We start from the raw sequence: 112,134 nt of genomic DNA, 5'->3' as shown, positions 1-112,134 counted from the left end.
GTGATCATGGCCAAGGAAAGCGTCAATCGGTCTTACGAGCTCACGTTGGCGGAAGGGATCCGTTTCGAACGGCGCCTCTTCCATTCGCTGTTCGCGACCGAAGATCAGAAGGAAGGCATGGCCGCCTTCGCGGAGAAACGCCAGGCGCAGTTCAAGAACCGTTGACGGCACCACACTTTCCGGCTATATGCCCGGCACGGATTTGGTGGCCCCGGCGGCCACCGTAATTTTTTCTGCTCCTGTCGTTTCATTTGCGGGTTGGCAAACCTGGCACGAGGATATGGGGCGAGTACGAACGCAAAGAGAGAAGTAGATGGCCAACACAGTGTCGGCGAAAAAGGCGACCCGCAAGATCGCCCGGCGAACGGAAGTAAACAAGGCACGCCGCTCGCGGATGCGCGGATTCATCCGCAAGGTCGAGGAAGCGATTGCATCCGGTGACAAGGATGCGGCGGCCGAGGCATTCAAGCAGGCACAGCCGGAATTGATGCGCGCGGCAACCAAAGGTGTTATTCACCGCAACACGGCCTCGCGGAAAGTTTCGCGTCTGGCCAAGCGCGTAAAGGCAATCAGCGCCTAATTGCAGATATTTAGCGAATGCGTGTTGAGCCTGGCCGTTGGTCGGGCTTTTGCGATTCAATTCCGGACTGTAATATCTTTGTAATAATAGACCGGTCGTCTAGTAAATGCGGGACAAGTAATTATTATAAATAACAATGGGTTATGAGAGGATTAAAATTCTTTGGTAGACCATTGGAAAACTGGTTCGACGAATTCCGAGTCAAGATCAATTTTTTTATTTTTTTGCAAATCGGCAACACTCTCCGGTCCCTTCTCAAAAAGCTGTTGATTCCAAATGCGTTACGGGAAGGCGCACAGGATGCACGTTTGAGCCGTATCGCACCTGCGGACCGATCCGGCCGATTTCCCTCCCGAACGCGCCTTGACCTTCGACGGTTAACGTTGCCTTAATGAGCCTGCATGGAGGTCGCAAGCAGCTAGTTTTGAATAGTGAGACCGCCGAAATCCTTTGGCGGTTTTGATGTTTTCATCTTCAATGCAGTGTTCGCATTCTGCGGCACGATTCATCAAAATTTCCCGGTTGTGGTTCGGGCGCCAGCCCGGGCATGGGGACATCTGTGCGCACGCTCTGGAGGCAGCGCATATTGCCGGGAGGAGGATACGCAAGGCGATCCGTAGCGCCATGCGTGTTCTGTCGGTCCGACGGACGGAAACGGAAAGGGGAAGCACTTCCAGTAGGGTTTGGGGTTTGTACGTAGAACAGTAAGTTCGGCCGTTCGGCCGGCGCAAATAAAAACGATACAGGAGAAGGCCAGATGCAGGGACAATCAGGAGCACAGGTGCGCACAGATTTGCGGCGATCGCGAGACAATGCACCACCTCCTGCCGGCGAGGCCGATCCACCGACGGAGATGGGGAAATCAGGAATGGCGAATGACGTACTCTTCGGGCGGGTTCAGACCCGGCTGAAGGCACAGGTCGGTCCCGACGTATTTTCAAGCTGGTTCGGCCGGCTCAAACTGGAATCCATATCAAAGAGCATTGTTCGTCTTTCAGTACCCACGACATTCCTGCGGTCGTGGATCAACAATCGCTATCTGGATCTTCTGACGCAGCTCTTCGCTGAGGAAAACAGCGACATCAACAAGGTTGAAATCGTTGTGCGCTCCGCGACGCGGGGCAACCGGCTGATCCAGTCCTCCGAAATCTCCGATGTGCAGCAATCGACGGGCCCCGGATCGCAATCGGCGCGGCCTGCCGCCGTGCCGCACCCGGGATCCAAGTCGAAGAAGGCGCAGATGCGTCCGGTCGAAACCGGCTCGGTCTCCGGCTCGCCGCTCGACGGGCGTTACTCCTTCAGTTCCTTCGTCGAGGGCGCTTCGAACCGTGTTGCCCTGGCTGCGGCGAAGACGATCGCGGAGGCCGGCAGCAGCGCCGTGCGCTTCAATCCCCTGTTCATCCATTCCAGCGTGGGCCTCGGCAAGACCCACCTGCTGCAGGCGATTGCCCTGGCGGCCAATGAGAGCGAGCGCAAGCCGCGCGTCGTCTATCTGACGGCAGAATATTTCATGTGGCGCTTTGCCACGGCCATCCGGGACAATGACGCGCTTTCCTTCAAGGAATCGCTGCGCAATATCGACCTGCTCGTTATCGACGACATGCAGTTCCTGCAGGGCAAGTCGATACAGCACGAATTCTGTCATCTTCTCAATATGCTGCTGGATTCAGCCCGTCAGGTTGTTGTTGCGGCGGACCGGGCACCCTGGGAGCTGGAATCGCTCGATGCGCGGGTCCGCTCCCGGTTGCAGGGCGGCGTTGCCATCGAGATCGAGGCGCCCGACTACGAGATGCGCCTTGAAATCCTCAAGCGCCGCCTTGCCGCCGCCCAGCAGGAAGACTATTCGCTGGACATTCCGACCGAGATTCTCGCCCATGTTGCGCGGCACGTCACGTCGAGCGGCCGGGAACTGGAAGGCGCCTTCAACCAGTTGCTGTTCCGCCGTTCGTTCGAGCCGTCTTTGTCCATTGACCGGGTCGACGAGCTTCTCGGCCATCTCGTCAATGCCGGCGAGCCGAAGCGGGTTCGCATCGAGGATATCCAGCGCATCGTCTCGCGCCACTATAATGTCTCGCGTCAGGAGATGATCTCCAACCGGCGCACCCGCACCATCGTCAAACCGCGCCAGATCGCCATGTTCCTGTCGAAGACCATGACGCCGCGTTCCTTCCCGGAAATCGGTCGGCGCTTCGGCGGCCGCGATCACACAACGGTGCTGCACGCGGTTCGCAAGATCGAGAACCTTTTGGAGCAGGACACCAAGCTCTCCCACGAGATCGAGCTCCTGCGGCGCCTCATCAGCGAGTGATCGGCCAACGCTGACCGACACCGGATTATCGGATCGGGCTCCGCTCTGGCGGAGCCTGAAACGCATGGGTCGCTCATATTCACTTTATCCCCAGAAAGCCTGTCCCGCGCGACCGCCATTGGTGTCATAAGCTTGCGCTAGGGGCGGTATATCTGTCATTTTGCTTGTCCCGAACATAAAGTCCCTCTATGGCCGGGCAGACCTTGCGGCGTGTTGTCCCGGAAGCCGGTTCGGATGGCTGGCGGGCACACCGGTGATCGCGACAAGAACAACAGGATTTGGTGTAAAGACCCATGCGTGTGACAATCGAGCGTTCCAACCTCCTGAAATCACTGAACCACGTCCATCGCGTGGTTGAGCGGCGCAATACGATCCCGATCCTGTCCAACGTGCTGCTGAAGGCGGACGGCGCGACGCTCGACCTCAAGGCGACCGATCTCGATCTGGAAGTCACCGAGGCGACCGCCGCAAATGTCGAACAATCCGGCTCCACGACGGTTCCGGCGCATCTGCTCTACGACATTGTCCGCAAACTGCCGGACGGTGCCGAGGTGCTGCTTGCCGTCGATCCGGAGGGCGCCAGCATGACCGTCGCCTCGGGCCGCTCGAAATTCTCGCTGCAGTGCCTGCCGGAATCCGATTTTCCGGATCTGACGGCCGGCGAATTCAGCCACACCTTCCGGCTCCAGTCGACCGAACTCAAGATGCTCATCGACCGCACCCAGTTCGCCATTTCGACGGAGGAGACCCGCTATTATCTCAACGGCATCTTCATGCACACCATCGAGGAAGAGGGGTCGCTGAAACTGCGTGCCGTCGCCACCGACGGTCACCGCCTGGCGCGCGCCGACATCGAGGCGCCGTCCGGCTCGGAAGGCATGCCCGGCATCATCGTTCCGCGCAAGACCGTGGGCGAACTGCAGAAGCTGGTCGACGACCCCGATGTCGCGGTGACGGTCGAGGTGTCTGAGGCGAAGATCCGTTTCACCATCGGCGGCGTGCTGCTCACCTCCAAACTGATCGACGGAACCTTTCCGGACTATCAGCGGGTCATTCCCACGGGCAACGACAAGGAACTCACGGTCGATTGCGCGCCCTTCGCATCGGCCGTTGACCGCGTCTCGACGATCTCCTCCGAACGCGGCCGCGCCGTCAAGCTGGCACTGACCGAGGGCCTGTTGACGCTCACCGTCAACAATCCCGATTCCGGCAGCGCCACGGAAGAGCTGGCGGTCGGCTACAAGAACGAAGCGCTGGAGATCGGCTTCAACGCCAAATATCTGCTCGATATCACCGGCCAGTTCAGCGGGACGGAGGCCGTCTTCCTGTTCGCCGATCCCGGCTCGCCCACCCTTGTGCGCGACGTCGCCGAGGAAAGCGCGCTCTATGTGCTGATGCCGATGCGCGTGTGAGGCAGGCTATATTGTGAACGCTGCCTGCCTGACCCGTCTCAAACTGACGGATTTTCGCAACTACCGGCAGCTCGACCTCGATCTCGACAGGCGCCACGTGGTGCTGACCGGCGAAAACGGCGCCGGCAAGACCAACCTCATGGAAGCCGTTTCTCTGCTGACACCCGGCCGTGGCCTGCGCCGCGCGGCCTATCCCGACATGTGCCGCGAGGGCGCCGGCGCCGGATTTACCGTCTTCGCCGCGCTGGACGGCATGCAGGGGCCGGTGGAGATCGGCACCAGCGCCGGCGGCGATCCGGAGAATGGCGGCTCGGGCCGCCGTTTGCGGATCAACGGCACCAACGCCCGCAGCAATGACGAACTGCTGGAGCATCTGCGCATCGTCTGGCTGACACCGGCAATGGACGGCCTGTTCACCGGACCGGCTTCGGACCGGCGGCGCTTCCTCGACCGTCAGGTCCTGGCTATCGATCCGGGCCACGGAAAACGGGTGCTCGACTATGAGCGCGCCATGCGCAGCCGCAACCGGCTGCTTTCCGAGGGGCGGCTGGACCCTTCCTGGTTGAGCGGTATCGAAGTCCAGATGGCCGAATTCGGGATTGCCATCGCGCTTGCCCGCCGCGAACTGATCGCCATGCTGACCGGGCTGATCGATGACCGCCAGGACGACGGGCCGTTCCCCCGGGCCGGCCTGCAATTGGAAGATTTCCTGTCCGGCATTCCGGGCGAAAACGCGGCGGAGCAGGAAGAAGCATTGGCCGTGCAGCTTGCTGCGTCCCGCGACCGGGACGCCGCCGCCGGGCGGACACTGACCGGCCCGCATCGCTCGGATCTGATGGTGCGGCATCGCGGCAAGGATATGGACGCGGCCCGCTGCTCGACCGGCGAGCAGAAGGCGCTGCTGGTTGGGCTGGTGCTGGCCCATGCCCGGCTCACCGGCGAAATCTGCGGCCATGCACCCGTCCTTCTGCTCGATGAAATCGCCGCCCATCTGGACGAGGGCCGCCGCGCCGCGCTTTTCGATCTGGTCGACGCTCTGGGCGGCCAGGCCTTCATGACCGGGACCGACAGCGCTATGTTCAAGGCGCTCGGTTCGCGCGCCGAGTTTCTGGCGGTGGATTCAGGCACGGTCGCGCGTGCAACAGCCGATGCACAGGAAATGCCGGTGAAAAGCCAATGACCGAAAACGCACTGACGCCGTCCGAGCTGGAACGCTATGCCCGCCATATCGTTCTGTCCGAGATCGGCGGCCCGGGACAGCAGAAGCTCAAGAAGGCCCGTGTGCTCGTGATCGGCGCAGGCGGTCTCGGCTCGCCCCTGTTGCAGTATCTGGCCGCTGCCGGAGTCGGGACGCTGGGCATCGTCGATGACGACGCCGTTTCTCTGTCCAACTTGCAGCGCCAGGTTCTTCATGACACCGAGGCGGTCGGGTCTGCCAAAACGGGCAGCGCTGCAAAGGCGCTGCGGCGAATCAATCCGCATGTCGTTGTCGAGGCGCATCCCGTGCGTATCGACGCGGCCAATGCGGCCGAACTCATCGCGCGCTATGACGTCATCGCCGACGGATCGGACAATTTCGCCACCCGCTATCTGGTCGCCGATCAGTGCGCCGCGCTGGAGCGGCCGCTTGTCACCGCCGCCGTTGGCCGTTTCGACGGATCGGTGACGGTGCTTGTCCCGTTCCTGAAAGATGGCGAGGGCCGGCCGAACCCGACCTATCGGGACCTGTTTCCCGCTCCGCCGCCCGACGGCCTTTTGCCGAGCTGCGCGGAGGCCGGCATTGTCGGCGCGCTCACCGGTGTTGTCGGCACGCTCCAGGCCATGGAGGTCATCAAGCTCATCACCGGCATTGGCGAACCGCTTATCGGCCGGCTGTTGCTCTACGATGCACTGGCCGCCCGCTTTGACACGATCACTTATCGCTCAGCCTGACCAGACCGGTCGGTCCATCGGGTCCGGCGGCCTATAGCTGCCCGGGCAGCACCCGGTCCGGCGGCCTGTGCCCGTCGAACAATGTACGGATATTGATGATCACCTTGTCGCCCATGTCGATCCGCCCCTCGATAGTGGCCGAACCCATATGCGGCAGGATGACCACCCGGCCGGCCTGCGCCAGCTTGACCAGCTTCGGATTGACGGCCGGTTCGTGCTCGAAGACGTCGAGGCCTGCCCCGGCGATCTTGCCTTCCTGCAGGTTCTTGATCAGCGCGCCTTCGTCGATAATGCCGCCGCGCGCCGTGTTGACGATATAGGCTTCCGGACGCAGCAGATCGAGCCGGCGCGCCGAGAGCAGATGGAAAGTTCCCGGCGTCGACGGGCAATTGACCGAAACGATATCCACCCGTGCCAGCATCTGGTCGAGGCTTTCCCAGTAGGTGGCCTCGAGATCCTCTTCGGTAATCGGATCAACCCGGTTGCGGTTGTGATAGTGGATGGACAGGCCGAAGGCCTTGGCCCGGCGCGCCACCGCGGTTCCGATGCGCCCCATGCCGACAATGCCGAGCCGCTTGCCCCAGATCCGGTGGCCGAGCATCCAGGTTGGCGACCAGCCGTTCCAGACCCCGTCGCCCATCAGGACATTGGCGCCTTCGGCGAGGCGGCGCGGAACCGCCAGGATCAGCGCCATGGTCATGTCGGCGGTGTCTTCGTTCAGCACATTAGGTGTGTTGGTGACGGTGATTCCCTTGCGGGCGGCCGCGTCGATGTCGATGTTGTCGACGCCATTTCCGAAATTGGCGATCAGCTTGAGATTGTCCCCCGCCTGCTCGATCATCGCCGCGTCGATACGGTCCGTGACGGTCGGTACCAGCACGTCGAAGGATTTCATCGCCTCGACCAGCTCATGCTGGGACCGGGCCGTATCCTCGATGTTCAGCTCCGCGTCAAACAGCTCGCACATGCGGGTTTCCACAGATTCGGGCAGCTTGCGGGTGATGAACACCTTCGGTCGCTTTTTATTCGGCATTTCCTCGATCGGCCCCTTGTTGAGAGCTCTTTAACCATGGTGTGATAGTCCCGGTAATGTCCGGTCACACGGGTCGTTTTTATCAGACGAATGCGGGAAGACAAAGCGATCTCGTTCCGCACCGGAATGAAAATTTTCGATTGCGCCGGGCGCTGCACAAGTGGCAATGACAGCCGGTGGAGATCATCGATGGAGAGTGCAATGAATGCCGCGACCGTCACGCGTATCACAAGTGCAGCTATCGCCGCGGCGATGCTGCTGTTGACGGCACCGACATTCAGCCCGCCGGCACTCGCGCAGAGCGCGGCAAAGGGCGCGAGCGGCCTGCCGCTGCCCCGCTTTGTCAGCCTCAAGGCACGGCGCGTCAATCTTCGCATCGGACCCAGCCGCGACTACGCGGTCGAATGGCTGTACACCCGTTCGGGCATTCCGATGGAAATCATCCAGGAATATGACCACTGGCGCAGGGTGCGCGACCCGGATGGAACCGAGGGCTGGATCCACAAATCGCTGCTTACCGGCGATCGCACGGCGATCATCGCGCCATGGAAGCGCGGCGATGCGCGGGTCTATGTGCTGCTGCGGGCAAAGCCGCAGAAGGGCGCCGACCTGGTCGCCAAGCTCGAGCCGGGCGTTGTCGTTCGGATCGACGAATGCAATGGCAAATGGTGTCGTGGCGAAGTGCAGGGCACCAAGGGCTGGGTGGCCCAGGACGAAATCTGGGGTGCCTATCCCGGAGAAGCCTTCAAGTAACGAAATTCCGGCGTAGGCTCAAAGCTCCTTGCCCGCCCGCATCTCGCCCCAGCGCATGGTCGCATTGGCGCCGATGGATGCGAACGGTTCCGGCGGCAGGCGCTTGGGAGCCGGAAGCGATTGCATGGCCAGGAGCGACGCTGATTCATGGCCGCAGATCTGTTCGGCGATCAGCTTTCCGGAGAGCGTCCCGGCGGCTGTTCCTAGACCGTTCTGACAGCAGGCACTGTAAAGGCCGGGCTCCAGTTCCCCGAAGGCGGGCGCCGTGTTCAGGCTGAGGCAAAGCAGCCCGCCCCATCTGTATTCCATATCGATGCCTGCAAGCTTCGGAAACCGGGCCGAAAACGAGCGGTCATGGACATGCGCGACCGATTGCGGCCTTTGTGCCGCGACACTGCGGCCCGGCGCCCATGTAAATCGGTTGCGCACGACGATGCGGTCGCCCCCCGTTCCGGAAATCCGCCGCACGGTGGTGCCGAGCGGGTCGGCCGGCGTAAAGCCCCACCGTTCCTGGCCGCCGAGCGCTGCACACTCTTCGGAAGACAGCGAACGGGTCATCGAAGCGTAGAGATAGATATGCATGAGCCGGCGTTTGAAATAGCCGAAACTCTCCGCATGGCCGTTGACGCACAGCACCACCGTTCCGGCCGAAATCGTGCCCGATGGCGTTTCAGCACGCCAGGATCGGCCTTCCCGCGCCAGGGCCACGACCGGCGTGTTCTCGAAAAGCAGGACGCCCGAACCGGCCAGGCCTGCGGCAAGACCGCGAACGTAAAGCGCCGGCTGCAGCATGGCGGTTCCGGGCGTGTAGAGGCCGCCCAGATAATAGCCGGAGCCGCAGATATCCTGCATGGCCTTTGCGTCGAGCAGTTCATGCGCCTCGCCCATTGCCTGCAGATGCGCCGCATAGTCGTTATTGTGGGCAACGCCGCGCCCGGTGGCCGCGGCGTTGATCTTGCCGCTCGGGCTGAAAGCCTCCTCGGACATGCCGTATTCCTGCGCCGCATCGGCCGCAAAGGCGATCGCTTCCCGGTTCAGCGCGGTTTGCGAGCGGTCCCGGTCCGCATCGCCCGCATAGTCCCTTGATGCGAGATTGTGCGGCAGATCGATCATGAAGCCGGAATTGCGCCCCGCGGGCCCCTCGGCGATGCGGCGTGCATCGACGACCGCAACGGTGGCGTCCGGCTGCAGCTGTTTCAGGCGCCGGGCCGCCGACAGTCCGGCGAAGCCGCCACCGATGACCAGGACGTCCGCCTGGAAATCAGATGCGAGACTGTCGAAGGCCGTCGCCGCCGGCAGGATCTCGTTCCATGCCGCCGGTCCCGGATCGAAAGGCTGTTTGGTCACCGCGGTCATGGCTGTCAGTATTCGTCGTTCAGCGCATCGACCGCCGGGATCTCCCGCTCCCGCCGCGCAATATAGTCGCGCAGCGCTTCGTCGACGCCTTCGTCCAGCCGGGGTTCCTCGTAATTTTTCAGCAGATTGCGGGCATGGTTGAGCGCCCGTTCGGTGATCTCATGGCTGCCTTCGGCCATCCATTGTTCGATCGAATTGTTGTCGAACAGTTCCGGCATGAAGAAAGCCTCCTGGAACCGCGCCTGCGTATGCGGGTGGCCGAGATAGTGCCCGCCCGGGCCGATATCGCGCACGGCCGCGAGCGCCTCGTCGAAATCGTCCCATTTCACGCCTTCCGCCATACGGTAGCCCATGGCGCATTGCTCGGCATCGACGACGAACTTGGCCATGGAACAATGCATGCCGGCCTCGTTCCAGCCGGCCGAGTGCCAGATATAGTTTGCCCCGGCCATCAGGGTCGCCATCATGGTTGATGCGCTTTCATAGCCGGCCTGCGCGTCGAAGGTCTTGGCGCCGCCCAGCGTGTTCGATGTGCGCCAGGGAATGCGGTAGTACCGGGCCATTTGCCCGATCATGAAATTCATCAGGCTGATCTCGGGCGTTCCGGCCATCGGCGCGCCCGACTTCATGGACACCGTCGAAAGATAGTGGCCGTAAATCGCCGGGCAGCCCTTGCGCACCACCTGCGTATAGGCGAGCGCGGACAGCGCTTCCGCGTTGAGCTGCGCGACCGCGGCGGCGGTCGAGGCTGGCGTATTGGCGCCGCCGAGCACGAAGGGCGAGCACAGCACCGGCTGGTTCCTGCGGCAGAAGGCGCGCATGGCGCCCAGCATCACCTCGTCCCAGACGAGCGGTGAATTGCCGTTGCAGTTGCCGGTGACGACCGGATGGTCTTCCATGAAGTCGGCGCCGAACAGGATGGCGCACATCTCCATCACGTCCTCGGCGTTCTTCGGGCTCGTCGTCATGCCCATGAAGGTCTTGTCCGAGTGCTTCATCGAGGAATAGGTAATGCGCAGATGGCGATGCGCGACCACATGGTCCATCGGCTCGACAATATGGTGAGCCGACGAATGAAGCGCCGGCAGCATATGCGCGAGCTTGTGGAAATTGGCAAGGTCGTCCAGCGTCGGTCCCCGGCGCTTGTCGTCGAGGTCACGCAGATAGGGCGCACCGGTCATCGGCACGAAGATCGAATGGTCCTTGCCGAAGGGCAGGTTATTAGCCGAATTACGAGCGTGATAGGTAAAGCTCTCCGGTATGGACGCAATCAGTTCGCGGACAAGGTTGCGGTCAAGATGCACCCGGTCGTCGTCGCGGATATCGGCGCCGGCGGCGCGCCAGTCGGCGATCGCCTGCGGGTCGCGGAAGACGACGCCGACATCTTCCAGAATGGCCATGGAGGCATCGTCGATCCGGGCGATCTGATCGCCGTCCATCGGTTCGACCAAGGGCAGCCTGCGCTTCAGCGCCGGCAGCATCTTCGTGTCGATGGCCGTGCGGATTTCGCGCCGTGCGCCGCGCCCGCCCCGTCTTGTTCTTGGTGCTTCCTCGATAGCGTTCATCCGACGTCGTCCTGTGCAGCCGGATCGGAAAGATCGATCCAGATCGTCTTGGTTTCCGTGTACTGGTCATGGGCATGCAAGCCGTTGTCGCGCCCGCCGAAGCCCGATTGCTTGTAGCCGCCGAAAGGCGTCGTGATATCGCCCTCGCCATAACAGTTGACGGTGACCGTGCCGGCACGAATGGCCCGTGCCGCCGACAGCGCCTTGCGTCCGTTCGCCGTGAAAATACTGGCCGCAAGCCCGTATTGCGTATCGTTGGCGATCTCGAGCGCCTCGTCGGCGCTCGCGACCGTGATGACCGACAGGATCGGTCCGAACACCTCCTCGCGCGCCAGCCGGTGGTCGCGGTCGGTCTCCACAAGCGTCGGCTCGAGATAAGCGCCGGCGAGGGCACCGCCTGCAAGCGCCTCGATGCCGTCCAGATAGGAGGCGACCTTCCTGCAATGGTCGGCGTCGATCAGCGCGCCGAGATGGTTCTGGGGATCGAGCGGATCGCCCGTCTTCCAGTCGCGCAGCCGCGCCTGTATGCGTTCCATCAAGGCATCCTTGATCCCCGCCTGCACGATGAGCCGTGAATTGGCCGAGCAGTTCTCGCCCATGTTCCAGAAGGCGGCATTGACCACATGGCCCGCGACGAGATCGAGATTTTCTGCGTCGGCCAGAACGATGGCCGGGTTCTTGCCGCCGCATTCCAGGACCACCTTCTTCAGGTTTGAATCTGCCGCATAGCGCAGGAAACGCCGTCCCGTCTCGGTCGAGCCGGTAAAGCTCACCATGTCGATGTCCATATGCATTCCAAGCGGTTCGCCAACGCCCGGCCCGTCGCCGGTCAGGACCTGCAGCACGCCGCGCGGAATGCCTGCCTCCATGGCGAGTTCGGCAATCCGCAGCGCGGTCAGCGATGTCTGCTCCGCGGGCTTGACGATGACTGAGTTTCCGGCTGCCAGCGCCGGCCCGATTTTCCAGGCGAGCATCAGCGACGGAAAGTTCCACGGCAGGACCGCCGCCACGACGCCGATCGGCTCGCGCACGATCATCGCCACCGCATCCTCGCCGGCTGGCGCTGTCTGGTCGTAGATCTTGTCGGCGGCTTCCGCGTGCCATTTGATGGTGTGGATCGTCTCGGGAATGTCGATCGTCACGCAGTCGCGGATCGGCTTGCCGGAATCGAGGCTCTCCATGACCGCCAGTTCGCGCGCGTTGCGTGTGATCAGTTTGCATAGCCGGATCAGCACGTCCTTGCGTTCGGCCGGGTGCAGTTTCGACCATCGGCCCTCCTCGAACGCCTCGCGCGCCCGTGCAACGGCGAGATCGACATCCTCGCCGCTGCAGGCGCCGATCTTGCAGATGGTCTCGCCGGTTGCCGGGTTGACGGTCTCGAATTCGCCGCCGCCGGCGGTGTGGAACCGTCCGTCGATGAAGGGCGAACGCGGAAAGTCGAGTCCTTTGGCGATCGCCGCGTATTCGTCGCGGGTCAGCAATTCGCTCATTTGCTTTCCTCCTCGATTTGCGCAATGGCGCGGTCCATGGTGCGGATGACTTCCGCCAGCGCCCGCTTGTCGTCCTTGTTGAGCGGTTGCAGCGGCCGGCGCGGCGGGCCGCAATCGATACCGCGCAGTGTGACGCCATGCTTGATGCACTGGACGAACTTGCCGCCCTGTTCGAGCACCCGCATCAGTGGCAGCATGGCCGACATGATGCGCCGCCCCCTTGTGAAATCGCCGTCGATGGCGCAGGCGCGGTAAAGCGCGATATGGGCCTGCGGCGCGAAATTCGAGCCGGCGCACACCCATGACCGTGCGCCCCAGGCGAAGAACTCCAGCGCCTGGTCGTCCATGCCGCAGGACAGCTGGATATGCGGATAATCGCGCGCCAGCATGTGCAGCCGGTTCGGATCGCCGGACGATTCCTTGATGGCGCAGAAATTGGGGCTGCGACCGAGCCGGTCGAGGGTTTCCTCGTCCATATTGACGCTCATGCGGCCCGGATAGTTGTACAACATGACCGGAAGGTTCGCTTCGCGGTCGATGGCAAGGGCGTGCAGCGCGATCTCCCGGCCCGTCGGATAGGCGTAAGGGGGCGTCGCGACCAGCAGCGCGTCCGCACCCGCCTTCCTGGCTTCCCGCGCGAAGAAGATTGAATCTTCGGTGCGGATGGCGCCCGTACCGACAACCATCGGCAGCCGGCCCTTGATGATCTCGGCTGCGAGATTCATCAGCCGCACGCGCTCTTCGCCGGTCTGCGCATAATATTCACCGGTCGTTCCGGCAATGATCAGCCCGTGCACGCCGGCCGTGATCAGATGCTCGATAACGGCCGCGAAGGCCGCCTCATCGATGGCATGATCGGCATCGTATGGCGTGACGACGGGTGTGTAGATACCTTCGAACTTCATGATCGCCTCACCGTGCCCGCGCCACATCGAGTGGAATATCGAGCCCGGCGGGCGTGACATAGATCTCGATCTGGTTGCGGGAAAGTTCCCAGTGATCGACCGCCAGCCGGGCGACGGCTTCCGCATCACCCGCCTCGATCAGGGCAATGAAGCGGTCGTGCTGCTCGGCGGCGGTGTTCAGGTTCTCGGCCATATGGGCCGAGCGCGGCTGGTAGAAGGTCATGCCGATACGGGCGTGGTCGATCAGCAGTCTCGTCAGGCTCGGCTGCAGATAGATGTTGTCGGCCATCTCGCCGATGATTGCGTGGAACCGTTCATTGTTCAGGGCCCGCGCGGCAACATCGCCGCTGGCGATGGCGGCGCGGAACTGTCTTTGCGTTTCCTTCAGCTTCTGGATCTGCAAATCGGTGGCGTTCTGCGCCGCCAGTTGCGAGACCGCCGAATAAATCATCGGCGCGGCGACGAAAAAGTCGCGCAGTGTCTTGTGGTTCATCGCCGAGACCTTGGCGCCGCGATTCTCGACAAGCGTCACATAGCCTTCGCCTGCAAGCTGGCGCAGCACTTCGCGGAAGGGCGGCCGGGAGATCTCGTAAGCCTGGCTGAGCGCGGCCTCGTCGATATCGCTGCCCGGCTCCATCGCCATGGTCAGGATCTTCCGCTTCATATCCGCGTAGCAGCGCGCTTTGCGTGCCCTTGCTTCGTCCTTCATTCCGCTTTCCCTGAATGGTTGCGCCGCTGCGCTGGTCCGATCGTCCGAGCGGGCATTATAAAAAAATTCATATTGAATTCAATAAAAATTTATGCTGCAATAATCCAGAGCCTAAGCGGCGCTGAGCCGCGGTCGCGAGAGGTGCCGAAATGGCTGAATTTGAAGGGAAATGTGCGCTTGTGACCGGTGCCGCCGGCGGCATCGGTCAGGCAGTGGCGGCGCAGCTGCGCACAGCAGGCGCGCGTGTCGCGGCGGCCGATCGCGACCTTTCGGGAATTGAGGCGGACGCACACCTGCCGGGCGATCTGACGGAAGCTGCCTATGCCGACACGCTGGCGGCGGCGGCGCGGGATGCGCTTGGCGGGCTGCATATCATCGTCAACAATGCCGGCATTGCGCGTCGCGGACCGGTGACAGCCAGCAGCGATGACGACTTTGCCGCCTCGATCGCCGTCAACGTGGAGGCGCCGTTCCGCATCTGCCGTGCGGCCATTCCATTGATGGCGCAAGCCGGCGGCGGCGCGATTGTCAATGTCGCATCCTGCTGGGGCGTGCGCCCCGGTCCCGATCACGCCGTCTATTGCATGACGAAGGCCGCGCTCGCCTCCCTGACCCAGTGCATGGGACTGGATCACGCCCGCGACGGAATTCGGGTCAACGCCGTCTGTCCGAACGAGGTGGATACGCCGATGCTGCGCTCCGGCTTCGAACTGCGCGGCTTCGATGCGCAATCGGCGGTCGCCGAGCTTGGCAAGACCGTGCCGCTCGGCCGGCTGGCGGAACCGGGCGATATTGCCGACGTGGTCCTTTTCCTTGCCTCGGAGAAGGCACGCTACATGTGCGGCGCGCTGGTCGAGGTCAATGGCGGAAAGCCGGTTTCATGAGACGTTTCGAGGATAAAGTCGCGCTGATTACCGGTGGGGCAAGCGGTATCGGCCGCGCTGTGGCAGAGCGTTTGGCCGGGGAGGGCGCGCGGGTCTTCACGGCGCAACGCAGCGAGGATACGGCCTTTGAACACGTGGTGGCCGACCTTGCCGATCCGGAAAGCCCCGAACGGATCGTGTCGGAAGTTGCCGGCCGTGCAGGGCAGCTTGATATCCTTGTCAACAATGCCGGCCTGATGCGCCAGGCACGGGTCGAGGAACTCGCGCTCGAGGACTGGAACCGGACACTGCAGATCAACCTGACCGCGCCGTTTCTGATGATCAGGGCGGCCTTGCCGCATCTGCGCGCCGCGCGCGGATCCATCGTCAATATCGGATCCATCGAGGGCATCGGCTCCAATCCGCGCCAGGCTGCCTATTGCGCCTCAAAGGCCGGCCTTCACGGGCTGACGCGGGCCGTTGCGGTCGATCACGGCGCGGAGGGGATACGCTGCAACGCGGTAGCGCCCGGCTGGATCGACACCGAATTGAACAACCAATTCATCGAGGATACGGACGATCCGGCCGCCTTCCGCCGCGATATCGGGAAGATCCATCCCGTCGGACGAACCGGCCAGCCGCAGGAGGTCGCCGCACTGGTGGCGTTCCTGGCCGCCGAGGAGAGCGGTTTTATCACCGGTCAGGTCTACACCGTCGATGGCGGTCGCATGGCGCGTCTGAGCCTGCCGTGATCTGTCTGCCGTTTGCCTGATTACAATTCGTCGTCCACATAGCCCTGCAGCACCCTGGCGAAGCGATCGACGATGGCCTCCTCGTGCTCCTGGGAAAGCGAATCGATGCCGACCACGCGGCGCAGCGTGTCGAAGCCGGTCATGTGCGCGACAATCAACGCGGCGCGCTGCTCGGCGTCCTTGCCGCCAAGCCACACAGCCAGCGGAAGCACGACCTGCCTGTGGATCGCCCGGCTTACCAGGTCGCGGACATCCAGGCTGCCCGCAGAGCGCACGAAAGCCAGAAGGGTTGGTCCCATCTCCTCGCCCTCATGGGCGAACTCGGCGAAATGCGCGGCGGCGCGTTCACCGAATGTCGAACGATCGCCATCCAGCAGCGTATCGATATTGAGCTCGGGAACGATGGCTTCCTCGAAGAGGTTTTCTTTCGAACCGAAATAGCGGTTGACCAGCGCCGCGTTGACGCCCGCCGCCGCGGTGATCTCGCGCAAGCCGGCGGCGTCGAAACCCTTCTCCTTGAAGGCGCGCCGGGCGGCATCCAGAATGGCCTTGCGGGTTGTCGCCGCATTGCGCTTTTGTTCGTTGATCGCCGTCATCATGACATGGGTCCGTTCGGGTCAGTCTCTGATCCGTTTATCAGCATATCACAGCATGCCATGCAACCGGCCAGTCCGGACTGCCGGTTTCAACGGTTTTAGCGAATGCCCACATGCAGTTCCTTCAGGCAGCGCATGTTGAAATTGGAGGTATGTTCCAGGCCGTGACCTTTCAGTTCGATATGTCCGGTGCACTCGAACAGCCTTTCAAAGGCGATTTTCGCCTCGAAACGTGCCAGCTGGATTCCGGCGCACAGATGCGGACCGGTACCGAAGCTGAGCTGATGGATGTGATCGCGCGCCACATCCAGCATGTCAGGCCGCTCGAAGACGGCCGGGTCCCGGTTGGCGGCCGCAAGCACCGGAAGCACCATTTCGCCTTCCTTGACGCGCTGTTCGCCGAGCGTCACGTCCTGCGTCGCAATGCGGCCGATAAACTGCACCGGCCCTTGCAGGCGCAGGAACTCTTCGACGGCGTTGGGGATCAGTGACGGGTCGGCGCGCAGGGCCGCCATCTGGTCGGGCGCTCCCAGAAGCAGCCCGAGACCATTGGCAAGGAGGCACGTTGTCGTCTCGTTGCCCGCATTCAGCAGAAACATGCAGTTTGCGATCAGCTCCCCGTCGTCCAACGCGTGTTCCCGGTCAGCGGCGACGACCAGCGAGCTTATCAGGTCCGGACCCGGCTTCCTTCGCGCGGCCGCCATCTTGTCTTTGAGATAATCGGTAAATTCCGCGATCAGCACGCTGCAATGATCAAGCTGTTCATCGGAAAGGTGTGTATAGAAATTGAGCGCGACCGTTGAAAAAGCATCGCACCAAATCTTGATCTGCTCGCGTTCCTCGGCCGGAATGCCGACAATTTCCGAAATCACCAGGATCGGCAAGGGTGCGGCGAATTCGGAGACGAACTCCATTTCACCGCGCTCAAGCCCTGGCGCAAGCAGCGTATCGCAGAGTGCGCGTATCTTGCCGTCATAGGTTTCCACCACTGTGCGCGTGAAGGCGCCGTGCACAAGATCGCGCAGCCGCTTGTGCATCGGATCATCGGTTTGCAGCATGACGCGCGACAGCAGATCGAAGACGGGTTCATATTTGTCGCTGTAACGGAGGCGCGCCTTGGTGACCCGGTCGGAAGAAAAGCGCCGGTCCTTCATCACCGCGCTGACATCCGCATAGCGGGTCAGGATCCACGCATTGACCGATTTGTCGAAATGGACGGGTTCGGTTTCGCGCAGCCGTGCATAGACCGGAAACGGATCTTCGAGCATGCCCGGCCCGAAAAGCCTTCTTCCGCCGTCGCCTGGAGCCATGAAAATCTCCCCCATTAACGCGCAGGGTGATCATGGCACAGAAGCCGTAGAAATCACAATGACGCGCCGTACGGGAGTACGAAATTGGCGGAAACGGAAGTAGAGCACGTCTGCGCGTGCTCAAGTAGAGCGCTGGTTGCACGATTGTGAGTGACGTGAGTTGACCCGCATATGACCTCGACCTTGAAGGCCCAGACAAGCTAACAAACGCCCGTCTTCTATTGACGCTGATCCGGAATATGCACGTGGAAAGACATTATCTACTTTCTCCAAAATATTGTTGTGGTTTTTGGGCGGGAAATCAATAAAAGAATTCATACAGTTATTTAATGTACGGTTTTCAGCTGAATATCGGGATTGATTGCGCGCACGTGAACCGGCGCGACATCGAAAATGGTGGACCGAACGTTGATTGGGGGTTCAATGCCGGCTAGCGATCCTGCGGACGCGCAAGGACAATACGGGTTACTGTTTTACGAGTTCGTCTGCCTGGTGCAGAAATACGCGGAACGCACGAATCCCGTGCATCCGTGTTTTGCGCCGATCGGTACAAATATGCTGATGCTTGCCAGTGAGATCAGCATCAATGTCCGCTTGCGAAGGCGGACCGTAATTGTCGAGGGCGCGTACGAATTTGACAGAAAGTACATCGCCGATTTCAATCGGGAGCAGGGTACGAAACACTCCGTTTTGCCATGGGTACTGCAACGGTTTGACGACCATCACGATGACCCGAATCCCTGGACAATATGGTTTCGCGATCTTTGTGACAATGACCGGGAATGTCCTGATTATCAGACGCGCCTCGATGAACTCGAAACCCGAATGGCAGCGCTTCGCCCCCGGGTAACAGAACCTCACCTGATCGAAATCGGTATATGCACCGACTATGTCAGCCGGCTGAATACAGACACCCTGGCCCGGATCGAACCGCATCGGATGACGCCGGAGAAGGGCGCGGTCGCGGTTCATATCCGCAGAGGTGATGCCAGTGACGAGACGATGGAGAACGCAGATCCGAACCGGCAGACCTTTCCGCTGGAGCGCTATATCGAGGCGATGGAGGAATACAGCCGCAAAGGCTTCGATCACTTCTATATCCTGACTGAATCGCAACAGGAGATTGACAGGATCGAGGCGCATTTTGGCGGCAGATGTCGCATATCCTGGCAGATTGTTGACCGGGCAAAATTCCCCAACCTGCATGGCAAGAAACATGAGCGGGCGAATTTCATAGAGTACCAGTGTCTGGACAATCCCGACCTGATATCTTTCTCGATGCATACAGCGCTCGTCGATCTGGATAACGCGTCCCGTTGTGAAGCCTTTATCGGTTCGTTTGAATCCGCCTTCTCAAACCTTGCCTTCCTTAAGGCGGTCGGCCATCACAAGCGGCACACCGAGTATCTGGATCTGGCGGGTACAACCTTCGGCAAACCCCTCTTCTATCCAAATCTTGCGGAATCCAGGGGTACATCGCTCTTCGTGATCAAGGAACGCGATGTTGGCTTCTTCTCGCTGTTCCTGCAGATCGTGAATACGCTGCTATATCTGCGCGAGCACGAACCCGACGCCGTTCCCGTTGTCCAGTTCACCGACAAGCAGGAATATTTTACTGGGTCCGAAACATGGGAAGACTTCTTCGAGCCGCTGGTTTTCCTGAGCAGGTCGGCGGTTGCACCTCTGCTGCGGAGGGTACAAAGGAATTTCCGGCTTCATTTCCCTGAGATGAAATACTGGGATCCGCTAGGTGTGGTCTATTCACCAAGACCAAATCTAAACTGGAGCGGATCATACTATCCCAACCTTCGCTTGAACCGCGTACTAAGCCGGCTGCCACTGAAACCATATTTGAAGTTTGTTCGCTCAATCGACAGAATCCGGAAAAGTAATTCAGGTGGCCGTCAGCGCAAGGCTGGTAATGTGTCGAGCGAAATCAAAACTGACCTGCTCGTCTCTCACAAGACTATTCCTAGCTTATCTGAACGCCGCCGAGCTTCGAAAGTGATCGGCAACTATGTGAATCTGAAGCCTGAGATTCAGCAGTCCTTAGCCGAGCTGTTCGACAAATACAGCGGTTACCACATCATTGGCGTTCAGTTTCGTGGAACGGATGCTCGCAAGGATAGCCGACGTAAGATTCCGGCATACGAGGACTATGTTGATGCGATAAAGCACTATATTGATGGCTTAAGCGTGGATATCCATCGCCGGGTGTTCATATTTGTGGCAAGCGATGAGTCGGAATTTGTTTCCTTTCTGTCCGGGAAGTTCGAAAATGTTGGCCATTTTGATGCAATTCGGCATGTAGGTGATGATGAGACGGCCAAATCAGACGGAAAGACTGGCTGGAGCATGCCCGCCTTCGTAAGGATTGATCGAAAGAATGCGCTCAGGGGAGCAATTTTGGACTATGCCGGCTTGTGCCGGTGCGATTTCATGATTCACAATTTTGGCAGCCTGACGAACGCTGTTCTGCTGACCCGCCCGGATATCGGCAACCTGTTGATCGGATACGATTACGTACAGGTTGAGGACAATGGCGGCAACGCAGGGTGACGCGCTACCTGATCGCAACGGATTGCTACAACTATGAACCAAGGCCGGGCCTTGGCTGGATGGTACAAGCCAATTCAATCGCTTGGCGATACGCTAAAGTCACCGGCAGAACACTGATCGTAGATTGGCGGGACACGACTTACCACAGCAACCGAAACGTCAACCTTTTTGCCCAACTGTTCGAACCGGCGGAGTCCATAGGCGGTGTGCGCATCCTTACCAATTCGTTGGATCGACTGGAACTGCCGGGTCCCAGACTTGTTACAGACAAGGAGAATTTCGAGTATGTTGACAGGGCGCTATATTATGACCGTGATCTTCCATTCCCTGTAGTCGAGATAAGGGCAGGAATTTCCCCGCGGTTGTACCGCCGGTTTCTGTATGAGGACGGCTTCGACGGCTTCATACGCGGCCTGGTAATGAAGCCGCATTTTGAACATCAGATCGCGGACTTTCTGGAACAGAATTTTTCCGGAAGGCGTGTTGTCGGCGTGCATGTGCGGCACGGCAATGGAGAAAGCGGGCACTTTCAAAATGCGGGTCGCTCTATTTCTGATCTGGACCATTTGATCCAAGACATTAAAACCAAGCTGTACCGGTATCTCAAGGATAACTATACACTGTTTTTGGCCACGGATTCACCTGCTGTACTCGATGGGTTTCAACGCAATTCCCTTAAGTATGTGGCGCGTAAGCAATGGCGCCCTCCCGCTGACTCTGGCGCAAGTCTTGTGAAGGGAAGCGAGTGTCCCGACGGTGAAGTTGTCAACGCCGCAAATGCATGGATCGACATGTATCTGCTCGGTTGTTGTGATGTCACCTACTTTGCAAAGGGCTCTTTTATGAATTCCTTGCCGGTCCAGATGGCGAAAGGCCATGAGAACCGGCAAATTACATATGGTTTCGATGTTGGTCGATATTATTGTATCGGCTCGAGAACCAAAGCTTCGCCGGTCTTGCAAATTCGCCGCTATCTGAACCGGAAGCTGAACAAGATCCTGCCCGCGATTTGAAACCTGGTTCGTAAGTAGTCGGCCCAACAGCAGAGCTATCGGATTGACCATGACTTAGATGCTGGTTTGAACGGTCTGCAAGTCATCACGAATAAGATCCACCAGATCGTTGCTGCGCCAGGCATCAGCATATTTTTCCGAGGCCAACTCGGCTTGTGCCTTGTAGGCGCCGATATTCGAAATCAATCGCATGATGGCCTCGGCAAACTCTTCATCACTGTCCGCAACGGCACCTGTCTCGGTGCTGATGAATTCGGTCAGCGTCGGGACCGGCGGGCAGATCGCTGGAACACCGTTGATCACGGAATCAATCAGGATTCCCGAGCTGATCATCTGTTCGGACTTGTCTCGTGTGTATGGGAACAGGAGTAGGTCGCAACTCGCCAGCAGCGCCGAAAATTCGGTGAGATCGAGCGGGCCGGAAACGAAATCGAGTTGACCGGACGGGATCGCCCCGCTGCCCCGCAGGCGGCGTTTCAGTCTTTGCCCACGCCGGCTGTCGGCAATTTGTATGACGAACCTGACGGTGTCCGCGTATGGCGCTCCCGCCATTTTCCGCGACGCCAGGCTCAGGATCGCCGGCAGTCTTTCATAGCCCTTGTCCTTGCGAAGGTTGCCGCCGACATAACCGATCCTGATCTTCTGGTTGTCCGACGGGCGTTTTTCGCAGGCGGGGGAAGTTATCCTCGAGGGTTGCAGGATTACCCTGCCGATCTTTTCGAACCCGAAGCGGTCGATGAGATTGCGGCGAAGCGTTTCCGTTTCGGTATAGATGTGGATACGGTTGGTCATGCGGCTCAGCGTCGCCAGTCGGCCGAAGCATTGCGTCGCCAGGCTGCGGTCATGTTTTGGCGCATATTCGAGAAACCGCAGGTGCAGGTGGGGCATGTTGTCCGGCTGTATGCGCGCAATTGCGGCCAGGAGCGAGGCGTGTGTATCGACCTTGGTCGTCGGAAAGATCAGATGATCGCCGGGGCCGTATCGGCTCAAAACGGCAAACATTTCGTCGGCGTAGTCTGTTCCGTCAATTGTGTCCGCCGGCAGACCCTTCAGCCTGCGGACGGCCTGCATCAGGTACCAGCGGGCGGGATTTGAATTGCGGATGCGTCGCCGCCGCGCGGGCTGCGCTGGATCGGTGACGAAGTCGAGGTGGACCCGTTTCAGGACGTTGGCGATCTCTTGCGGTGATCTGCTGTTGACGTGGCAGGCCGGACAAAGCGGGTGCAAAGCCCGTTCCAGAAGCTCAAGGCTGGTCAGATGATGGCCGCCAAGGCTCTGGTACTCAGGATCGACAATCGCAACTTTGCCGGCGTGTTTCAAAAGGCGGCGGCCACGGATTTGGAGTTGCCCGATAGTGGCTTGTTCCGTTGCAGCTTGTTGCCGTGAACCTGATCATGGATCCACCGGTAAGTGGCTTCCAATCCCTTGACGAGACCGTATTCCGGCTCCCAACCCAGCTTCTCACGGATCAGCCGGTTGTCGGAATTGCGCCCTCTGACGCCAAGGGGGCCCGGTACATGCTGGATCGTCAGTTTTTTGCCGGCTACGTCCATGATCAGTTCAGCCAGCTGGTTGATGGACACCATCTCCTCAGAGCCGATATTGACCGGCCCGTCAAATTCGGACTCCATCAGGCGTATCGATCCTTCGACGCATTCATCGACGTAGAGAAACGAGCGCGTCTGCTTGCCGTCACCCCAGATTTCGATCGATCCGCCATCGGATGCTTCCGCGATCTTGCGGCAAAGAGCCGCCGGAACCTTCTCGCGCCCGCCCCGCCAGGTGCCTTCCGGGCCGAAGATGTTGTGATAACGGGCAACACAGTTCTTCATTCCCGCATTGCGGTTGAATGCAAAATAGAGACGTTCGCTGAACAGTTTTTCCCATCCGTATTCACTGTCGGGATCGGCCGGATACGCACTGTCTTCGCTGGTGACCGGATTGTCGGGATCGAGCTGATTGTGCTCGGGATAGACGCATGCCGATGATGAATAGAACGTCTTTTCGACACCACAGCGCCGCGCCGCTTCCAGCACATTCAGATTGATTGACATCGAGTTGTGCATGACGCTGGCGTCGTTTTCACCGGTGAATATATAACCGGCACCGCCCATATCGGCTGCAAGCTGATAGATCGCGTCGAATGATTGGTCAAAGACCTGGGCGCATTCATCTTGCCGGCTGAGGTCGGCGATCCGAAAGTCATCGGCCGCCGATTTGCTGAACTCCGGGTGTTTGAGATCCACACCGCGAACCCAGTGACCCTCCTGTTTCAGGCGCTTGACCAGATGAGAGCCAATAAAGCCGCCCGCACCGCACACAACTATTTTACTCGGTGCCATAACCACCACCCCACACTACGCATTCCACCAAGATGAACATCGAGTGACGCAAAAATGGCCGTGTAGTTCCGACCCGCGCGCCGTCAATAAGGGCTTCAACTATTACAGTTTTTTATGTCAACCAACAAAAATTCGCATATTCCCTATAGCGAATCGAGTAAATTTTCCAGAAAATAAAACAACTGCACGTCGCAATGATCCTGTTTAGTTAAGACAATTCAGTCGAAGGCCGGCCTTCCGCCCGAGCTATGCGGCAAACCGCGTTTACTCGACAGGCCAGGCGCAACTCTGTTCGCCGACATCCATGCACGGCTCATAAACGGCAACCGCGCTTTCGCTTCCGTCTTCCCAGACAACCTGGACGGCGATGGTCTGCGCAGTGGCGGCGGGGAGCTTGAGCGCTATGGTTTCCGGCCCCGCGCCCGGCGGCAGCGCCATCGGGTTCTGCGGATTGCATTCAACTAGCTCGAAACGCTTGTCCAGCGCCTTGGAATTGATCGAATACCGGATTTCCATTAGCCGGCAATGCAAGGTCTGCAGCGCGGTGAAATATATCCATTGCGCGCCGTCGAAATCCCGGAACTGCACCCAACCCGACTGGCGGCTTGCGTCGAGCATCGTCTGGTAGAGGGCCTGTGGCGGAACCTGCGACTTTTCCTGTGCGCCGGCGGTACCGCTGACCACAACCATCGCGCAGGCCGAAACGCCCGTTCGCCAGAACCTCAACGAACCCATCATGACAAAACTCCGCACGCTGTATTTTCAGGCTACCGGTTGTGACCGTCGATTGGAACCCATAACAGGGTCTGATGACAGAGCGGTTAACCGCGCGCGAATTGTTCAACTTTTTGGTCGGGGTGGACGCGCCGGCCGGATTTTGCTGCCATCGGTTGAAGGCCGGCGCCGGGTGCCGGATTGCTGTCGGGAAAACCCGCGTCGGCAGGGAAATGATCTTGGACGGACTGAAACGGCTTCGCGATTGGTACGCTTATGTGCCGCCGGATTTGCCGGCCGGCGAGGCCCGCATCTTCAGCGGAGCCAAGATCGGCTACAGCGTCCTGATCGCTCTGCAGGGCGTTTCGGCGTGCACTCCGGGCCGGTTGTGGCCGGTGTCATCGGTCGGAAAAATTTACCTATGATTTATGGGGCGACACCGTCAACATTACCGCGTGCATGGAAAGCCACGGCGAAGCCGGGCGCATACAGATCAGCGCCGACACAGCCGAACGGCTTGGCGACGCATTTGTGCTCGAGCCGCGCGGTACGATCGAGATCAAGGGAAGGGGCCGCATGGCAACCCACTTCCTGGTGGGCGAGCGAGCGGAGCATGGCTGAGCTCATGGTTCCACCGGCCGACCGATGAAAGCTGCAGTATGGGCATCAAAAACTACTTGATCGAAGGCGTTTCCGGCACCGGCAAGACGTCGGTCGCCCTCGCATTGCGGCGGCGCGGTTATCATTCCATCAACGGTGATACGGAGCTCGCCTATCAGGGCGATCCGAAGACCGGAAAACCGGTCGATGGGTTTGCCCATGAGCACCATATCTGGAATGTCGGGAAGGTCAGGGCGCTCGTGGCGGACCGCAGCCATGCAGCGACATTCTTCTGCGGCGGCTCCCGCAATCACTCCAGCTTCATCGACCTGTTCGACCGGGTCTTCGTTCTTGAGGTCGATCTGGCCACATTGAACCGCCGGCTTGCCGCCAGACCGCCAGGCGAGTGGGGCGGCCGGCCCGCCGAGCGCCGGATAATCAGGCGACTGCACGCGACGAAGGAGGACGTCCCGAAGGGCGTTGTCACAATCGACGCCAGCCGGCCGATTGAGCTTGTCGTCGACGCGATCCTGGAAAAGTGCAGCTAGCGCAGTCGAACAATGATGTGTCGGCTAATCTTCACTTTTCAGCTTTCCCTTCAGCCCGTAAAGCGCTTCCAGCGCTTCGCGCGGCGTCATCTCGTCGGGATTGAGCTCGAAGAGCGCGGTTTCGACCTCGGACGGGCCTTTTGACGGCGCCGGCTCGCGTCTGACCTCGGCCGAGAACAGCGGCAAATCGTCAATCAACTGATGCGCCGGGCTCTTGCGCTCGCCTTCTTCGAGCTGGCTGAGCACATCGCGGGCGCGGGCGACAACGGATTCGGGAAGCCCCGCCAGCCGCGCCACCTGAATGCCGTAGGAGCGGTCGGCGGCACCGGGGCCGACTTCGTGCAGAAAGATGACGTCACCCTCCCATTCTTTCACCCGCATCGTTGCGTTGGCGAGCCGGTCCAGCTTTTCCGACAGTGCCGTCAGCTCGTGGAAATGGGTGGCAAAGAGCGCCCGGCAGCGATTGACTTCGTGCAGGTGCTCGACCGCCGCCCATGCGATGGAAAGCCCGTCGAAGGTTGCAGTGCCGCGCCCGATCTCGTCAAGAATCACCAGCGAGCGCTCGCTCGCCTGGTTGAGGATCGCCGCCGTCTCCACCATCTCGACCATGAAGGTCGAACGGCCGCGCGCCAGATCGTCCGAGGCGCCGACTCGGCTGAACAGCCGGTCGACGACACCGATATGGGCGCTGCCGGCCGGAACGAAGGAGCCCATCTGCGCCATCACCGCGATCAGCGCGTTCTGCCGCAGGAAGGTGGATTTGCCGCCCATATTCGGGCCGGTCAGCAGCCAGATGGCGCCGTCCTCCGCGCCCTCATTTGGAGACAGATCGCAATCATTGGCGACGAACGGTCCCTCCGCCTGGCGCCGCAGAGCCTGTTCGACCACCGGATGGCGGCCCGCCACCACGTGAAACATGGTTGAATGGTCGATGGTCGGGCGGCAATAGCCCTGTTCCCCGGCAAGCGCCGCCAGCGCGGCCGACACGTCGAGCACGGACAGCGCCTCTGCCGCCCCTGAAATCGCCTCCGCCGCCTCCACGACGGCGGCGGTCAGCCGGTCATAGATGTCGAACTCGATGGTCAGCGCGCGGTCGGCGGCATTGGCGATGCGGCTTTCCAGATCGGCGAGTTCCGTCGTCGTGAACCGCATCGCATTGGCCATCGTCTGCCGGTGGATGAACCGGGCCTTGGCGTCATCGCCCTCGGTCAGCGCCGCGGAGTTGTTCGCCGTTACCTCGATGAAATAGCCCAGCACATTGTTGTGCTTGATCTTCAGCGACCTGACGCCGGTCTCGTCGGCATATTGCGCCTGCAGGCCGGCGATCACCTTGCGCGACTGGTCGCGCAAGGCCCGCATCTCGTCGAGCTCGCCATTGTATCCGGCACGCACGAAGCCGCCGTCGCGGCGCAGCAACGGCAGTTCGTCTGCGAGTGCCGCATCGAGCAGTTCGGACAATGCGCCGGGCAGGCTGCGCAATCGGTCAACGGATTCGGCAATCTCGTCCGCCGGTTCCGCATCTTCAAAAAAAACCGCGATCCGGCGCGCCGTTTCAAGACCCTGCCGGATGGCCCCGAGATCCCGTGGCCCGCCCCGGTTGAGCGCCAGCCGCGACAGCGCCCGCGGCATGTCGGGCACCGCTTTCAGGGCCTCGCGCATGTCATGGCCGGTGCGGTCCTGCGCCAGGAACCAGGAAACGGCATCAAGGCGGGTGCCGATGGCGCCCGGATCGGTCAGCGGCGACATCAGCCGCTCGGCAAGCAGCCGCGCCCCGCCGCCGGTCACGGTCCGGTCGATGGCGGCGAGCAGGCCGCCCTTGCGGTCGCCCGACAAGGTTCGCAGCAGTTCCAGGTTGGTGCGGGTTGCTGGATCGATGAACAGATTGGCACCGTCCGCCTCGCGTTGCGGGCGCTGCAGGGGAGGCCGCTCCGAAAGCTGCGTCTTCTCCACATAGGCAATGGCCGCGGCGGCGGCCGCCAGTTCCGGCCGGGAGTAACTGCCGAAGCCGTCGAGCGTCGCGACGTCGAAGAAGCGCTTGATGCGGCCCTCGGCGCTGGAACTGTCGAACAGAACCGAAGGCTGCGGCGAGACGATGGCACCGATGAGATCGAAGACCGGACGCAGTTCCTCGTCATGAAAGACCCGGTCGGAGACGATCAGTTCCTTCGGGTCGATCCGCATCACGTCTGCGGCAAGGCGTCCCGCCGTGGTTTCGCTGAGCCGGAAGGTGCCGGTCGAGATGTCGACCCAGGCGAGCGCAAAGCCGCCCTGGCCGGCGCCTTTGACCCGGGCAAGCGCCATCAGGTAGTTGGATTCGGACGGCGAGAGCAGCTTTTCTTCCGTCAGCGTGCCGGGCGTGACCAGGCGGATGACCTCGCGGCGGACCACGGCTTTCGAACCGCGTTTCTTGGCCTCCGCCGGATCTTCCGTCTGCTCGCACACGGCGACGCGGTAGCCTTTGGCGATCAGCTTCTGCAGATAGTCGTCGGCGGCATGGACGGGCACGCCGCACATCGGAATGTCCTGGCCCAGATGCTGGCCGCGCTTGGTCAGCGTGATGCCCAGCGCCTTCGCGGCTTCCACCGCGTCGCCGAAGAACAGTTCGTAGAAATCGCCCATGCGATAAAACAGCAGCGCATCGGGATGCGCGGCCTTGATCTCGATGAACTGCTCCATCATCGGAGTGGCTGCTGCCCGGCTTTCCGTCGTGGCAAGCATGGCGGTGGTGAGCATCTTGTTCATTCCCGGCAGTCGTTGCGGCCAGATTGTCGCCGCTTCACGACCTATTGTCTCCCTGTCTGGCCGCCGATCGCATCGCGGGCGATGTGCGCATTTGTGGCGAAAGGCGGTTGGCACTTTCAACCATTTCGCTAAGCTGCATCATCGTCGGCGAACTTTACAGGCGGCCAGTGGCACCCTAACGGTGCCTGCGCAGCAAAAACAACAGGGCAGGCGGCTTGAATGCGCTTCGCCCACAACAGGTTAGGAAATATGCCCGAGTCCGTAAATGAGTCCCGGTCCATGTCGACCGTCACCGAGCAGGAAGCCCTTGAGTTCCACGCGCGCGGACGGCCGGGCAAGCTTGAAATCAACGCCACCAAACCGATGGCGACCCAGCGCGACCTGTCGCTCGCCTACTCGCCGGGTGTGGCCGTTCCGGTCAAAGCCATTGCCGAGGAGCCTTCGCGCGCCTTCGATTACACCGCGCGCGGCAACCTCGTCGGTGTCATCTCCAACGGAACCGCGATCCTCGGTCTCGGCAATCTCGGCGCGCTCGCGTCCAAGCCGGTCATGGAGGGCAAGGCGGTCCTGTTCAAGCGCTTCGCCGATGTCGATTCCATCGATCTGGAGGTCGGCACCGAAGACATCGATGAATTCGTCAACTGCGTAAAGCACCTCGGGCCGTCCTTCGGCGGCATCAATCTGGAGGACATCAAGGCGCCGGACTGTTTCATTATCGAGCAGCGCCTGCGCGAGGTGATGGACATTCCGGTGTTTCATGACGACCAGCACGGCACCGCCATCATCGCTGTCGCCGGTCTGATCAACGCGCTGCACCTGACCGGCCGTGACATGAAGACCACGAAGCTGGTGTGCAACGGCGCCGGCGCCGCGGCCATCGCCTGCATCGAACTGATCAAGTCGATGGGCTTCACGTCCGAGAACATCACCCTTTGCGACACCAAGGGCGTCATCTACCAGGGCCGCGAAGAGGGCATGAACCAGTGGAAGTCGGCTCATGCCGTCAAAACCTCCGACCGCACGCTGGCCGAGGCCGTTGAGGGCGCGGATGTCTTTTTCGGCCTTTCCGTGAAGGGCGCGCTCACCGAGGACATGGTTCGCTCCATGGCCGGCAACCCGATCATTTTCGCCATGGCCAATCCGGATCCCGAAATAACGCCGGAAGAGGTCGCCCGTATCCGCGACGATGCGATCATGGCCACGGGCCGCTCCGATTATCCGAACCAGGTCAACAACGTCCTTGGCTTTCCCTATATCTTCCGCGGCGCGCTGGATGTGCGCGCCTCGACGATCAATGATGCCATGAAGATCGCCGCCGCCGAGGCGCTTGCGAATCTCGCGCGCGAGAACGTGCCGGACGAGGTGGCCGCCGCCTATCGTGGCAATCGTCCGCGTTTCGGGCCGCACTATATCATTCCCGTGCCTTTCGATCCGCGCCTCCTGTCGGACGTGCCTCGGGCCGTTGCCCGCGCCGCCATGGATTCGGGCGTGGCGCAGCGGCCGATCGTCGATCTGGAAGCCTATGGCCGCGAGCTTTCGGCGCGGCGCGATCCGATCGCCTCCACGCTGCAGCGGATCTACCAGCGCGTGCGCCGCCAGCCCCGCCGGGTGGTCTTTGCCGAGGGCGAGGAGGAGCACGTCATGCGCGCCGCCGTTTCCTATGCCAACCAGCAGCTTGGCACCGCCATCCTGCTTGGCCGTATCGAGCAGATGGAGGAGATGGCAAATCAGGCCGGCATCGACCTGGAAATACCCGGTATCGAACTCGTCAATGCGCGTGTCTCGCGACGTGTCGAAGCCTACACGGAGTATCTCTATGCGCGCCTGCAACGCAGCGGATATCTTTACCGTGACTGCCAGCGGCTGATCAACACGGACCGCAACCATTTCGGCTCCTGCATGGTGGCCCTCGGCGATGCCGACGCCATGGTGACGGGCACGACCCGAAACTATTCGACCGCGCTTGAGGACGTGCGCCGCTGCGTCGATGTCAAACCCGGCCACCGTGTGATCGGCGTGTCGCTGGCGCTGTGCCGCGGCCGCACGGTTCTCGTTGCCGATACGGCGGTGATCGACATGCCCGATTCCGAAGAGCTTGCCGACATCGCGGAGGAAGCGGCCGGCGTCGCCCGCCGCCTTGGATATGAGCCGCGCGTTGCGATGCTCGCCTATTCGACCTTCGGCCATCCTCCCGGCGAGCGTGCCGAACGGGTCCGCGAGGCGGTCAATATTCTCGACAAGCGGCGGGTCGATTTCGAGTATGACGGCGAGATGGCGGCCGATGTGGCGCTGAACCTCGACGTCATGCGGCAATATCCATTCTGCCGCCTGTCCGGGACCGCCAATGTGCTGGTCATGCCGGCGTTCCACTCGGCGTCGATCTCGACCAAGATGTTGCAGGAACTGGGCGGTTCGACGGTCATCGGTCCGCTGCTTGTCGGGCTCGACAAGTCGATCCAGATCGTTTCCATGGGCGCCCGCGATTCCGATATCGCCAATATGGCGGCCATCGCGGCCTACAATGTCGGCAGCTAAAGAAAAGGGCGGGTCATCATCAGACCCGCCCCATCTTGCATTCGATCATTTACCGCGTGTGTTCCTCAGGAAGCGAAGCGGCTGGCGTCGGCGCCGTAATAGTTGAGATAGCGATCGCTGATCTTGGAAATCGGCAGCACGACCATGACGTCGGTGGTGCCGAATGCCCGGTCGATGACCGCGCCGTCGCCGACCATCGCGCCAAGGCGCAGATAGCCTTTCAGCAGCGGCGGCATGGCCGAGATCGCGCTGCGCGTATCGACGGCTTCCTTCGGCATCAGGTCCATATTGTTGTAGAGTTCCGGCCGCGCGCTGACCGCCCAGGAGCCGGTCGCCAGGCAATTGTGATACAGGAACGAGAGCGGCAGGGCATGCGCCTCGGGCTGCACGCCCGGCATGGAGGCGCAGCCGAACATGGCGTCGATACCGTGCTCAAGCGAGTAGGCCCAATTGCCCTGCCACAGCAGTTCGACCGTCCGGCGGGTGCGGTACTTCGGCAGAACGCATGAGCGCCCAAGCTCCAGGAACCTTTTTTCCGGGTGCCGGGCCAGCATATCGGCGATGGCGAATTCGGAGGTCGAATAAAAGCCGTCATTGGCGCGCGCAACCTCCTGCCGCAAAAGGCGGTAGGTGCCGACGATCTGCTCTTCCGAGCTGCCGACGATCGACCGGTCAATGACCAGGAGATGGTCACAGACAGCATCGAATGCGTCCATGTCGCGGCCTTTGCGCATCGATTCGGGCGGCAGGACGGCTCCCATTTCCTTTGCGAAAACCTCGAAGCGAACGGCCTGCGCGGCATCGATTTCCGCCTGCGTGCAGGCAAGGCGCGTCTCCAGGTCGCCGATTCGGCCGAGAATCGCGGTTTCCCCGCCCATCACTTCAAGCGCCGGATTCGACGCGGCGCCCTTGGCCGGCGGTGTTTGGCGCAAGTTCAGTGTCATGGCTGTTCAATCCTGTGGTAATGTCTTGACGCCCATTAAGCAGAACAATGCGACAAAGCGGTGACATAGCGCCACGGCCCTGCCACGATAAGTTGTCCGCGCCTTTTTTGTTCACCCTCGTTAAGCAATCACTTTTTCATATCGACAACGACCCGGCCCCTGACCTTTCCGTCGATCAGCGCCTTCGCGGTATCGATAATATCATCAAAGCCGATCGTTTTCGATAGAGCATGCAGCTTGGAAAGGTCGAGGTCCTGTGTCAGCCGGCTCCAGGCCTCTTCGCGACGCTGCTTCGGTGCCATGACGGAATCGACCCCGAGAAGCGCGACGCCGCGCAGGATGAAAGGCATGACGGTCGCCGGCAGATCCGCGCCCTGCGCCAGGCCGCAGGCGGCCACCGCGCCGCCATAGCGGGTCATCGACAGCGCATTGGCAAGCGTGTGGCTGCCGACGGAATCGATGCCGCCCGCCCAGCGTTCCTTGCCCAGCGGCCGGCCCGGCTCTGAAAGTTCGGCACGGTCGATGATCTCGGAAGCGCCGAGCGACCTGAGAAACTCCGCCTCGTCGGGCCGGCCCGTCGAGGCGACGACTTCGTAGCCGAGTTTCGAAAGGATCGAGATGGCGACGGAACCGACCCCGCCATTGGCGCCGGTGACAAGGATCGGCCCGGAAGCGGGTGTGATGCCATAGCGCTCCAGGGCCATGACACACAGCATCGAGGTGTATCCGGCGGTGCCGATGGCCATCGCGTCAAGAGCGCTCAGGCCCGACGGTCTATGGATAAGCCAGTCGCCGCTCAGCCGTGCATAGCGCGCATAGGCGCCCGTATGGGTCTCGCCGACGCCCCAGCCATTGAGAATGACCTGGTCGCCTTCCTTGTATCCTTCGTGGTCCGACTGCACGACGGTGCCGGCGCAGTCGATCCCGGGCACCATCGGCCATCTGCGAACCACCGGCGCCTTGCCGGTGATTGCAAGCCCGTCCTTGTAGTTGACCGTTGTCGCTTCGACCTCGACGACGACATCGCCGTCCATCAGCTCGGCAAGGCCAATCTCGCGAGTCTCTACGCTCTGCACCTTGTCGTCATCGCGCGTGATAAGGATGGCCTTGAACGGTTCCTGCATGTTTGTTCCTCCGGTTGCGGGCTTTAAGCCGCGCAGGTTTCAAGAATTTTCCGATTCCGCCGGATCGCTCCGGTAAATCCACTTTCCGAACAACTCGTCGATGATAATCGCCGCGGCGCCGACGGTGATGAACGAGTCGGCCAGGTTGAACACGGCAAAATACCAGCTTTGGGTGTGAACCAGAATATAATCAATGACATAGCCATGCACCGACCGGTCTATTAGGTTGCCTATGGCACCCGCGACGATGAAGGCGAAGCCGGTCTGGCTCATCCACCGCTTCGGGCTGCTCTTCGCCCAAAGCACGGCGACAAAGGCGATCACCAGCAGCATCAGCGCGATCAGCCACTTCTCGCCGACAAATGTCAGCATGGAAAAGGCGATGCCCTCATTCTGCGTGTGATACAGCGCCAGCACGGGTAGCACATCCACCATCTCCCGCAGCGGCAGGTATTTTTCCACGGCCCATTTGACGGTCTGGTCGATTGCCACAAGCACCGCGACAAGTCCCATCGCGAAACGCGGGCGGGAAAAAAGAGACCGTACGGCTTTCATGGTCAGACCTCCAGCAGGTGTCGGCGGGCTTCAAACAGCATAACAGCAGTTGCCACCGCAAGGTTCAGCGAATCGGCCCGCCCGCTCTGCGGAATACGCGCCAGCCGGTCGCAACGCTCGACAAGGCCGGCGGGCAGGCCGGCCTGCTCGTTGCCCATCAGCAGGATGGTGGGTGCGGCGGCATAGTCAATTGTCCGATAGTCGATCGCTCCGTCCAGATGCGTGCCGACGAGCAGCGCATCCCGTGCATCGCGCCATTTCAGGAAGCCGTCAATGTCGGACCGGGCCACCGGCACGGAAAAGATCGAGCCCATGGTTGCCCGGATCGTCTCCAGCGAGAAAGGATCCGTCGAATCCCCGACGAGAACCAACCCGCTGGCGCCGGCCGCATCTGCTGTCCGGATGATCGTTCCGAGATTGCCCGGGTCGCGAACCCGGTCCAGCGCAATATACGTCTCGCCTGGTTTCGGGTGCATGTCCTTGAGCGCCGTGTAGCGCTGCTCGAAGACGCCGCAGACCATTTGCGGATTGTCGCGTCGCGTGATGGCGCCGAGCACTTTCTGCGGCACCTCGAGGACCAGCCCGCCGGCGGCAACCGTCCGCGCCGCCACATTTTCCACATTCGCGTTGCTCTTGGCGTCCTTTGCATAGACCAGCGTCCGGATCTGCCAGCCCTGGTCGAGCGCGTCGATCACCAGTTTCAGCCCCTCGGTCATGAAGCTCGATGACCGGTCGCGGTTCTTCTTGAGGCCGAGCGCCCGGATCTCCTTGATGACCGGATTGCTCAGGCTGGTGATTTGCTTGACCTGTCCGACGCGGCCGAGCGGGGTGCGGTTCATGACGCCACCCAGCGGCTGAAGAGAGAGGTCGAGAGCGCGCGCCCGGCCGACTGCTCGCGCAGGATCAACTCGCCCGATTCGACCGTGCCGCCGGCCCCGCGCATGGTCTCGCACATCAGCTCGTGGATCGAATAGAACGAGGCGCGGATGGAATAGGCGGTCAGCACCAGCGCGACCGGGCGGTCGGCGAGGATCGAACGGCATATGTCGAGCATGGCCGGCAGGTGATCGAACAGCTGCCAGACTTCGCCATTCGGCCCGCGGCCGAATTTCGGCGGATCGGTCAGGATGATGTCATAGCCCTTGCCGCGCCGCTCCTCCCGGGCGATGAATTTCATCGCATCGTCGCAGATCCACCGGATCGGTCTGTCCTCCAGCCCCGCCAGCACCTGATTCTCCCGGGCCCACCCGATCGCCTTCTTCGACGCGTCGACATGGGTGACTTCGGCGCCGGCCGCGGCGGCGATCAGCGAGGCGACCCCGGTATAGCCGAAGAGATTGAGAACCTTGATCGGCCGTCCGGCCGCCGCGATGGTCTCGCGCATCCAGCGCCAGTGGGCGATCTGCTCGGGAAAAACGCCGACATGGCGGAACGATGTGAAACGCCCGTGGAAGTCGACATCCATGAGCCGCATCGGCCAGGTTTCGCCGAGCGCAGCCGCCGGAAAGCGCCAGCGGCCCATGCCATCCTCGTCCGTGTCCCCGGTGAAGACGGCGTCCGCCGATTGCCATGTCTCCTTTTCCATGGCCCTCGGCCACAGCGCCTGTGATTCCGGGCGGATGATCCGGTAGGGTCCGTATTGCTCGAGCTTCGCGCCATGGCCGGTGTCGATAAGGCTGTAGCCGTCGGTTGCGGGCGTCTCCAGGATGACCGGAACGTTTTCGGCCGGCCTCTGGCCATTGCGCCGTGGCCGCTCCTGCAGTGGCGCGGTTATCGGTTGCGGGTCCCGGGCTGCCGATTTCGCGGGCTGGTTGGCGCGCCCGCCTGCCTGCCGAACGGGCGGGCGGGAACCGGTCGAGGATCGTTTCCCGGCCGTTCGGTGCCGCTTTTGCCGCGTGTTTCCGCGTTGTTTTTCCTTCAAGAAATCCGTCCGATCCGTTTTCCTGGCCGGCTCTTGCCGATGACTGCAAATAGCACTTGAGTTCCCCTTGGCAAAGGCGTTTTGTGACGCATAGTTTAAACGAGGCAGAATGATTGAGGCCCGGCCACCGGGAGGAAGGGACAAAAAATGGAAATGCAAGGCGAAGAACGCATCGCGGCTTCAAGGGAAGCGGTCTGGGCGGCGCTCAACGATCCGGAAATCCTCAAACAGTGCATTCCGGGATGCCAGTCGCTGGAAATGACCGGCGAGAATGAAATGTCCGCCGCGGTGAAGCTGAAGGTCGGGCCGGTGTCCGCGACCTTCAAGGGCTCCGTGACGCTCGAAAACATTCGCCCGCCGGAGGGCTATACGATCACCGGCGAGGGCAAGGGCGGCATTGCCGGCTTTGCCAAGGGCGGAGCCGATGTGGCACTGCGCGAGGACGGTGCCGAAACGGTTTTGACCTATGACGTCAAGGCGCAGGTCGGCGGCAAGCTGGCGCAACTCGGCTCGCGGCTGATCGATTCGACATCGAAGAAGCTCGCCGGCCAGTTCTTCGCAAGTTTCGGGGAGATCGTCGGGGGTCAGTCCTCCTGACCCGCCCCCTGCTGAAACCGCTGCCAAACGAGGCAGCCGGCGGCAAAATCCTCCAGGGACGCGCCGGTTGACTTGAACAGCGTGATCTCGTCGGGTCCGATCCGCCCGGTATGCTCGCCGCGGCACAGCATCGCCAGCTCCGCCACAACGTCGGAGCGGTGAATGAGGCCCGATTCCAGCGGTTGGACGAGATCGCCGCCTTCCTTGAGTGCCCCGTCGAACGTGTCGACGAAGAGGCTGGAACGGCGCACGGCTTCGTCATCGCTTTCACGCAAGGCCGGCGTGAAGGCGCCGACAAGATCGAGATGGGCGCCCGGAGAAAGCCACGCGCCTTCGATGAGCGGCTCGGCGGTAATCGTCGCGGCCGAGACGATATCGGCCTCGCCGATCGCAGCGGCCCGGTCGTCCGTCACCGCGATGTCGAAATCCTCGCCGGCCAGTTCGTCGGCAAGCCGTTCGGCATTGGCCCGGTTGCGGTTCCACAGGGTCACGGCCTTGATCGGCCGAATCGATGCGTGGGCACGGATGAGATAGGGCGCCAGTTTTCCGGCGCCGATCATCACCAGCTTCTCCGCGTCCTCGCGCGCCAGGAACCCGGCGGCGAGCGCAGAAGCGGCGGCGGTGCGCCACAGGGTCAGTTTCTGGCCGTCGATAAGCGCCAGCGGCGCGCAGGTCGTGCCGTCCGAAAGCAGGTAGACGCCCATCACGGCCGGCAGGCCGACGGCGTTGTTGTCCGGACTGACCGAGACGATTTTCACGCCGGTGAAGCCGTTTCCCTCGATCTGACCGGAGGCAAAATCGCTCCAGGCGGGCATCAGCAGCATTGTGCTGTCGCTGCCTTCCTTGCGCTCGATCGTGTGGTGGTGGCGGACCGGAGCCCGCACCCCGCCGGTGAATGCGTCCCGCAGCGCCCGGATCAGGGCAGGAAAGTCCAGCAGGTCGTCGACCTCTTGTGCCGAGATGATTTTCACCGGATCAATCCGCCGTCTGTCAGGCCGATGTCAGGGAGTTGCCGCCGCCCGAAACCGCCTCGGCGCGCTCGCGCTGGCGGTCGGCCTCGGTGTGCCAGCGAACCGCTTCCTTGGCTTCCTGGCGCGCCTTCTTGCGGTATTTGCCCTGTCTGAACCATGTCGCCAGCGACCCGATCACCATGCCGATCATCACGGCAAGGAACAGGAACACGAAGAACGGCGCGCTTACGGAAAGCACCGTGTCGCCCGGATCGAACGGGTTGAGCGCCAGGGTGGCGGTTCCCCGATTGGCGACCGAAAGAACGATCAGGATGATCGCGACCGGTACAAGGATGACGATATTGATCAGTTTTCTGGCCATGGCGTGCGAACCTGTTTGTCAGCCAATACGGAGTTGGGGTCGGTCAAGGTCGATGTCAACAATCGGACCCACCGGTATCCGGTCACGAATAACACTGCAATCGGCTGTAGGCCAGACGGGGCTGCGGATCAATTCTCCGGGTTGAGCCGCTCACGCAGCTCCTTGCCGGTCTTGAAGAAAGGAACCCATTTTTCTTCAACGAACACGGCTTCGCCGGTTCGCGGATTACGGCCAGACCGCGACGGACGGTTCTTGACGGAAAAGGCGCCGAAGCCTCTGAGCTCCACCCGGTTGCCGTCGGCGAGCGCATCGGTGATCTCGTCAAGGATGGCATTGACGATGTTTTCCACGTCGCGATGGTAAAGGTGCGGATTTCGGGCGGCAATGATATGCACTAACTCCGACTTGATCACGGTTGTTCCCCTCATCCGTGCTAATTTTCTGTCGAGCCAAATTGCCAAACGGAAACAAGGCCGTCAAGGAACAACTTGCGATCGATCAGTTGCTGAAACTGATCGGCAAAAGGAATGGCGTCGCCCCGCCAGGCGCTCAGCAGGCGGATGATGGCATTGCCGAAGAGCAGTTCGCCGCGCGATTTCGGCCGTTCCCATTCGACGATTTTCAACGAATCCGCCACGCCCTTGTCGCTCAGATAGGTACGTATTTCCGTGTCGCCTCCAATGATGTCGACCAGGCCGTTATCGGCCGCCTGCCTTCCGGTGAAGATGCTTCCGTCCGCGAGTTTCAGCGTATCGGTCCGTGACAGGCCGCGGCATTCGGCCACGATGTCGACGAACCAGTTGTAGGAATCATTGACCATCGAGCGGATCATCGCTCTCGCCTGCGGGCTGGCCTGGTGGAACGGCGACGGCTCGGCCTTGAGCGGTGCGGATTTGATCTCCTGTACGGATACGCCCACCTTTTCCAGCAGGTCCGCGACCTGGGCGTACTGGAAGATCACCCCGATCGAGCCGACGATCGATGTGTCCCCGGCAACGATATAATCGCCCCCGCAGGCAACCATGTAGGCTGCCGATGCCGCCAGGGTCCGCACTTCGGCGACCACCGGCTTGTCGGCGGCCACGGCACGCACCGCCTTGTAGAGCGTTTCGCCTCCATAGGAGGTCCCGCCGGGCGATTCCAGCCGCACGATCAGCGCCTTCACCCGCTCACTCTTGCGGATGTTGTCAAGGCGCTCGACCATTTCCGTATTGTCGGTGATGACGCCTGAAATGGTTACCCGCGCGACATGGTCGGCGGATTTTCCGCCGATGGGGTCGGACGGGCTGCCGCTCAAGACCAGCCCGGCGATGCCGGCGATGACGACGACAAAGGCGATGACGCGCCAGAAGGTCAGCTTGCGTCTGAGCCGCCTGCGGTCAGCAATCCCGTTTTGGTCCATTGTACTTCCCGATTTCGTGTAACAGCGTCTTGATATTGGACCATTGAGATAGCAGATTGATGCCGGTCGACGTAACAACAAATTGCAATTTGAAAAAAATCGTAATTTTAACGATTCGGCTGCACAATAAGACCACATTGGGTCTATATGCGCACGGAACCTTGTGATAAGTTTTGTCCGACGCTGATTTGGACAATGTTGTGTAAGCGTTGGCCGGGAATCCGGCCGGGGGATTACGGGCTTTTATGGGCAATGTGAAGGTAAATCCGGATCGGCGTGATCGGGCCGCTAGCAACTATGCTGCAGCGATTCGGCACTCGCGGCGCGTAAGACTGCTGAAAGTGGCGTTCCCTGCCGTGACGCTTCTGGCCGTGGCGGCTTTTGTCGGATCGACCATGATCTCGCGCGCCCTGCCCGAGGGCGCATCCATCGACAAGGCAGCCTTTTCAGGCGGCAAGATTATTATGAGCAACCCGGTCATGACCGGCCAGGTCGGCGACGACCAGAGCTATTCGGTCGCCGCCAGCCGCGCCGTGCAGGACGTGTCCGCACCTTCCGTCATCCGGCTGGAGGACATTGTGGCCGATTTTCCGCTTGGCGAAACGGAAGTCGCCGTGCTCAGCGCATTGAGCGGCATCTACAACCGCGATGAGGAGTTGCTGACCTTCGACCAGCCTTTTTCCGTGACGACCGAATCCGGTGTCAAGGCCGAGCTCAACTCCGCGAACATCGATATCAAGGCGGACAGTCTGAAGTCCGACAAACAGGTCAAAATCGAAACGGAGAAGGCCACGCTCATTGCGCAGTCGCTGACAATGACCGATAAGGGGGCAACTGTCATCTTTGGCAATGGTGTCCAGATGACGATCAAACCCGGTGCGGTCCAGTCCGCCGCCGATGCGAGCGGCGGCTGATAACCGCGATTGACGATGGTATCGCGCATGTCTCCTACAGTCCGATCCGGATTACGCCGCTTTGTCCTTGCAGCCGTACTGGCCGTCACGGCTTCATCCGCTCAGGCGCAGGACACGGCGGGCAGCCGTCTTGAAGGCCTGGCGCTGTCGGGCGATCAGCCGATTCAGATCGAAAGCGATCAGCTGAAAGTCGAGGACGAGAAGGGAACGGCCACGTTCACCGGCAATGTCAAGGTGGTTCAGGGCAAGACCATGATGCAGTCCGGCCGCATGACAGTCTACTATGCCAAGGACGGCGGCTCGCCCGCAACCGGAACCTCCCGTATCGACCGCATCGATGTCGGCGGCAAGATCTATATCCGTTCCGAGAACCAGGAAGCCACGGCCGATCGCGGGGTCTTCGACATGAAGACCGAGGTCGTCGAACTGACCGGCGATCGCGTCATATTGTCCGAGGGCAATAATGTTTTCGTCGGTTGCAAGCTGACGGTTTTCATGAAAACGGGTGAGGCCAAGCTGGAAAGCTGCGGAAACCGTGTGCGGATTCAACTGGACCCGAAATCGAGACAGCGGGACCAATGAGGCACACGCGTGTCGTGCGCGGAAGACTGCCTGGGTTTTCAGCCCGGAAAACCGGTGGTAAACGGACTGCCGTCCGTGATTGCGTTCCGTGGAACCGCGTCCGGCATTTTGTGAGTTAAGGCAACAGCTATTGGCACAAATTTCGGCGATGTTCAGAGCCAAGACCGACGAAGCGGAGACAAAGGCCGCGGTTGCTAAGCGGGACCGGCAGGCGGAAGGCCAGGCTGACGGCGACCGCTTCGAAGGCACTTTGATCGCGCGCAATCTCACCAAGACCTACAAGGCGCGCCGCGTCGTCAACGGCGTGTCCCTGGGTGTGCGCCGCGGCGAAGCTGTCGGGCTTCTGGGGCCGAACGGCGCCGGCAAGACGACCTGTTTCTACATGATCACCGGCCTCGTGCCGGTCGACGAGGGCACCATCCGCATCGACGGCAATGATGTGACGCATATGCCGATGTATCGCCGGGCCCGCCTTGGCGTCGGATATCTGCCGCAGGAAGCCTCTATCTTTCGCGGCCTGAGCGTCGAGGGAAATATTCGCGCCGTGCTTGAGGTCGTGGAGCCCAAAAGGGATGAGCGTGAGAGAAAGCTCGACGAGTTGCTGGGTGAATTCGGCATCGAACATCTGCGCAAGGCGCCGTCCATTTCATTGTCGGGCGGCGAGCGACGGCGCCTCGAGATCGCGCGCGCCCTTGCGTCCGATCCGACCTTCATGCTGCTTGACGAACCCTTTGCCGGCGTCGATCCGATTGCCGTTTCCGATATTCAGGCCCTGGTGCGCCACCTCACGCAGCGCGGCATCGGCGTTCTGATCACCGATCACAATGTGCGCGAAACACTGAAGCTCATCGATCGCGCCTATATCATCCATACCGGAAAGGTGCTCACCCACGGGCGGCCGAACGAAATCATCGAGAACACCGATGTGCGCCGTCTTTACCTCGGGGAAGAGTTCAGCCTCTGATCCTCTCAGGCCCCGTGAGAGCGGCCATATCAGATTCACCTTGACTTTTTTGCGCAATAAGCAATTTTTGGGCCAGTTTTTTGAGCTGCGGTCAGAAATACGGTCGTTTTGGGTGTAAGGGTCAAGGGTATTCCGGGGTAGATGGCGTTATCCGCAACGCTGCAAACGCGGCAAAATCAATCGCTTGTGATGACACCACAGCTCATGCAGTCGATCCGGCTGCTGCAGCTGACCCATACGGAACTTCTGCAATACATCGAACAGGAAGTGGAGAAAAATCCGCTTCTGGAGCGGGCAGGCGCGGACGGCTCGGCAGGGTCCGATCGCCAGGAAGGCGAAGCCGCGCCCGATGCGGAGGATGCGGACTGGTTCCGTCCTGAGCTCAGCGAAAATGGCCGTGAAATTTCCGACCGGCTGGATGCCTCGCCCGAGGACGTCTTTCCCGAGGACAGCGGCGCCGCCGTCCCGGATGCGCCAGAGCTTGCATCGCAATGGAAATCCATGCCGGGGGCGGGCTCGAACGGTGCCGACGGCTATCATGACCTCGACGGTTATTCCGCTCGTCCGCCGACATTGCGTGAACATGTCAATGAGCAGATTATCTATTCGTTTCAGAGTGTTGCGGACAGGTTGATTGCCGCGGACATTGCCGATCACCTCGACCCCGCAGGCTATGTAAGTTTCGATCCCGCCGCCGTTGCCGAGCGTCTCGACGTGGATATCGCTGCGATCGAGAAAGTGCTGCATGCGCTGCAGGAGTTCGAGCCGGCGGGCCTGTTTGCACGTTCGCTGTCCGAATGTCTTGCCATTCAGCTGCGCCGCCGGGACCGGTACGATCCGGCGATGCGTGCGCTGGTCGACAATCTGGACCTGCTGGCGCGCCGCGATTTCAAGACGCTGAAGCCGCTCTGCGGCGTTGACGAGGCGGATCTTGTCGACATGCTCGCCGAAATCAGGGTGCTCGATCCGAAGCCCGGCAACCGCTTCGATTCGGCGCAGGTCCAGACCATTGTCGCGGATGTGATCGTCAGGCCTGCCGCCGGCGACTGGTCCGTCGAGCTCAATCCCGAGACGCTGCCGCGCGTCCTGATCGACCGGACCTATTTTGCCAGGATCTCGGCCGGAGCCGGCAACAGCACTGTCGACCGCGACTATCTCAACGAGTGCATGAAAAACGCCAACTGGCTGTCGAGGAGCCTCGATCAGCGGGCCAAGACCATCCTGAAAGTCGCCGGTGAGATCGTGCTGCGCCAGAACGAGTTTCTTGCCCATGGCGTGGAGTTTCTGCGCCCATTGACCCTCAAGTCGGTGGCCGATGCGATCGGCATGCACGAATCGACGGTCAGCCGCGTGACGTCCAACAAATACATGGCCACGCCGCGCGGAATTTTCGAGCTGAAATTCTTTTTTACCGCATCGATCGCCTCCTCTTCGGATGGCGAAGACCATTCTTCCGAGGCCGTCCGCCATCGAATTCGCCAATTGATCGAAGCCGAGACGCCACAGAAGGTCCTGTCGGACGACGCCATCGTCGGCCTCCTCAAGGATGATGGCGTCGATATCGCGCGCCGCACGGTGGCGAAATACCGCGAAGCCATGAATATCGCGTCCTCGGTGCAACGGCGGCGGGAAAAAAGGGCATTGGCGCGCGCCGGCGGATAGGCCGTTGGCCGGCGATGGCGCCGCATCGCCTGAGCTCCGCGCTGATCGTGCGACAGGGCCGATTTTGGCCGGTTCGATTGCACATTTCCTTGGTCGCGATGCATTGACATTTCCATCCGCTGGCCTTAAAGCCGCCGCGTCCGCAGGCCAGAAGACTCACGGGCCTCGAGTGGTACCGGACGTTTTGCACAGCCACGTCCCACAAGCGTCAAATTGAACGCCGTTCGCCTTGGATGGCGTGGCAGACTCGCATAAACTGACAGCAACAGATAGAAAAAACAGAAAAAGAAGGGTTGTAGAATGAGCGTACGCGTATCGGGCAAGCACATGGAAATCGGAGAGACGTTCCGTACGCGCATTGAAGACCGTATCGGCGATGCGGTGTCCAAATATTTCGACGGCGGCTTTTCCAGCCAGGTGACCGTCGAAAAGTCCGGTTCACGCTTTTCTACCGACTGTCTCGTGCATCTCGATACCGGCGCCTCGCTTCAGGCGACCGGCCAGGCCCAGGAACCGCAGGCGAGCTTCGATGCGGCCGCGGAACGGGTCGAAAAGCGGCTGCGGCGCTACAAGCGGCGGCTGAAGGATCATCACGCCGGCAACCACGCCAACAGCGCGGAGGTGGCCTATCGTGTGATGGATGCGGGCCCGGCCGACGAAGAGGAACTTCCCGAGGACTACGCACCGGCCATTGTTGCCGAGTCCTCCAAGGTCGTTAAGACCATGACGGTAGCAGGCGCTGTCATGGCACTGGATATGACGGACAATCCGGTTCTGGTTTTTCGCAATGCCGGCAACAACGAAGTGAACGTTGTTTATCGTCGTAACGACGGCAATATCGGCTGGATCGATACTGCCGATATCAAGTCTTAGCTAAATTACACAATTCCGGGCGGCTCGTTACGCCGCCCGCGGTAACGATAATTCGACACTCGAGGAACAGGCGATGTCACTTGCGGATTTGATTGTACAGGACGCAGTTCTTCCCGCGCTCAAAGTCAATTCGAAAAAGCAGCTTCTACAGGAACTGTCGGCCAAAGCGGCACAGGTGACCGGCCTTTCCGAACGCGAGGTTTTCGACGTTATCCTTCAGCGCGAGCGCCTGGGTTCGACCGGCGTCGGCAATGGTATCGCGATCCCGCACGGCAAGCTCACTTCGATCAACAACATCGTCGGCGTGTTTGCGCGCCTGACGGAGCCGGTGGATTTCGAGGCGCTGGACGACCAGCCCGTCGACCTTGTATTCCTGCTTCTGGCGCCGGAGGGCGCCGGTGCCGATCATCTCAAGGCGTTGTCGCGGATTGCGCGCGTCCTGCGTGATGGCGACATGGTCACCAAGCTGCGCGAGACCGAATCGGCGGCGGCAATTTATGCCTTCCTGACCGATTCGCCGACCTCGAACGCTGCCTGACAGGCCGGGCGTCTGTTCCCCAGGCACATTTTTCCCTTGGCTTTGCCCGATGCGGCCCCGGTCAGTGAACGCTGACCGGGCTGATTTCGTCTTCGGCGGCCTTCACATAGGCGGTCGACGGATCGTCGCTCAGGAAGAGCGGGGTGCCGTCGGCGTTGAAAAGTGCCCACAGGTCGATGCCGGATTCCATCTTCGGCACACCCGGAAACTGTTCCTGGACTTCGTCCGACGTCATCTTGCGGATATAGCCGACCTGTCCGGCGCCCAGATGCGCCAGTTCGTCCTTGCTGATTTGGATTTTGCTTTCAAAAGTCATGATCAAATGCCCTTTCGGAAGATCGCGCCCGCGCATCAAGCTGCCGCGGACATGTGGATTCTGCGAAACGGATATGCCGGCGGCTCCGTTATTCGCTGACCGAGATGTTGATCCGCTTGGCCGCCCGCTCGGGCTCCGGCTTGACGAGATCGATGGCCAGAAGGCCGTTCTTCAGATCGGCATTGAGCACGCGCATTCCGTCGGCGAGCATGAAGGTGCGCTGGAACTGGCGCGCCGCGATACCCCGGTGCAGGTATTCGCGGTCCTCATTGTCGACCTGGCGGCCGCGGATGATCAACTGGTTGTCCTGAACCGTCACCTCGAGATCGGCCTGCGAGAAACCCGCAACGGCCAAGGTGATGCGCAGCGTCTCCGCCTTCGAATCATGCGCTGCAATGCGTTCGATATTGTAAGGTGGATAGCCGTCACTGCCCTTGGCAATGCGCTCAAGGGTCTTTTCCATCGTATCGAAGCCGAGCAGAAGCGGGCTCGAAAAGGGAGTCATACGCGACATTTTTCCATCCTGTCCTTGTTTTCAAGCGACATCCGGACAGGCCCGGTTCCGGCACCCGTCACCGCTGTTATATGGGGTCTGAAATTGATTTCGCAACCATATTGCGATCGCCGCGCGCTCGGCGCATAGTTTTGAAAAGGATAAGAAAATGGACAGTGACAGCGAAGATCCCATCAAAATTATCATCGATACCGATCCCGGGCAGGACGATGCGGTCGCCATATTGCTGGCGCTCGCCAGCGAGCGGCTGGAGGTGCTCGGTATCACGGCGGTTGCCGGCAATGTTCCGCTGGATCTGACCGAAAAGAACGCCCGCAAGATCTGTGAACTGGCCCGGAAGCCGGGCACCCGTGTTTATGCCGGCGCCAAGTCGCCGATGCAGCGGCCGCTGGTCACCGCGGAATATGTGCACGGCAAGACCGGTCTCGACGGCCCGAGCCTGCCGGAGCCGGACATGCCGCTGCAGCCGCTTCACGGTGTCGATTTTATCGTCGAAACGCTGCTTCGTGAGCCGGCCGGCGAGATCACCCTTTGCACCCTGGGGCCGCTGACCAATATCGGGCTGGCGCTGCAGCAGGCGCCGCAGATCGCCGACAGGATCAAGCAGATCGTCATGATGGGTGGCGGCTTCTTCGAGGGCGGCAACGTTACGCCCGCCGCGGAATTCAATATCTATGTGGATCCGGAGGCTGCACGCCTGGTCTTCGCCTCGGGCATTCCCATTGTCATGATGCCGCTGGACGTGACCCACAAGGTTCTGACGACGCGCGCGCGCCTCGATCGTATCGCCACCATCGGCACGCCCGTGGCACGGGCCGTCGTGGAACTGCTTGAGTTTTTCGAACGCTATGACGAGCACAAATACGGAACCGACGGCGGGCCCCTGCACGATCCGACGGTCATCGCATGGCTGCTCAGGCCGGAGCTGTTTTCCGGCCGGTACTGCAATGTCGAGATCGAGACGGAATCGCCGCTGACCGAGGGAATGACGGTGACCGACTGGTGGCAGGTGACCGACCGTCCCCACAATGCGCTGGTCATTCACGAGGTCAATGCCGAAGGCTTTTTCGACCTGCTGTTCGAGCACATCAGGAAGCTCTGAGCCGAATACGCTTCAGCCGCTCGCCGCCTCCACATCCGCGCGATGCGGAATGGCCGGTTGCGCGCCCGATTTGAGGCAGGCGAGGCTGCCGGCCGCTGCGGCGCGCCGCAGCGCGGTCTCGAACGGCTCGCCCCGGTCGAGACCGGCGGCGAGATAGCCGCAGAACGTATCGCCCGCGCCAACCGTGTCGACCGGATCGATGGGCAGGCTTGCCGCGTGCCGCAGCGACCCGTCGCGGGCTGCGATCACGCCCTCCGCCCCCAGCGTCACGATAATCATCTGGCCCGATCTGCCGTGCAGCTCCATGAGGATTTTCTGCCGGGCGTCGGGATCCATGCCCGGGACGCCGGCAAGGCGCTCGAACTCTGTCTCGTTGGCGATGACAATATCGGCGCCGGCGGCAAGTTCCACCGCCTCATCCGTCAGCGGGGCGATGTTCAGCACCGAGATTACACCGCGTTCGCGCGCCGCCTTCAGCGCGGTTCTGATGGCGGGAGCAGGGATCTCCAATTGCAGCACAAGATGGTCGTCGGGCGACATGGCGCCGACCGCATCGGCCGCCTCGTTATCGCTGATTTCGCCATTGGCGCCGGGGATGACGGCGATGACATTCTCGCCGCTGCTTTCGACAAGGATCACGGCCGTGCCGGTTGCCCCGTCGACCCGCCGGATCGCCGAAAGGTCGACACCCTCGGCGGCAAGATGCGCCAGTGCCGGTTCGGCGAAGTGATCATTGCCGACCGCGCCGACCATCCGCACCGCACCGCCAGCGCGGCCGGCCGCCAGCGCCTGGTTGGCGCCCTTGCCGCCCGCGGCGGTTGCGAAGGTGTTTCCCGTTACCGTTTCTCCGGGCGTCGGCAGGCGCTGGACGGTGCCAATCAGATCCATGTTGATCGAGCCGAGCACTGTGATCATGAAGGCATTTCCCCGTGGCGCTTCGCGACTGATTTGCTGTGGTTCTTTCACGGAAAAAGCGCTACAGCAAGGCCGTTGACATTCGCAGGACCCACGAACCCCGGACGGGCATGACCTCCAGAGATCTGCAATTCGAGAAGATCCTCAACGTCGCCGCCTTGCGCGACCGGTGCGATTCGATTGCCGCGATGAGCAAGGATGCGTCGTCGCTGGACGCACGCAACACCCTTTTCGCGCTGCTGAAGGAGACGGTGACGGAAGGACGGCGCACCATCGCCGAATTGCTGCGCGAGGACGGCAGCGGTCTTGATTGCGCCCGCCGGCTGTCGCTGCTGCAGGACGAAATCATCCGGGCGCTGTTCTCCTTCGCCACCACGCACGCCTATCCGGTCCTCAATCCGTCGACCTCGGAGCATCTGGCCCTGGCGGCCGTCGGCGGCTACGGGCGTGGCACGCTTGCGCCGGGGTCCGACATCGATCTCCTGATCATCCTGCCCTACAAGCAGACGCCCTGGACCGAACAGGTGGTCGAATATGTGCTCTACATGCTGTGGGACATGGGGTTCAAGGTCGGTCACGCAACCCGCAATATAGACGAGTGCATCCGCCTGTCGCAGAGCGACATGACGATCCGAACCGCCATGCTCGATGCACGTTTCCTGTGCGGCGCCGAACAGCTTTATGACGGCATGGAAAGACGCTTCGACGAGGAAGTCGTGCGCAACAGCGCCCGCGCTTTCATCGCGGCCAAGCTGGCCGAACGCGATGTGCGCCACCAGAAGGCCGGCGACACGCGCTATCTGGTCGAGCCGAATGTGAAGGAAGGCAAGGGTGGCCTGCGCGACCTTCAGACCCTGTTCTGGCTGGTCAAATATTACTACCGGGTCCAGTCCTTGCGCGACCTGGTGAAACTCGGCGTCCTGTCTCGGCGGGAGGCCAACCGTTTCGAGAAATCGGAGGACTTTCTCTGGGCCGTTCGCTGTCACATGCATTTCCTGACCGGAAAATCCGAGGAGCGGCTCTCATTCGACATCCAGCGCGAAATTGCCGCCGATCTCGGCTACCACGATCATCCGGGCCTTTCCGCCGTCGAACGCTTCATGAAGCACTATTTCCTCGTCGCCAAGGATGTTGGCGATCTGACCCGCATCCTGTGCGCGGCGCTGGAGGACGAGCAGGCCAAGGAGGCGCCGGGTTTCTCCCGCGTCTTCCGGCGTCTTGCCAACCGCCCGCGCAAGGTGCCGGGCACGCTGGAATTCATGCAGGATCATGGCCGCATCACCGTGATCGATCAGGACGTGTTCCGGCGCGATCCGGTCAACATCATCCGGCTGTTTCACCTCGCCGATATCCACGACCTGGAATTCCATCCGGACGCGCTCAAACTCGCTACCCGCTCCCTGTCGCTGATCGACGCAAAATTGCGCGACAACGAGGAGGCGAACCGGCTGTTCCTGTCGATCCTGACCTCGCGCCGACGGCCGGCGCTGATCCTGCGCCGGATGAACGAGGCGGGCGTGCTCGGCCGGTTCATTCCGGAATTCGGGCGCATCGTGTCGATGATGCAGTTCAGCATGTATCACCACTACACCGTCGATGAGCATCTTCTGCGCGCCGTCGAGGTGCTGTCGCGCATCGAGCAGGGGCTGGAGCAGGAGGCGCACCCGCTGGCGGTCAGCATCCTTCCCGATATCGAGGACCGCGAGGTCCTCTATATGGCGCTCCTGTTGCATGACATCGCCAAGGGCCGGCCGGAGGACCACTCTGTCGCCGGTGCCAAGGTGGCGCGCAAACTGTGCCCGCGCTTCGGCTTCAGCCCGGAGCAGACCGACACGGTCGCCTGGCTGGTCCGCGAGCATTTGTCGATGTCGATGATCGCCCAGTCGCGCGATCTCCACGACCGCAAGACCATCGAGGACTTCGCCGAGACGGTGCAGTCGCTCGACCGGCTGCGCCTGCTTCTGGTGCTCACGGTCTGCGACATTCGCGCTGTCGGCCCCGGGGTCTGGAACGGCTGGAAGGGCCAGCTCCTGCGCACGCTTTACGGCGAAACCGAATTGATGCTCTCGGGCGGGTTCTCGGCCGTATCGGGCAGGGAGCGGGCCGAGGAGGCGCGTATCCTGCTCGGCGAAGCGCTCTCCGACTGGCCGGATGACGAGCGTGAGGACTATCTCAAGCTGCACTACATTCCCTATCTCCTGACCGTCGAATTGAACGACCAGATCCGTCACGCGGAGTTCATCAGGAGCACGATCAAGGCCGGCAAGCCGCTCGCCACCATGGTGCGCACGCATTCGTTCCACGCCATCACCGAGATCACCGTCTTCGCGCCGGACCATCCGCGGCTGCTTTCGATCGTCACCGGCGCCTGTGCCGCGGCCGGCGCGAACATTGCCGATGCGCAGGTCTTCACCACCGCCGACGGACGGGCGCTCGACACCATCCTGATCAATCGCGCCTTCGACCAGGACGAGGACGAATTGCGCCGCGCCGAACGGATCGGCGCCATGATCGAAGCAGTGCTCGCCGGCCGGAAGCATCTTCCCGAGGTCATTGCCCATCGCACGAAGAGCCGCCGCAAATCCCGGCCCTTCACCGTTACCCCGAAGGTCAGCATCAACAACAATCTGTCGAACTTCTTCACCGTCATCGAACTCGAGGGCCTCGACCGCACCGGCCTCCTGTCGGAAATCACCGAGGTCCTGTCCGATCTGTCGCTCGACATCGCCTCCGCGCACATCACGACCTTCGGCGAGAAGGTGATCGATACCTTCTATGTGACGGATTTGTTCGGCCACAAAATCACCAATGAAAACAGGCACGCCAATATTGTTGCCCGGCTCAAGGCCGTTCTCGCCGGCATCGAGGAGGATGTGCGTCACAAGATGCCGCAGGGAATCATCGCGCCGCCGACGGAAAAACGCAGGCGGGTCAGCCAGAAATGAGCCTGTTCCGGAAATTCGCCAGTGTCGGCTCTGCGACCATGGCGAGCCGCGTGCTCGGTTTTGTGCGCGAGGCGCTCATCGCCTATACGCTTGGCGCCGGGCCGGTGTCCGATGCGTTCTACGCCGCCTTCCGCTTTCCAAACCTGTTCCGCAGGCTGTTCGCGGAAGGGGCCTTCAATTCGGCCTTCATCCCGCTATTCGCCAAGGAGCTTGAAGGCGGCGGAACGGCGGCGGCGGAGGCCTTCGCCCGCCAGGTCCTGTCGGTGCTGCTGTTTATCCTGATCACCCTTTCGGCCTTCGCGATGATTTTCATGCCGGCGCTGGTGGCGACCGTGATCGCGCCGAAATTCGTCGAGATCCCGGAGAAGTTCGATCTCACGGTGATTTTCACGCGCATCATGTTCCCGTACCTTGCCGCGATGTCGCTCGTGGCGATGCTGTCCGGTATTCTAAATTCCTACCGGAAATACTTCCTCGCGGCGATCAGCCCGGTTCTGCTCAACGTCGTGCTTGTCGCGGTGCTGCTCTTCGCGGTCGGCCGCGGTGTCGAGCCGCGGACGATCGGCATTACCATGGCGATCGGCGTCATGGTTTCCGGCGTCCTGCAGTTCGCGCTTCTCGTTTATGGCGTGCGCAACACGGGCTTTCATATCCGCATCAGCCGTCCGCGCCTTACGGCGCCGGTCCGGCGCCTTTTATGGCTGGCCCTGCCGGCCGCCATTACCGGCGGAATAACACAGCTCAACCTTCTGATCGGGCAGATCATCATATCCGGCGACAATGGCGCCATCTCAATCGTCAATTATGCCGACAGGATCATCCAGCTGCCGCTCGGCGTCATCGGTATTGCCGTCGGTGTCGTGCTCTTGCCGGAACTGTCCCGGGCGCTCAAGGACGACGACACGCAAGCGGTCCAGGACCTGCAAAACAGCAGCCTTGAATTCGGTCTTGGCCTGACGGTCCCGGCAGCGGTCGCCTTCGCGATCATTCCGGCGCCCATCGTCGCGCTGCTTTTCGAGCGCGGCGAGTTCGTGCGCGAGACGACAATGATCACCGCCGGCGTGCTGGCCGCCTTTGCGGCGGGGCTGCCGGCCTTCGTCCTCAACAAGATCTTCACGCCCTCCTTCTACGCGCGCGAAAATATGCGTGCGCCGATGTGGTTCGCCGGCGCCAATGCCGCGATCAATGTCGCCGGCAGTCTGATCCTGTTTCCGCTGATCGGTGTCATGGGCGTTGCCGTCGCCACGTCGCTGGCCGGCTGGGTGAATGTGGCGCTGCTTGGCGGCGCGCTTTACCGGAACGGGCAATTCCGCCCGACGGCGCTCACCAGCCGGCGCATCGGGCTTATCATTGCCGGCAGCGCCGTCATGGGTCTCGTGCTGTATCTGATCATGACGAGCATCGGGACGGCGCTCATGGACGGGGGTCTTTTGCTGCGCATCGCGCTGATGCTCGCAGTCGTCATTGCCGGCGCGTTCATCTATTTCGCATTCGTGCTCCTGACCGGCGCGATGGACCGCCGACAGCTTCTTTCGCTGGTTTCACGCAGACAGAAAACGGGAGGCTGACATGCCGACAATCGCAAATGTGTCCCTGCTTGTTCCGAGCTATGACGAGGGGATCACCTTTTATGTCGGAAAACTCGGCTTCGAACTGGTAACGGACACCGATCTGGGCGGCGGCGTGCGTTGGGTCCTGGTCCGTCCGAAGGGCGGCAACGGGACCGCGCTGCTCCTTGCCGAACCGGGGAATGAGCGGCAGGCCGCGCGTATCGGCGATCAGACCGGCGGCCGGGTCGGCTTTTTCCTGTTCACCGATGACTTTGCCCGCGACCACGAAAGCATGAGCGAACAGGGGGTCGTGTTCCTGGAAGCGCCGCGGACGGAGAGCTACGGCACGGTTGCCGTGTTCATGGATCCGTTCGGCAACAAATGGGACCTGCTGCAGCCCGCCGCCTGAATTTCCTTGATAACCGGACGGTGGCGGTGCATAACCCGCCGCGTCATCCAGACTTCGAACAATTTTCAGGTTTATCCATGTCCGAGTTCAAGCCGCTCGTCTTTTCCGGGGTGCAGCCGACAGGCAATCTCCATCTCGGCAACTATCTGGGCGCCATCCGCAAATTTGTCGCGCTGCAGGAAAGCCACAACTGCATCTATTGCGTTGTCGACCTGCACGCCCTGACGGCACAGCTTGTCCATGACGATCTGGCCGGCCAGACGCGCGCCATCACCGCCGCCTTCCTGGCATCGGGAATCGATCCGAAGGCGCATATCGTCTTCAACCAGAGCCGTGTTCCCGGTCATGCCGAGCTTGCCTGGATCTTCAACTGCGTCGCCCGCATCGGCTGGATGAACCGCATGACCCAGTTCAAGGACAAGGCCGGCAAGGACCGCGAGAATGCGTCGCTCGGTCTGCTTGCCTATCCGAGCCTGATGGCCGCCGACATCCTGCTCTACCGCGCCACCCATGTGCCGGTCGGTGACGACCAGAAGCAGCATCTGGAACTGACCCGCGACATTGCCCAGAAGTTCAACATCGATTTTTCGCAGCGCATCGCCGAGGCCGGCCTCGGCGTCGACATGCTGGTCGGCGAGGAGCGCGTCAACGGCTATTTCCCGCTGACCGAACCGCTGATCGAAGGCCCGGCGCCCCGCGTCATGAGCCTGCGGGACGGCACGAAGAAGATGTCGAAATCGGACGTTTCCGACCTGTCGCGCATCAATCTGACGGATGATGCCGACACCATCGCCAAGAAGATCCGCAAGGCCAAGACCGATCCGCAACCATTGCCCGGCGATGTCGATGGGCTTGAGGGACGCCCGGAAGCCGAGAACCTCGTCGGCATCTACGCGGCCCTGTCCGATACCACTCGCGAGGCGGTCATTTCCGAATTTGGCGGCCAGCAATTCTCGGCCTTCAAGCCGGCGCTCGCCGAGCTTGCCATCAGCGTCATGTCACCGATCAATGCGGAGATGCGCAGGCTCATGGATGATCCGGCCCATATCGACGCCGTGCTGGAGGATGGCGGCGAGCGGGCTGGTGCAATCGCCGACAGGACCATGAAAGAAGTCAAGGAAATCATCGGCCTGCTGGGTTGAGCCGCCGAGTATGGCGGCTGGGGAGCATTGCAAACTAACGCTTGCCCACCCGTGAGGCGAATGGCAAACTCCGCGCCATGGTATCGAAGCGACTATCCAGGGAAGAAGGACACCGCCGGAAGTTCCTGGCTGTGATCGACGATACGCCCGAATGCGAGCGCGCGGTTCACTACGCCGCCGCCCGCGCCAAGCGCACCAATGGTGTGCTTGTGCTGATCTTTGTGATCGAACCCGGAGACTTCCAGCACTGGCTCGGTGTCGAGGAAATCATGAAGGCCGAGGCGCGCGAGGAAGCCGATGCGGCTCTCGAGCGCTTTGCCGCTCAGGTGCGCGAGAGCGTGGGCATCGAGCCCGAGCTGATCATTCGCTCCGGCAAGACCACCGACGAGATCCACGCCCTTATCGAGGAAGACCAGGACATTGCCATCCTGGTGCTGGCCTCGGGCTCCGCGAAGGAAGGGCCGGGACCGCTTGTGTCTTCGATTGCGGGACGCGGCGCAGCTTTTCCGATTCCTGTCACGGTGATTCCGGACGCCCTGAGCGACGAGGATATAGAAGCTCTGAGCTGACGCGCGCCGCCGCCTTCTTCGCGGTTGCCGCGTCAATGCTTGAAGTCGCCGGTCTTGTGCCTTATTTTCCACCCAGATTTCAGGCGGTTCGCAGCTGCGCTCGCGCCGCCGCCAAGGAGCACATCCGATGTTTATTCAGACCGAGGCCACACCCAATCCGGCGACCTTGAAGTTCCTGCCGGGAAAAGTGGTATTTGAGGGCGGATCCGCCGATTTTCGCGATGCCGAAAGTGCTGCCGAAGCCTCGCCCCTGGCGGAAAGGCTGTTCGCCGTTCCCGGCGTGACCGGCGTTTTCTTCGGCTATGATTTCATCACCGTCACCAAGGACGGTGCGGAATGGCAGCATCTCAAGCCGGCGATCCTGGGAACCATCATGGAGCATTTCATGTCCGGCGCGCCGGTCATGAACAGCGCCGCTTCCGAGTCGGATTTCGGTGACGAAGGCGAGTTCTACGATGAGGCTGACGAATCCATCGTCGCCACCATTAAGGAACTCCTTGACACCCGCGTGCGTCCCGCCGTCGCCCAGGACGGAGGCGACATCACCTTCAAGGGGTACCGGGAAGGCCGCGTATTCCTTCACATGAAGGGGGCCTGCGCGGGTTGCCCGTCGTCGACGGCAACCCTCAAGCACGGCATCCAGAACCTGTTGCGTCATTTCATTCCGGAAGTGCAGGAAGTGGAGGCGGTCTGACGGTCCATGGCGCGCCGGCCCGCAATGATTTCCGGCATGGACGATCCTGCAATCGATAAGGCCCATGATCACCTTGGCAATCGATACCTCTGCGCGTCTTTGCGCGGCTTGCGTCTACGATGCCGCACACGAGGCTGTGTTGGGTCAGGCGATCGAGGATATCGGCCGCGGCCATGCGGAGCGCCTGTTTCCGGTCATTGACCAGGCGCTGGGCGCGGCTTCCACGGCCTATGATGATATCGGGCGGCTCGGCGTTTGCATCGGCCCCGGTTCCTTCACCGGTGTGCGGGTGGGTGTTTCGGCAATGCGCGGGCTGGCGCTTGCCTTGTCCCGGCCGGTTGTCGGCATTTCGGTTTTCGAGGCGCAGATTCCGGACGTCCCGCGCGGCCGTCCCGTCCTGATCGTACAGGATGCCAGGCGCGGCGAAGTCTATGCACAGCTCTTCGACGGCAAGGGCGCGGCGGTGTCCGCGCCGGCAGCGATGCCTTGCGAAGCGGCCGCAGACCTTGCGCGCAAGCACGGCGCGTTTCTTCTCGGGTCCGGCGCACGGCTCGTCGCAAAGGCCGGGGAAGGCGCGGCGCTGGAGGTTGCCGACCACGATGCCAAAGCGGACATCGTTCGTATCGCCCGGTGTGCGGCCGAAAAACAACCTTCCGAAGATGCACCGAAGCCGCTTTATCTCAGGGGCGCGGATGCCAAGCCGCAAACGGGCTTCGCACTGCCGCGCCAGGTTCCGGCATCATGACCGCGCCATCCCTGTTCCGCCGCAATGTCGAGTTCGAGATTGTGCCGATGCGCGCTTCGGACTGTGCCGAGGCCTCGGCCCTGCACGGAGCGGGCTTTGCACGCGCCTGGACCGATGGCGAGATACAGGCGCTCCTGGCGCAGGAACCGGTCTTCGGATTCATGGCAAGACAGTCCGGAAGGCGGGCCCAGCCGGGCGGCTTCGTGCTGGCGCGTCTGGTGGAGGGCGAGGCGGAAATCCTGACGATCGCGGTTCATCCGAGGCACCAGCGCGCGGGGATCGGCTGGCGGCTCATGGGAGCGGTCTTGCGGCATCTGCGTGCCGAAGGCGCGGCGAGTCTGTTCCTCGAGGTTGACGATGGCAACGACGCCGCCCTCGCGCTCTACAGGAAAATCGGATTTTCAAAAGTCTCCGAGCGCGCCGCCTATTACGACAACGGCGGTGGAGCAAAGACCACGGCGCTTGTCATGCGGCTCGATCTTGGGTAGGCCAGTCCGTGAAATCGCGAACGGACGGTTTTGAGGTAGCGCGTGGCGGATGAATTAAAGACCCTTGAGCAGCTGTGCGTCGAGCGCGGCATGCGCATGACGGAGCAAAGGCGCGTCATTGCCCGGGTGCTCGAAAGTTCTGCCGATCATCCGGATGTCGAGGAACTCTACAGGCGCTCCGCCGAAGTAGACCCGAATATCTCCATTTCCACCGTCTACCGGACGGTGAAGCTGTTCGAGGATACCGGCATCATCGAGCGTCATGATTTTCGCGACGGCCGCTCCCGCTACGAAACCGTTCCCGACGAGCACCACGATCACCTGATCGATCTGAAAAGTGGCAGGGTCATCGAGTTCCAGTCCGAGGAAATCGAGGCACTGCAGGAGAAGATCGCCCGCAAACACGGTTTCCGGCTGGTCGATCACCGCCTCGAGCTGTACGGAATTCCGCTCGACAAGACGAAAGACTGAATGATGACGATCAGCCGCCATTTTGGACGCCGGGAGGGCAGCCATCGCCGATGATCGCGTGGATCCGCATCGTCATTGTGCTGGTGCTTGTTGTCCTGTGGACGCTTCTGCTCCTGCCTGTGCAACTGACCTCCAACCGTTTCAACTGGAAGCTCTCCTGGTACCTGCCGCGCTGGTGGCACCGCGTTGCCGCGCGGCTGCTGGGCCTGCGTGTCATCACCCATGGTGAACTCGATACCCACCGTCCGCTGCTGATCGCCGCCAATCACAGCAGTTGGAAAGACGTTGTCGTGCTGTCTTCAGTCGCTGATGTGGTTTTTATCGCCAAGTCGGAAGTTCGTGACTGGCCGATCTTCGGCTGGCTGGCCCGCTGGCAGCGCACCGTCTTCATCGAGCGCGAAAGGCGGCGCCAGACCGGAGAGCAGGTGACCGAAGTCGCCAAACGCCTTGCAGACGGCGAGATCGTGGTCCTGTTTGCCGAGGGAACGACGTCCGACGGCAACCGGATCCTGGATTTCAAGAGTTCCCTTTTCGGCGCGGCAGCCTCGGCGCTCGATGCCTCGCCGACCGGAAGTGTCTCGATCCAGCCGGTCGCGATTGCCTATACGCACGCCAATGGCGTGCCGCTCGGCCGCTATGGCCGGCCGCTCGCCGCCTGGCCGGGAGACACGGAATTGTCGCCACATCTTCTCGGCGTCCTGAAGGAGGGCGCCTTCGATGTTCACGTGTGTTTCGGCGAGCCGGTAAGGTACGACAGCAACAGCAACCGGAAAAAGGTCACGCGCGAGATCGAACAGCAGGTTCGCAAGATGCACCAGGAACATCTTTACGGGGCCGGTGCGGCCGCGAAATAACAGCGTTCCCGGCTTTCACGGACGCTGCCCGTAGCTGTTTCAGGCGCCATATAAACGGGTTTTGGCTTGACTCCGCGCCAAACAGCCGCGATTGCGTGTCGGCAACACCATATTTTGGCTGCTGGCCGGATGGAAAAGCACTGTCGGGTTGCGGCGAACCGCAGGCCAATGGCTTCGAACGGGTTGAATATGCATACACAGGCACAGACGGACACATCGGACGTTTCCGTTAAGGATACGGGAAAGAATACCCGCAAGGTCTTCGTCAAGACCTATGGCTGTCAGATGAATGTCTACGATTCGGAACGCATGGCCGATGCGCTCGCCAGCGACGGTTATCGCGTGACCGACAATCCCGAGGAAGCCGACCTTCTGCTCCTCAACACCTGTCATATCCGGGAAAAGGCGGCCGAGAAGGTCTATTCCGAACTGGGCCGTATCCGCCAACTCAAGGAATCCCGTACGGCAAATGGCGGCGACCTCATGGTCGGCGTTGCCGGTTGCGTGGCGCAGGCCGAAGGGCAGGAGATCATTCGTCGCGCGCCTGTCGTCGATCTGGTCATCGGCCCGCAGACCTATCACCGCCTGCCCGAGGCGCTGGCCCGGGTGCGCGGCGGCGAAAAGGTGGTCGAGACAGAATATGCGATCGAGGACAAGTTCGAGCATCTGCCGGAACCGGAGAAGAAAGTCATCGCTTCACGCGGTGTGACCGCGTTCCTGACCGTCCAGGAGGGATGCGACAAGTTCTGCACATTCTGCGTGGTGCCCTATACGCGCGGTTCGGAGGTCTCTCGCCCGGTGGAACAGATCGTCCGCGAGGCGGAAAATCTCGTCTCAGCCGGCGTTCGCGAGATCACGCTGCTCGGCCAGAATGTCAACGCCTGGCACGGCGAGGGGTCTGACGGGCGCGAATGGGGCCTGGGCGCGTTGCTGCGGCGCCTGTCCGAAATCGATGGCCTTGCACGCCTGCGCTATACGACCAGCCACCCGCGCGACATGGATGAGGCGCTGATCGAGGCCCATCGCGATCTTGCAAAGCTGATGCCCTATCTGCACCTGCCCGTCCAGGCCGGGTCGGATTCCGTGCTGAAAGCCATGAACCGCCGGCACACGGCTGACGATTATCTGCGACTTGTCGACCGCATCCGCGCCGCGCGACCGGACATCGCCCTGTCGGGCGATTTCATCGTCGGCTTTCCGGGCGAGAGCGATGCGGATTTCGAGGCGACGCTGCAGCTTGTGGATAAAGTTCGCTATGCACAGGCCTTTTCCTTCAAATATTCACCGAGGCCCGGCACGCCGGGTGCGGATCTGGGCGAACAGGTGCCCGAAGACGTGAAATCGCAACGGCTTGAGCGTTTGCAGGCGCTGCTGCGCAAACACCAGTCGGAATTCGCCGAAAGCTGCGTCGGCAGACAGATCGACCTGTTGCTGGAAAAGCCCGGGCGCCTTCCGGGACAGCTGATCGGACGCTCGCCCTGGCTTCAGCCGGTGATTGTTGATGCAAATCCGTCGCAAATCGGTGAAATTATACCGGTGAGAATCACGCAAGCAGGAACCAATTCGCTTTTTGCCGAGAAAGTGCAGGGCGAGTCCGGGAGTTCGACCATTTGAGCAAAACCGCGACGATCAAGAAGAAGACCGGTGCCAGGAAGTCCGGAGCGTCCGATACGACGCATATTGTCCTGACCTTCGAGAACAATCGTCTCGCAAGCGAACTGTTCGGCCAGTTTGACCAGAACCTGGCGCTGATCGAGCAGAAGCTCGGCGTGGACGCGCGCGCCCGGGGCAATCAGGTATCGATCCAGGGTGATGAAACGGCGATCAACCAGGCGCGCCGCGCGCTTGATTATCTCTATGACCGCCTGCAGGAAGGCGAGGAGGTGCAGACCTCCGACGTCGAGGGCGCCCTGCGCATGTCGGTCGCGGCGGACGACCAGCTGACCCTGCCGACGATGGAAAAGAAGGGCAAGATGGCTTTTGCCCAGGTCGCGACACGCAAGAAGACCATTACCGCACGCACACCCAACCAGGACGCCTATATCCGCGCCATGGACCGCGCCGAGCTGCTGTTCGGCATCGGGCCGGCGGGAACCGGCAAGACCTATCTCGCGGTCGCCCATGCGGCTCAGTTGCTCGAACGCGGCCTCATCGAGAAGATCATCCTGTCGCGCCCGGCGGTCGAGGCCGGTGAACGGCTCGGATACCTGCCCGGCGACATGAAGGAAAAGGTCGATCCCTATCTGCGTCCGCTTTATGACGCCCTTTACGACATGATGCCCGGCGACAAGGTCGAGCGCGCCATCACCGCCGGCGTCATCGAGATCGCCCCACTTGCCTTCATGCGCGGCCGCACACTGTCCAATGCCGCCGTCATCCTCGACGAGGCGCAGAACACTACATCCATGCAGATGAAGATGTTTCTGACGCGGCTGGGCGAAAACGCCCGCATGATCGTCACCGGCGATCCGAGCCAGATCGATCTGCCGCGCGGCGTCAAATCCGGCCTGGTCGAGGCGCTGCACATCCTGCGCGGCGTTGAGGGCGTGATTACCGTGCGCTTCCGCGACACGGATGTCGTGCGTCACCCGCTTGTCGCGCGGATTGTCGCCGCCTATGACGCCGAAAATGCCATGATTGCCGACAGCGGCAAGTCCGACACCGATTGAACCCGACCATGCCGAACGGCAGTTCGATTGAAATTCAGATCTCCATTGAAGCGGCGGGCTGGCCAGAGCCGGATGTGCTTGAAGCGCTGTGCGACAGGGTGATCGCCGCCGCGGCTTCCTATCTGGAGCGGTATGAGAAGCAGCCCTTTCCCGCATCGGGTTGCGAGCTGTCGCTGCTTTTTGCCGACGACCCGGCGGTTCGCGCGATCAACAGTCGCTGGCGCAGCCAGGACAAGCCCACCAATGTCCTGTCCTTTCCGGCGGCGCCCGTTGAACCCGGACAAATGCCGGGCCGAATGCTCGGTGATGTTCTGTTCGCCCATGAAACTGTTGCGCGCGAAGCGCAGGCGATGGATATCCCATTCGATAACCATCTGATCCATTTGCTGGTGCATGGATTTTTGCATCTGTTAGGCTATGATCACATTGACGATGACGATGCCGAGGCAATGGAAAGCCTCGAGACTCGCATTTTGGCGGCACTCGACCTATCTGACCCCTATGAAAACACATCTCCAGCCTGAGGAATGATGAGCGAGCAATCCAGTAACGCTGCGCCGGTCGACGGCTCGACCGGTACGCAGGATTCGGACGGCGGCGAAGACCCCGGAAGTAGACAGCTTCCGGTCGTCGTCAAGCAAACTGAGCGCAACGGCCATAGCTGGTGGTCGCGTCTCCTGCGGCTCTTCAGGAATTCGGACGAGCACAGCCTGCGCGAGGATCTGACCGACGCGCTTTCGGCCGACGGCGTCTTCGGTGCCGCCTTTACGCCGGAAGAGCGGGCGATGCTGCACAATATTCTCAGGCTTCGCGAGGTGCGGGTCGAGGATGTCATGGTGCCGCGCGCTGACATAAGGGCCGTCGATTGCGGCATCGCACTGGACGAGCTGATGGCGCTTTTCGAGGAATCCGGCCACTCGCGCATGCCTGTCTACGGCGATACGCTCGACGATCCCCGTGGCATGGTGCATATCCGCGACCTCGTCGCCCATATCACAAGGCAGGCCCGCAACAAGAGACGGTCCAGCCGCAATGGCGCGGCGGCGAAGTCCGCAAACGGCAATGGCGTGGCCAAGAAGGAAAAGCCCGCCAAGCCTGTGCAGTTCGACCTGACGCGCGTCGATCTTTCCAAAACCGTCGACGAGGCGGGTATTATCCGCGACGTGCTGTTCGTGCCGCCGTCCATGCTTGCCACCGACCTGATGCAGCGCATGCAGGCCATGCGCACGCAGATGGCGCTCGTGATCGACGAATATGGCGGAACAGACGGCCTCGTTTCGCTTGAGGATATCGTCGAGATGGTTGTCGGCGATATCGAGGATGAGCACGATGACGAAGCCGACATGATCTCCCAGGTGTCGGAGGACGTGTTTGTCGCCGATGCCCGTGTCGAGCTTGAGGATATTGTCGACATGATTGGCGGCGATTTCGATGTCGGAGACAAGGCCGAGGATGTCGACACGCTTGGCGGGCTCATCTTCTCCGCCATCGGCCGAATCCCGGCGCGGGGCGAGGTGGTCCGGGCCATTCCGCAATTTGAGTTCCATGTGCTCGATGCCGATCCCCGCCGTATCAAGCGGGTGCGCATCGTCCGCCGCCGGATGGTCGAGCGCAGGCGCCGACCGTCAAGGTCCGAGCCGGAGCAGCCCGCCCCGGAAAAGGAAGCGGCCAAGTCGCCGGAACCCGCCGGGGGCGATGCGCCCTGATCGCCGCCGCCGCATTGCCATAGAACGCGCCAATCTCCACGTCCTTTGCTATAAAACCGCAGACGACTGATTCGCGGGATCGGACCGGCCCGCCGGCGAACGGGATCGGGAAAGCCACTCCCGTCTCCGCGCCGTCGTCCAGGGAGGGGATATGGAGCGTCTGGCCGGGAAGATCATGCTGCTTTGGGGGGCAAGGCGGTGGATTGTCTCCTTTTGTGCCGGCGCGGTTGGCGTCCTGTCTCTGCCGCCCTTTGATTTCTTCGCCGCTCTTTTCATTTCCTTTCCGGTCCTCGTCTGGCTGCTGGATGGCGCCAGCGGCGATGCCGAGGCGGGGCCGCTCGGCCGCCTCATGCCGGCCTTCTGGACCGGCTGGTGGTTCGGTTTCGGCTATTTCGTCGCCGGCCTGTGGTGGCTCGGAAACGCGCTTTTGGTCGAGGCCGAGCAGTTCGCCTGGGCGTTGCCATTGGCCGTCCTCGGCCTGCCGGCCCTGCTTGCGATCTTCTATGGCCTGGCGACCGCATTTGCGCGGCTGTTATGGTCGGACGGTTTCGGCCGGTTGTGCGCGTTGGCCTGCGGTTTCGGCCTCGCCGAATGGCTGCGAAGCTTCGCGCTGACGGGATTTCCCTGGAACGCCATCGGTTACGGGTTGATGCCGGCCCCTGTGATGATGCAGGCATCGGCGCTGATCGGTATTTTCGGCATGTCGGCGCTGGCGGTTCTTGTCTTTTCGGTGCCCGCTCTCTTTGCAACGCGCCGTGGGCTGGTGCCGGCCCTTGTCATCGGCGTCGCGCTGCTCGCCCTCCAGTTCGGATACGGCTTCTGGCGGCTTGCCCAGCCGGAGCCCGAGGGCAGTGGCGAGATCGTGGTGCGGATCGTGCAGCCGTCGGTTGATCAATCGAAGAAATGGGACGACGATGAGCGCCGCGCGATATTCGACACGCTGCTGTCTTTGACCAGGGGCGAGAGCCAATCGGGCGCTAAACCGACCCATATCGTGTGGCCCGAAACATCTGTTCCATTTGTGCTGACCAGCAATCCGGCGGCCTTGGCGATGATCGGTGAAGCGCTGGATGACGGACAGACGCTGATCACCGGTGCGGTGCGGGAGGAGCGCAATGAGAGCGGCGAGGCGAGACGCTATTACAATTCGATCTATGTCATCGACGACAAGGGACAGATAACCTCCGCCGCCGACAAGATTCACCTGGTTCCCTTCGGTGAATACCTTCCGTTTGCCGGCCTGTTGCAAAGTATAGGTCTTGAAACGATCGCCCACGCGCCAGGGCAGTTTTCCGCCGGCAGCCGCCGTCAGTCAGTGCCGGTTCCCGGAGGTCGTCGCTTTCTGCCGCTTATTTGCTATGAAGTGATATTTCCCGGTGAACTGAAGCTCGAAGGCCCGCCGGCGGATTTTATACTTAATGTGACGAACGATGCCTGGTATGGCCGCACGCCCGGGCCCTACCAGCATTTTCGACAGGCCCAGCTCCGGGCCGTTGAGACCGGTCTTCCGCTGGTGCGCGCCGCCAACAACGGTATCTCCGCCGTGACCGATGCAAAAGGGCGTGTATTGGACGGAATGTCACAAAACGTGATTGGCTCTGTTGATATTGAGCTACCGGCGAAATTACACGCAAATAGGGGTAGTTGGACTCCGGAAATAGCCTTCTGGTTGATAACCGCATTGCTTTTGCTGGTCGCTCTTGTTTCCCGCTATAATTTTGCAAGAACAAGCAATTGACCTTAATCGGGTAAAATTGCATATATAGTATTTGTAAAAATAGAACCGCTGGTGTTGCAGCGTAGTACAGTCTTCCAACGGGGGTGGCGGAGGTCAATACTTAAAGAGCGCCAGTGTCATCAAACACGAGGCAGTTGTAGTATCAACTGCAGGAAAAAATGACCATGACAACAATTGTAAATAAAAAGAAGCCAAATCCCATCGACATACATGTCGGCAGCCGCATCAGGCTGCGTCGCACCATGCTCGGCATGAGCCAGGAAAAACTCGGCGAGAGCCTGGGTATTACATTCCAGCAGATTCAGAAATATGAAAAGGGCACCAACCGAGTCGGCGCGAGCCGGCTGCAGAACATTTCTTCCATTTTGAATGTTCCGGTCTCCTTCTTCTTTGAAGACGCACCGGGCGATCCGTCAACCGGACAGCCGGGCGCATCCGAATCATCGAGTTCGAACTACGTCGTCGATTTCCTTTCGTCGTCGGAAGGGCTTCAGCTTAACCGTGCATTCGTGAAGATCGAAGACCCGAAGGTTCGTCGCAAGATCGTCGATCTTGTCAAGGCACTGGCGGCCGATTCCGAATAGCGCCCTGGTTCGGGAAACGGCCAGACTTCGTTTGGCCCGCGCCTTTCCCGACACCGTGCGGCTCACTCGCGTACCCCGACACAAACCCGCATCGATGCCCTTATAGTCTCCTGCCTGCCGGCCCGAATCGGGTCATATCAAGATATATTTATATCGTTCTGCGCTTGTATTTGCCGTCTGTTTTGCATAACAAGTCGGGATTACGCAGCAGTTCTGAGAGGCGGGCATGGCGCGAGGCAATTATCTCTTTACAAGTGAATCGGTTTCGGAAGGACACCCGGACAAGGTGTGCGACCGTATCTCGGATGAGATCGTCGATCTGATTTACAAGGAAGCGCGCAAGACGGGCACGGATCCCTGGAGCGTCCGCGTGGCGGCCGAGACGCTGGCGACCACGAACCGCGTGGTGATTGCCGGCGAGGTCCGCGTTCCGCACACGCTCATGAAGAAGGACAAGCACGGAAACGATGTCATCAACCCGTCCCGTTTCCGGTCTGCTGCCCGGCGCGCGATCCGCGATATCGGTTACGAACAGGACGGTTTCCACTGGAAAAAGGCGCGTGTCGACGTGCTGCTGCACTCCCAGTCCGCCGATATCGCGCAAGGTGTCGACAATGCTGCCGATCAACAGGGTGATGAAGGTGCAGGCGATCAGGGTATCATGTTCGGCTACGCCTGCAACGAAACCCCCGATCTCATGCCGGCGCCAATCTACTACTCGCACCAGATCCTGCGTTTGCTGTCGGAAGCACGCAAGAAGGGCGAGGGCGACGCTGCCTTTCTCGGACCCGACAGCAAGAGCCAGGTGACGGTTCGCTATGTCGACGGCGAGCCGCATGAAGTCACGCAGATCGTGCTTTCCACACAACATCTGAAGGATGACTGGGATTCAGCCAAGGTCCGCCAGGTGGTCGAGCCCTATATTCGCCAGGCGCTCGGTGACCTGCCGATTGCCGAGGATTGCAACTGGTACATCAACCCCACCGGGAAGTTTGTCATCGGCGGTCCCGATGGCGATGCCGGCCTGACAGGCCGCAAGATCATCGTCGACACCTATGGCGGCGCCGCGCCCCATGGCGGCGGCGCCTTCTCCGGAAAGGATACCACCAAGGTCGACCGTTCGGCTGCCTATATGGCCCGTTACCTCGCCAAGAACATCGTCGCTGCAAAACTGGCGGACCGCTGCACGATTCAGCTTTCCTATGCCATCGGCGTGGCACAGCCCCTTTCCATCTATCTCAACTTCCACGGCACGGGAAAGGTCTCCGAAGAACTCGTCGAAGACATACTGCCCCACCTGGTCGATCTTTCGCCGACCGGCATCCGCCGTCATCTCGATCTGAACAGGCCGATTTACGCCAAAACATCGGCTTACGGCCATTTCGGACGCAAAAGCGCCCGTGACGGCTCCTTCTCCTGGGAGAAGACCGACCTGGTCAAGGAACTGAAACAGGCGGTCAGGGCCAAATCGGCGAATGGCGCCCGCGCGGCCGCTGCCGTGGCCTAGACGACGGGCACCAGGCAAGACACGCCTCGCAGGATGATCGGCTATGTCGCGTGAGCATCCGACACGGGCGGCGGAAGCATTTTTCGGACGCCGTCGCGGTAAGGCACTGCGCCCCCGGCAGGCGGAGGCGCTGGAGACCGTGCTGCCTGCGCTGCGTCTCGATCCCGACGGCCCGCAGCTGACCGACATATCCCGGGCCTTTGGCGATGCCTATGCAAGCTACCGTCTGGAAATCGGCTTCGGCGGCGGCGAGCATCTGCTCTTCAGGGCCCGTGAAAATCCGCGAACCGGCTTCATCGGCGTTGAGCCCTTTGTCAACGGACTGGCCAAGTGCCTCGCTTCGCTCAAGGCCGAACCGCTTGCCAATATCCGCCTTTATGACGATGACGCGACCCGGCTGCTCGACTGGTTGCCGGCGGCCTCGCTCGATCATGTGGACCTGCTTTATCCCGACCCCTGGCCCAAGAAGCGGCACTGGAAGCGCCGTTTCGTATCGAATGTGAACCTTGACCGGATCGCCCGGGTTCTGAAGCCCGGCGGTCGGTTTTGTTTCGCCTCGGATATCGATAGCTACGTTAACTGGACGCTTCTCCACTGCCGGCGGCATCCGGCATTCGACTGGAGCGCGGGGCGCGCCGTGGACTGGCAGCGGCCATTCGACGATTGGCCCGGCACCCGTTATGAAGCAAAGGCGCTGCGCGAGGGGCGCGTGCCCGCCTATCTGACTTTTCTGCGCGGGTAGCGCCGGGGAGTGGCATGACCGGAAACCGAGATTACTGAGATAGACGGCCCATTCCCGTCACAACGCGCTTCAGACCTTGCAATCGCTCGTTCCGAGGAGTATATCAGGCCGAAATCTTGATCATTCTGAGCAAGAGTGGGCCGCCCGGACCCGCTCTTTTTTGTTAGTTGGGCCCATGAAAGCCCGCGTGTGAGAGGCGGAATTTGTCGCACAACGCGTTATCGCAGGACAGCACCGAGAGCCGGCTGATCACCGAAACAGGACTTGATGCCCGCATCGCAGCGATCATCGAACCGATCTTGGATTCGATGGATTTCAGGCTGGTCCGCGTGCGCCTGTCCGGCCAGAACGGCATGACGCTTCAGGTCATGGCCGAGCGCAATGACGGCACGATGACGGTTGAGGATTGTGAATCCCTGTCGCGTGCCCTGTCGCCGGTGCTTGATGTCGAGGACCCGATTGACCGTGCGTATCATCTGGAGATCTCGTCCCCGGGCATCGATCGTCCCATGGTGCGGCGCTCGGATTTCGGACGCTGGTCCGGACACCTGCTCAAATGCGAGACATCCGTGCCGGTCGCCGGCCGCAAGCGTTTCCGCGGAACGATCGGCAATGTCGATGATGACGGATTCGTGCTCAACCGGGATCAGGCGAGCTATGGCGACGATCCGACGGTGCACATCCCCTTCGAGGCGCTGAGCGAGGCGAAGCTGATCTTGACGGATGAACTCATCCGGGATGCCCTGGAAGCCGACAAGGCGGCCAAGGCTGCCCGCGAACGACAGGTCAAGGCGGCCAACGGCAACCAGAAATGATAATTGCGGCAAAGGCCGCTTGTGCCATCTTATGGAGAGCAAAATGGCAGTGAGTGCAAACAGGCTCGAACTTCTTCAGATCGCGGACGCTGTCGCCCGCGAGAAGGCGATCGACCGCGAAATCGTCATAGACGCGATGGCGGATGCCATCCAGAAGGCGGCCCGTTCCCGCTACGGTTCGGAATCGAATATCCGCGCGGACATCAATCCGAAGACCGGTGAAATCAAGCTCCAGCGTCTTCTGGAAGTTGTCGAGGCGGTCGAGGACTATTCCACCCAGATCGCGCTCGAACTGGCCCGCGACCGCAACCCGGAAGCCCAGCTCGGAGATTTCATCGCCGAGCCGCTGCCGCCCATGGATTTCGGCCGCATCGCCGCGCAGTCCGCCAAACAGGTCATCGTCCAGAAGGTTCGCGAGGCCGAGCGTGACCGCCAATACGAGGAATTCAAGGATCGTGTCGGCGAGATCGTCAACGGCACCGTCAAACGCGTCGAGTACGGAAATGTCATCGTCGATCTCGGGCGCGGCGAGGCGATCATCCGCCGCGACGAGCTGATCCCGCGCGAGAATTTCCGCTATGGCGACCGCGTGCGCGCATTCGTCTACGACGTGCGCCGCGAGCAGCGCGGACCGCAGATCTTCCTGTCGCGCACGCATCCGCAGTTCATGGTCAAGCTCTTCACCATGGAAGTGCCGGAAATCTACGACGGCATCATCGAGATCCGCTCGGTCGCGCGCGACCCCGGTTCGCGCGCCAAGATCGCGGTCATCTCCAATGACAGCTCCATCGATCCTGTCGGCGCCTGCGTCGGCATGCGCGGCAGCCGTGTTCAGGCGGTTGTCGGCGAGCTGCAGGGCGAGAAGATCGACATCATCCCCTGGTCCATGGATCCGGCATCCTTCATCGTCAACGCACTGCAGCCGGCCGAAGTGGCCAAGGTGGTTCTCGACGAAGACGCCGAGCGCATCGAGGTTGTCGTTCCCGACGATCAGCTTTCGCTGGCCATCGGCCGCCGCGGTCAGAATGTCCGGCTTGCCTCGCAACTGACCGGTTGGGACATCGACATCCTGACCGAGCAGGAAGAATCCGAGCGCCGCCAGAAAGAATTCAACGAGCGGACCGAGCTGTTCATGAACGCGCTCAATGTCGATGAGATGGTCGGCCAGGTTCTTGCATCCGAGGGCTTCTCCCAGGTCGAGGAAGTCGCCTATGTGGACCTCGACGAGATTGCCGCCATCGAGGGTTTCGACGATGAGACTGCCGAGGAAATCCAGAGCCGCGCTCGCGAATATCTGGAAGCGATCGAGGCCGAGCTCGAGGAAAAACGTATTGAGCTGGGCGTCACCGACGAGCTTCGCGAAGTGCCGGGCATGACCACGGCCATGATGGTGGCGCTGGGCGAGGACGGCATCAAGACCATGGAAGACTTCGCCGGCTGCGCAGCCGACGATCTGGTCGGCTGGACGGAGCGCAAGGATGGCGAGACCGTCAAATATGAGGGACTGTTCTCCAATCTCGATGTGTCGCGCGCCGATGCCGAAGAGATGGTTGTCGCCGCGCGGCTTGCCGCCGGCTGGATAACCGAGGAAGATCTGGCGGCGCAGGCAGCCGAGGAAGAAGGGGAAGGCGAGGAAGGCGAGGCCGAGGAAACGGAAGCCGCTAACGAGGTGGCGCAGGCCTGACCGGTCCGGCGCTCTCGCAATGGAGTTGGGCGCGGGCATGAATGACCGGACTTGCATCGTCACCCGGCAGAGCGGGCCGGCGGATCGGATGATCCGTTTCGTGGCCGACCCCGAAGGCGTGGTGATGCCCGATCTCAAGGCCCGGCTGCCGGGCCGCGGATGCTGGGTGACCGCGGAGCGACGCCACATACGCGCGGCGATGGAAAAGAACCTTTTCGCCCGCGCGCTGAAGACCGGCGTGACGGTGCCCGGTTCGCTGGACGAGACGGTCGATTCGCTGCTTGTCTCGTCATTGACCGGAATGATGGCCTTGGCGCGCAAGGCCGGGCAGCTGGTCACCGGCGCCGGCAAGGTCGAGGCGGCGATACGGTCAGGGCAGGCGATTGCCGTCATGCACGCGGCCGACGCCGCGCCCGACGGTGTCAGAAAGATGGATCAGGCGCGCCGTGCGGCGGCGGCCTCCGGAAGTCCCGCGATCGCTTCCTTTCGCCTGCTTTCGGCGGACGAAATGTCGATTGTGATGACCGACGGCAACATAATACACCTCGCGGTGCTTGCAGGGCAGGCCGGTGAGGGTGTAGTGAAACGCGCAAAGATGCTTGACCGGTACCGCAATGGAGCGGAAAACGGTCACATGGCGGGAATTCCCGCACAGGAAACGGAAACGGAATGAGCGAAACCAAGGACGACAAGACCATCAGCGTGTCGGGCAAGAAGACTCTGACACTCAAGCGCTCCGGAGTGGAGCAGGGAACGGTGCGCCAGGACATGGGTCGCGGCCGGACCAAGGCTGTGGTTGTCGAAACGCGCAAGCGGCGGATCTCGCGCCCGGAAGACGACAAATCCGGATCGATTGCCGGCGGCATCAAGCCAAAACCGGCAGCCGCCGAAAGAGCCAAGGCAAAGCCCAAGGCCGAGCCGGCGCGTGAGGCTGCGAAATCGACGGTGCTGAAGGAGCTTTCCGCGAGCGAAATGGACGCCCGCAAGCGCGCGCTGGAAAATGCCAAGATCCGCGATGCCGAGGAGCGCAAGCAGGCCGAAGAGGACGCCAAGCTCCGCGCCGAGCAAGAAGCGCAGCGCAAGATCGAGGAAGAGGCGCGCCTCAAGGCGGAAGAGGAAGAACGGGCCAAGGCCGAGCAGCAGCCCGCCGAGCAGCCTGCCACGGCGGAAGCCGATCCTGCAGTGCCTGCGGAACCGCCGGTCGTCGACCGCCCGTCGCGTGCGGCACGGCACGAAGAATCCGCCGACGATTCCCGCGCCAAGCCTGCGCAGCAGCGCGGCAAGCCGGCGCGTCCTGAAACGCCGCGGCCGTCACGACCGCGTGGCGATGATTCGCGCCGTCGCGGCAAGCTCACGCTCAATGCCGCGCTCAATGAGGACGGCAACCAGCGCGGCCGTTCCCTGTCGGCGATGCGTCGCCGCCAGGAGAAGATGAAGCGCGCGATGGTGCAGGAGCCACGCGAGAAAATTGCCCGCGAAGTGACGCTGCCCGAGACGATTACCATCCAGGAACTGTCCCAGCGCATGGCCGAACGGTCTGTCGACGTCATCAAATATCTGATGAAGGAAGGGCAGATGATGAAGCCCGGCGACGTGATCGACGCTGACCTTGCCGAGCTGATCGCCGGTGAGTTCGGGCACACGGTCAAGCGTGTCGCCGAATCCGATATCGAGGAAGGCATCTTCGACATCAAGGACGAGGACAGCACACTGAAGCCGCGCCCGCCCGTGGTCACCATCATGGGCCATGTCGATCACGGCAAGACCTCGCTGCTGGACGCCATTCGCAACGCCAATGTGGTTGCCGGCGAGGCCGGTGGTATCACGCAGCATATCGGCGCCTATCAGGTTGAGCAGAACGGCCAGAAGATCACCTTCATCGACACCCCCGGCCACGCAGCGTTCACCGCGATGCGCGCCCGCGGTGCGCAGGCCACCGATATCGCCATCCTGGTCGTCGCGGCTGACGACAGCGTCATGCCGCAGACCATCGAGTCCATCAACCACGCCAAGGCGGCCGGAGTGCCGATCATCGTTGCCATCAACAAGATCGACAAGCCGGAAGCCGACGCCAACAAGGTGCGCACCGAACTGCTTCAGCACGAGGTCTTCGTCGAATCCATGGGTGGTGAAGTGCTCGATGTCGAGGTATCCGCCATCAAGGGCACCAATCTCGACAAGCTGCTCGAGGCGATCCTGCTGCAGGCCGAGATTCTCGATCTCAAGGCCAACCCGGACCGGACCGCCGAAGGTGCGGTGATCGAGGCACAGCTCGACCGTGGACGCGGTTCCGTTGCAACAGTCCTGGTCGAGGCCGGAACGCTGCACACGGGCGACATCGTCGTTGCCGGCAATGAGTGGGGCCGCGTGCGCGCGCTGGTCGATGATCACGGAAAGCAGGTCAAGGAAGCAGGTCCCGCGACGCCGGTCGAGGTTCTCGGCCTTCAGGGCACGCCACAGGCCGGCGACCGCTTCGCCGTTGTCGAGAACGAGGCCCGCGCCCGCGAGATTTCGGAATACCGCCAGCGCATCGCCCGGGAAAAGGCCGTCGCAAGGCAGGCCGGCACCCGTGGTTCGCTCGAGCAGATGATGACGCAGCTTCAGGACAGCGGCATGAAGGAATTCCCGCTGGTCATCAAGGGCGACGTGCAGGGCTCCATCGAGGCGATTGCCGGTGCCCTTGAAAAACTCGGCACCGACGAGGTGCGTGCCCGCATCGTTCACTCGGGCGCCGGCGGGATCACCGAATCGGATATCTCGCTGGCCGAGGCTTCGGAAGCCGCCATCATCGGCTTCAACGTCCGTGCCAACAGCCAGGCCCGCGATGCGGCCGCCGCCGCCGGTATCGAAATCCGCTATTACAACATCATCTACGATCTGGTGGATGATGTGAAAGCGGCGATGTCGGGTATGCTGTCGCCGGAGCGCCGCGAGACCTTCCTCGGCAATGCCGAGATCCTCGAAGTGTTCAACATCACCAAGGTCGGCAAGGTTGCCGGTTGCCGCATCACCGAAGGCAAGGTGGAGCGCGGGGTCGGCGTGCGCCTGATCCGCGACAGCGTGGTCATCCACGAAGGCAGCCTGAAGACGCTCAAGCGCTTCAAGGACGAGGTCTCGGAAGTCAATGCCGGCCAGGAATGCGGCATGGCCTTCGAGAACTATGAGGATATCCGCGCCGGCGACGTTATCGAGTGTTTCCGCGTCGAGCACGTCTCGCGCTCGCTCTAAAGATCACATGCTGATCTGGCAGTGGATGGGCGCCGGTAACGGCGCCCTTCAGGTTTATTCATTCGCGTTCGGTCCAATCCCGTCGCAAATGTTTGAAAAGGTTTAAAAAAATGTCACGCTTTTCGTCCTCCGGACCCTCGCAGCGCCAGCTGCGTGTCGGTGAACAGGTCCGTGCAGCGATCACGACAGTGCTTCAGCGCGGCGAGGTGCGCGACCCGCTGATCGAAAACACGGTAATCGCCATCTCCGAGGTGCGCATGTCGCCCGATCTGAAGATCGCGACCGCCTATATCACGCCGCTCGGCGAGACCGATCATGAGCCGGTCGTCGAAGCGCTCAACCGCAATGCCCGCTTCATCCGCAAGCGTGTGACGCCGGCGCTCAGGCAGATGAAATACATGCCGGATATAAGGTTCCGCGACGATACCAGCTTCGAGAACTACCAGAAGATCGACGATCTCCTGCGCTCGCCCGAAGTCATGCGCGATCTCGATCACGGCGACGAGGATTCGAACTGATGGCGCGGAATCGCAAGAAGAAGGGCAGGGCGGTCTCCGGCTGGCTTGTCCTGGACAAGCCCGTCGATTTCGGCTCCACCGAGGCCGTCTCGAAGATCCGCTGGCTTTTCAAGGCGCAGAAGGCCGGACATGCCGGAACGCTCGACCCGCTGGCCTCCGGCATGCTGCCGATCGCTTTGGGCGAGGCGACCAAGACGGTCCCCTATGTGATGGACGGGCGCAAGATCTACCGGTTCACGGTGCGTTGGGGCGAGGAACGCACGACGGATGATCTGGAAGGAACCGTGACCCGCACCGGCGACGGGCGGCCGGCGGAGAGCGAAATTCGCGCTCTTCTGCCGCGCTACACCGGCATTATCGAACAGACGCCGCCGCAATTCTCGGCCGTCAGGATCGACGGCAACCGCGCCTATGATCTGGCGCGCGAGGGCGAGGCGGTCGAAATTCCGTCGCGCGAAGTCGAAATCCACCGGCTTGATCTGGTGGCCTGTCCGGATGCGGACACCGCGGTGTTCGAGGTCGAATGCGGCAAGGGCACCTATGTGCGGGCGCTGGCGCGTGACATGGGCCGCGATCTTGGCTGTTTCGGACATATCGACACGCTGCGCCGCACCTATGTCGCTCCCTTTGACGAGGATGAAATGGTGCCGCTCGAAGAACTGACGGCTCTGGAGGCTGTCGAGAATGACGATGAGCGTCTCGCGGCGCTCGATTCGTTTCTTGTCGATACCGGTGAGGCGCTGACGCTGCTTCCGCAACTCGCGGTCAACGACCAGCAGGCGCAGCGCCTGCGTTGCGGAAACCCGGTCCTGCTGCGCGGCCGCGACGCCCCGCTGCCGGCGGATGAGGCCTGCGCGACGCAGAACGGAAAGCTGATCGCCATCGGCGAGATTGCCGGGGGGGAGTTCCGCCCGCGCCGGGTTTTCGGCGGTTGAAATAAAACTGGCAATTTACCCGTTTCTCGCTTATATGCAGCGCAATACGGTGCAGAAGGCACGGTAGAACGCGGCCCAGGCTGGACGACATCCCGGCCATGGGCGTCTCACCCCTCCAAAAGTGAAAGGAAGGCACGATGTCGATTACTGCTGAACGCAAAGCAGAACTGATGACCGAATACGCGACGAAGAAAGGCGACACGGGATCTCCCGAGGTCCAGGTGGCCATTCTGACCGAGCGTATCAACAATCTCACGGAACATTTCAAGGGCCACAAAAAGGACAACCATTCCCGCCGTGGCCTGCTGAAGATGGTTTCTAGCCGCCGTTCGCTCCTCGATTATCTGAAGAGGAAGGACGAAGAGCGGTACAAAAAGCTTATCGCGAGTCTCGGTATTCGCCGTTAGGTTTTTCCGGCGGGAGCCTCGTGCGCCCGCCGGTTTCGTTTCCGGACGCTTGCCGCGTTCGATGGAACGGTCACGGGGCAGGATTGCTGGTTGCTTGACGCCCTCCGAGTACAAGCCACCCGTTGTCTTGCCCGTGACGATACCGACCAATCGGCCCGGTGTTCGGGCCATGTACGTTATCAGACGGGGTGCCGCGATATCCGATCGCGCAGCCCGCACACGAAGGACAAGATATGTTCAATACCCACAAGGTAGAAATCGAATGGGGCGGACGTCCGCTCATACTCGAAACCGGCAAGATTGCCCGCCAGGCAGACGGTGCCGTCATGGCGACCTATGGCGAGACCGTGGTTCTTGCGACGGTCGTCTCCGACAAACAACCGACACCGGGGCGGGACTTTTTCCCGCTGACGGTCAATTACCAGGAAAAAACCTATGCCGCCGGCAAGATCCCCGGCGGATACTTCAAGCGTGAAGGCCGCCCGAGCGAGAACGAAACGCTCGTGTGCCGGCTCATCGACCGGCCGATCCGCCCGCTGTTTCCGAACGGATACAAGAACGACACGCAGATCATCATCACCGTGATGCAGCACGATCTGGAGAACAATCCGGACGTCTTGTCCATGATTGCCACCTCCGCGGCGCTCACCCTGTCGGGTGTGCCCTTCATGGGCCCCATCGGCGGCGCCCGCGTCGGCTACATCAATGGCGAATACATCCTCAACCCGCATGTGGACGAGATGGACGAATCCAGCCTCGATCTGGTTGTTGCCGGCACCCAGGACGCGGTCCTGATGGTTGAATCCGAAGCCGGCGAGCTGCCCGAGGACGTGATGCTGGGCGCCGTGATGTTCGGCCACAAGGGCTTCCAGCCGGTGATCGATGCGATCATCAAGCTGGCCGAAGTCGCTGCAAAGGAGCCGCGCGAATTCGAGCCGGAAGACCTGTCCGCGCTCGAGGAAGCCATGCTCAAGGTGGCTGAGACCGAACTTCGCGACGCCTACAAGATCATCGACAAGGCTGAGCGTTACGATGCCGTCGATGCCGTCAAGGCCAAGGTCATGGCGCATTTCCTCCCCGAAGAGGTTGAAGAGCCAGAATACACGCCGGAGCAGATCGGCTCGGTCTTCAAGTCGCTGCAGGCAAAGATCGTCCGCTGGAACATCCTCGACACCAAGAGCCGCATCGACGGACGCGAGCTGGATACCGTCCGCGCGATTTCGGCCGAGGTCGGCGTCCTGCCGCGCACCCACGGCTCTTCCGTGTTCACCCGCGGCGAAACCCAGGCCATCGTGGTGGCGACGCTGGGCACCGGTGAGGACGAGCAGTATGTCGACAGCCTGACCGGCATGTACAAAGAAAACTTCATGCTGCACTACAACTTCCCGCCCTTCTCGGTCGGCGAGACGGGCCGCATCGGCTCGCCCGGCCGTCGCGAGATCGGCCACGGCAAGCTCGCCTGGCGCGCCATCCACCCGATGCTGCCCACCGGCGAGCAGTTCCCCTACACGCTGCGTGTCGTCTCCGAGATCACCGAATCCAACGGCTCGTCCTCCATGGCGACCGTCTGCGGCACCTCCCTGGCGCTGATGGATGCGGGTGTGCCGCTGGCCAAGCCGGTTGCCGGCATTGCCATGGGCCTGATCAAGGAAGAGGAGCGCTTCGCGGTCCTTTCCGACATCCTGGGCGACGAGGACCATCTCGGCGACATGGACTTCAAGGTCGCCGGCACCGAGGACGGCATCACGTCGCTTCAGATGGACATCAAGATCACCGGCATCACCGAGGAAATCATGCAGATCGCTCTCGATCAGGCCAAGGGCGGCCGCATGCACATTCTCGGCGAGATGGGCAAGGCCATCAATGAGAGCCGCGAGGAACTCGGCGAGTTTGCGCCGCGCATCGAGGTGATGAATATCCCGGTCGACAAGATCCGCGACGTCATCGGCTCCGGCGGCAAGGTGATCCGCGAGATCGTCGAAAAGACCGGCGCCAAGATCAATATCGACGACGACGGCACCATCAAGTTCGCTTCGTCCTCCGCCAAGGAGATCGAGGCGGCCAAGAAATGGGTCAACTCGATCGTCGCCGAGCCGGAAGTCGGCGTGATCTATGAAGGCACGGTCGTCAAGGTGGCCGACTTCGGCGCATTCGTGAACTTCTTCGGACCGCGCGATGGCCTCGTGCATATTTCGCAGCTCGCCAAGGAGCGCGTCGGCAAGACGTCCGACGTCGTCAAGGAAGGCGACAAGGTCTTCGTCAAGCTTCTCGGCTTCGACGACCGCGGCAAGGTCCGCCTGTCCATGAAGGTCGTCAACCAGGAAACGGGCGAGGAAATCCCGCGCGAGCCTGCTGACTGATCCTCGGATACAGACATGAAAAAACCCGCTGCGGCGACGCGGCGGGTTTTTTTGTTTTCAGGCTTCTGCGACGGCTATTTGCCGTTCGACCACTGCGCCTTGAGTTCGTCGAGCACCGGCATCGAGGTGATGTGATAGCCCGAATCGACGAAATGGATTTCGCCGGTCACGCCCTTCGAAAGATGCGACAGCAGATAGACGGCAGAGCCCCCGACATCGTCGATGGTCACGTTGCGGCGCATCGGCGAGTTGCGCTGCTGGTAGTTGTACATCTCGCGCGCGCCGGAGATGCCCGCGCCGGCCAGCGTGCGGACCGGGCCGGCGGAGATCGCGTTGATGCGGATGTTGCGTGGGCCGTAATCGGCGGCGAGATAGCGCACGCTCGCTTCCAGTCCCGCCTTGGCAACGCCCATGACATTGTAGTTGGGCATGACGCGCGTCGAGCCGCCATAGGTCAGCGTGATCATTGCGCCGCCATCGGGCATCAGCGCGGCGGCGCGTTTGGCGACCTCGGTGAATGAGAAACACGATATGACCATCGTGTGCGTGAAATTCTTGCGCGTCGTGTCGGCATAGAGCCCCCGCAACTCGTTGCGGTCGGAAAATCCGATGGCGTGGACGACGAAATCGATGCTTCCCCACCGGTCGGCGAGTTCCCCGAAGGCAGCATCCACGGTCTCGATGTCCTCGACGTCGCAGGGCATGATAAAGTCCGAGCCGACCGATTTGGCCAGCGGTTCGAGGCGCCGTCCGAAAGCCTCGCCCTGATATGTGAATGCGAGTTCCGCGCCCTCGGCATGCAGCGCCTGGGCGATGCCCCAGGCAATCGAGTGATCGTTGGCGACCCCCATGATAAGGCCGCGCTTCCCCTTCATCAGTTCACCCATCTGTACAACCTACCCCTCGTGGCGCCTGAATATCAGTGTTGCGTTGGTCCCGCCAAACCCGAAGGAATTGGACAGGACCGTATCGATTTTCGCATTGTCGATCCGCTCGCGAACGATCGGCACGCCCTCGAACTCCGGATCGAGTGTGTGGATATGCGCGCTCTCGCCGATGAAGCCCTCCTTCATCATCAGGAGCGAATAGATCGATTCCTGAACGCCCGTGGCGCCGAGCGAGTGTCCGGTCAGCGATTTCGTCGAGGCGATATGCGGAATATTGTCGCCGAACACTTCCCGGATGGCGCCGATCTCGCGGCTGTCGCCGATCGGTGTCGACGTGCCATGCGTGTTGATATAGTCGACGCTGCCGTCGATCGTCGAAAGCGCCAGCTTCATGCAGCGGATGGCGCCCTCGCCGGATGGCTGCACCATGTCGTAACCGTCCGATGTCGCGCCGTAACCGATGATTTCGCCGTAGATCCTGGCGCCCCTGGCCTTGGCGTGTTCGAGTTCCTCAAGCACCAGGACACCGGCGCCGCCGGCGATCACGAAACCGTCCCGGTCCGCGTCATAGGCACGCGAGGCCGTATCGGGTCCGTTGTCATTGTATTTGGAGGACATGGCACCCATCGCGTCGAACAGGTTCGACATGGTCCAATCGAGGTCTTCGTGGCCGCCGGCGAAGACGATCGACTGCTTGCCCATCTGGATCAGCTCATAGGCGTTGCCGATGCAGTGGGCGGATGTTGAGCAGGCCGACGAGATCGAGTAGTTGATGCCGTGGATCTTGAACCAGGTGGCAAGTGTCGCCGATGCCGTTGACGACATCGCTTTCGGCACCGCGAACGGTCCGATGCGTTTCGGACTGCCGCGTTCGCGGGTGGTGTCCGCCGCATCGACGATGGTGCGGGTGGACGGGCCGCCCGAACCCATGACGATGCCGGTGCGCTCATTCGAAATGTCGCTTTCCTCAAGACCCGAATCGGCGATCGCCTGCTGCATGGCCACGTGGTTCCAGGCGCCGCCCTTGCTCAGGAAGCGCATGGCGCGCCGGTCGACCAGATCGGTCGGATCGAGCGTCGGCGCCCCCCAGACCTGGCAGCGAAAGCCGTGTTCTGCGAAATCCTCGGAGAATGTGATGCCGGACCTGGCCTCGCGTAGGGAATCGGTGACTTCCTGCGCGTTGTTGCCGATGGAGGACACGATCCCCAACCCGGTGACTACAACACGTTTCATACGGTTTCCTTTCCACAGAAACTGCGGTTTTGAGACAGGTGCGGCGGCAGGGCGCCGAATGCGTCGGATGCTATGCTATTTTTCCTGAAACAGCCCCACCCGAAGGTCGGTCGCCTTGTAGGACGGCTCACCGTCCGCCTTGGCCCAGCCGTCGCCGATGCCGAGCACCAGCCGGCCGCGCATGACGCGCTTGAAATCCACGCCGAACTCCACGAGCTTGGTCTCTGGTGTCACCATCCCGGTCAGCTTGACTTCGCCGACGGATATTGCGCGGCCCTTGCCGGGTTCGCCCAGCCAGCCGAGGTAAAAACCGGTCATCTGCCACAGCGCGTCCAGCCCGAGGCAACCCGGCATCACCGGATCGCCCTCGAAATGACAGGCAAAGAACCACAGATCGGGCGTCACGTCGAACTCGGCGCGCATATATCCCTTGCCGTATTCCCCGCCGGTCTCCGAGATCTCCGTGATCCGGTGGAACATCAGCATGGGCGGCAGCGGGAGCTGCGCATTGCCGGGCCCGAACATGGCGCCGTGCGCGCAGGTCAGAATGTCATCATAGCTGAAGCTTGACGGCCGATCGTTCATGTAGATTCCATACTCCCGAATACCAGACGCCCCCGGACGCCAATGCCCCGTGACCCTAACACAGCTTGTTTGCTGGCGAAAAGCATCGCAATTCAATTATGGGGATCGGCCCCGACTTGCAACCGCAATCGCGCCCTTTTCCGATCGCGCCGCAAAGCGCAAATCGCAAAATTGGACAGTCAAACTCCACTATTGAAAGATGCCCCGTCTAAAGTTATATAACGTCCAATTGCCTATAAGCGGGTTCCAGTCAAGATAGAGCGATGCACAGCAATCAGGAACACACATCTTGTCCCACACGCATGGCCGGTGATCGCCTCCGGTCAGTCGGTCTTCGTCCGACGCGCCAGAGGATTGCGCTTGCCGGGCTTCTGTTCGCCAAGGGCGACCGCCATCTGACGGCCGAGGAGCTGCATGAGGAAGCCGTCGGCGCCGGCGTTCCCGTTTCGCTGGCGACGGTCTACAACACGCTGCATCAGTTCACCGACGCCGGCATGCTGCGCGTACTGGCGGTGGAATCATCGAAAACCTATTTCGACACCAACACCTCCGATCACCAGCACTACTTTATCGAGGGTGAAAACGAGGTGATGGATATTCCCACAGGTTCAATCTCGATTGACGGCTTGCCCGAGGTGCCGGAAGGCATGGAAATCGCCCATATCGACGTGGTCGTGCGCCTGCGCCGCAAAACGGCCTGACCGGACCGGCCGCGTCAGATCGAGCCGGCCTCCACCATATAATTGTTCGCTGTACACATCGCCGCGTCGTCTGAGCCAAGGAAGACGACCATGCGTGCGACATAGACCGGGTCGATCAGGTCCGGCAGGCATTGCCGCGCGCGATGCGCCTCAATGGCTTCCGGCGTGACCCAAAGCGCCTTCTGGCGCTCGGTCATGACCCAGCCGGGCACGACCGTGTTGACCCGGATGCGATGGTCGCCGAGGTCGCGGGCCATGGTACGGGTCAGGCCGTGGACGGCGGCCTTGGCCGTCGTGTAGGCCGGGAAGCCGCCGCCAGCCTCCCACCAGGAATTTGAACCCATATTGATGATCGACCCGCCGCCGTTTTCGATCATGCCCGGCGCAATGGCCTGGATGGCGAAAAACATGTGCCGCAGATTGGTGTTCTGGCGGTCGTCCCAGTATTCCGGCGTGACATCCTTCCAGTCGTGACGGTCGTCGCGCGCGGCATTGTTGACAAGCACATGCGCGGGGCCGAGACGGTCCGTCAGTTTCGCAAGCGCGGCCTGCATCGCGGCGATGTCGCGAAGATCGCAGATTTCATGGGCGACATCATCAATCGTGCCGGCCAATGCCGCGCTGACGGCTTCATCGAGATCGAGAAAACCGACACATGCGCCTTGCTGCGCAAAAGCCTTGACGATTTCCGCGCCGATCCCCTGTGCGCCGCCCGAGATGATGACGGTTTTGCCTTTCAGGCTCGGATAGATGGCGAAGTCGGGCATGAGTATCCTCGGCTTTAAAAACGAAGTGAGGGCGGACTTTGTGGTGGCGGGCTTGGAAGCCATCTTTTGAGCGCCTTCTAATGTGGTTTGCGACGCCCGGCAATGCTTTCGAAAGAAAGATGAACATGCCACTTGTCCGTTGTTGGATTTCCGTTTCTTGTGGCGGCATGAAACTTACCGGTCCCTTCTTCTTCATTCTGGCCACATTGATGATCGACGCCATCGGCGTCGGGATCGTGTTCCCGATCATGCCGGACCTGATGGACCGCGTCGGCGCAGGCAGTACGGCCGAGGGGGCGTTCTGGGGCGGGATCATGATGTCGTCCTATGCGGCCGCCATGTTTCTGTTCGGTCCGATCGTCGGCAGTCTTTCGGATGCCTATGGCCGAAGGCCGGTCCTCATCTGCGCGCTGGCCATGCTGACAATCGACTATGTGATCATGGCGATGGCCGAAACCTACTGGGTCCTGCTTGTCGGCCGTGTTCTCGCGGGCATGGCCGGGGCCACATACATCACGGCGACCGCCTATATCGCCGACATCGCCAGGCCGGAGGAGCGCGGCGCCGCCTTCGGCATGGTCGGCGCCGCGTTCGGCATCGGCTTTGTTCTGGGGCCTGCCATTGGCGGTCTCGCCTCGGACTGGCACATCACGGCACCCTTCTGGCTTGCAGCAGCGCTGTCGGCTCTCAACGTGGCGTTCGGCCTCCTTGTCCTGCCGGAATCGCTCAAACCGGAAAACCGCCGCGCCTTCGGCAAACGGGATCTCAATCCTTTTGGCACCATCATGCGGGCGTTTGTGGTGCCGGGCCTCGCAATCCCGCTTATCTGTATCTTCGTGTTTGAATTTGCCAACATGGTCTATCCGACGCTCTGGGCCTTTTGGGGCCGCGAAGTTTTCGGCTGGGACGGATTCACGATCGGGCTGACCTTGTCGGCTTACGGCCTTGCGATCGCCGGTGTCCAGGCCGGCATATTGCCCCGGCTCAGCAAACGGCTGGGCGACTACCGCACCCTGCTGATTGCAATCGTGGCCGGTGTCATCGGCATGGTGGGGTTCGGTTTTGCCGGCGCTGTTTGGGCGGTGATCGTCTTCCTGCCGATCTCGGCGCTGTCGGACATGGCGCCGCCGCTGATGACGGCCTTTGCCGCAAACCGGGTGGGCGAGGATCAGCAGGGCCTGGTTCAGGGCGTGATCGCCTCGCTGTCATCCATCGCGGCGGTTGTCGCGCCGCTCGCCCTGACCGGCGTTTTTGAGCAATTTGTCAGCGGCGAGTGGATCTATTTTCCCGGCGCGCCGTTCCTTGTCGCCGCCTTGCTGGTCGTGGCTATCGTGCCGTTGGTCGTGCGCCTGCGCGCCTGGAACCGTGAGCGCGGATCCTAGCTCACGGCATTCTAGTCGTTGACATGGAGCTTCAGGCGTCCCGCGCGCTCCGGCATGGGCGCGACATTCTCCGTTCCGGCATTTGCTGCCGGCGGCTCACTGCCCTCCGCCTCGATCTCCAGCGCCTCGATCTTGGCGCCGCGCTTGGTGACCTTGTCGGCCGAGGTCAGGATCTGGTCGATGTCGCGCTGCGCCTGGCCGAAATGGGTCTGCAGCTTGCGCACCCGCTCATCAAGCCGCACCACATCGTCCATCAGCCGCACCACCTCGCCCTGGATCAGATGCGCCTGTTCGCGCATCCTCGCATCCTTCAGCACCGCCTGGACGACCTGCAGCGACAGCATCAGCAGCGACGGCGAAACGATGACGACGCGCGCCCGGTGCGCCTTTTGCACCAGCGCCTCGAAATTCTCGTGGATCTCGGCGAAGATCGATTCCGACGGTACGAACATGAAGGCCGTGTCCTGCGTTTCGCCCTTCAGCAGATATTTGTCGGCGATATCGCGGATATGGACCTCGACATCGCGGCGGAAACGCTGCGTCGCCTGTTTCTGCGCCTCGGGTTCGCCCGCCTCGCGGATGGCGTTCCACGCTTCCAGCGGAAACTTGGCGTCGATCACCAGACCCGGCGCGTCGTTCGGCATGTGGACGATACAGTCGGGCCGCACGCCGTTGGAGAGCGTCGGCTGGAAGGCATAGCCGTTCGAGGGCAGCGCATCGGCAATGATCGTCTCCATGCGCGCCTGCCCGAAGGCGCCGCGCGTCTGCTTGTCCGACAGGATCGCCTGCAGGCCGACGACGTCCTTGGCGAGCGCCTGGATATTGTTCTGCGCCGTGTCGATCACCGCGAGCCGCTCCTGAAGGCGGCTCAGATTCTCGTGCGTCGCCTTGGTCTGCTCGCTGATCGTGTTGCCGAGCCGCTGGCTCATGCCGTCCAGCCGCTCATTGATCGATTTGTTGATCTCGCTCTGGCGCGATCCGAAGACCTCGGCGATCGTCGCCATGCGGCCCTGCATCTCGGCCTGCGCGCCCATGATCTCGGCGAAACGGGATTCCATCTCCCGTGCACGCTCGCCGGCCGCCGCTTCCGCCGCGATCCGCGCTTCTTCGCGCAGCCCCGCGGAACGGCGCAGGCCAAGCACGACGGCGATGACGACAAGGCCCAGCAGCACGACAAGGCCGATCGCGACGCCGCCCAGGCTAATCACCGTGCCGCCGATCTGCACGACCGGCGTGTCAAAGGAAAGTTGAACCGCATCCATGCGCCAAGCTTATCTGATTCTCGGATTTATGCCAGATCAAAACAGGAACATGGACAAAGTGCCGAATTGACCTGTCGCCGCCGAATGCGTAGATGCATGCCATGACCATAAAATCGCTTGTCCTTCTTCCCGATCCGGTCCTGCGGGCCAAATCCGAGCCGATCGAAGACGTCGGCGAAGACGTTCAGACGCTCGCCGACGACATGCTTGAAACCATGTATGACGCCCCCGGGATCGGGCTGGCGGCCATCCAGGTGGGCATTCCGCGCCGTCTTCTGGTGGTCGATTGTTCCAAGGAGGACGAGGAGAAGAACCCGATTGTCGTGATCAATCCCGAAATCGTCGCAAGCTCCGACGAACGCTCGACCTATGAGGAAGGCTGCCTGTCGATCCCCGACTACTATGCCGAGGTCGAACGGCCGGCACAGGTGACCGTGGAATATGTCGACCGGGAGGGCAAGAAGCAGCGGATCGAGGCCGACGGTCTCCTTGCGACCTGCCTGCAGCACGAGATCGACCATCTGAACGGCGTTCTTTTCATCGACCATATCTCCAAGCTGAAGCGGGACATGGTGATCAAGAAGTTCACCAAGCTGGCGAAGAGCCGCGGCGGCACCCGGCTCTGAGCGCCGCATTCCGGGACAACACGCGGGAGGAAGGCCTTGCGCATCATCTTCATGGGAACGCCGGAATTTGCCGTGCCGACGCTGGCGGCGCTCGCCGGATACGGCCATGAGATCGCCGCGGTCTATACCCAGCCACCGCGTCCCGCCGGACGGCGCGGCCTGGAAGTGGTCAAATCGCCCGTCCACCAGCAGTCGGAAATCCTGGGCTTTCCGGTCCATACGCCCGAGAGCCTGAAGGACGAGGGCGAGCAGCAACAGTTCCGCGATCTCGATGCCGATGTCGCCGTCGTCGTCGCCTACGGCCAGTTGCTGCCGCCGGCGATCCTGGAGGGCACGCGCCTCGGCTGCTACAACGGCCACGCCTCGCTCCTGCCGCGCTGGCGCGGCGCCGCGCCGATCCAGCGTGCCATCATGGCCGGCGACAATGAGACCGGCGTCATGGTCATGAAGATGGATGAGGGGCTCGACACCGGGCCCGTCGCCATGGAGGAACGGGTCGCTATCGCACAGGACATGACCGCCGGCGAGCTGCACGACAAGCTGATGATCATCGGCGGCGATCTGATGCAGCGGGCGATGGCGGCGCTGGAACGCGATTCGCTGACGCTGTCGCCGCAGCCGGAAGAGAGCGTCACCTATGCGGCCAAGATCAGCAAGGGTGAAACCCGTATCGATTTTTCCGCTGACGCCGCAGCGGTCCACAATCATATCCGCGGCCTGTCGCCCTTTCCCGGCGCCTGGTGCGAGATGCCGCTCGGCGGCAGGGCCGAGCGCGTGAAGATACTGCGGTCCACCCTGACTGCGGGCGAGGGCGCCACTGGGACCCTGCTCGACGATGGCCTGACCGTCGCCTGCGGAAGCGGTGCGGTCCGTTTGCTGAGACTGCAGAAGGCGGGCGGCAAGGCGCTCAACGCCGACGAGTTCCTGCGCGGCCACGCACTGGCGGTCGGAACGGCGCTTTCCTGACATGCGCTACAAGCTGACCATCGAATATGACGGCACGCCCTATGTCGGCTGGCAGCGCCAGAACAACGGCCCCTCCGTGCAGGGCGCCATCGAGGCGGCCGGAAAGAAGTTCTGCGGTCATGAGCTGAGCGTACGCGGCGCCGGGCGCACCGATGCAGGCGTTCATGCGTTCGGGCAGGTGGCCCATGCCGATTTCGAACGGGACTGGCCCGCAGAAACGGTGCGCAATGCAATCAATTCCTATCTCGGGCAGGCGGGCGAGCGCGTCGTCATCCTGAGCGCGGAAGCCGTGGATGAAGCGTTCGATGCACGCTTTTCGGCAGTCCGGCGCCACTATCGCTACCGCATCGTCAATCGCCGCGTTCCGCTGGCGCTGGAAAAGAACCGGGCGCTTTGGGTTCAAAAGCCGCTCGACGCCGATGCCATGCACGCGGCCGCGCAGCGTCTTGTCGGCCGGCATGATTTCACCACCTTCCGCTCCGTCCATTGCCAGGCGAAGAACCCCGTGCGCACGCTCGACCGGCTCGATGTGCAGCGCAGCGGCGAACTGGTCGAGATATTCGCGACGGCGAAATCCTTCCTGCACAACCAGATCCGTTCCTTTGCCGGCACGCTGCGCCTCGTCGGCGAGGGCGACTGGAGCGCCGATGATGTGACGGCCGCGCTCGAGGCGCGGGACCGCGCCGCCTGCGGCCCGGTCGCCGGCCCTGAAGGGCTCTATTTCATGAAGGTCGATTACGAGGAAGAGGAAGGCTGAAATGCAGGTCACCATCTACCACAATCCGAAATGCGGCACCTCGCGCAACGCGCTGGCGATGATCCGCGAGGCCGGAATCGAGCCCGAAGTCATCGAATATCTCCAGACGCCGCCGGGCCGGCAGAAGCTGGTCGCGCTGATCGCCGCCATGGATATACCGGTGCGCGACCTGCTGCGCCGCAAGGGCACGCCCTATGACGCGCTTGGCCTGGACGACGCGAAGTGGTCCGACGACGAGCTGATCGATTTCATGGTCAAACACCCGATCCTGATGAACCGTCCGGTGGTCGTGACCGATCTGGGCACGGCGCTATGCCGCCCCTCGGAGACGGTGCTGGACCTGCTCGGTGATGCCGATATCGGTACCTTTACCAAGGAAGACGGCGAGGTCGTCAAGGGGCGCTGATCGGCGGGAATCCACTGTTCTGCCCGTAAGAACGGTCACGGGGATGTGAAGACGGGTATTCTTCGACCCCATTGCAACGATGTCTGACGCTCCCCACATGGGCGCGCGTGCCCGGCTCCAGTCCGGGTGCATGTGTTTTGACAGCAACTGCAATGGAAGAATTCATTACTCTTTTCCAGGATCCCGTATCCTGGGCCGCACTGGCGACGCTGATTGTCATGGAAGTCGTGCTCGGCATCGACAACCTGGTCTTCGTCGCGATCCTCACCAACAGGCTGCCGAAGCGGCAAAGGCCGCTCGCCCGCCGGGCCGGCATCGGTCTGGCACTGGTCTTCCGGCTTGTGCTTCTGACGATGATCGCCTCGATCATGCGCCTGACGCAGCCGGTCTTCGAGATCGCCGGCAACGAACTGTCCTGGCGCGACATCATCCTGATTTCGGGCGGCCTGTTCCTGGTCTGGAAGGCGACCCGCGAGATCCACCATCTCGTCGATCCCAATCCCGCGCCGAGCCTCTATGGCGCGGTCGTCATGGGTTTTGCCGCCGCGATCGTGCAGATCCTCGCCCTGGACCTTGTGTTCTCGATCGACAGCATCATCACGGCTGTCGGCATGACGCCGCACATACCGATCATGATGATCGCCGTCGTCGTTGCCGTCGGCGCGATGCTGCTGGCCGCCGATCCCTTGTCGGATTTCGTGCAGAAGAATCCGACCGTCATCATGCTGGCGCTCGGTTTCCTGCTGCTGATCGGCACGGCGCTGATCGCCGACGGTTTCGGCGTCCATATCCCGCGCGGCTATATCTATGCGGCGATGGGCTTTTCGGCGCTGATCGAGCTGCTCAACATGCTGGCGCGGCGCTCACGGCGCAACCGCGCCCGCTCGACCCTTTATGGCGAGGACGACTAGCACAACCTCACAGGAACAGCGAAGATACGCTGCGGCCGCTGTGAATGGCCATGATGGCGTCGGCGAAGAGCCTGGCGACGGAACAGACCTCGATCTTGTCGATCCGCTTTTCCTCCGAAAGCGGGATCGTGTCGGATATGACCAGCGATTTCAGCACCGAGTCGCTTATCCTCTGGACCGAGTGGCCGGAAAGAACGCCGTGCACGGCAACGGCTTCGACGGAGAGCGCGCCCTGGCGCATCACGAAATCGGCGGCCTCCATGAGCGTGCCGCCGCTGGCCACCTCGTCATCGACGATCAGCGCATGTTTGCCGGCGACCTCGCCGATGATCGAAACCGCGCGCGCCTTCTCGTCATTTCCGTCGCGGCGTTTGTCGACGATTGCGATCGGCAGGCCCAACCGGTTCGCATAGGCGCCGATTTCCTTCGCCTCTCCCACATCGCCGGCGACCAGCACATGGTTGGCAAGGTCCCGGTTCTGCCGCAGATAATCGCAGAGCAGCGGCGCGGCCTTGAGCTGGTCGGCCGGTATGCGGAAGAAACCCTGCACCTGCGGCGAGTGGAAATCCATGCTGAGAATGCGGTCCGCGCCGGCTGTCTCGAGCAGATCGGCCATCAGCCTCGCCGTGATCGAAATACGCGGCTGGTCCTTCTTGTCGGACCGGGCATAGGGAAAATACGGGATGACCGCCGTTATGCGCTTGGCCGATGCGTGCTTGAGCGCATCGATCGTTATCAGCAACTCGATGATGCCCTCCGATACGGGCGTATTTGCCGTTTGAACGACAAATGCGTCGGTTTCCCGCACATTCTCCTCGATCTTGACCATCAGGTTTTCGTTCGAGAAACGCAGCACCTGGGTTTTTGTGGGCCTGACGCCGATATAGTCGCATATCTTTTCTGTCAGTGCCGGGTGGGACGAAGCCCCGATAATGCGGATCGTGTCATCCATGATTTTTGCCGTTTCCGGTTCGTTGCCAGGTTGAGGGGCTTTGATGTTCATAAGCCCCGTGTCAGTTCAGGCACCCGTAGGCCGCATCGACCAGCGACTGGCCGCGCTCATTGAGCAATATGCCGCCGCCCAGGCGGTTCATCGTATAGCCGAAGGCAAGCCCGGCCTCGGGATCGGCGAAGCCGATGCTGCCGCCCATGCCGACATGGCCGAAGGCGCCCGGGCCGATGACCACCGAATTGCCGGAGGGCAGGCCCCGATTGTCCATGGAAAGCATGAAGCCCTGGCCGAACCGCGTCGGGATGAGCAATGTCTCGTCGCGTTCCGTTTCGCTTGACAACCGCGCCATGCCGGCCGTGCGTTCCTTTGAAAGCAGTGTTCGCCCGTCGGCGCTGCCGCGTCCGGCGAGCGGCCGGTACATCGCCGCCAGCGCCCGCGCATTGGCGATGCCGCCAGCACCGCCGATCTCCGCCGCATGGGCCTGCGCGCTGTTGGCGTCGTGGCGGCCATTGTTGAGGTAGGCGAGATGGGGCGTGGATTCCCTGTCTGAAATGAGGGTCCTGACGAAATCGGTCAGCTCAGTGCCCGGCTCGGGTTTATAGGGGATTACCGGCGCAATCGGCGGCGTCGTGTCCGCCGGCAGCCCGATCCAGAAATCAAGGCCGAGCGGGCCGGCGATCTCGTCGCGGAAGAAGGCGCCGAGCGATTTCCCCGATACCCGACGCACCAGTTCGCCGACGGTCCATCCGAAGGAAAACATGTGATAGCCGGTCCTCGCGCCCGGCTTCCAGAACGGCTCTTCCGCCGCAAGACGACCGGTCACATAGTCCCAGTCATTGAAGCCACCTCTTACCACGGGCGCGCGCAGGGCCGGCAATCCGAGCGTATGGTTCAGCGCCATGAGGACGGTCGCGTCCTCCTTGCCGTTCGCGGCGAATTCCGGCCAGTAATGCGAGATTTTCTCGCCCAGATCGAGCTGGCCGCGGTCGATCAGGATCTGGGCGCAAAGCGCCGTCGCCGCCTTGGTGCAGGAATAGACGACGCTGACGGTGTCCCGGTCCCAAGCCTGCCGGCGTTCCTGGTCGCGAAAGCCGCCCCAAAGATCGACGACCATTTGGCTCCCGGCGTGAACGCACACGCTGGCGCCGACTTCATCGCGATGCTCGAAATTCTCCGCGAAGGCTGCCAGTACCGGCTCGAAGCCCGGTTCGCAGATGCCTTCGATCCGAGCGGAGCCTTGCAGCGTTATCGAAACGTTCATTTGGCGGCCTGAAGGGTCTGGCTTGCTTTTGAAACCGGCGTGAAACGAACGTGGCGCGGATTGATGCGTTTCATCTGCCGCCGGTATGTCCGTGCGTCATGCGGATAGAGGATGTCGATGCGCCCGTCGGCCCTTTGGTACCAGCTCTCGCAGCCGGACGTCCACACCGTGTCCGGAAAGGCTGACTGGAGCTTATCATTATAGGCCGTCGTCGCCTCCGGCGTCACGGAGACCACCTTGTCCGTGCCTGCCTTGCGGATGCATTTCATGATCCAGCCCATGCCCTGCTCGATCATGTAGACGACGGACGATGTTCCGACGCCGGTATTGGGACCGGTCGCCATGAAATAATTGGGAAAGCCCGGCACCATGACGCCGTGATAGGCATTGGCCCCATCCTTCCAGGCCTGTTTGAGCGTAACGCCGTTTTCGCCCGTTATGTCGATGCTGAAGAGATGGCCCTCCATGTCGAAACCGGTGGCATAGACGATCGCGTCGAAGGAACGCTCCTTGCCGTCGGCGGAAACGATTCCGCTTCTCGTAATCTCCTTGATTGGTTGCGGCACGAGTTCGACATTGTCCGAATTGAGCGCGTCGAAGAAATTGTCCGAGATCAGCATGCGTTTGCAGCCCATCTCGTAATCCGGGACCATCGCTTCGCGGACTTTGCGGCCGCGCGTCATCACCTTGATATAGCGCTTGGCCTCCTCCATGCGCTTGGCCCGGTAGTCGTCCCTGGTGATGATCGGATAGACCCGTGTTTCCAGGTAGTAGAAGATCATCAGCCGGTGCAGGCGGTTGAGCAGCGGTATGCGCCTGAACAGGGTCTTCCAGCGGTCGGAATAGGCAAAATCCTTGCGCGGCAGGATATAGTTCGGCGTCCGCTGGTAAAGACTGATGGACTTGGCCTTCCCGGCGATTGCCGGCAGAACCTGGATAGCGCTTGCCGCGCTGCCGATAATGGCGATGTTCTTGTCCGCCGGATCGAAATCGCGGTCCCATTCGGCCGTGTGCATGGCAAGGCCGGCAAAGTGCTCGGCGCCCTTGAAATACGGTGTCGCCGGCTTGTGCAGCCCGCCCGATCCGTTGATGACAAAGCGCGCCCGCACCCGCTCGCCGTCGGTGAACTCCGCTTCCCAGGTGGCCGTTGCCTCATCGAAGCGCAGGGCGCGAATCTCGCGCCCGAGGTTTAAGTGCGGCCGCAGACCGTATTTGTCGACGCAGCCCTCGATATAGGCCTGGATCTCGTCCTGCGGCGAATAGAGCCGCGACCAGTGCGGGTTGGGTTCGAACGAATAGCAGTAAAGATGCGAGGGGATATCGCAGGCCGCGCCCGGATAGGCATTGTGCCACCAGGTCCCGCCGATGCCGTCCGCCTTGTCGTAGATGCGGAAGCGCTCGATGCCCGCCTGCTTGAGCTTGATGCCGGCGCACACGCCGGAAAAACCCGCGCCGATGATCAGAACGTCGAGCAAGGGACTTTGGGCCATAACGTTTCCCGCTGCGGATGGTCCGGCCGGGACAGTGCAAGATCCGCCCAAGCCTGCTGGTTACATAGCACAGGAAATGCCGGCTTGCGCATGGGAATTATTGTCGCGAGGATTGCCCGCACCGGTGTGGCCCCTTTGTGCCCGGTTGCGCTATAAATCCGGTAACCGTTCCCGGGGAGTGAACCATGAGCAGAAATCCGGACGTGGACCGCTGGCTGGAGGCCTATGACAATCCCATGAAGCCGGTCGTGGCGGCCATTCGCGAACTTGTGCTTGCCCATGACGCGCGCATCGACGAGGCGATCAAGTGGCAGGCGCCGACCTTCATCTACAAGGGCAATATCGCCAGTTTCTTCCCGAAAGCCAAGAAACATGCCAGCCTGATGTTCCACAAGGGCGCTGAGATCCCCGGCGATTTTTCCAATCTTTCCGGAGACGGAAAAGAGGCCCGCACGTTCAAGGTCATGGACCTCGAAGACCTTGATGAAAAGGCCGGCGAGCTGAAAGCCGTCTTCACGGCCTGGTGCGCGATGCGAGATGGCTGAGGTGTGTCTTACCCAAGCAGCACCGATGTAAGGATGAAGACGAGCTCTGTGAGAACCAGAAGCCCGAAAGCCAGCAGCCCGTCACCGCCGAGCGCGACGCGCGCGACCCGCCAGCTGATGATGAGGGCCGCAATGACGGCGGCCAGCAACAGTATCGAGCCGCCCTGGCCGAACAGGCCGAACGACAACAGCTGCACCACCGCCATCAGATAGGCCAGCGGCAGCGCCAGCCAGTTGCCGGCAACGACCCATTGCACGAACCGGTCTGAAATCCCCATCGGGCGCGCGATCAGCGCGACCGCGAGCAACGCCAGCACAATGCCGGCGGCATCGGTGACGGCGGACCGGACAAAGAAGGTGAGGCCGATTTTCGCCTCAGGATCGTCCACAAGCCGCGCGAAATGGTCTGTCGTCCAGAAGACCAGGAAGGCGGGCAGGCAATAGGCAAAGGCCCAGAAGGAGCGCCAGAAGCCGCTTGCGGACAGGTCGAGATAATGCAGGCCTTCCGGCTCGTCGCGGACCATCCGGACGATCCCGGTGAGATAGGCGGCGACTTCGTTTGCGCTGGGGGGCGTCACACCGCGAACCAGCGTTGCAGGAACGTCTCGTAGATGCCGGTCAGTTCCTCCAGATCCGTCAGAGCAACACGTTCGTCCACCATGTGCATGGTCTGTCCGACGAGGCCGAACTCGACGACCGGGCAATAATCCTTGATGAATCGCGCATCCGATGTGCCGCCCGTGGTGGACAGTTCCGGACGCCGGCCGGTTCGGGCCTCGACCGCGCCGGCAAGTGTTTCGATGAGCGTCTCGTCGCGTGTCAGGAAAACCGGCGAGGGGCGGTCGCGCCACACGAGCGTGTAGTCCGCCGCGTCGCGGCCGGGCCGCAAACGGTCGTCTCTTCCTGCCTCCGCTAGCCGGCGTTCGATCTCCGCCCGCAGGCTTTCGGCGGTCCATGTGTCGTTGAAGCGCACATTGAAACTGGCGCTTGCCTTGGCTGGAATGACGTTGAGCGCCGGATTGCCGACATCGACGGTGGTGATTTCCAGGTTTGTCGGCGGGAAGCGGTTCGTGCCGCTGTCGAGTTCCGGGTCGATCAGGCTTTCCAGCATCGGAATAAGTGCGCGCACGGGATTGTCGGCAAGATGCGGATAGGCGGCGTGTCCCTGCGTGCCGTTGACCGTCAGCGTTCCGCTCATCGATCCGCGCCGCCCGATCTTGATCATGTCGCCGAGCACGTTCGGATTGGTCGGCTCGCCGACGATGCAGCCGTCCCATTGCTCGCCCTTCTGCGATGCCCATTCGACCAGCTTGCGCGTGCCGTTGATCGCGGGTCCCTCCTCGTCGCCGGTGATGAGGAGCGAAATCGATCCGGCGGGCGCACCGTTTGATTTGAGATGGCGGGCAACGGCCGCGACGAAACAGGCGATCCCGCCCTTCATATCGACCGCCCCGCGGCCGAAGAGCATGCCGCTGTCGATCTGCGCCGCGAAAGGCGGATGCGACCAGTCGGCCTCATTGCCGGCAGGCACCACATCGGTATGGCCGGCGAACATCAGATGCGGTCCGCTCTTGCCGAGCCGCGCATAGAGATTGTCGACCGTTTCGGTTCCGTCTTCTGCGAAGGCGATCCGCTCGACGGCAAATCCGAGCGGCTCCAGCATCGCGGTGAGCGAATCGAGCGCGCCCGCGTCACGTGGTGTCACGGATGCGCAACGGATCAGGGCGGCGAGATTTTCAACGGGATTGTCGGTCATGTCCGAGGCTTAGAACATGATGGCATTGGATGGAAGCGGTTGATGACTCAAATTCCGCGCCGCGAATGTCACCCAATTTACTGCGCCGGCCGGTTCTCGTCCTTGCCGAAGCGGTTGGGGCCGCCGTTTCCCGGCCACAGGCACAGCACGATGACCGTGATGAAGGAGACCGCCGGAACGAACAGGCAGATCGCAAGGGCGCCGGGCACATTCATGTCGTGAAGGCGCTTGACCGAAATCGCCACCATCGCCCAGATCGACAAGAGACCGAACGACAGGGCGACGAGCGCCCAGAACGCCGCCGCGCCGCTCTGCTCGGGCACCGAGGCAAGCCGGCCGATGATGAAGCCGCTGACCGCCATCAGGAACAAAATACCCAACAGATAGGGCAGGCGGCTGATCCGCCCCGACAGGCCGAGGAAGAACCAGCGCATCGTCGGCGCGGGCCTGCCTGGCGGTGCCGGAGCGCTGCTGGTCATGTTCAGTCGCGCAGCAGCTCGTTGATGCCGGTTTTCGCGCGCGTTTTCTCATCGACGCGCTTGACGATCACGGCGCAGTACAAATGCGGAGCGGCATTGCCGCCGGCCGTGGTCTTGCTGCCCGGTATGGAGCCTGCCACGACGACCGAATAGGGCGGAACTTCGCCATAGAATACATCGCCCGTCTCGCGGTCGACGATCTTCGTGGACTGGCCGATGAAGACACCCATACCGAGGACCGAGCCCTCGCGCACGATGCAGCCTTCGACCACTTCCGAGCGTGCGCCGATGAAGCAATTGTCCTCGATCACGACGGGGCCGGCCTGCAACGGCTCGAGCACGCCGCCAATGCCGACGCCGCCGGACAGGTGGACATTCTTGCCGATTTGCGCGCAGGAGCCGACGGTCGCCCAGGTGTCAACCATCGTGCCTTCGTCCACATAGGCGCCAAGATTGACGAAGGACGGCATCAGCACGACATTCGGCGCGATGAAGGCGGAGCGGCGCACGGTACAGTTCGGCACGGCGCGAAAACCGGCCTTTTCGAACTCATGGGTGCTCCAGCCGTCGAATTTCGAAGGCACCTTGTCCCACCAGCTCGCATCGCCCGGGCCGCCCTTGATGACATCCATCGGGTTGAGCCGGAACGAAAGCAGGACGGCCTTCTTTAACCATTGATTTACCTTCCAATTGCCGTCTTCGCCCTTTTCGGCCACCCTGACGGCGCCGTGATCGAGAAGATTGAGCGCCTCATCCACGGCGTCGCGGATTTCGCCGCGCGTTCCTGTGCTGACATTGTCGCGGTCGTCAAATGCCGCGTCGATGGTGGATTCCAGGGCGACAAGGTCGGTCGTGCTCATGGGTTGTTCCTTGGAGTTATTCCTTAACGGTCACGCATTATTGTTGGGGGCGACCATTGTTGACCCCCGGCAATGGCATATTCTGTAGTACTGCGCCGTCTTTACGGCGTGTCAGCGGTCCGGATAAGCCATCCGAATTTCCGGACATGCTCTAAGCGAGTAAGGGCGGGCCGTCAATCGGTCCCGCCAAACCTGTGAAAGTGAAACGATGGGCGCAAAACGCAGCGACGAAGTCTGGGATCCCCTGTTCGACAACCGCACGGACCGTCAGCGGGCCGCCGAGGTTCCACGCACGCCGCAGACGGAGGCGCCGGCCTATCGCCTGGCCTTTGCCGACGACGATTTTCTGTGCCGCGAGGAACTGCGTCCCGTCAGGCTTCAGCTCGAACTCCTGAAGCCGGAAATCCTGCTCAGCGAACGCGGTATCCGCTCGACGGTGGTCATGTTCGGCGGCGCCCGCATCCCTGCGCCCGGAACGGACGCCTGGGCGGCGAAGAACGAAACGCAACGGCGCAATCTGACCTCGGCGTCGAAATATTACGAAGAGGCGCGCAAATTCGCCCGGATCTGCTCGCGGCACTCCGCCGAGACCGGCAACCGGGAATTCGTTATCGTGACCGGCGGCGGGCCGGGTGTCATGGAGGCCGGCAATCTCGGCGCCTCGCAGGAATCGGCGCCCTCGATCGGCCTCAACATCATTTTGCCGCATGAGCAGGCGCCGAACGAGCATGTGACGCCGGAACTGTGCTTCAACTTCCATTATTTCGCCGTGCGCAAGATGCATTTCCTGATGCGGGCCAAGGCGATTTCCGTCTTCCCGGGCGGCTTCGGCACGCTGGACGAGATGTTCGAGGCGCTGACGCTCATCCAGACCGGGCGCATGGAGCCGCTGCCCTTTATCCTCTTCGGTGCCGATTTCTGGCACAAGGTGATCGATTTCCAGGAACTGGCCGATTTCGGCACCATATCGCCGGCCGATCTCGAACTGTTCAATTTCGTCGAAACGGCCGGCGAGGCCTGGGACATCATCGCCGGCCACTACGGGATTTAGTTAGGTCCAGCCGGGTTGCGCCTGCGCGCGGCTGCTGCAATTTGTCCTTTGGCAAGTGCCGTTGGGGCCGCTATACCGGTTGTATGACGGGATCGCGCCGCTTTGTCCTGATTGAAGCACTGCGCGCGGAACTGGCGACATTCGCCGTTCTGTGCCTGATGGTCCTTGCCGTGCCGCTGGTCTTGCCGGTGGCGCATGTTCTGGCGGGCGAACCCCGACCGGTTATCTGCACGCAGGCCGGCGCGGTCGGGGAAAGCCGTTCCGGCACGCCGGCCGGCATGCCGGCATCCTGTCCCTGCATCGTCTCCTGTTTTGCCGGTGCGGCCTGCGGCCAGTTCAAAGCGGTCGAATCCGCGAGTTCCAGCGTTGCCTCTGACAACGCCGCATATGGGTGGCGCATTGCCGAAGGGCACACGACTCAAGGCCGCAATCCGCCGCTTGGCAGTCACGCCATACGGGCACCGCCGGCCCTGGTCTGATCCTGAAAAGAGCGCGCCGCCCCGGCAGCGCATCCCATGATCTGACCATTTGGAAATCCAATGCTACTGAAGAAAATCCTTGTCGCGGCCGCCATAATCGGCGCAGCCGCCCTTTCCACGCAGTTCGCCGCCGCAGACAGCCACGGCAAACACGAGATGAAGCCGGCCATGGTGATGGCCGGCGATCTTCATATTTCCGGGCCCTGGACCCGCGCCATGCTGCCCGGCCAGAAGGTCGGCGGCGGCTTCCTGATCATCAAGAACAACGGCGCGGCCGACGACACGCTCCTGTCGGTATCGTCGCCGGTCACGGACCGCACGGAAGTGCATGAAATGGCCGTTGTCGACGAAGTCATGCGCATGCGCCCACTGCCCGACGGTCTCGTCATTCCTGCCGGAACGACGGTGGAGCTGAAACCGGGCGGCTATCACCTGATGTTCATGGATGTCGCGGAATCCTTCAAGGAAGGGGACATGGTCCCCGTTGTTCTGTCCTTTGAAAGGGCCGGAGATGTGGAGCTCATGCTTGCTGTCATGCCGGCCGGAACCAAGGGTATGGATCACGGCCATATGGACCATGGAAAGATGGACCACGGCGACAAGACCAACTGATCCCACGGGACAATGCAGCCGGCGGTTTCTGCCGCCGGCGCTTACGGCCGCGTGTCGAGATAGTGCCGCAGGAAGGCGGCCAGATCGTCCGTCACATAGTCGATATGCGCGCCGTCATGCCCGTCGCGCTCCCATGTCTCGCCCATCGCCTCGTCGAAATTGTGCGGAACGATCAGCACGGTGCGCATGCCGAGCGATTTCGGCACCGTCAGATTCCGCGGCAGGTCCTCGAACATGACCGCCCGGCCGCCATCGACCTTGTGGCGCGAAAGAAACAGGTCATAGGTCTCGGCCGCGGGTTTCGGTGTCAGGTCGGCAGCCAGGATATCGAAGATCTCGTCGAAATGATCGAGGATGCCGAGTGCCGTCGCGGTGCGCTCCGCATGGCCGACATCGCCATTGGTGAAGATATATTTGCGGCCGGGCAGGGCGCGGATCGCCTCGCCAAGCTCCGGATGCGGCTCGACCCAGGAATAGTCGATGTCGTGGACCTTCTCCAGAAAGTCGTTCGCGTCGATCCCGTGCCGGTTCATCAGCCCGTTCAGGGTCGTGCCGTAGTCGCGGTAGTACGCTTTCTGGACCTTGCGCGCCTCCTCGCGCGGCAGGCTCAGGAGCTTTGCCACATAGGAGGTCATGTTCTTGTCGATCTGCGAGAACAGATCCGTGTGGCGCGGATAGAGCGTGTTGTCGAGGTCGAAGACCCATTCGTTCACATGGTCGAATTCCTCGGCGATGGGCAGATTTTTTCGCATGGCCGCCTTATGGCATGTTTGCTTGCGCAACGCACCTGTAAACACGTTGGCCTTTAGCCGGCAGCGTGATAAAGCCCGGCCATGGAATTGTGGATTCCCATCACCATTGCCGCCGCCTTCCTCCAAAATGTGCGTTCCGCCATGCAAAAGCACCTCAAGGGTGTCATGGGCACGACCGGGGCGACATTCGTGCGGTTCGGCTTCGGCTTCCCGTTCGCGCTGCTGTTCGTCGCCGTGCTGCATTTCGGTTTCGGCATGGCGTTGCCTGCCTGGCACGGAACCTTCCTGATCTGGGCGGTTATCGGCGGCATCGCGCAGATCGCCGGAACGCAGTTGCTTGTCTACCTGTTTTCCTTCCGCAATTTCACCGTCGGCACGGCCTATTCGCGCACCGAGCCGGCGCAGGCGGCGCTGTTCGGCCTTGTCTTTCTCGGCGAGACGGTCAGCATCGGCAGCCTGTTTGCCATCGCCATTTCGGTCGTCGGCGTGATGCTGTTGTCGGTGGCCCACAGCGCGGTGACCTGGAAGAACCTCTTCACATCCGTTCTCAGCCGCACCGCCCTGATCGGCCTTGCCTCGGGCACCGGCTTCGGCATCGCCGCCGTAGCCTATCGCGCGGCGTCCCTGTCGCTGGGCGGTCCGAATTTTATGATGCAGGCGGCTGTCACACTGGCCTTCGTCATCGTTCTGCAGACAGTTCTCATGCTGGTGTGGATGGTGCTGCGCGAACCCGCCGAACTGCGGCGGGTGGCGGCCGCGTGGAAACCCTCGCTGGTGGTCGGTCTTGCCGGCGCGTCGGCCTCTTTCGGCTGGTTCATGGCCATGACCCTGCAGCAGGCCGCCTATGTGAAGGTGCTGGCGCAGGTGGAGATCATCTTCACCATTGCCTCTTCCGTCTTCATCTTCCGCGAGACGATCAAGCGGCTGGAGATCGTCGGCACGCTCCTGATCGTCGCCGGGGTCGTTGTCCTGGTCCTTTTGACCTGACCGCATGTTCCAATGATCGAGGTCGTGGTTGACTCGGCGGACAATTGTAATTAGTAAGGAAGACTAACTATATTGAGTGAATCATGACACTGGCAAAGACGCTTGAGGACCTGCATCGCCTGATCAACCGCCAATGGGCCAAGGACGGTGCTCGACTTGGCATCAGCCACAGCGAATTCGAATATTTGCGGGCAATCAAGGCGCATGAATCCGACAGGGTCTGCCAGGACGAACACGGACAGCACCTGCAGGATGTGGTGACGGCAATGGGCATCAGGAAGGCTTCGGCCAGCGCCATGATCGCCAAACTCGAAAAACGCGGTTTGGTTGACCGCATTCCCTGCCGCCATGACGCGCGGGCACAGCACATATTGCTGACCGAAAAGGGACGTGAGGCGCTGGGTTCGGGAGAGAAAATCTATGAGGCGGCTGTAAAAACGCTTCGTTCGCAAACCGGCAGTCAGGGTTTTTCAATGCTGGCAGCCGTCCTGGAAGTGGACGGCTCCAGCCGGTAATTTTCCTTGGCTCAAAATAGTTAGTCACGCTAACAAACTATATGGAATGACCATGTCTTTTGAACTCGCATTGATCGGTGTCTCCGTGCACCTGCTGATCTGGGAAAAGCTGCCCGAATGGGGCACCTGGTTCAACGCCCTTCTGGCAAGACTGCCGCAGCCGCTGCAGACACTCTACGAGCAGTGGCGTTGTCCCTATTGCGCCGGATTCTGGATCGCATTGGTGCTGCATGGCATGACCGGTTTCTGGACGATATCGGCTCTCGCCGAGCTTCCCGCCTATTGGGGCCCGGCAATGCCGTTTGTCGGCTGGTTCCTCGATGCGCTGGCATCGGCAGTGCTGATCCAGGTCGGCATTCTGATTGTCGGCGCGCTGCGTTTACCGGCGATGAAGTCATACATGATGAAGCAGGACTTCATGAGGTCGTTCAAGACGCAGAACGCCGATGAAGGGGCGGCGTAGACCGGGCTTCAGCGAACGATGAGCGTACCCGCGCCGTGCTTGGTGAAAATCTCAAGGAGCACGGCATGGGCGGTCTTGCCGTTGAGGATAACGACGCCTTCGACGCCCGCCTCGATGGCGTGGATGCAGGTCTCGACCTTGGGGATCATGCCGCCGGAAATCGTGCCGTCCGCGATCATCGCCTTTGCCTCGGCAACCGACAACTGCTTGATCAGATTGCCGTCCGCGTCGAGAACGCCCGGAACGTCGGTGAGGAAAAGCAGGCGCGTCGCGGAAAGCGCACCGGCGATGGCCCCGGCGAAGGTATCGGCATTGATATTGTAGGTGTGACCGTCGCGGCCAGGCGCCACCGGTGCGATGACCGGGATCATCTCCGATTTGGCGAGAAGATCGAGCAGTGTCCGGTCCACCTCGACAATATCGCCGACAAAGCCGAGATCGAGAATGCGCTCGATATTGGAATCGGGATCGACCACGGTCTTGTGCGCCTTTTCGGCGAAGACCATGTTTCCGTCCTTGCCGCACAATCCGATGGCCCATTCGCCCTCGGCATTGATCATGGCCACGATTTCCTTGTTGATCGAGCCGGCGAGCACCATCTCGACGATCTCGACGGTGCGCTCGTCGGTGACGCGCAGGCCGCCCTCGAATTTCGACTCGATGCCGATCTCGGTGAGCATGCGGCCGATCTGCGGGCCGCCGCCATGCACGACGATAGGGTTGACGCCCGACTGTTTCAGCAACGCGATATCGCGCGCGAAAGCCTGTCCGAGTTCAGGGTCGCCCATGGCGTTGCCGCCATATTTGACGACGATGGTGCAGTCCTCGTAGCGCTGCATGTAGGGCAGCGCCTGGGAGAGCAGTTTTGCCTGTTGCTGGCTGTCTTCGTTGTGATCGGTGTCGGCCATGGCTGCCTCTTTGAAATCGCAGACGTTCTATCCGCAAAGGCCGGCAAGGGCAATTGCCGTTTCGCGAGATCCCGCCGTTGCGCTGCTCGCGAAAAGTTCATGGGCAGTTCAACGCTGCAAACGCTATATTATGCTCGCAAATTCAAGGAAGAACGCCATGAAACGCCGCACCTTTATGCTGTCCGGAGCCGCTGTCGCCGCCCTAGGCGGTATTTACGCGCTCAAACCGTCCTCGTCGCCGGCCGTTGCCGGGGAGGGCGATTTCGAGATCACCTACAGTGAGGCCGAATGGCGCAGCATGCTGACGCCCGACCAGTATGCGGTCTTGCGCGAGGAAGCGACGGAGCGTCCGTACACCAGCTCGCTGCTTCATGAAAAACGCAAGGGGACCTTCAATTGCGCGGGTTGCAACCTGCCGCTCTATGCGTCGGAAACGAAATATGACAGCGGCACCGGTTGGCCGAGCTTTTACGATGCCCTGCCGGATGCCGTCGGCACCAAGCGCGATTTCAAGTTGATCGTGCCGCGCACGGAAGTCCATTGCCGGCGCTGCGGCGGCCATCTCGGCCATGTCTTCAGCGACGGACCGCCTCCGACCGGTCTGCGTCATTGCATCAATGGCATTGCGCTGGTTTTCGAGCCTCAGTCCGCCTGATCCGGCTCCGGCCGGAACGAACGCCACAGCGAAAGGCCCGCGAAGTAGAGCGTCGCCAGCACCCAGAGCCAGAAGATCAGCGAAGAGGCCTTCTGCTCCGTGGTCACCTCCGGCGGAATCAGCACCAGCCGCAGGGTCGTTGCCGCCCACAGAACCGTCATCGGGATCGTCACGCCGCGCCAGTCCGTCACCCGGAACGGGTGCACATATTTGAGCGGAATGAAGGTCAGCACCGCGCAGATGGCGATCACCACCAGATTGGTCCACGGGTTTGTCTGCAGGATGTGGAAGTAAAGAACGACCACGTTCCAAAGGGCCGGGAAGCCGGAAAAATAATAGTCCGACGTCTTCATGCCCGTATTGGCGAAGGTGTAGCAGGAAACGGCCATGATGGTGGCCGCGGTGACCGTTTCCCAGCCTTCCGGGACGAGGCCGAACCAGTAGACCATCATCGCCGGAACCGCGACATAGTTGAAATAGTCGATAACGTTGTCGAGCGTGGTTCCGTCAAGATTGGGCGTCACCTCGGTGACGCGAATCTTGCGGGCAAGGGTTCCGTCGATGGCGTCGACGAAAAGCGCCAGGCCCAGCCACATGAACACGGCCGTCTTGTCGTTCTCCAAGATGGCGACGAAAGCAAGGAAGCCGAGCACGATGCCCGATGCCGTGAAAGCGTGCACCGCCCACGCCATGGCCACCTGCTGACGTTCAGGTTTGTCGCCCATTCATCGCTTTCCCTTACGCAACGCTGATGCGACCATAGCATAGAAACGGTAAAAGAAATCGTGCCTTATGCGGTCACCGCGTCAATGATGGCCTGCCGCAACTCGTCCAGCCCCGACCCTTTCTCGGACGATGTTGCGATGATCTGGGGAAAGGCCGCCGGATGTCGGCGTATCTGTTGATCGACACGCTCGAGAAGGGGCGCCACGCCCGCCGCCTTGACCTTGTCGATCTTTGTCAGGACGATCTGGTAGGAGACGGCGGCGACGTCGAGAAGCTTCAGCACATCCTCGTCATTGGCCTTGATGCCGTGACGCGCGTCGATCAGCACATATACGCGTTTCAGCGTCGCCCGGCCGCGCAGATAATCGAAAACCAGCTTCGTCCACTGATCGACCTGCGCCTTGGGCGCCTTGGCGAAGCCGTATCCCGGCATGTCGACAAGTGCGAGCGGCGGCAGGTTGCCTTTTTCCCCGGAGTAGCCGTCCGGGACGAAATAGTTGAGTTCCTGTGTGCGTCCCGGCGTGTTGGAGGTGCGGGCAAGGCCCTTTTGCCCCACCAGCGCATTGATGAGAGACGATTTCCCGACATTGGAGCGCCCTGCGAAGGCAACTTCCGGCGGGCCTTCCGGCGGCAGGAACTTCATTGCCGGCACGCCGCGAATGAACACCCAGGGGCGCGCAAAAAGCGTCTTTGCGTCGGGAAATGGGCGCTGTTCCGGCGTCATGGCACTCAGAAGGCGGCTATTCGGCCGCCTTCGGCTTCTTCTTGATCAAGTTGATCAGATTGTCCCACAGCTCGATCTTGACGCCCTGGCGCTTCATGATGACGCCCTGCTGGAGGATCGACAGGAAGTTGTTCCACGCCCAGTAGATGACGAGGCCGGCCGGGAAGGTCGCCAGCATGAAGGTGAAGATCACCGGCATCCAGTTGAAGATCATCGCCTGTGTCGGGTCGGGCGGCGTCGGGTTCATGCGCATCTGCAGGAACATGGTGATGCCCATGAGCAGCGGCCACACGCCGATCATCAGGAATGCCGGCGGATCAAAGGGGATCAGTCCGAACAGGTTGAAGATGGTCGTCGGATCCGGTGCGGAAAGGTCCTGGACCCAGCCGAAGAACGGCGCATGCCGCATCTCGATGGTCACGTAGAGGACCTTGTAGAGGGCGAAGAAGACGGGGATCTGCAACAGGACCGGCCAGCAGCCGGCAACCGGATTGACCTTTTCCTTCTTGTAGAGCTCCATCATGGCCTTCTGCATGGCCTGACGGTCCTCGCCGTGTTTCTGCTTGATCTCCTCCATCTTCGGCTGGACCTTCTTCATATTGGCCATCGACTTGTAGGACTTGTTGGCCAGCGGGAAGAAGAACAGCTTCAGAAGCACCGTCGTCGCCAGGATCGCGAGACCGAAATTGCCGAAGATGCGGTAGAAATAATCGAGCACGTAGAACATCGGCTTGGTGATGAAATAGAACCACCCCCAGTCGATCATGCGATCGAACCGGTCGATGCTGTAGGCCTCTTCATAGCTGTTGATGATCGGCACCTGCTTGGCGCCCGCGAACAGATGCGTTTCCAGCGTTTGCGACTGCCCGGGCTGCACGGTGATCGCATCGCTCAGGAAATCGGTCTGATAGCGCGAACGGCCATCGTCGAAATAGGAAAACCGTGCCTGGAAGGGCTGGTCCGGAGCCGGAATCAGTGCGGTCGCCCAGTATTTGTCGGTGATGCCCATCCAGCCATTGGTGGCTTTTGCGGGTGAAATCTGCCGGTCGTCCTCGATATCGTCATAATCGATTTCCTGAAGGCCGTCGTCGCCGAACACGCCGAGCAGACCCTCATGAAGGACGAAGATGCCGGTCAGTTGCGGCTTGTAGAGACGGGTGATGCGGCCATAGGGTGAGATCGAGACGGCGCTTTCGGTGTTGTTCGTGACGGCGTCGGCGACTTCGAACATGAAGTGCTCGTCGACACTGATGGTGCGCTGGAAGGTCAGGCCCTTGTCATTCGTCCATGAAAGGACGACGGGCGTAGACGGCGTCAGCGTAGGTGTGCCCTCGGTCGCCCAGACGGTGGTGGGGCCGGGAACATTGCCGCTGATGTCGTTGCCGACGAAACCGAACTCGGCGAAATAGCCTTCCTGCATGGAGGCCGGCGACAAGAGCTCGATGATCGGGCTCGTGGGGTCCACCGTCTCGTGGTAGTTCTTGAGTTTCAGGTCGTCGAAGCGCGACCCTTCCAGGTTGATCGATCCGGTCAGCGCCGGTGTGTCGATGGTGATGCGCTGCGACTGTCCGAGCGAGGCTTCGCGGCTGACGCTCGTCGCGCCGCCCGCCGCCGATCCGGGAAGGCCGGTCGTCGTCGTGCCGGCCTGCGGCAGTTCGGATGCAGTGGTCGGCGTGTTTGCGGCCGGTTCGCCGTTTTGACCGGTCAGCGGCGTCTGCTGCGCGGCCTGCTCCTGTTGAAACGCCTCCTGGGCGGCGCGCTCGCGTTCGATTTTCGGATTGACGTACAGAAACTGCCAGACGAGTAGGATCAACACCGACAAGCCAATGGCAATGAAATAGTTTTTGTTCTGTTCCATCATTCGGTCCTGTTGTTCGGCTCCGTGCCGCCCTGCCGGCCCTGTTGCGGGGCCGCCGGCCGGCCGATGCGCCGCGCAAGCGATTCAGACAGGTCTGCGAACGGCGCATTGAGCGCGTCGCGCCGTGCAACCACCACATAGTCATGGCCCGGTTTCATATCAAACCCGGCCTTTAGCCGCACGGCCTCTCTCAGCCGGCGCCTGATCCGGTTGCGTTCGACCGCATTGCCCTGTCGCTTGGTAACCGTGTAGCCGACCCGCGGTGTCTCTTCGGCACCGCCGCGGTTCAGCACTTCGAGCACGAAATACGGGCCCTTCCGCCGTTCACCCTTGCGAACGGCCAGAAAATCGGAGCGTTTCTTCAGCCTTCCGATAAGCGGCGATTGCCTGATAGGCGGCATGGGCCCTGCTTCGTTTGAGAGGTCCGGACTTAAGCCGAGAGACGCTTGCGCCCGCGCGCGCGGCGCGCTGCGATAACTCTGCGGCCACCCTTGGTTGCCGTGCGTGCGCGGAAGCCGTGCCGGCGCTTGCGCACGAGTTTGGACGGTTGATAGGTACGCTTGGTCATTTATTTAAACACCGCGGTGTGCGGCCCTTCTTCGGACTGTCTGAAAAACAGTAGCGTTGCGATTACCGTCAGGGTGGCGAAAGCACAGATTAACCCGCGCCGGACAGCCGGACCCGAACGTGCGCGGCTTATACGCAGAAAGGCCGCCGCAAGTCAATCGCGCGGCACCGAACGTGATTGCTCTGCGGGCATGCCGGACTTCGTTCGGCGGCGTGTGTGAACGATCACCTTCCATCACATGGCGGTGAGATCGGCCGCCGCTCCATTGCCTGCGCGAGCACCGCACGCAATTTTGTGCGCATTGGCTTCTTGCGGGAATCATCCGGTCCCGCGTTTTTGTTGGGAGATGATCTATGACCGCAATGACCCGCCGTGCCCTGCTGACCGGTGCGACTGCAATGGGCGTCGCCGCCGTGGCGAATGTCAATCCGGCGCTCGCCAAGAGCCCGATCACGGCGCTGAAGCCCCGTGGCAGCGGAGCGGTGGATCATTCGGCCTTCGACGCCTTGCTCAAGACCCATGTTGTGGCCGATGCGCAGGCCTATAACAGGATCGACTACCGGCGTCTGAAATCCGGCGGCCATCGGGCGCTGAAATCCTATATCGTGACCCTGCAACAGGTGCGCCCGACGACGCTTTCCGTGGCCGAGGCGCATGCCTACTGGATCAATCTCTACAACGCGGCGACGCTGGATGTGGTCACAGACTATTATCCCGTCAACTCGATCAAGAAGATCAATCTCGGCGGCGGCGGTCTTTTCGGTTCGGGGCCCTGGTCGAAGAAGGTTCTGACCGTGGAAGGAACGCAATTGTCGCTTGACGACATCGAGCACCGGATCGTTCGGCCGATCTTTGCCGATCCGATGTCCCATTACGGGTTGAACTGCGCTTCCTATTCCTGCCCCAATCTCGTCGTTGAGGCCTATACGGGCCGCAATGTCGACAGCCTGCTGGTGCGAAACGCGCGCGACTATGTGAACCATGATCGCGGCGTTTCGGTGAAATCAGGCCGTATCACGGCGTCAAAGATCTACTCCTGGTATGCCGGCGACTTCGGCGGCAAGTCCCGCCTCAAGCAACACTGGAGCGCCTTTGCCGAACCGCAGCACAAGGCTGCGATCGGGGCTGCGTCGCTCGGCCGGTTCGTCTATGACTGGTCGCTGAACGACGTGAATGCTGGCAGCTGATTCGGAACTGTCCGGTTCACGGCATCGTGAGCGCCGGCGGGTCCAAGGTCACATACACTTTCGAAAATGGGAGTGGAATTCATTGGAAGGTTGTGCGCGTGATGCTTAGGTTCGCAGCACCGCAATGCGCGTCTGGCGCATCGGCACAGAGCGAACGAACCAGGAGCGCGCCATGACCAGTGACAGCAAACCCGTTGATCGGGAGACGGCACAGGAACTGGACCGGCAGTCGGCCATGGGCGAAAAGGATGCAGGCGGGAAGGCGGGCGCCGGCGCAAAGCTGAAACGCTTTGCCCCGATCGTCGTCATTGCTTGCGGCCTGGTCGTCGGATACCTGTTCGGCCTGCACGAATATCTGACGCTCGAATCGCTCATCGAACATCGCGACACGCTCAAGGCCCATGTCATGGAGAACATCGTGATGGCGAGCGCCGTCTACTTTGCCATTTATGTCCTGGCCGTCGCGTTTTCCTTTCCCGCCGCCTCGCTTTTGACCATTCTGGGCGGTTTCGTCTTCGGCTGGTTCCTGGCCGGCACGCTCACCGCATTTGCCGCGACGATCGGCGCTTCGATCATCTTTCTCGCGGCACGGACCGCCCTTGGCGATTTTCTGGAGAAAATGGCGGGTCCCTCGGTTGCCAAACTGGCGCATAGTTTCGAGGAAAATGCCTTTGGTTTCCTTCTCGTGCTGCGTCTGGCGCCGGTCTTTCCGTTCTTCGTCATCAACATCGCACCGGCCCTGTTCAACGTGCCGCTGCGCATCTATGTCGCCGCGACCTTCCTCGGCATTCTTCCCGGCACCTATGCCTACACCTATCTGGGCCAGGGTCTGGACAGCGTTATTGAATCCGCCAAGGCAGCCGGCCGGGATGTATCGCTGACCGATCTCGTGACCGCTGAGCTCACCATTGCCTTTGCCGCGCTCGCCGTCGTGGCGGCCATCCCGTTCATCATCAAAAAATTCCGCGCCGGCCGCGAATTCTGATTATTCTGCCGCCGCCCCGCTGATTTTCTGTTCCGCAAGGCCGGGCGCGCACAAACGATACTGTCCCCGGAGGGAATTTCATGACCACCACGCTTCGCCCCGACATTTGCGTAATCGGCGCCGGATCCGGCGGGCTTACCGTTGCCGCCGCCGCCGCCTCCTTCGGCGTCGATGTGGTGCTGATCGAAAAGGGCAAGATGGGCGGCGACTGCCTCAACTATGGCTGCGTGCCCTCAAAGGCGATCATCGCCGCCGGCAAGCACGCCCACGCGATCGCCGAGGCGCCGCATTTCGGCGTCAATGCCGGCGAGGTCAAGATCGACTACAAGAAGGTGCACGAACACATCCACTCGGTCATCGGCGCGATCGCACCGAACGATTCGGTCGAACGGTTCACGGCACTCGGCGTCAAGGTGATCGAGGCCGCCGCCGCCTTCACCGACCCGGACACGGTGGTCGCCGGCGATTACGAGATCAAGGCAAGGCGCTACGTCGTGGCGACCGGCTCCACGCCCTTTGTCCCGCCGATCCCGGGTCTCGATACGGTCGATTATCTGACCAACGAAACCCTGTTCGACCGCACGCAAAGAGCCCGTCATCTGATCGTCATCGGCGGCGGACCCATCGGCATGGAGATGGCACAGGCCCATCGCCGGCTCGGTTCCGAAGTTACCGTCATCGAGGGCCTCAAGGCGCTCGGCAAGGACGATCCGGAACTTGCCGCCGTCGTGCTCGACCGGATCCGCGCCGAGGGCGTGACGATCATGGAAGGGACATCGGTCACGGCGGTGAAGAAGTTCGGCCGGGCCGGTGTGCGTGTCACGGTCGAATCGGAAGACGGCGAGAGCACCGTCGACGGCTCGCACATCCTCGTCGCCACGGGCCGCGCCGTCAATGTCGAGGGCATTGGCCTGACCGAGGCCGGCATTGAATATGACCGCAAGGGCATCAAGGTTCAGCCAAACCTGAAAACGACCAACCGCCGCGTCTTTGCCATTGGCGACGTGGCCGGCGGGCTGCAATTCACCCATGTCGCCGGATATCATGCCGGCCTTGTCGTGCAGCAGATCCTGTTCCGCGCGCCGGCGAAACAGAACACCGGCATTATTCCCTGGGCCACCTATACGGACCCGGAGCTCGCCCATGTGGGACTGGGCGAGGAAGAAGCGCGCAAAAAGCATGGAGAGATCCAGGTCCTGCGCTGGCCCTACGCGGAGAACGACCGCGCGCTGGCCGAGCGCAAGACCGACGGTCTGATCAAGCTGATCACGGACAAGAAGGGCAGGGTGGTCGGCGTTTCCATAGCCGGCGCCGGTGCCGGCGAGATGATCAATATGTGGGCCCTGGCGATCGCCAACAAGATGCGGCTTTCCAACGTGCGCGGCTATGTTCCGCCCTATCCGACCATGGCCGAGATTGGAAAGCGCGCGGCAATTACCTATTATAGCCCCATGACACGCAAACCGTTCGTGCGCCGTATCATCGGGTTCATGCGTCGATTTGGATAGGCAGGCGCCGTCCTTTGGTGTAGCAATGCCCGACGAGACAACGGCGGTTGAGGGCGTTGCACGGGCGTGCGGCGGGTCCTGCCGGTTATGGTTGATCCGGGATTTGTGATGGATTCGGGAAACGGCGCGGATAGACGCGAAACGCTCGCCACCAACGGCAAGCAGAAGCCGTGGCACAGCCTGTCCGGCAAGCTGCTTTTGCTGACGGTGCTGTTCGTGATGGCGGCCGAGGTGCTGATCTTCGTTCCCTCCGTCGCCAATATGCGCATGCGCTGGCTGGAAGACCGGCTGCGCACGGCCGCCGCCGCGAGCCTTGTCGTCGAGGGCTGGGAGGACATGGAACTGCCGCGTCCGATCCAGAACGACGCGCTGATGGCCACCGGCACCAAGTCGATCGCGCTCAAGAGCGGCGACATGAGCCGGCTGATTGCCGCCTCCGACATGCCGCCCCAGGTTGACCGGCAATACGACCTTTCCTCCGTCTCGGCCTTCGCTGCCATCCGGGACGCCTTCGTGACCCTGTTTTCAGACGACCGCATTATCCGTGTTTACGGCCCGGTCGAGGGCAGCGGCATGATGATCGACGTCGTCATGGAAGAGGACCCGCTGCGCAATGCGATGCTTGTCTATGGGCGCAACGTCTTCTTCCTTTCAGTGCTGATATCGCTGTTCACCGCCGGCCTGGTCTTTGTCGCCATCAACGCCATGATGATCCGTCCCATCCGCCGCATGACGACCAGCATGCAGGCCTTTTCCCGCGAACCGGACGATCCGGCGCGGGTGATCGCGCCGCGCGAGGTCAATGACGAGATCGGCATAGCCGAGCGGCACCTGCAGTCGATGCAGCAGGAGCTGCAGGCAACGCTGAAAAAGCAGCAGCACCTGGCCAATCTCGGTCTTGCCGTCTCCAAGATCAACCATGATATGCGCAACATTCTGGCGTCAGCGCAGCTGATGTCCGACCGCCTTTCCATGGTTGACGATCCGGTCGTCAAGCGCTTCGCGCCGAAGCTTATCCGCACCATGGACCGTGCGGTCGACTATACGCGCGAGGTGCTGGACTATGGCCGCGCCAACGAGGCGGAACCGAACCGGCGGCTGGTCGATTTCGCCGCGCTCGTCGCCGATGTGCGCGACATGCTGATCGTCGATGCCGATCTGCGGCCGGACGGCGAGCCGGCGCCCGATGCGTCGCCCGTCGACTTCATCATCGACGTTCCCGAGGGTCTGGAGATCGAGGCGGACAGCGAGCAGCTCTTTCGCGTTATCCACAATCTGTGCCGCAACGCCATTCAGGCCCTGACGGCGGATGGCATGGATGATCTTGCCATCGTGCGCCGTGTCACCGTGTCCGCGTCGGTGGAGAACGGCACCGCGACCATCGATATCGACGACACCGGCCCCGGCATGCCGGCCAAGGCGCGTGAAAACCTTTTCACAGCTTTTCGCGGCTCGGCCCGCTCCGGCGGAACCGGCCTCGGCCTTGCCATTGCCAGCGAACTGGTGCGCGCCCATGGCGGCGCGATCATGCTTGCCGACAAGCCAGGCCCCGGAACCCGTTTCCGCATCACCCTGCCGAACCAGCCGGACCAGGCGCTCTGCCGAGAACGGACAGCGCCAATGCCGATCAAGGAAGTCGGCGAATAGGGCGGCGTCGTGCCAAAAAATCGTCGCACGGCGCTTGCATTCCTGCGGCGAAAGGATTAGTTACACGCCTCGCGGACAGGCAACGCCACCGCCCGCGCGCTCGTAGCTCAGCTGGATAGAGCACCAGACTACGAATCTGGGGGTCGGGAGTTCGAATCTTCCCGAGCGCGCCATTAAATCAATTACTTAGCAATATCGCATTGCGGTCACTACGAAATGGCGTCCAAATGGCGTCCAATTCAGTGCGATTTCAATCCACAACAATTTCAGTCACGTTGCTTCTATTTCAAAAACACTAACGGTACCGAAATTGGATGATCGCTGAAAAGATAGGCGCGTAAGGCAATCGAAAGCCCGTCCACTCCCCGCACAACTGAACTGTTAGAAGCTTTGCGGATATTTGGAACAAGCTGGGGGCGGGTTGCGCCCGATTGTTGTTTCCGAATTCTCAAACAGTCGGAGAGCAGACATCTGGCCTTGTTGATGTATTGGTCCGCTATGATTCAATTTTAGGCAAACCACGACGTAGCGCTTTGTCGTCTCGTTTGAGCCGTCTGCCAGCCTTGATAAACGCGTCTACCGTCTTGTCACGCAGTTTGATAAGGACATTCGCCATGACAATGTCATCAAACTTCCAAGTTGGGCCAAGCAGCAAAACTGTTATTTGAACGAGAGAAATTGCAGCGTTCTGGCCAGGCTCCTCAAGGCCCGCATTGCTGCGACCAGCCAATAAAGCAGGGCAATTGTCCAGCAATCCCAACTGGCCGGTGATTCCTTTCGCACTAGCGTGCACATTGTAACTAGCCATCTTGAAGTGAAGGCGCATCTGGGCTCGCTTTGCAGCTTCTTCTAAGTCGGAAAAACGCTTCCCGTCAGTTCCAAGATGATAAGCGGCCCACCCATACGGAGCGCAGTACTCCTTACCGAAACGCTTGCGTAACTCTTCATAAGCCTTTCGAGTGCGGGCAGCCTCTCGTTTGGAGGACGGTTTGTAGCCCAGTGTAAGGTGCGTTTTCTCATATGTTTCGAGTGCGCGCTTTGCCTCCACAACCTCGTGCAAGAGGTAGCGTTCGGCAAGTTCGTCATCGTGTTCGACAATTAAAGTGAATACAGTCGCTATCTCATGTAAGGTTCGCCATCGTGCCATCGCCCCGTCGGCAAAACCCTCTTGAAGTAGCACCAGAATTTCTTCGGACACGCAGCAGGCTCGTGCATGCAAGCGATTAATTGCGGACCGCTTATGAATGTTTCGCTTCGCGCGCGATTTCTGAAGTTTTGTATGGTAGGTCTTGCCCAGTTCACGCGCGGCTGTTAGGAGCATCCTATAAGATTCGAACGCTTCTCCCCACCTCAATCCGAGCCTAATCGCAAATTGCGCGATTTGACCATCCTGCCATGCTTTTTGTTCAGGCCATTGCTTCTTTAGACCCTTGAAAACATCATGAGCAGCTTCGCCAGCTGTAGTGGAAATAATATCCGGCAGTTGGTGATTACAAAATTCTTCTATCGAATCCTCAAGATCAGCAATGTCTTCATCGTCGAACGCTAGAGCGACATTCAATTCTGGTCCCTCGTCATCCAATATGAACTGTTCTTCCCCTGCTAGGATTGCGTCGGCAACGCGCGCGACTCTTTCAGGAGAGGGTTCAATACCAGCTTCTTTCAGCTTGCATTCAATCATCCGTTTTAGGAATTCACGCGGTATCTCCTGTACCATTCTGTCGAACTCGGTCTGGAAATCATCTACCATTGTCAACTCCGACATCGAATCGGTGAGTAAACCATCAGGATAGCAAACAGGCTAAGTGGTTGTATGGTGTGCCCTCGGTTTGATCTGCACTTTTCCGTTTCTGAAGGAATGTGCTTATCATGCTGAGAACTCAGAATTCGTACCCTGCGAAATTTAGGGAACAGATTATTGCGCTTGCGAGATCTAAATGAGTAGGTGGGAGTGCAAGAAATTGAAATTGAATCCGAACTCTCGCGGATGTTGCATTTTTTTTGACGAGCGAAATCTAGCTTAATAGATTGGGCAATCTTCCATTGATGGGGATCGTTGCCGCTACCGATGTCAAAAGGTCAGGTCTATGGGTACCCAGTTTTGTACCTAGATTGAGCGAGTTTCCAATTTGAGATCATGTGTTTCAGAATGTGAGACCAAGAACGATTGCGTAGCCACGGCATAATCTCAGTTTCGGTTGGAGTTGTCGTCGCAATATTTTGATTGGAACTTGTATGTTGGAAGTATTTGGTCTTTGGACTCGCGACCACATCCTGGACGTAGCAGAGTTGCTCACCAATCCTTCGGTTCCGGGGATTGTATCATTGGCAATCATGGTTGCGGCGGGGTTCATAGGTTTCCTAATTTGGGTTGTAACGGCACGTGAACATAGAGCGGTCATCTCCCTCAGCAAACTTGTGCAGAAAACTGCAAACGAGACGGAGTTTACGCAGCAATACAGTACCATTTCAAAGCAGATATTGGATTGGAGATCTAACAACAACAAAAGGAAGCTCTCAGACGCTTGGGCCGAATTCCGTGAAACGTTGATTGAGCCGATTGATGGCGGCAACGCGGTAATCAGGAATTCGGCACGTCCGAATGAGTTCTTTAATATCTCTAACTTGGGTTTTGGCTTGGCGGGCTGGCGGTTTTGGCCAGGAGTCTTTGTTTCTGTTGGCTTATTCCTAACCTTTCTGGGGCTAGTCGCTGCACTGGTACAAACTGGTGAAACACTGAGAAGTGCAGGATCTGGAGCAGACCAGACCTTGTTAACAGCTTCTCTCAATGACTTGCTGTCCGTTGCATCAGCAAAGTTCATCATGTCCCTTTCAGGGCTGTTCGCATCAATTATCTTGAGTTTGTTTATCCGGTGGCGCTCACGCAAAATCGAAAATGCAGTGGCTGATCTTTCTCACCAAGTAGAACGTAGGGTTCAGTTCGTAAGCCTCGAGGCGCTTTCTCAAGATCAACTCGAGGAAGCTCGTTCAATGAGGAGCCACATGCAGCGCCTCAACACTGAACTGATTGAAGCACTAACAAAACCACTC

112 protein-coding genes, 1 tRNA gene and 1 pseudogene (2 of these 114 cut by a window edge) are annotated in these 112,134 nt (G+C 61.3%); 70 read left to right on the top strand and 44 right to left on the bottom strand.

The window, feature by feature from the left end:
• The 6 genes from OOZ53_RS13410 to OOZ53_RS13385 form a co-directional block, all read left to right on the top strand.
• On the top strand, positions 1-165 hold the final stretch of the coding sequence (locus OOZ53_RS13410; protein ID WP_271090100.1) for an enoyl-CoA hydratase. Its footprint begins 609 nt before the window's first position; 165 of the gene's 774 nt are visible here — the last part of the coding sequence; the start codon falls outside the window, past its left edge; its stop codon occupies positions 163-165.
• Between the two features lie 148 nt (positions 166-313).
• Entirely contained in the window at positions 314-580 is a 267-nt protein-coding gene (gene rpsT / locus OOZ53_RS13405; RefSeq protein ID WP_271090098.1) for a 30S ribosomal protein S20, read from the top strand.
• Between the two features lie 868 nt (positions 581-1,448).
• Positions 1,449-2,888, top strand: a complete 1,440-nt coding sequence (dnaA, locus tag OOZ53_RS13400) for a chromosomal replication initiator protein DnaA (RefSeq protein WP_271090097.1) — start codon at positions 1,449-1,451, stop codon at positions 2,886-2,888.
• 293 nt (positions 2,889-3,181) lie between these two features.
• Complete coding sequence (gene dnaN, locus OOZ53_RS13395; protein WP_271090096.1) at positions 3,182-4,300, top strand: DNA polymerase III subunit beta; 1,119 nt, start codon at positions 3,182-3,184, stop codon at positions 4,298-4,300.
• A gap of 10 nt (positions 4,301-4,310) precedes the next feature.
• Positions 4,311-5,480, top strand: coding sequence for a DNA replication/repair protein RecF (gene recF, locus OOZ53_RS13390; protein WP_425499147.1), 1,170 nt, complete (start codon positions 4,311-4,313; stop codon positions 5,478-5,480).
• Entirely contained in the window at positions 5,477-6,232 is a 756-nt protein-coding gene (locus tag OOZ53_RS13385) for a molybdopterin-synthase adenylyltransferase MoeB (protein ID WP_271090092.1), read from the top strand. The genes recF and OOZ53_RS13385 overlap by 4 nt, the downstream gene beginning before the upstream one ends.
• A 31-nt stretch (positions 6,233-6,263) precedes the next feature.
• Here the strand turns inward: OOZ53_RS13385 and OOZ53_RS13380 are convergent, their stop codons facing one another.
• Positions 6,264-7,265, bottom strand: a complete 1,002-nt coding sequence (locus OOZ53_RS13380; RefSeq protein WP_271090091.1) for a 2-hydroxyacid dehydrogenase — start codon at positions 7,263-7,265, stop codon at positions 6,264-6,266.
• Between the two features lie 252 nt (positions 7,266-7,517).
• Between OOZ53_RS13380 and OOZ53_RS13375 the strand changes: the two genes are divergently transcribed.
• Positions 7,518-8,018 carry an SH3 domain-containing protein gene (locus OOZ53_RS13375; protein WP_271090153.1) on the top strand — a complete coding sequence of 167 codons (501 nt, stop codon included), beginning with the start codon at positions 7,518-7,520 and terminating at the stop codon, positions 8,016-8,018.
• 18 nt (positions 8,019-8,036) lie between these two features.
• On the opposite strand, the gene OOZ53_RS13370 is transcribed toward OOZ53_RS13375, so the two are convergent.
• From OOZ53_RS13370 to OOZ53_RS13350, 5 genes are read right to left on the bottom strand one after another with little or no spacing between them, the layout of a single operon-like run.
• Complete coding sequence (locus OOZ53_RS13370; protein ID WP_271090090.1) at positions 8,037-9,374, bottom strand: NAD(P)/FAD-dependent oxidoreductase; 1,338 nt, start codon at positions 9,372-9,374, stop codon at positions 8,037-8,039.
• A gap of 5 nt (positions 9,375-9,379) precedes the next feature.
• Positions 9,380-10,939 carry a trimethylamine methyltransferase family protein gene (locus OOZ53_RS13365; RefSeq protein ID WP_271090089.1) on the bottom strand — a complete coding sequence of 520 codons (1,560 nt, stop codon included), beginning with the start codon at positions 10,937-10,939 and terminating at the stop codon, positions 9,380-9,382.
• Positions 10,936-12,429, bottom strand: coding sequence for an aldehyde dehydrogenase (locus tag OOZ53_RS13360; RefSeq protein ID WP_271090088.1), 1,494 nt, complete (start codon positions 12,427-12,429; stop codon positions 10,936-10,938). Before OOZ53_RS13360 ends, OOZ53_RS13365 begins: the two co-directional genes overlap by 4 nt.
• A complete protein-coding gene (locus OOZ53_RS13355; RefSeq protein ID WP_271090086.1) occupies positions 12,426-13,334 on the bottom strand; it encodes a dihydrodipicolinate synthase family protein in 909 nt (302 codons plus the stop codon). Before OOZ53_RS13355 ends, OOZ53_RS13360 begins: the two co-directional genes overlap by 4 nt.
• A 7-nt stretch (positions 13,335-13,341) precedes the next feature.
• Entirely contained in the window at positions 13,342-14,043 is a 702-nt protein-coding gene (locus OOZ53_RS13350) for a GntR family transcriptional regulator (RefSeq protein WP_271090085.1), read from the bottom strand.
• A 149-nt stretch (positions 14,044-14,192) separates the two neighbouring features.
• Between OOZ53_RS13350 and OOZ53_RS13345 the strand changes: the two genes are divergently transcribed.
• Positions 14,193-14,927 (top strand): SDR family NAD(P)-dependent oxidoreductase, encoded by a 735-nt coding sequence (locus OOZ53_RS13345; RefSeq protein ID WP_271090084.1) that lies wholly within the window; start codon positions 14,193-14,195, stop codon positions 14,925-14,927.
• Complete coding sequence (locus OOZ53_RS13340; RefSeq protein ID WP_271090083.1) at positions 14,924-15,658, top strand: SDR family NAD(P)-dependent oxidoreductase; 735 nt, start codon at positions 14,924-14,926, stop codon at positions 15,656-15,658. The genes OOZ53_RS13345 and OOZ53_RS13340 overlap by 4 nt, the downstream gene beginning before the upstream one ends.
• Positions 15,659-15,678: 20 nt before the next feature.
• Here the strand turns inward: OOZ53_RS13340 and OOZ53_RS13335 are convergent, their stop codons facing one another.
• Positions 15,679-16,257, bottom strand: a complete 579-nt coding sequence (locus OOZ53_RS13335; protein ID WP_271090082.1) for a TetR/AcrR family transcriptional regulator — start codon at positions 16,255-16,257, stop codon at positions 15,679-15,681.
• Between the two features lie 95 nt (positions 16,258-16,352).
• A complete protein-coding gene (locus OOZ53_RS13330) occupies positions 16,353-17,564 on the bottom strand; it encodes a cytochrome P450 (protein WP_271090081.1) in 1,212 nt (403 codons plus the stop codon).
• Positions 17,565-17,987: 423 nt separating this feature from the next.
• Between OOZ53_RS13330 and OOZ53_RS13325 the strand changes: the two genes are divergently transcribed.
• Together OOZ53_RS13325 and OOZ53_RS13320 are read left to right on the top strand one after the other, a co-directional pair.
• Positions 17,988-20,123: an O-fucosyltransferase family protein gene (locus tag OOZ53_RS13325; protein WP_271090080.1), complete on the top strand. Its 2,136-nt coding sequence runs from the start codon at positions 17,988-17,990 to the stop codon at positions 20,121-20,123.
• Positions 20,120-21,136 carry a nodulation protein NodZ gene (locus OOZ53_RS13320; RefSeq protein WP_271090079.1) on the top strand — a complete coding sequence of 339 codons (1,017 nt, stop codon included), beginning with the start codon at positions 20,120-20,122 and terminating at the stop codon, positions 21,134-21,136. The genes OOZ53_RS13325 and OOZ53_RS13320 overlap by 4 nt, the downstream gene beginning before the upstream one ends.
• A 54-nt stretch (positions 21,137-21,190) precedes the next feature.
• Here OOZ53_RS13320 and OOZ53_RS13315 read toward each other — a convergent pair whose 3' ends face one another.
• The 3 genes from OOZ53_RS13315 to OOZ53_RS13305 form a co-directional block, all read right to left on the bottom strand.
• Positions 21,191-22,456, bottom strand: a complete 1,266-nt coding sequence (locus tag OOZ53_RS13315) for a glycosyltransferase family protein (protein WP_271090078.1) — start codon at positions 22,454-22,456, stop codon at positions 21,191-21,193.
• Positions 22,453-23,478, bottom strand: a complete 1,026-nt coding sequence (locus tag OOZ53_RS13310; protein ID WP_271090077.1) for an NAD-dependent epimerase/dehydratase family protein — start codon at positions 23,476-23,478, stop codon at positions 22,453-22,455. Before OOZ53_RS13310 ends, OOZ53_RS13315 begins: the two co-directional genes overlap by 4 nt.
• A 264-nt stretch (positions 23,479-23,742) precedes the next feature.
• On the bottom strand, positions 23,743-24,216 hold the full coding sequence (locus OOZ53_RS13305) for a hypothetical protein (protein WP_271090076.1): 474 nt from the start codon (positions 24,214-24,216) through the stop codon (positions 23,743-23,745).
• Between the two features lie 215 nt (positions 24,217-24,431).
• Between OOZ53_RS13305 and OOZ53_RS13300 the strand changes: the two genes are divergently transcribed.
• From OOZ53_RS13300 to OOZ53_RS13290, 3 genes are read left to right on the top strand one after another with little or no spacing between them, the layout of a single operon-like run.
• Positions 24,432-24,617, top strand: coding sequence for a hypothetical protein (locus OOZ53_RS13300; protein WP_271090075.1), 186 nt, complete (start codon positions 24,432-24,434; stop codon positions 24,615-24,617).
• Between the two features lie 34 nt (positions 24,618-24,651).
• A complete protein-coding gene (locus tag OOZ53_RS13295) occupies positions 24,652-24,813 on the top strand; it encodes an adenylate/guanylate cyclase domain-containing protein (protein ID WP_271090074.1) in 162 nt (53 codons plus the stop codon).
• Between the two features lie 38 nt (positions 24,814-24,851).
• Positions 24,852-25,340: an AAA family ATPase gene (locus tag OOZ53_RS13290; protein WP_271090073.1), complete on the top strand. Its 489-nt coding sequence runs from the start codon at positions 24,852-24,854 to the stop codon at positions 25,338-25,340.
• A 24-nt stretch (positions 25,341-25,364) separates the two neighbouring features.
• On the opposite strand, the gene mutS is transcribed toward OOZ53_RS13290, so the two are convergent.
• Positions 25,365-28,082 carry a DNA mismatch repair protein MutS gene (gene mutS / locus OOZ53_RS13285; RefSeq protein WP_271090072.1) on the bottom strand — a complete coding sequence of 906 codons (2,718 nt, stop codon included), beginning with the start codon at positions 28,080-28,082 and terminating at the stop codon, positions 25,365-25,367.
• A 249-nt stretch (positions 28,083-28,331) separates the two neighbouring features.
• Between mutS and OOZ53_RS13280 the strand changes: the two genes are divergently transcribed.
• Positions 28,332-30,617 carry an NADP-dependent malic enzyme gene (locus OOZ53_RS13280; RefSeq protein ID WP_271090071.1) on the top strand — a complete coding sequence of 762 codons (2,286 nt, stop codon included), beginning with the start codon at positions 28,332-28,334 and terminating at the stop codon, positions 30,615-30,617.
• Positions 30,618-30,682: 65 nt separating this feature from the next.
• Here OOZ53_RS13280 and olsB read toward each other — a convergent pair whose 3' ends face one another.
• From olsB to OOZ53_RS13255, 5 genes are all read right to left on the bottom strand, one after another.
• Complete coding sequence (gene olsB / locus OOZ53_RS13275; protein WP_271090152.1) at positions 30,683-31,495, bottom strand: l-ornithine N(alpha)-acyltransferase; 813 nt, start codon at positions 31,493-31,495, stop codon at positions 30,683-30,685.
• A gap of 194 nt (positions 31,496-31,689) precedes the next feature.
• The gene (acuI, locus tag OOZ53_RS13270; protein ID WP_271090070.1) at positions 31,690-32,685 is read right to left on the bottom strand and encodes an acrylyl-CoA reductase (NADPH); all 996 of its coding nucleotides are present in this window, start codon (positions 32,683-32,685) and stop codon (positions 31,690-31,692) included.
• Between the two features lie 39 nt (positions 32,686-32,724).
• Complete coding sequence (gene lspA / locus OOZ53_RS13265; RefSeq protein ID WP_271090069.1) at positions 32,725-33,240, bottom strand: signal peptidase II; 516 nt, start codon at positions 33,238-33,240, stop codon at positions 32,725-32,727.
• 2 nt (positions 33,241-33,242) lie between these two features.
• The gene (locus tag OOZ53_RS13260; protein WP_271090068.1) at positions 33,243-34,079 is read right to left on the bottom strand and encodes a TrmH family RNA methyltransferase; all 837 of its coding nucleotides are present in this window, start codon (positions 34,077-34,079) and stop codon (positions 33,243-33,245) included.
• Positions 34,076-35,161, bottom strand: coding sequence for a class I SAM-dependent methyltransferase (locus OOZ53_RS13255; protein ID WP_271090067.1), 1,086 nt, complete (start codon positions 35,159-35,161; stop codon positions 34,076-34,078). The genes OOZ53_RS13260 and OOZ53_RS13255 overlap by 4 nt, the downstream gene beginning before the upstream one ends.
• A gap of 147 nt (positions 35,162-35,308) precedes the next feature.
• On the opposite strand from OOZ53_RS13255, the gene OOZ53_RS13250 reads away from it, so the two are divergent.
• Complete coding sequence (locus OOZ53_RS13250; protein WP_271090066.1) at positions 35,309-35,758, top strand: SRPBCC family protein; 450 nt, start codon at positions 35,309-35,311, stop codon at positions 35,756-35,758.
• Here OOZ53_RS13250 and lhpI read toward each other — a convergent pair.
• The 4 genes from lhpI to sppA form a co-directional block, all read right to left on the bottom strand.
• The gene (lhpI, locus tag OOZ53_RS13245; RefSeq protein WP_271090065.1) at positions 35,746-36,729 is read right to left on the bottom strand and encodes a bifunctional Delta(1)-pyrroline-2-carboxylate/Delta(1)-piperideine-2-carboxylate reductase; all 984 of its coding nucleotides are present in this window, start codon (positions 36,727-36,729) and stop codon (positions 35,746-35,748) included. The two genes, OOZ53_RS13250 and lhpI, sit on opposite strands and share 13 nt — an antisense overlap.
• A 19-nt stretch (positions 36,730-36,748) precedes the next feature.
• Positions 36,749-37,090 carry a LapA family protein gene (locus tag OOZ53_RS13240; protein WP_271090064.1) on the bottom strand — a complete coding sequence of 114 codons (342 nt, stop codon included), beginning with the start codon at positions 37,088-37,090 and terminating at the stop codon, positions 36,749-36,751.
• Between the two features lie 128 nt (positions 37,091-37,218).
• Positions 37,219-37,503 (bottom strand): integration host factor subunit beta, encoded by a 285-nt coding sequence (locus tag OOZ53_RS13235; protein WP_271090151.1) that lies wholly within the window; start codon positions 37,501-37,503, stop codon positions 37,219-37,221.
• A gap of 20 nt (positions 37,504-37,523) precedes the next feature.
• Positions 37,524-38,492 (bottom strand): signal peptide peptidase SppA, encoded by a 969-nt coding sequence (gene sppA / locus OOZ53_RS13230; protein ID WP_271090063.1) that lies wholly within the window; start codon positions 38,490-38,492, stop codon positions 37,524-37,526.
• Positions 38,493-38,848: 356 nt separating this feature from the next.
• Between sppA and OOZ53_RS13225 the strand changes: the two genes are divergently transcribed.
• The 6 genes from OOZ53_RS13225 (at position 38,849) to ptsN (ending at position 44,025) form a co-directional block, all read left to right on the top strand.
• A complete protein-coding gene (locus tag OOZ53_RS13225; protein ID WP_271090062.1) occupies positions 38,849-39,406 on the top strand; it encodes a hypothetical protein in 558 nt (185 codons plus the stop codon).
• A gap of 27 nt (positions 39,407-39,433) precedes the next feature.
• A complete protein-coding gene (locus OOZ53_RS13220) occupies positions 39,434-39,988 on the top strand; it encodes an LptA/OstA family protein (RefSeq protein WP_271090061.1) in 555 nt (184 codons plus the stop codon).
• Positions 39,989-40,136: 148 nt separating this feature from the next.
• Positions 40,137-40,952 (top strand): LPS export ABC transporter ATP-binding protein, encoded by an 816-nt coding sequence (gene lptB, locus OOZ53_RS13215; protein ID WP_271090150.1) that lies wholly within the window; start codon positions 40,137-40,139, stop codon positions 40,950-40,952.
• Between the two features lie 141 nt (positions 40,953-41,093).
• Positions 41,094-42,614 (top strand): RNA polymerase factor sigma-54, encoded by a 1,521-nt coding sequence (gene rpoN / locus OOZ53_RS13210; RefSeq protein WP_271090060.1) that lies wholly within the window; start codon positions 41,094-41,096, stop codon positions 42,612-42,614.
• A 300-nt stretch (positions 42,615-42,914) separates the two neighbouring features.
• Complete coding sequence (hpf, locus tag OOZ53_RS13205) at positions 42,915-43,487, top strand: ribosome hibernation-promoting factor, HPF/YfiA family (protein WP_271090059.1); 573 nt, start codon at positions 42,915-42,917, stop codon at positions 43,485-43,487.
• Between the two features lie 73 nt (positions 43,488-43,560).
• Positions 43,561-44,025, top strand: a complete 465-nt coding sequence (gene ptsN, locus OOZ53_RS13200; RefSeq protein WP_271090058.1) for a PTS IIA-like nitrogen regulatory protein PtsN — start codon at positions 43,561-43,563, stop codon at positions 44,023-44,025.
• A gap of 61 nt (positions 44,026-44,086) precedes the next feature.
• Here the strand turns inward: ptsN and OOZ53_RS13195 are convergent, their stop codons facing one another.
• Together OOZ53_RS13195 and OOZ53_RS13190 are read right to left on the bottom strand one after the other, a co-directional pair.
• Positions 44,087-44,341, bottom strand: a complete 255-nt coding sequence (locus OOZ53_RS13195; protein WP_271090057.1) for a BQ00720 family protein — start codon at positions 44,339-44,341, stop codon at positions 44,087-44,089.
• 88 nt (positions 44,342-44,429) lie between these two features.
• Positions 44,430-44,855, bottom strand: coding sequence for an Hsp20 family protein (locus OOZ53_RS13190; protein WP_271090056.1), 426 nt, complete (start codon positions 44,853-44,855; stop codon positions 44,430-44,432).
• A gap of 148 nt (positions 44,856-45,003) precedes the next feature.
• Between OOZ53_RS13190 and OOZ53_RS13185 the strand changes: the two genes are divergently transcribed.
• Positions 45,004-45,957: a nucleoside hydrolase gene (locus tag OOZ53_RS13185; RefSeq protein ID WP_271090055.1), complete on the top strand. Its 954-nt coding sequence runs from the start codon at positions 45,004-45,006 to the stop codon at positions 45,955-45,957.
• Between the two features lie 12 nt (positions 45,958-45,969).
• Here OOZ53_RS13185 and OOZ53_RS13180 read toward each other — a convergent pair whose 3' ends face one another.
• Complete coding sequence (locus OOZ53_RS13180) at positions 45,970-46,872, bottom strand: ribokinase (RefSeq protein WP_271090054.1); 903 nt, start codon at positions 46,870-46,872, stop codon at positions 45,970-45,972.
• A 110-nt stretch (positions 46,873-46,982) separates the two neighbouring features.
• Between OOZ53_RS13180 and OOZ53_RS13175 the strand changes: the two genes are divergently transcribed.
• From OOZ53_RS13175 to pnp, 26 genes are all read left to right on the top strand, one after another.
• Positions 46,983-49,817 carry a [protein-PII] uridylyltransferase gene (locus OOZ53_RS13175; RefSeq protein WP_271090053.1) on the top strand — a complete coding sequence of 945 codons (2,835 nt, stop codon included), beginning with the start codon at positions 46,983-46,985 and terminating at the stop codon, positions 49,815-49,817.
• Positions 49,814-51,385, top strand: coding sequence for a murein biosynthesis integral membrane protein MurJ (gene murJ / locus OOZ53_RS13170; protein ID WP_271090052.1), 1,572 nt, complete (start codon positions 49,814-49,816; stop codon positions 51,383-51,385). Before OOZ53_RS13175 ends, murJ begins: the two co-directional genes overlap by 4 nt.
• A gap of 1 nt (position 51,386) precedes the next feature.
• A complete protein-coding gene (locus OOZ53_RS13165; protein WP_271090051.1) occupies positions 51,387-51,776 on the top strand; it encodes a VOC family protein in 390 nt (129 codons plus the stop codon).
• A gap of 77 nt (positions 51,777-51,853) precedes the next feature.
• The gene (gene trpS / locus OOZ53_RS13160; RefSeq protein ID WP_271090050.1) at positions 51,854-52,918 is read left to right on the top strand and encodes a tryptophan--tRNA ligase; all 1,065 of its coding nucleotides are present in this window, start codon (positions 51,854-51,856) and stop codon (positions 52,916-52,918) included.
• A 77-nt stretch (positions 52,919-52,995) separates the two neighbouring features.
• The gene (locus tag OOZ53_RS13155; protein WP_271090049.1) at positions 52,996-53,487 is read left to right on the top strand and encodes a universal stress protein; all 492 of its coding nucleotides are present in this window, start codon (positions 52,996-52,998) and stop codon (positions 53,485-53,487) included.
• A gap of 127 nt (positions 53,488-53,614) precedes the next feature.
• Entirely contained in the window at positions 53,615-54,181 is a 567-nt protein-coding gene (locus OOZ53_RS13150) for a NifU family protein (protein WP_271090048.1), read from the top strand.
• Between the two features lie 64 nt (positions 54,182-54,245).
• Positions 54,246-54,926, top strand: coding sequence for a tRNA (adenosine(37)-N6)-threonylcarbamoyltransferase complex dimerization subunit type 1 TsaB (tsaB, locus tag OOZ53_RS13145; RefSeq protein ID WP_271090047.1), 681 nt, complete (start codon positions 54,246-54,248; stop codon positions 54,924-54,926).
• Positions 54,923-55,414, top strand: coding sequence for a GNAT family N-acetyltransferase (locus tag OOZ53_RS13140; RefSeq protein WP_271090046.1), 492 nt, complete (start codon positions 54,923-54,925; stop codon positions 55,412-55,414). Before tsaB ends, OOZ53_RS13140 begins: the two co-directional genes overlap by 4 nt.
• 42 nt (positions 55,415-55,456) lie before the next feature.
• Positions 55,457-55,885 carry a Fur family transcriptional regulator gene (locus OOZ53_RS13135; RefSeq protein WP_271090045.1) on the top strand — a complete coding sequence of 143 codons (429 nt, stop codon included), beginning with the start codon at positions 55,457-55,459 and terminating at the stop codon, positions 55,883-55,885.
• Between the two features lie 50 nt (positions 55,886-55,935).
• The gene (gene olsA / locus OOZ53_RS13130) at positions 55,936-56,739 is read left to right on the top strand and encodes a lyso-ornithine lipid O-acyltransferase (protein WP_271090044.1); all 804 of its coding nucleotides are present in this window, start codon (positions 55,936-55,938) and stop codon (positions 56,737-56,739) included.
• Between the two features lie 189 nt (positions 56,740-56,928).
• A complete protein-coding gene (miaB, locus tag OOZ53_RS13125; RefSeq protein ID WP_271090043.1) occupies positions 56,929-58,353 on the top strand; it encodes a tRNA (N6-isopentenyl adenosine(37)-C2)-methylthiotransferase MiaB in 1,425 nt (474 codons plus the stop codon).
• Positions 58,350-59,408 carry a PhoH family protein gene (locus OOZ53_RS13120; RefSeq protein WP_271090042.1) on the top strand — a complete coding sequence of 353 codons (1,059 nt, stop codon included), beginning with the start codon at positions 58,350-58,352 and terminating at the stop codon, positions 59,406-59,408. The genes miaB and OOZ53_RS13120 overlap by 4 nt, the downstream gene beginning before the upstream one ends.
• Positions 59,409-59,416: 8 nt before the next feature.
• On the top strand, positions 59,417-59,932 hold the full coding sequence (gene ybeY, locus OOZ53_RS13115; protein WP_271090041.1) for an rRNA maturation RNase YbeY: 516 nt from the start codon (positions 59,417-59,419) through the stop codon (positions 59,930-59,932).
• Positions 59,933-59,938: 6 nt separating this feature from the next.
• On the top strand, positions 59,939-61,114 hold the full coding sequence (locus OOZ53_RS13110; RefSeq protein ID WP_271090040.1) for a hemolysin family protein: 1,176 nt from the start codon (positions 59,939-59,941) through the stop codon (positions 61,112-61,114).
• Between the two features lie 151 nt (positions 61,115-61,265).
• A complete protein-coding gene (lnt, locus tag OOZ53_RS13105) occupies positions 61,266-62,852 on the top strand; it encodes an apolipoprotein N-acyltransferase (protein ID WP_271090039.1) in 1,587 nt (528 codons plus the stop codon).
• A 164-nt stretch (positions 62,853-63,016) separates the two neighbouring features.
• Positions 63,017-63,436 (top strand): helix-turn-helix domain-containing protein, encoded by a 420-nt coding sequence (locus OOZ53_RS13100; protein WP_271090038.1) that lies wholly within the window; start codon positions 63,017-63,019, stop codon positions 63,434-63,436.
• 226 nt (positions 63,437-63,662) lie between these two features.
• Complete coding sequence (gene metK, locus OOZ53_RS13095) at positions 63,663-64,943, top strand: methionine adenosyltransferase (protein ID WP_271090037.1); 1,281 nt, start codon at positions 63,663-63,665, stop codon at positions 64,941-64,943.
• Positions 64,944-64,986: 43 nt separating this feature from the next.
• Entirely contained in the window at positions 64,987-65,685 is a 699-nt protein-coding gene (trmB, locus tag OOZ53_RS13090) for a tRNA (guanine(46)-N(7))-methyltransferase TrmB (protein ID WP_271090036.1), read from the top strand.
• Between the two features lie 203 nt (positions 65,686-65,888).
• Positions 65,889-66,500 (top strand): ribosome maturation factor RimP, encoded by a 612-nt coding sequence (gene rimP / locus OOZ53_RS13085; protein ID WP_271090035.1) that lies wholly within the window; start codon positions 65,889-65,891, stop codon positions 66,498-66,500.
• Positions 66,501-66,543: 43 nt separating this feature from the next.
• The gene (gene nusA, locus OOZ53_RS13080) at positions 66,544-68,184 is read left to right on the top strand and encodes a transcription termination factor NusA (protein WP_271090034.1); all 1,641 of its coding nucleotides are present in this window, start codon (positions 66,544-66,546) and stop codon (positions 68,182-68,184) included.
• Between the two features lie 19 nt (positions 68,185-68,203).
• Positions 68,204-68,857, top strand: a complete 654-nt coding sequence (locus tag OOZ53_RS13075) for an RNA-binding protein (protein ID WP_271090033.1) — start codon at positions 68,204-68,206, stop codon at positions 68,855-68,857.
• A complete protein-coding gene (gene infB, locus OOZ53_RS13070; RefSeq protein WP_271090032.1) occupies positions 68,854-71,412 on the top strand; it encodes a translation initiation factor IF-2 in 2,559 nt (852 codons plus the stop codon). The genes OOZ53_RS13075 and infB overlap by 4 nt, the downstream gene beginning before the upstream one ends.
• Positions 71,413-71,522: 110 nt before the next feature.
• Positions 71,523-71,930: a 30S ribosome-binding factor RbfA gene (gene rbfA / locus OOZ53_RS13065; protein WP_271090030.1), complete on the top strand. Its 408-nt coding sequence runs from the start codon at positions 71,523-71,525 to the stop codon at positions 71,928-71,930.
• Entirely contained in the window at positions 71,930-72,865 is a 936-nt protein-coding gene (truB, locus tag OOZ53_RS13060; protein WP_271090028.1) for a tRNA pseudouridine(55) synthase TruB, read from the top strand. The genes rbfA and truB overlap by 1 nt, the downstream gene beginning before the upstream one ends.
• Positions 72,866-73,002: 137 nt before the next feature.
• On the top strand, positions 73,003-73,272 hold the full coding sequence (gene rpsO, locus OOZ53_RS13055) for a 30S ribosomal protein S15 (protein ID WP_271090027.1): 270 nt from the start codon (positions 73,003-73,005) through the stop codon (positions 73,270-73,272).
• A gap of 233 nt (positions 73,273-73,505) precedes the next feature.
• The gene (gene pnp, locus OOZ53_RS13050; protein WP_271090026.1) at positions 73,506-75,632 is read left to right on the top strand and encodes a polyribonucleotide nucleotidyltransferase; all 2,127 of its coding nucleotides are present in this window, start codon (positions 73,506-73,508) and stop codon (positions 75,630-75,632) included.
• Positions 75,633-75,706: 74 nt separating this feature from the next.
• Here pnp and fabI read toward each other — a convergent pair whose 3' ends face one another.
• The 3 genes from fabI to fabA form a co-directional block, all read right to left on the bottom strand.
• The gene (gene fabI / locus OOZ53_RS13045; protein ID WP_271090025.1) at positions 75,707-76,519 is read right to left on the bottom strand and encodes an enoyl-ACP reductase FabI; all 813 of its coding nucleotides are present in this window, start codon (positions 76,517-76,519) and stop codon (positions 75,707-75,709) included.
• 9 nt (positions 76,520-76,528) lie between these two features.
• A complete protein-coding gene (gene fabB, locus OOZ53_RS13040; RefSeq protein WP_271090024.1) occupies positions 76,529-77,752 on the bottom strand; it encodes a beta-ketoacyl-ACP synthase I in 1,224 nt (407 codons plus the stop codon).
• Positions 77,753-77,827: 75 nt separating this feature from the next.
• Positions 77,828-78,337: a 3-hydroxyacyl-[acyl-carrier-protein] dehydratase FabA gene (gene fabA / locus OOZ53_RS13035; RefSeq protein ID WP_136657553.1), complete on the bottom strand. Its 510-nt coding sequence runs from the start codon at positions 78,335-78,337 to the stop codon at positions 77,828-77,830.
• Positions 78,338-78,576: 239 nt separating this feature from the next.
• On the opposite strand from fabA, the pseudogene irrA reads away from it, so the two are divergent.
• Positions 78,577-79,038: pseudogene (gene irrA, locus OOZ53_RS13030) on the top strand (iron response transcriptional regulator IrrA); the annotation flags it as partial.
• Between the two features lie 14 nt (positions 79,039-79,052).
• Here irrA and OOZ53_RS13025 read toward each other — a convergent pair.
• Positions 79,053-79,805 carry an SDR family NAD(P)-dependent oxidoreductase gene (locus OOZ53_RS13025; protein WP_271090021.1) on the bottom strand — a complete coding sequence of 251 codons (753 nt, stop codon included), beginning with the start codon at positions 79,803-79,805 and terminating at the stop codon, positions 79,053-79,055.
• A 167-nt stretch (positions 79,806-79,972) separates the two neighbouring features.
• On the opposite strand from OOZ53_RS13025, the gene OOZ53_RS13020 reads away from it, so the two are divergent.
• Positions 79,973-81,187 carry a TCR/Tet family MFS transporter gene (locus tag OOZ53_RS13020; RefSeq protein ID WP_271090020.1) on the top strand — a complete coding sequence of 405 codons (1,215 nt, stop codon included), beginning with the start codon at positions 79,973-79,975 and terminating at the stop codon, positions 81,185-81,187.
• An 11-nt stretch (positions 81,188-81,198) separates the two neighbouring features.
• On the opposite strand, the gene OOZ53_RS13015 is transcribed toward OOZ53_RS13020, so the two are convergent.
• Positions 81,199-82,449 (bottom strand): DNA recombination protein RmuC, encoded by a 1,251-nt coding sequence (locus OOZ53_RS13015; protein WP_271090019.1) that lies wholly within the window; start codon positions 82,447-82,449, stop codon positions 81,199-81,201.
• Positions 82,450-82,550: 101 nt separating this feature from the next.
• On the opposite strand from OOZ53_RS13015, the gene def reads away from it, so the two are divergent.
• From def to OOZ53_RS12990, 5 genes are all read left to right on the top strand, one after another.
• A complete protein-coding gene (def, locus tag OOZ53_RS13010) occupies positions 82,551-83,075 on the top strand; it encodes a peptide deformylase (protein WP_271090018.1) in 525 nt (174 codons plus the stop codon).
• Between the two features lie 36 nt (positions 83,076-83,111).
• The gene (gene fmt, locus OOZ53_RS13005) at positions 83,112-84,041 is read left to right on the top strand and encodes a methionyl-tRNA formyltransferase (protein ID WP_271090017.1); all 930 of its coding nucleotides are present in this window, start codon (positions 83,112-83,114) and stop codon (positions 84,039-84,041) included.
• A gap of 1 nt (position 84,042) precedes the next feature.
• Positions 84,043-84,798 carry a tRNA pseudouridine(38-40) synthase TruA gene (gene truA / locus OOZ53_RS13000; RefSeq protein ID WP_271090016.1) on the top strand — a complete coding sequence of 252 codons (756 nt, stop codon included), beginning with the start codon at positions 84,043-84,045 and terminating at the stop codon, positions 84,796-84,798.
• 1 nt (position 84,799) lies between these two features.
• A complete protein-coding gene (gene arsC, locus OOZ53_RS12995) occupies positions 84,800-85,204 on the top strand; it encodes an arsenate reductase (glutaredoxin) (RefSeq protein WP_271090015.1) in 405 nt (134 codons plus the stop codon).
• Between the two features lie 152 nt (positions 85,205-85,356).
• Complete coding sequence (locus OOZ53_RS12990) at positions 85,357-86,115, top strand: TerC family protein (protein ID WP_271090014.1); 759 nt, start codon at positions 85,357-85,359, stop codon at positions 86,113-86,115.
• 7 nt (positions 86,116-86,122) lie between these two features.
• Here the strand turns inward: OOZ53_RS12990 and OOZ53_RS12985 are convergent, their stop codons facing one another.
• The 3 genes from OOZ53_RS12985 to OOZ53_RS12975 all read right to left on the bottom strand — a co-directional run bounded on the left by OOZ53_RS12985 (position 86,123) and on the right by OOZ53_RS12975 (position 89,818).
• Positions 86,123-87,067, bottom strand: a complete 945-nt coding sequence (locus OOZ53_RS12985) for a ribose-phosphate diphosphokinase (RefSeq protein WP_271090012.1) — start codon at positions 87,065-87,067, stop codon at positions 86,123-86,125.
• Positions 87,068-87,128: 61 nt separating this feature from the next.
• Complete coding sequence (locus OOZ53_RS12980) at positions 87,129-88,328, bottom strand: serine hydrolase domain-containing protein (RefSeq protein WP_271090011.1); 1,200 nt, start codon at positions 88,326-88,328, stop codon at positions 87,129-87,131.
• Positions 88,325-89,818 carry a flavin-containing monooxygenase gene (locus tag OOZ53_RS12975; protein ID WP_271090010.1) on the bottom strand — a complete coding sequence of 498 codons (1,494 nt, stop codon included), beginning with the start codon at positions 89,816-89,818 and terminating at the stop codon, positions 88,325-88,327. Before OOZ53_RS12975 ends, OOZ53_RS12980 begins: the two co-directional genes overlap by 4 nt.
• A gap of 185 nt (positions 89,819-90,003) precedes the next feature.
• Between OOZ53_RS12975 and OOZ53_RS12970 the strand changes: the two genes are divergently transcribed.
• Positions 90,004-90,363: a DUF1801 domain-containing protein gene (locus tag OOZ53_RS12970; protein ID WP_271090009.1), complete on the top strand. Its 360-nt coding sequence runs from the start codon at positions 90,004-90,006 to the stop codon at positions 90,361-90,363.
• A gap of 8 nt (positions 90,364-90,371) precedes the next feature.
• Here OOZ53_RS12970 and OOZ53_RS12965 read toward each other — a convergent pair whose 3' ends face one another.
• From OOZ53_RS12965 to dapD, 4 genes are all read right to left on the bottom strand, one after another.
• The gene (locus tag OOZ53_RS12965) at positions 90,372-90,941 is read right to left on the bottom strand and encodes a hypothetical protein (RefSeq protein ID WP_271090008.1); all 570 of its coding nucleotides are present in this window, start codon (positions 90,939-90,941) and stop codon (positions 90,372-90,374) included.
• Positions 90,938-92,119 carry a succinyl-diaminopimelate desuccinylase gene (gene dapE, locus OOZ53_RS12960; RefSeq protein ID WP_271090007.1) on the bottom strand — a complete coding sequence of 394 codons (1,182 nt, stop codon included), beginning with the start codon at positions 92,117-92,119 and terminating at the stop codon, positions 90,938-90,940. The genes OOZ53_RS12965 and dapE overlap by 4 nt, the downstream gene beginning before the upstream one ends.
• A gap of 77 nt (positions 92,120-92,196) precedes the next feature.
• Positions 92,197-92,598, bottom strand: coding sequence for a DUF805 domain-containing protein (locus tag OOZ53_RS12955; RefSeq protein WP_271090006.1), 402 nt, complete (start codon positions 92,596-92,598; stop codon positions 92,197-92,199).
• 2 nt (positions 92,599-92,600) lie between these two features.
• Positions 92,601-93,458, bottom strand: coding sequence for a 2,3,4,5-tetrahydropyridine-2,6-dicarboxylate N-succinyltransferase (dapD, locus tag OOZ53_RS12950; RefSeq protein WP_271090005.1), 858 nt, complete (start codon positions 93,456-93,458; stop codon positions 92,601-92,603).
• Between the two features lie 208 nt (positions 93,459-93,666).
• Between dapD and OOZ53_RS12945 the strand changes: the two genes are divergently transcribed.
• The 3 genes from OOZ53_RS12945 (at position 93,667) to OOZ53_RS12935 (ending at position 95,600) form a co-directional block, all read left to right on the top strand.
• Positions 93,667-94,509 (top strand): LOG family protein, encoded by an 843-nt coding sequence (locus OOZ53_RS12945; RefSeq protein ID WP_271090004.1) that lies wholly within the window; start codon positions 93,667-93,669, stop codon positions 94,507-94,509.
• 83 nt (positions 94,510-94,592) lie between these two features.
• Entirely contained in the window at positions 94,593-94,988 is a 396-nt protein-coding gene (locus tag OOZ53_RS12940; RefSeq protein ID WP_271090003.1) for a hypothetical protein, read from the top strand.
• 60 nt (positions 94,989-95,048) lie between these two features.
• The gene (locus OOZ53_RS12935; protein ID WP_271090002.1) at positions 95,049-95,600 is read left to right on the top strand and encodes a copper chaperone PCu(A)C; all 552 of its coding nucleotides are present in this window, start codon (positions 95,049-95,051) and stop codon (positions 95,598-95,600) included.
• A 41-nt stretch (positions 95,601-95,641) separates the two neighbouring features.
• On the opposite strand, the gene OOZ53_RS12930 is transcribed toward OOZ53_RS12935, so the two are convergent.
• On the bottom strand, positions 95,642-96,352 hold the full coding sequence (locus tag OOZ53_RS12930) for a pyrimidine 5'-nucleotidase (RefSeq protein ID WP_271090001.1): 711 nt from the start codon (positions 96,350-96,352) through the stop codon (positions 95,642-95,644).
• Positions 96,353-96,433: 81 nt separating this feature from the next.
• Between OOZ53_RS12930 and OOZ53_RS12925 the strand changes: the two genes are divergently transcribed.
• The 3 genes from OOZ53_RS12925 (at position 96,434) to OOZ53_RS12915 (ending at position 98,317) form a co-directional block, all read left to right on the top strand.
• Positions 96,434-97,339, top strand: a complete 906-nt coding sequence (locus tag OOZ53_RS12925) for a DMT family transporter (RefSeq protein WP_271090000.1) — start codon at positions 96,434-96,436, stop codon at positions 97,337-97,339.
• A gap of 83 nt (positions 97,340-97,422) precedes the next feature.
• The gene (locus tag OOZ53_RS12920) at positions 97,423-97,854 is read left to right on the top strand and encodes a MarR family winged helix-turn-helix transcriptional regulator (protein WP_271089999.1); all 432 of its coding nucleotides are present in this window, start codon (positions 97,423-97,425) and stop codon (positions 97,852-97,854) included.
• Positions 97,855-97,906: 52 nt separating this feature from the next.
• Positions 97,907-98,317 carry a hypothetical protein gene (locus OOZ53_RS12915; RefSeq protein WP_271089998.1) on the top strand — a complete coding sequence of 137 codons (411 nt, stop codon included), beginning with the start codon at positions 97,907-97,909 and terminating at the stop codon, positions 98,315-98,317.
• Positions 98,318-98,325: 8 nt separating this feature from the next.
• On the opposite strand, the gene argB is transcribed toward OOZ53_RS12915, so the two are convergent.
• On the bottom strand, positions 98,326-99,225 hold the full coding sequence (gene argB, locus OOZ53_RS12910; RefSeq protein WP_271089997.1) for an acetylglutamate kinase: 900 nt from the start codon (positions 99,223-99,225) through the stop codon (positions 98,326-98,328).
• Positions 99,226-99,382: 157 nt separating this feature from the next.
• Between argB and msrB the strand changes: the two genes are divergently transcribed.
• Positions 99,383-99,880, top strand: a complete 498-nt coding sequence (gene msrB, locus OOZ53_RS12905; protein WP_271089996.1) for a peptide-methionine (R)-S-oxide reductase MsrB — start codon at positions 99,383-99,385, stop codon at positions 99,878-99,880.
• On the opposite strand, the gene OOZ53_RS12900 is transcribed toward msrB, so the two are convergent.
• From OOZ53_RS12900 to rpmH, 5 genes are all read right to left on the bottom strand, one after another.
• Complete coding sequence (locus OOZ53_RS12900; protein WP_271089995.1) at positions 99,868-100,605, bottom strand: CDP-alcohol phosphatidyltransferase family protein; 738 nt, start codon at positions 100,603-100,605, stop codon at positions 99,868-99,870. The genes msrB and OOZ53_RS12900 overlap by 13 nt on opposite strands.
• A 65-nt stretch (positions 100,606-100,670) precedes the next feature.
• The gene (yihA, locus tag OOZ53_RS12895) at positions 100,671-101,330 is read right to left on the bottom strand and encodes a ribosome biogenesis GTP-binding protein YihA/YsxC (protein WP_271089994.1); all 660 of its coding nucleotides are present in this window, start codon (positions 101,328-101,330) and stop codon (positions 100,671-100,673) included.
• 16 nt (positions 101,331-101,346) lie between these two features.
• Complete coding sequence (gene yidC / locus OOZ53_RS12890; RefSeq protein WP_271089993.1) at positions 101,347-103,188, bottom strand: membrane protein insertase YidC; 1,842 nt, start codon at positions 103,186-103,188, stop codon at positions 101,347-101,349.
• Positions 103,188-103,589, bottom strand: a complete 402-nt coding sequence (rnpA, locus tag OOZ53_RS12885; protein ID WP_271089992.1) for a ribonuclease P protein component — start codon at positions 103,587-103,589, stop codon at positions 103,188-103,190. Before rnpA ends, yidC begins: the two co-directional genes overlap by 1 nt.
• A gap of 29 nt (positions 103,590-103,618) precedes the next feature.
• Positions 103,619-103,756, bottom strand: coding sequence for a 50S ribosomal protein L34 (gene rpmH, locus OOZ53_RS12880; RefSeq protein WP_136657526.1), 138 nt, complete (start codon positions 103,754-103,756; stop codon positions 103,619-103,621).
• A gap of 353 nt (positions 103,757-104,109) precedes the next feature.
• On the opposite strand from rpmH, the gene OOZ53_RS12875 reads away from it, so the two are divergent.
• The 5 genes from OOZ53_RS12875 (at position 104,110) to OOZ53_RS12855 (ending at position 109,256) form a co-directional block, all read left to right on the top strand.
• Positions 104,110-104,943: a DUF547 domain-containing protein gene (locus OOZ53_RS12875; RefSeq protein WP_271089990.1), complete on the top strand. Its 834-nt coding sequence runs from the start codon at positions 104,110-104,112 to the stop codon at positions 104,941-104,943.
• A gap of 172 nt (positions 104,944-105,115) precedes the next feature.
• Positions 105,116-105,928, top strand: a complete 813-nt coding sequence (locus tag OOZ53_RS12870; RefSeq protein WP_271089988.1) for a TVP38/TMEM64 family protein — start codon at positions 105,116-105,118, stop codon at positions 105,926-105,928.
• Between the two features lie 80 nt (positions 105,929-106,008).
• The gene (locus OOZ53_RS12865; protein ID WP_271089987.1) at positions 106,009-107,436 is read left to right on the top strand and encodes a dihydrolipoyl dehydrogenase family protein; all 1,428 of its coding nucleotides are present in this window, start codon (positions 106,009-106,011) and stop codon (positions 107,434-107,436) included.
• A gap of 108 nt (positions 107,437-107,544) precedes the next feature.
• On the top strand, positions 107,545-109,083 hold the full coding sequence (locus OOZ53_RS12860; RefSeq protein WP_271089985.1) for a sensor histidine kinase: 1,539 nt from the start codon (positions 107,545-107,547) through the stop codon (positions 109,081-109,083).
• Between the two features lie 96 nt (positions 109,084-109,179).
• A tRNA-Arg gene (locus OOZ53_RS12855) sits at positions 109,180-109,256 on the top strand.
• A gap of 323 nt (positions 109,257-109,579) precedes the next feature.
• Here OOZ53_RS12855 and OOZ53_RS12850 read toward each other — a convergent pair.
• Positions 109,580-110,833, bottom strand: a complete 1,254-nt coding sequence (locus OOZ53_RS12850) for a DUF5677 domain-containing protein (protein WP_271089983.1) — start codon at positions 110,831-110,833, stop codon at positions 109,580-109,582.
• Positions 110,834-111,318: 485 nt separating this feature from the next.
• Between OOZ53_RS12850 and OOZ53_RS12845 the strand changes: the two genes are divergently transcribed.
• Positions 111,319-112,134, top strand: partial view of a hypothetical protein gene (locus OOZ53_RS12845; RefSeq protein ID WP_271089982.1) — the 5' portion only. The gene runs 654 nt beyond the window's last position; only the first 816 of its 1,470 coding nucleotides appear in the window; its start codon is at positions 111,319-111,321; its stop codon lies beyond the right edge, outside the window.

Origin of the sequence: Allohoeflea poritis, from assembly GCF_027889715.1 — a bacterium.
In the GTDB taxonomy this organism is placed as follows: Bacteria; Pseudomonadota; Alphaproteobacteria; order Rhizobiales; family Rhizobiaceae; genus Hoeflea_A; species Hoeflea_A poritis.
This window is presented reverse-complemented; position numbering and strand designations above follow the sequence as displayed.

Excerpts from the sequence above, each read along its gene's own strand:
- OOZ53_RS13385 (WP_271090092.1), top strand. The coding sequence starts at position 5,477 with ATGACCGAAAACGCACTGACGCCGTCCGAGCTGGAACGCTATGCCCGC.
- OOZ53_RS13350 (WP_271090085.1), bottom strand. The coding sequence starts at position 14,043 with ATGAAGGACGAAGCAAGGGCACGCAAAGCGCGCTGCTACGCGGATATG.
- OOZ53_RS13310 (WP_271090077.1), bottom strand. The coding sequence starts at position 23,478 with ATGGCACCGAGTAAAATAGTTGTGTGCGGTGCGGGCGGCTTTATTGGC.
- metK (WP_271090037.1), top strand. The coding sequence starts at position 63,663 with ATGGCGCGAGGCAATTATCTCTTTACAAGTGAATCGGTTTCGGAAGGA.
- OOZ53_RS12930 (WP_271090001.1), bottom strand. The coding sequence starts at position 96,352 with ATGCGAAAAAATCTGCCCATCGCCGAGGAATTCGACCATGTGAACGAA.
- arsC (WP_271090015.1), top strand. The coding sequence starts at position 84,800 with ATGCAGGTCACCATCTACCACAATCCGAAATGCGGCACCTCGCGCAAC.
- OOZ53_RS13250 (WP_271090066.1), top strand. The coding sequence starts at position 35,309 with ATGGAAATGCAAGGCGAAGAACGCATCGCGGCTTCAAGGGAAGCGGTC.
- rpsO (WP_271090027.1), top strand. The coding sequence starts at position 73,003 with ATGTCGATTACTGCTGAACGCAAAGCAGAACTGATGACCGAATACGCG.
- OOZ53_RS13290 (WP_271090073.1), top strand. The coding sequence starts at position 24,852 with ATGGGCATCAAAAACTACTTGATCGAAGGCGTTTCCGGCACCGGCAAG.
- OOZ53_RS12870 (WP_271089988.1), top strand. The coding sequence starts at position 105,116 with ATGACCAGTGACAGCAAACCCGTTGATCGGGAGACGGCACAGGAACTG.
- OOZ53_RS12915 (WP_271089998.1), top strand. The coding sequence starts at position 97,907 with ATGTCTTTTGAACTCGCATTGATCGGTGTCTCCGTGCACCTGCTGATC.
- msrB (WP_271089996.1), top strand. The coding sequence starts at position 99,383 with ATGAAACGCCGCACCTTTATGCTGTCCGGAGCCGCTGTCGCCGCCCTA.
- def (WP_271090018.1), top strand. The coding sequence starts at position 82,551 with ATGACCATAAAATCGCTTGTCCTTCTTCCCGATCCGGTCCTGCGGGCC.
- pnp (WP_271090026.1), top strand. The coding sequence starts at position 73,506 with ATGTTCAATACCCACAAGGTAGAAATCGAATGGGGCGGACGTCCGCTC.
- lnt (WP_271090039.1), top strand. The coding sequence starts at position 61,266 with ATGGAGCGTCTGGCCGGGAAGATCATGCTGCTTTGGGGGGCAAGGCGG.
- OOZ53_RS12945 (WP_271090004.1), top strand. The coding sequence starts at position 93,667 with ATGGGCGCAAAACGCAGCGACGAAGTCTGGGATCCCCTGTTCGACAAC.
- rbfA (WP_271090030.1), top strand. The coding sequence starts at position 71,523 with ATGTCACGCTTTTCGTCCTCCGGACCCTCGCAGCGCCAGCTGCGTGTC.
- ptsN (WP_271090058.1), top strand. The coding sequence starts at position 43,561 with ATGTCACTTGCGGATTTGATTGTACAGGACGCAGTTCTTCCCGCGCTC.
- OOZ53_RS13165 (WP_271090051.1), top strand. The coding sequence starts at position 51,387 with ATGCCGACAATCGCAAATGTGTCCCTGCTTGTTCCGAGCTATGACGAG.
- fabA (WP_136657553.1), bottom strand. The coding sequence starts at position 78,337 with ATGAACGATCGGCCGTCAAGCTTCAGCTATGATGACATTCTGACCTGC.
- dapE (WP_271090007.1), bottom strand. The coding sequence starts at position 92,119 with ATGACCGACAATCCCGTTGAAAATCTCGCCGCCCTGATCCGTTGCGCA.
- OOZ53_RS12875 (WP_271089990.1), top strand. The coding sequence starts at position 104,110 with ATGACCGCAATGACCCGCCGTGCCCTGCTGACCGGTGCGACTGCAATG.
- OOZ53_RS13020 (WP_271090020.1), top strand. The coding sequence starts at position 79,973 with ATGAAACTTACCGGTCCCTTCTTCTTCATTCTGGCCACATTGATGATC.
- nusA (WP_271090034.1), top strand. The coding sequence starts at position 66,544 with ATGGCAGTGAGTGCAAACAGGCTCGAACTTCTTCAGATCGCGGACGCT.
- OOZ53_RS13335 (WP_271090082.1), bottom strand. The coding sequence starts at position 16,257 with ATGATGACGGCGATCAACGAACAAAAGCGCAATGCGGCGACAACCCGC.
- OOZ53_RS12860 (WP_271089985.1), top strand. The coding sequence starts at position 107,545 with ATGGATTCGGGAAACGGCGCGGATAGACGCGAAACGCTCGCCACCAAC.
- OOZ53_RS13280 (WP_271090071.1), top strand. The coding sequence starts at position 28,332 with ATGCCCGAGTCCGTAAATGAGTCCCGGTCCATGTCGACCGTCACCGAG.
- OOZ53_RS13305 (WP_271090076.1), bottom strand. The coding sequence starts at position 24,216 with ATGATGGGTTCGTTGAGGTTCTGGCGAACGGGCGTTTCGGCCTGCGCG.
- ybeY (WP_271090041.1), top strand. The coding sequence starts at position 59,417 with ATGCCGAACGGCAGTTCGATTGAAATTCAGATCTCCATTGAAGCGGCG.
- yidC (WP_271089993.1), bottom strand. The coding sequence starts at position 103,188 with ATGGAACAGAACAAAAACTATTTCATTGCCATTGGCTTGTCGGTGTTG.
- dapD (WP_271090005.1), bottom strand. The coding sequence starts at position 93,458 with ATGAGCACGACCGACCTTGTCGCCCTGGAATCCACCATCGACGCGGCA.
- OOZ53_RS12980 (WP_271090011.1), bottom strand. The coding sequence starts at position 88,328 with ATGAACGTTTCGATAACGCTGCAAGGCTCCGCTCGGATCGAAGGCATC.
- OOZ53_RS13025 (WP_271090021.1), bottom strand. The coding sequence starts at position 79,805 with ATGCCCGACTTCGCCATCTATCCGAGCCTGAAAGGCAAAACCGTCATC.
- OOZ53_RS13380 (WP_271090091.1), bottom strand. The coding sequence starts at position 7,265 with ATGCCGAATAAAAAGCGACCGAAGGTGTTCATCACCCGCAAGCTGCCC.
- OOZ53_RS13295 (WP_271090074.1), top strand. The coding sequence starts at position 24,652 with ATGGAAAGCCACGGCGAAGCCGGGCGCATACAGATCAGCGCCGACACA.
- OOZ53_RS13185 (WP_271090055.1), top strand. The coding sequence starts at position 45,004 with ATGGACAGTGACAGCGAAGATCCCATCAAAATTATCATCGATACCGAT.
- mutS (WP_271090072.1), bottom strand. The coding sequence starts at position 28,082 with ATGAACAAGATGCTCACCACCGCCATGCTTGCCACGACGGAAAGCCGG.
- OOZ53_RS12920 (WP_271089999.1), top strand. The coding sequence starts at position 97,423 with ATGACACTGGCAAAGACGCTTGAGGACCTGCATCGCCTGATCAACCGC.
- olsA (WP_271090044.1), top strand. The coding sequence starts at position 55,936 with ATGATCGCGTGGATCCGCATCGTCATTGTGCTGGTGCTTGTTGTCCTG.
- OOZ53_RS13360 (WP_271090088.1), bottom strand. The coding sequence starts at position 12,429 with ATGAGCGAATTGCTGACCCGCGACGAATACGCGGCGATCGCCAAAGGA.
- hpf (WP_271090059.1), top strand. The coding sequence starts at position 42,915 with ATGAGCGTACGCGTATCGGGCAAGCACATGGAAATCGGAGAGACGTTC.
- OOZ53_RS12925 (WP_271090000.1), top strand. The coding sequence starts at position 96,434 with ATGGAATTGTGGATTCCCATCACCATTGCCGCCGCCTTCCTCCAAAAT.
- OOZ53_RS12940 (WP_271090003.1), top strand. The coding sequence starts at position 94,593 with ATGACGGGATCGCGCCGCTTTGTCCTGATTGAAGCACTGCGCGCGGAA.
- OOZ53_RS13260 (WP_271090068.1), bottom strand. The coding sequence starts at position 34,079 with ATGAACCGCACCCCGCTCGGCCGCGTCGGACAGGTCAAGCAAATCACC.
- OOZ53_RS13015 (WP_271090019.1), bottom strand. The coding sequence starts at position 82,449 with ATGGATGCGGTTCAACTTTCCTTTGACACGCCGGTCGTGCAGATCGGC.
- OOZ53_RS13175 (WP_271090053.1), top strand. The coding sequence starts at position 46,983 with ATGACCTCCAGAGATCTGCAATTCGAGAAGATCCTCAACGTCGCCGCC.
- argB (WP_271089997.1), bottom strand. The coding sequence starts at position 99,225 with ATGGCCGACACCGATCACAACGAAGACAGCCAGCAACAGGCAAAACTG.
- OOZ53_RS12975 (WP_271090010.1), bottom strand. The coding sequence starts at position 89,818 with ATGGCCCAAAGTCCCTTGCTCGACGTTCTGATCATCGGCGCGGGTTTT.
- OOZ53_RS12985 (WP_271090012.1), bottom strand. The coding sequence starts at position 87,067 with ATGGATGACACGATCCGCATTATCGGGGCTTCGTCCCACCCGGCACTG.
- OOZ53_RS13140 (WP_271090046.1), top strand. The coding sequence starts at position 54,923 with ATGACCGCGCCATCCCTGTTCCGCCGCAATGTCGAGTTCGAGATTGTG.
- truB (WP_271090028.1), top strand. The coding sequence starts at position 71,930 with ATGGCGCGGAATCGCAAGAAGAAGGGCAGGGCGGTCTCCGGCTGGCTT.
- OOZ53_RS13340 (WP_271090083.1), top strand. The coding sequence starts at position 14,924 with ATGAGACGTTTCGAGGATAAAGTCGCGCTGATTACCGGTGGGGCAAGC.
- OOZ53_RS13100 (WP_271090038.1), top strand. The coding sequence starts at position 63,017 with ATGACAACAATTGTAAATAAAAAGAAGCCAAATCCCATCGACATACAT.
- OOZ53_RS12955 (WP_271090006.1), bottom strand. The coding sequence starts at position 92,598 with ATGACCAGCAGCGCTCCGGCACCGCCAGGCAGGCCCGCGCCGACGATG.
- OOZ53_RS13330 (WP_271090081.1), bottom strand. The coding sequence starts at position 17,564 with ATGGCTCCAGGCGACGGCGGAAGAAGGCTTTTCGGGCCGGGCATGCTC.
- tsaB (WP_271090047.1), top strand. The coding sequence starts at position 54,246 with ATGATCACCTTGGCAATCGATACCTCTGCGCGTCTTTGCGCGGCTTGC.
- rpoN (WP_271090060.1), top strand. The coding sequence starts at position 41,094 with ATGGCGTTATCCGCAACGCTGCAAACGCGGCAAAATCAATCGCTTGTG.
- OOZ53_RS12990 (WP_271090014.1), top strand. The coding sequence starts at position 85,357 with ATGGAAGAATTCATTACTCTTTTCCAGGATCCCGTATCCTGGGCCGCA.
- OOZ53_RS13375 (WP_271090153.1), top strand. The coding sequence starts at position 7,518 with ATGCTGCTGTTGACGGCACCGACATTCAGCCCGCCGGCACTCGCGCAG.
- fabI (WP_271090025.1), bottom strand. The coding sequence starts at position 76,519 with ATGGGTGAACTGATGAAGGGGAAGCGCGGCCTTATCATGGGGGTCGCC.
- murJ (WP_271090052.1), top strand. The coding sequence starts at position 49,814 with ATGAGCCTGTTCCGGAAATTCGCCAGTGTCGGCTCTGCGACCATGGCG.
- OOZ53_RS13240 (WP_271090064.1), bottom strand. The coding sequence starts at position 37,090 with ATGGCCAGAAAACTGATCAATATCGTCATCCTTGTACCGGTCGCGATC.
- OOZ53_RS12850 (WP_271089983.1), bottom strand. The coding sequence starts at position 110,833 with ATGGTAGATGATTTCCAGACCGAGTTCGACAGAATGGTACAGGAGATA.
- rnpA (WP_271089992.1), bottom strand. The coding sequence starts at position 103,589 with ATGCCGCCTATCAGGCAATCGCCGCTTATCGGAAGGCTGAAGAAACGC.
- OOZ53_RS13190 (WP_271090056.1), bottom strand. The coding sequence starts at position 44,855 with ATGTCGCGTATGACTCCCTTTTCGAGCCCGCTTCTGCTCGGCTTCGAT.
- OOZ53_RS12865 (WP_271089987.1), top strand. The coding sequence starts at position 106,009 with ATGACCACCACGCTTCGCCCCGACATTTGCGTAATCGGCGCCGGATCC.
- OOZ53_RS13365 (WP_271090089.1), bottom strand. The coding sequence starts at position 10,939 with ATGAACGCTATCGAGGAAGCACCAAGAACAAGACGGGGCGGGCGCGGC.
- OOZ53_RS13345 (WP_271090084.1), top strand. The coding sequence starts at position 14,193 with ATGGCTGAATTTGAAGGGAAATGTGCGCTTGTGACCGGTGCCGCCGGC.
- OOZ53_RS13110 (WP_271090040.1), top strand. The coding sequence starts at position 59,939 with ATGAGCGAGCAATCCAGTAACGCTGCGCCGGTCGACGGCTCGACCGGT.
- dnaN (WP_271090096.1), top strand. The coding sequence starts at position 3,182 with ATGCGTGTGACAATCGAGCGTTCCAACCTCCTGAAATCACTGAACCAC.
- OOZ53_RS13325 (WP_271090080.1), top strand. The coding sequence starts at position 17,988 with ATGCCGGCTAGCGATCCTGCGGACGCGCAAGGACAATACGGGTTACTG.
- OOZ53_RS13075 (WP_271090033.1), top strand. The coding sequence starts at position 68,204 with ATGGAGTTGGGCGCGGGCATGAATGACCGGACTTGCATCGTCACCCGG.
- miaB (WP_271090043.1), top strand. The coding sequence starts at position 56,929 with ATGCATACACAGGCACAGACGGACACATCGGACGTTTCCGTTAAGGAT.
- rpsT (WP_271090098.1), top strand. The coding sequence starts at position 314 with ATGGCCAACACAGTGTCGGCGAAAAAGGCGACCCGCAAGATCGCCCGG.
- lspA (WP_271090069.1), bottom strand. The coding sequence starts at position 33,240 with ATGAAAGCCGTACGGTCTCTTTTTTCCCGCCCGCGTTTCGCGATGGGA.
- OOZ53_RS13220 (WP_271090061.1), top strand. The coding sequence starts at position 39,434 with ATGTCTCCTACAGTCCGATCCGGATTACGCCGCTTTGTCCTTGCAGCC.
- trpS (WP_271090050.1), top strand. The coding sequence starts at position 51,854 with ATGTCCGAGTTCAAGCCGCTCGTCTTTTCCGGGGTGCAGCCGACAGGC.
- OOZ53_RS13370 (WP_271090090.1), bottom strand. The coding sequence starts at position 9,374 with ATGACCGCGGTGACCAAACAGCCTTTCGATCCGGGACCGGCGGCATGG.
- OOZ53_RS13180 (WP_271090054.1), bottom strand. The coding sequence starts at position 46,872 with ATGATCACAGTGCTCGGCTCGATCAACATGGATCTGATTGGCACCGTC.
- OOZ53_RS13150 (WP_271090048.1), top strand. The coding sequence starts at position 53,615 with ATGTTTATTCAGACCGAGGCCACACCCAATCCGGCGACCTTGAAGTTC.
- OOZ53_RS13155 (WP_271090049.1), top strand. The coding sequence starts at position 52,996 with ATGGTATCGAAGCGACTATCCAGGGAAGAAGGACACCGCCGGAAGTTC.
- OOZ53_RS13195 (WP_271090057.1), bottom strand. The coding sequence starts at position 44,341 with ATGACTTTTGAAAGCAAAATCCAAATCAGCAAGGACGAACTGGCGCAT.
- OOZ53_RS12935 (WP_271090002.1), top strand. The coding sequence starts at position 95,049 with ATGCTACTGAAGAAAATCCTTGTCGCGGCCGCCATAATCGGCGCAGCC.
- lptB (WP_271090150.1), top strand. The coding sequence starts at position 40,137 with ATGTTCAGAGCCAAGACCGACGAAGCGGAGACAAAGGCCGCGGTTGCT.
- rpmH (WP_136657526.1), bottom strand. The coding sequence starts at position 103,756 with ATGACCAAGCGTACCTATCAACCGTCCAAACTCGTGCGCAAGCGCCGG.
- acuI (WP_271090070.1), bottom strand. The coding sequence starts at position 32,685 with ATGCAGGAACCGTTCAAGGCCATCCTTATCACGCGCGATGACGACAAG.
- olsB (WP_271090152.1), bottom strand. The coding sequence starts at position 31,495 with ATGGGCGGGGAAACCGCGATTCTCGGCCGAATCGGCGACCTGGAGACG.
- sppA (WP_271090063.1), bottom strand. The coding sequence starts at position 38,492 with ATGGACCAAAACGGGATTGCTGACCGCAGGCGGCTCAGACGCAAGCTG.
- dnaA (WP_271090097.1), top strand. The coding sequence starts at position 1,449 with ATGGCGAATGACGTACTCTTCGGGCGGGTTCAGACCCGGCTGAAGGCA.
- OOZ53_RS13355 (WP_271090086.1), bottom strand. The coding sequence starts at position 13,334 with ATGAAGTTCGAAGGTATCTACACACCCGTCGTCACGCCATACGATGCC.
- OOZ53_RS12970 (WP_271090009.1), top strand. The coding sequence starts at position 90,004 with ATGAGCAGAAATCCGGACGTGGACCGCTGGCTGGAGGCCTATGACAAT.
- yihA (WP_271089994.1), bottom strand. The coding sequence starts at position 101,330 with ATGACGCCGGAACAGCGCCCATTTCCCGACGCAAAGACGCTTTTTGCG.
- OOZ53_RS12900 (WP_271089995.1), bottom strand. The coding sequence starts at position 100,605 with ATGGGCGACAAACCTGAACGTCAGCAGGTGGCCATGGCGTGGGCGGTG.
- truA (WP_271090016.1), top strand. The coding sequence starts at position 84,043 with ATGCGCTACAAGCTGACCATCGAATATGACGGCACGCCCTATGTCGGC.
- trmB (WP_271090036.1), top strand. The coding sequence starts at position 64,987 with ATGTCGCGTGAGCATCCGACACGGGCGGCGGAAGCATTTTTCGGACGC.
- infB (WP_271090032.1), top strand. The coding sequence starts at position 68,854 with ATGAGCGAAACCAAGGACGACAAGACCATCAGCGTGTCGGGCAAGAAG.
- fabB (WP_271090024.1), bottom strand. The coding sequence starts at position 77,752 with ATGAAACGTGTTGTAGTCACCGGGTTGGGGATCGTGTCCTCCATCGGC.